Source organism: Saccharopolyspora kobensis (assembly GCF_900108315.1).
GTDB lineage: Bacteria > Actinomycetota > Actinomycetes > Mycobacteriales > Pseudonocardiaceae > Saccharopolyspora > Saccharopolyspora kobensis.
Genome location: NZ_FNVB01000004.1, coordinates 688,725 through 802,700, shown reverse-complemented (window position 1 = coordinate 802,700; position 113,976 = coordinate 688,725). Strand labels below are relative to the sequence as shown.

General features: G+C 70.8%; 105 protein-coding genes and 4 tRNA genes (2 of these 109 running past the window's edge). 35 read left to right on the top strand and 74 right to left on the bottom strand.

Features of this window, described 5'->3' with window-relative positions; all coding sequences use genetic code 11:
- The 13 genes from C4T78_RS16550 to C4T78_RS16490 form a co-directional block, all read right to left on the bottom strand.
- Positions 1-149, bottom strand: partial view of an adenine phosphoribosyltransferase gene (locus C4T78_RS16550; protein ID WP_177247363.1) — the beginning only. Its footprint begins 406 nt before the window's first position; only the first 149 of its 555 coding nucleotides appear in the window; it begins with the start codon at positions 147-149; its stop codon lies beyond the left edge, outside the window.
- Positions 146-1,321: a protein translocase subunit SecF gene (secF, locus tag C4T78_RS16545; RefSeq protein ID WP_093345660.1), complete on the bottom strand. Its 1,176-nt coding sequence runs from the start codon at positions 1,319-1,321 to the stop codon at positions 146-148. Before secF ends, C4T78_RS16550 begins: the two co-directional genes overlap by 4 nt.
- Positions 1,318-2,868, bottom strand: a complete 1,551-nt coding sequence (secD, locus tag C4T78_RS16540) for a protein translocase subunit SecD (RefSeq protein WP_093345657.1) — start codon at positions 2,866-2,868, stop codon at positions 1,318-1,320. Before secD ends, secF begins: the two co-directional genes overlap by 4 nt.
- Before the next feature lie 355 nt (positions 2,869-3,223).
- Complete coding sequence (yajC, locus tag C4T78_RS16535; protein ID WP_093153975.1) at positions 3,224-3,592, bottom strand: preprotein translocase subunit YajC; 369 nt, start codon at positions 3,590-3,592, stop codon at positions 3,224-3,226.
- A 451-nt stretch (positions 3,593-4,043) separates the two neighbouring features.
- Positions 4,044-5,108: a Holliday junction branch migration DNA helicase RuvB gene (gene ruvB, locus C4T78_RS16530; protein WP_093345655.1), complete on the bottom strand. Its 1,065-nt coding sequence runs from the start codon at positions 5,106-5,108 to the stop codon at positions 4,044-4,046.
- Between the two features lie 250 nt (positions 5,109-5,358).
- Positions 5,359-5,955, bottom strand: a complete 597-nt coding sequence (gene ruvA / locus C4T78_RS16525) for a Holliday junction branch migration protein RuvA (RefSeq protein ID WP_093345652.1) — start codon at positions 5,953-5,955, stop codon at positions 5,359-5,361.
- A gap of 52 nt (positions 5,956-6,007) precedes the next feature.
- Positions 6,008-6,592 (bottom strand): crossover junction endodeoxyribonuclease RuvC, encoded by a 585-nt coding sequence (ruvC, locus tag C4T78_RS16520; RefSeq protein ID WP_093154340.1) that lies wholly within the window; start codon positions 6,590-6,592, stop codon positions 6,008-6,010.
- 109 nt (positions 6,593-6,701) lie between these two features.
- Positions 6,702-7,211 (bottom strand): DUF4262 domain-containing protein, encoded by a 510-nt coding sequence (locus C4T78_RS16515; protein WP_093345650.1) that lies wholly within the window; start codon positions 7,209-7,211, stop codon positions 6,702-6,704.
- Between the two features lie 77 nt (positions 7,212-7,288).
- A complete protein-coding gene (locus C4T78_RS16510; protein WP_093153965.1) occupies positions 7,289-8,041 on the bottom strand; it encodes a YebC/PmpR family DNA-binding transcriptional regulator in 753 nt (250 codons plus the stop codon).
- Between the two features lie 15 nt (positions 8,042-8,056).
- On the bottom strand, positions 8,057-8,725 hold the full coding sequence (pdxT, locus tag C4T78_RS16505) for a pyridoxal 5'-phosphate synthase glutaminase subunit PdxT (protein WP_093345647.1): 669 nt from the start codon (positions 8,723-8,725) through the stop codon (positions 8,057-8,059).
- Positions 8,722-10,068 (bottom strand): amino acid permease, encoded by a 1,347-nt coding sequence (locus tag C4T78_RS16500; protein WP_093348252.1) that lies wholly within the window; start codon positions 10,066-10,068, stop codon positions 8,722-8,724. The genes pdxT and C4T78_RS16500 overlap by 4 nt, the downstream gene beginning before the upstream one ends.
- A 267-nt stretch (positions 10,069-10,335) precedes the next feature.
- Positions 10,336-10,647 carry an AzlD domain-containing protein gene (locus tag C4T78_RS16495; RefSeq protein WP_093153960.1) on the bottom strand — a complete coding sequence of 104 codons (312 nt, stop codon included), beginning with the start codon at positions 10,645-10,647 and terminating at the stop codon, positions 10,336-10,338.
- Positions 10,644-11,345 carry an AzlC family ABC transporter permease gene (locus tag C4T78_RS16490; RefSeq protein ID WP_143185716.1) on the bottom strand — a complete coding sequence of 234 codons (702 nt, stop codon included), beginning with the start codon at positions 11,343-11,345 and terminating at the stop codon, positions 10,644-10,646. The genes C4T78_RS16495 and C4T78_RS16490 overlap by 4 nt, the downstream gene beginning before the upstream one ends.
- 69 nt (positions 11,346-11,414) lie before the next feature.
- Between C4T78_RS16490 and C4T78_RS16485 the strand changes: the two genes are divergently transcribed.
- A complete protein-coding gene (locus C4T78_RS16485) occupies positions 11,415-11,984 on the top strand; it encodes a helix-turn-helix domain-containing protein (RefSeq protein WP_093345644.1) in 570 nt (189 codons plus the stop codon).
- Between the two features lie 52 nt (positions 11,985-12,036).
- On the opposite strand, the gene C4T78_RS16480 is transcribed toward C4T78_RS16485, so the two are convergent.
- From C4T78_RS16480 to C4T78_RS16470, 3 genes are all read right to left on the bottom strand, one after another.
- Entirely contained in the window at positions 12,037-14,151 is a 2,115-nt protein-coding gene (locus C4T78_RS16480) for an elongation factor G-like protein EF-G2 (protein ID WP_093345642.1), read from the bottom strand.
- An 86-nt stretch (positions 14,152-14,237) separates the two neighbouring features.
- Positions 14,238-15,578, bottom strand: a complete 1,341-nt coding sequence (locus tag C4T78_RS16475; RefSeq protein WP_235862970.1) for an MFS transporter — start codon at positions 15,576-15,578, stop codon at positions 14,238-14,240.
- Entirely contained in the window at positions 15,575-16,147 is a 573-nt protein-coding gene (locus C4T78_RS16470; protein WP_235862969.1) for a TetR/AcrR family transcriptional regulator, read from the bottom strand. Before C4T78_RS16470 ends, C4T78_RS16475 begins: the two co-directional genes overlap by 4 nt.
- A gap of 341 nt (positions 16,148-16,488) precedes the next feature.
- On the opposite strand from C4T78_RS16470, the gene pdxS reads away from it, so the two are divergent.
- Positions 16,489-17,406 carry a pyridoxal 5'-phosphate synthase lyase subunit PdxS gene (pdxS, locus tag C4T78_RS16465; RefSeq protein ID WP_093345639.1) on the top strand — a complete coding sequence of 306 codons (918 nt, stop codon included), beginning with the start codon at positions 16,489-16,491 and terminating at the stop codon, positions 17,404-17,406.
- Between the two features lie 181 nt (positions 17,407-17,587).
- On the opposite strand, the gene pgsA is transcribed toward pdxS, so the two are convergent.
- The gene (gene pgsA, locus C4T78_RS16460; RefSeq protein ID WP_093345636.1) at positions 17,588-18,205 is read right to left on the bottom strand and encodes a phosphatidylinositol phosphate synthase; all 618 of its coding nucleotides are present in this window, start codon (positions 18,203-18,205) and stop codon (positions 17,588-17,590) included.
- Positions 18,206-18,425: 220 nt separating this feature from the next.
- On the opposite strand from pgsA, the gene C4T78_RS16455 reads away from it, so the two are divergent.
- Positions 18,426-18,953: a YceI family protein gene (locus C4T78_RS16455; RefSeq protein ID WP_093345634.1), complete on the top strand. Its 528-nt coding sequence runs from the start codon at positions 18,426-18,428 to the stop codon at positions 18,951-18,953.
- A 130-nt stretch (positions 18,954-19,083) separates the two neighbouring features.
- On the opposite strand, the gene C4T78_RS16450 is transcribed toward C4T78_RS16455, so the two are convergent.
- The 4 genes from C4T78_RS16450 to C4T78_RS16435 form a co-directional block, all read right to left on the bottom strand.
- Entirely contained in the window at positions 19,084-19,563 is a 480-nt protein-coding gene (locus C4T78_RS16450; protein WP_235863121.1) for an HIT family protein, read from the bottom strand.
- A 77-nt stretch (positions 19,564-19,640) separates the two neighbouring features.
- Complete coding sequence (gene thrS / locus C4T78_RS16445) at positions 19,641-21,656, bottom strand: threonine--tRNA ligase (protein WP_093345629.1); 2,016 nt, start codon at positions 21,654-21,656, stop codon at positions 19,641-19,643.
- A gap of 140 nt (positions 21,657-21,796) precedes the next feature.
- On the bottom strand, positions 21,797-23,911 hold the full coding sequence (locus C4T78_RS16440; protein ID WP_408005428.1) for a putative bifunctional diguanylate cyclase/phosphodiesterase: 2,115 nt from the start codon (positions 23,909-23,911) through the stop codon (positions 21,797-21,799).
- Entirely contained in the window at positions 23,908-24,810 is a 903-nt protein-coding gene (locus C4T78_RS16435) for an SAM-dependent methyltransferase (RefSeq protein WP_309599280.1), read from the bottom strand. The genes C4T78_RS16440 and C4T78_RS16435 overlap by 4 nt, the downstream gene beginning before the upstream one ends.
- Before the next feature lie 227 nt (positions 24,811-25,037).
- Between C4T78_RS16435 and C4T78_RS16430 the strand changes: the two genes are divergently transcribed.
- Both C4T78_RS16430 and C4T78_RS16425 read left to right on the top strand, forming a co-directional pair.
- Positions 25,038-26,387, top strand: coding sequence for an FAD-dependent oxidoreductase (locus tag C4T78_RS16430; protein ID WP_093345625.1), 1,350 nt, complete (start codon positions 25,038-25,040; stop codon positions 26,385-26,387).
- Between the two features lie 160 nt (positions 26,388-26,547).
- Positions 26,548-27,612 (top strand): cobalamin-independent methionine synthase II family protein, encoded by a 1,065-nt coding sequence (locus C4T78_RS16425; protein ID WP_093345622.1) that lies wholly within the window; start codon positions 26,548-26,550, stop codon positions 27,610-27,612.
- Between the two features lie 62 nt (positions 27,613-27,674).
- On the opposite strand, the gene C4T78_RS36440 is transcribed toward C4T78_RS16425, so the two are convergent.
- The 3 genes from C4T78_RS36440 to C4T78_RS16415 are packed head-to-tail and all read right to left on the bottom strand — an operon-like array spanning position 27,675 to position 29,850.
- Positions 27,675-27,827, bottom strand: coding sequence for a hypothetical protein (locus C4T78_RS36440; protein ID WP_177247362.1), 153 nt, complete (start codon positions 27,825-27,827; stop codon positions 27,675-27,677).
- A gap of 15 nt (positions 27,828-27,842) precedes the next feature.
- Entirely contained in the window at positions 27,843-29,504 is a 1,662-nt protein-coding gene (locus C4T78_RS16420; RefSeq protein WP_093345620.1) for a caspase, EACC1-associated type, read from the bottom strand.
- A complete protein-coding gene (locus tag C4T78_RS16415; protein ID WP_103908125.1) occupies positions 29,485-29,850 on the bottom strand; it encodes an effector-associated constant component EACC1 in 366 nt (121 codons plus the stop codon). The genes C4T78_RS16420 and C4T78_RS16415 overlap by 20 nt, the downstream gene beginning before the upstream one ends.
- A gap of 190 nt (positions 29,851-30,040) precedes the next feature.
- Here C4T78_RS16415 and C4T78_RS16410 point away from each other — a divergent pair, with 190 nt between their 5' ends.
- Positions 30,041-31,486, top strand: coding sequence for an aldehyde dehydrogenase (NADP(+)) (locus C4T78_RS16410; RefSeq protein WP_235863120.1), 1,446 nt, complete (start codon positions 30,041-30,043; stop codon positions 31,484-31,486).
- 10 nt (positions 31,487-31,496) lie between these two features.
- On the opposite strand, the gene C4T78_RS16405 is transcribed toward C4T78_RS16410, so the two are convergent.
- A complete protein-coding gene (locus tag C4T78_RS16405; RefSeq protein WP_093345612.1) occupies positions 31,497-32,096 on the bottom strand; it encodes a dihydrofolate reductase family protein in 600 nt (199 codons plus the stop codon).
- A gap of 105 nt (positions 32,097-32,201) precedes the next feature.
- Between C4T78_RS16405 and C4T78_RS16400 the strand changes: the two genes are divergently transcribed.
- Positions 32,202-32,696 (top strand): winged helix-turn-helix transcriptional regulator, encoded by a 495-nt coding sequence (locus C4T78_RS16400; RefSeq protein ID WP_093345609.1) that lies wholly within the window; start codon positions 32,202-32,204, stop codon positions 32,694-32,696.
- 45 nt (positions 32,697-32,741) lie between these two features.
- Here the strand turns inward: C4T78_RS16400 and C4T78_RS16395 are convergent, their stop codons facing one another.
- Positions 32,742-33,599 (bottom strand): putative RNA methyltransferase, encoded by an 858-nt coding sequence (locus tag C4T78_RS16395; protein ID WP_093345606.1) that lies wholly within the window; start codon positions 33,597-33,599, stop codon positions 32,742-32,744.
- Between the two features lie 100 nt (positions 33,600-33,699).
- On the opposite strand from C4T78_RS16395, the gene C4T78_RS16390 reads away from it, so the two are divergent.
- The gene (locus C4T78_RS16390) at positions 33,700-35,097 is read left to right on the top strand and encodes a lipase maturation factor family protein (protein WP_093345604.1); all 1,398 of its coding nucleotides are present in this window, start codon (positions 33,700-33,702) and stop codon (positions 35,095-35,097) included.
- 111 nt (positions 35,098-35,208) lie between these two features.
- Here the strand turns inward: C4T78_RS16390 and C4T78_RS16385 are convergent, their stop codons facing one another.
- The 5 genes from C4T78_RS16385 to C4T78_RS16365 form a co-directional block, all read right to left on the bottom strand.
- Positions 35,209-35,694, bottom strand: a complete 486-nt coding sequence (locus C4T78_RS16385) for a VOC family protein (RefSeq protein ID WP_093345601.1) — start codon at positions 35,692-35,694, stop codon at positions 35,209-35,211.
- A gap of 114 nt (positions 35,695-35,808) precedes the next feature.
- Entirely contained in the window at positions 35,809-37,041 is a 1,233-nt protein-coding gene (locus C4T78_RS16380; protein ID WP_093345599.1) for an SAM-dependent methyltransferase, read from the bottom strand.
- A 16-nt stretch (positions 37,042-37,057) separates the two neighbouring features.
- Complete coding sequence (locus tag C4T78_RS16375) at positions 37,058-38,437, bottom strand: FAD-binding oxidoreductase (protein ID WP_093345597.1); 1,380 nt, start codon at positions 38,435-38,437, stop codon at positions 37,058-37,060.
- A gap of 209 nt (positions 38,438-38,646) precedes the next feature.
- Positions 38,647-39,624, bottom strand: a complete 978-nt coding sequence (locus C4T78_RS16370; protein ID WP_235862967.1) for an adenylate/guanylate cyclase domain-containing protein — start codon at positions 39,622-39,624, stop codon at positions 38,647-38,649.
- Positions 39,605-40,057, bottom strand: coding sequence for a universal stress protein (locus tag C4T78_RS16365; protein ID WP_093345593.1), 453 nt, complete (start codon positions 40,055-40,057; stop codon positions 39,605-39,607). The genes C4T78_RS16370 and C4T78_RS16365 overlap by 20 nt, the downstream gene beginning before the upstream one ends.
- A 336-nt stretch (positions 40,058-40,393) precedes the next feature.
- Here C4T78_RS16365 and C4T78_RS16360 point away from each other — a divergent pair, with 336 nt between their 5' ends.
- From C4T78_RS16360 to C4T78_RS16340, 5 genes are all read left to right on the top strand, one after another.
- Positions 40,394-41,845 (top strand): amino acid permease, encoded by a 1,452-nt coding sequence (locus C4T78_RS16360; protein ID WP_093345591.1) that lies wholly within the window; start codon positions 40,394-40,396, stop codon positions 41,843-41,845.
- A gap of 345 nt (positions 41,846-42,190) precedes the next feature.
- Entirely contained in the window at positions 42,191-43,123 is a 933-nt protein-coding gene (coaA, locus tag C4T78_RS16355) for a type I pantothenate kinase (RefSeq protein WP_093345588.1), read from the top strand.
- 304 nt (positions 43,124-43,427) lie between these two features.
- Positions 43,428-44,249: an SDR family oxidoreductase gene (locus C4T78_RS16350; RefSeq protein WP_093345584.1), complete on the top strand. Its 822-nt coding sequence runs from the start codon at positions 43,428-43,430 to the stop codon at positions 44,247-44,249.
- 256 nt (positions 44,250-44,505) lie between these two features.
- Entirely contained in the window at positions 44,506-45,123 is a 618-nt protein-coding gene (locus C4T78_RS16345; RefSeq protein WP_143185715.1) for a hypothetical protein, read from the top strand.
- Between the two features lie 285 nt (positions 45,124-45,408).
- Positions 45,409-46,149, top strand: coding sequence for a hypothetical protein (locus tag C4T78_RS16340; protein ID WP_093345579.1), 741 nt, complete (start codon positions 45,409-45,411; stop codon positions 46,147-46,149).
- Between the two features lie 5 nt (positions 46,150-46,154).
- Here the strand turns inward: C4T78_RS16340 and C4T78_RS16335 are convergent, their stop codons facing one another.
- Positions 46,155-47,810 carry a PucR family transcriptional regulator gene (locus tag C4T78_RS16335; protein WP_093345576.1) on the bottom strand — a complete coding sequence of 552 codons (1,656 nt, stop codon included), beginning with the start codon at positions 47,808-47,810 and terminating at the stop codon, positions 46,155-46,157.
- A 148-nt stretch (positions 47,811-47,958) separates the two neighbouring features.
- Here C4T78_RS16335 and pruA point away from each other — a divergent pair, with 148 nt between their 5' ends.
- The 4 genes from pruA (at position 47,959) to C4T78_RS16315 (ending at position 52,461) form a co-directional block, all read left to right on the top strand.
- On the top strand, positions 47,959-49,587 hold the full coding sequence (gene pruA, locus C4T78_RS16330; protein WP_093345574.1) for an L-glutamate gamma-semialdehyde dehydrogenase: 1,629 nt from the start codon (positions 47,959-47,961) through the stop codon (positions 49,585-49,587).
- 188 nt (positions 49,588-49,775) lie between these two features.
- A complete protein-coding gene (locus C4T78_RS16325; protein WP_093345572.1) occupies positions 49,776-50,705 on the top strand; it encodes a proline dehydrogenase family protein in 930 nt (309 codons plus the stop codon).
- Positions 50,706-50,846: 141 nt separating this feature from the next.
- Positions 50,847-51,623 carry a thioesterase family protein gene (locus C4T78_RS16320; RefSeq protein WP_093345570.1) on the top strand — a complete coding sequence of 259 codons (777 nt, stop codon included), beginning with the start codon at positions 50,847-50,849 and terminating at the stop codon, positions 51,621-51,623.
- 202 nt (positions 51,624-51,825) lie between these two features.
- Positions 51,826-52,461 carry a Pr6Pr family membrane protein gene (locus C4T78_RS16315; RefSeq protein ID WP_143185714.1) on the top strand — a complete coding sequence of 212 codons (636 nt, stop codon included), beginning with the start codon at positions 51,826-51,828 and terminating at the stop codon, positions 52,459-52,461.
- Positions 52,462-52,750: 289 nt separating this feature from the next.
- On the opposite strand, the gene C4T78_RS16310 is transcribed toward C4T78_RS16315, so the two are convergent.
- The 3 genes from C4T78_RS16310 to C4T78_RS16300 are packed head-to-tail and all read right to left on the bottom strand — an operon-like array spanning position 52,751 to position 56,222.
- Entirely contained in the window at positions 52,751-54,301 is a 1,551-nt protein-coding gene (locus C4T78_RS16310; protein WP_093345565.1) for an AbgT family transporter, read from the bottom strand.
- A gap of 25 nt (positions 54,302-54,326) precedes the next feature.
- A complete protein-coding gene (locus tag C4T78_RS16305) occupies positions 54,327-55,493 on the bottom strand; it encodes an NAD(P)/FAD-dependent oxidoreductase (protein ID WP_093345562.1) in 1,167 nt (388 codons plus the stop codon).
- Between the two features lie 27 nt (positions 55,494-55,520).
- Positions 55,521-56,222 (bottom strand): GntR family transcriptional regulator, encoded by a 702-nt coding sequence (locus tag C4T78_RS16300; protein WP_093345560.1) that lies wholly within the window; start codon positions 56,220-56,222, stop codon positions 55,521-55,523.
- A gap of 283 nt (positions 56,223-56,505) precedes the next feature.
- On the opposite strand from C4T78_RS16300, the gene C4T78_RS16295 reads away from it, so the two are divergent.
- Positions 56,506-56,985 (top strand): hypothetical protein, encoded by a 480-nt coding sequence (locus C4T78_RS16295; protein ID WP_093345557.1) that lies wholly within the window; start codon positions 56,506-56,508, stop codon positions 56,983-56,985.
- A gap of 81 nt (positions 56,986-57,066) precedes the next feature.
- On the opposite strand, the gene C4T78_RS16290 is transcribed toward C4T78_RS16295, so the two are convergent.
- Both C4T78_RS16290 and C4T78_RS16285 read right to left on the bottom strand, forming a co-directional pair.
- Complete coding sequence (locus tag C4T78_RS16290) at positions 57,067-57,252, bottom strand: hypothetical protein (protein ID WP_093345554.1); 186 nt, start codon at positions 57,250-57,252, stop codon at positions 57,067-57,069.
- A gap of 97 nt (positions 57,253-57,349) precedes the next feature.
- A complete protein-coding gene (locus C4T78_RS16285) occupies positions 57,350-57,898 on the bottom strand; it encodes a CGNR zinc finger domain-containing protein (protein WP_235862966.1) in 549 nt (182 codons plus the stop codon).
- A gap of 75 nt (positions 57,899-57,973) precedes the next feature.
- Here C4T78_RS16285 and C4T78_RS16280 point away from each other — a divergent pair, with 75 nt between their 5' ends.
- The 3 genes from C4T78_RS16280 to C4T78_RS16270 all read left to right on the top strand — a co-directional run bounded on the left by C4T78_RS16280 (position 57,974) and on the right by C4T78_RS16270 (position 62,574).
- Positions 57,974-58,804 carry an alpha/beta fold hydrolase gene (locus tag C4T78_RS16280; RefSeq protein ID WP_093345549.1) on the top strand — a complete coding sequence of 277 codons (831 nt, stop codon included), beginning with the start codon at positions 57,974-57,976 and terminating at the stop codon, positions 58,802-58,804.
- A 321-nt stretch (positions 58,805-59,125) separates the two neighbouring features.
- Positions 59,126-61,825, top strand: coding sequence for a DEAD/DEAH box helicase (locus C4T78_RS16275; protein ID WP_235862965.1), 2,700 nt, complete (start codon positions 59,126-59,128; stop codon positions 61,823-61,825).
- Positions 61,825-62,574 carry an SWIM zinc finger family protein gene (locus C4T78_RS16270; RefSeq protein WP_093345544.1) on the top strand — a complete coding sequence of 250 codons (750 nt, stop codon included), beginning with the start codon at positions 61,825-61,827 and terminating at the stop codon, positions 62,572-62,574. The genes C4T78_RS16275 and C4T78_RS16270 overlap by 1 nt, the downstream gene beginning before the upstream one ends.
- A gap of 32 nt (positions 62,575-62,606) precedes the next feature.
- Here the strand turns inward: C4T78_RS16270 and C4T78_RS16265 are convergent, their stop codons facing one another.
- The 14 genes from C4T78_RS16265 to C4T78_RS16205 form a co-directional block, all read right to left on the bottom strand.
- Entirely contained in the window at positions 62,607-63,386 is a 780-nt protein-coding gene (locus C4T78_RS16265) for an enoyl-CoA hydratase (protein ID WP_093345541.1), read from the bottom strand.
- A 152-nt stretch (positions 63,387-63,538) separates the two neighbouring features.
- Positions 63,539-64,366 (bottom strand): SAM-dependent methyltransferase, encoded by an 828-nt coding sequence (locus tag C4T78_RS16260; protein WP_093345539.1) that lies wholly within the window; start codon positions 64,364-64,366, stop codon positions 63,539-63,541.
- 100 nt (positions 64,367-64,466) lie between these two features.
- Positions 64,467-65,684: an MFS transporter gene (locus C4T78_RS16255; protein ID WP_093345536.1), complete on the bottom strand. Its 1,218-nt coding sequence runs from the start codon at positions 65,682-65,684 to the stop codon at positions 64,467-64,469.
- Positions 65,685-65,974: 290 nt separating this feature from the next.
- On the bottom strand, positions 65,975-67,120 hold the full coding sequence (locus C4T78_RS16250) for a DUF371 domain-containing protein (protein WP_093345534.1): 1,146 nt from the start codon (positions 67,118-67,120) through the stop codon (positions 65,975-65,977).
- 11 nt (positions 67,121-67,131) lie between these two features.
- The gene (gene kamC, locus C4T78_RS16245) at positions 67,132-67,785 is read right to left on the bottom strand and encodes a 16S rRNA (adenine(1408)-N(1))-methyltransferase KamC (protein ID WP_093345532.1); all 654 of its coding nucleotides are present in this window, start codon (positions 67,783-67,785) and stop codon (positions 67,132-67,134) included.
- 47 nt (positions 67,786-67,832) lie between these two features.
- Entirely contained in the window at positions 67,833-69,215 is a 1,383-nt protein-coding gene (locus tag C4T78_RS16240; RefSeq protein ID WP_143185713.1) for a PLL family lectin, read from the bottom strand.
- A 115-nt stretch (positions 69,216-69,330) separates the two neighbouring features.
- Positions 69,331-69,939, bottom strand: a complete 609-nt coding sequence (locus C4T78_RS16235) for a helix-turn-helix transcriptional regulator (protein WP_235862964.1) — start codon at positions 69,937-69,939, stop codon at positions 69,331-69,333.
- 318 nt (positions 69,940-70,257) lie between these two features.
- Positions 70,258-71,382, bottom strand: a complete 1,125-nt coding sequence (locus C4T78_RS16230; protein ID WP_093345524.1) for a sensor histidine kinase — start codon at positions 71,380-71,382, stop codon at positions 70,258-70,260.
- Positions 71,379-71,555, bottom strand: coding sequence for a hypothetical protein (locus C4T78_RS36435; protein WP_177247360.1), 177 nt, complete (start codon positions 71,553-71,555; stop codon positions 71,379-71,381). The genes C4T78_RS16230 and C4T78_RS36435 overlap by 4 nt, the downstream gene beginning before the upstream one ends.
- Positions 71,556-71,715: 160 nt before the next feature.
- The gene (locus tag C4T78_RS16225) at positions 71,716-72,564 is read right to left on the bottom strand and encodes an ABC transporter ATP-binding protein (RefSeq protein WP_093345522.1); all 849 of its coding nucleotides are present in this window, start codon (positions 72,562-72,564) and stop codon (positions 71,716-71,718) included.
- 15 nt (positions 72,565-72,579) lie between these two features.
- Positions 72,580-72,963 (bottom strand): GntR family transcriptional regulator, encoded by a 384-nt coding sequence (locus C4T78_RS16220; RefSeq protein WP_093345519.1) that lies wholly within the window; start codon positions 72,961-72,963, stop codon positions 72,580-72,582.
- A gap of 52 nt (positions 72,964-73,015) precedes the next feature.
- Complete coding sequence (locus C4T78_RS16215) at positions 73,016-73,993, bottom strand: ABC-2 membrane transporter-related protein (RefSeq protein ID WP_093345516.1); 978 nt, start codon at positions 73,991-73,993, stop codon at positions 73,016-73,018.
- Positions 73,990-74,862 (bottom strand): ABC transporter ATP-binding protein, encoded by an 873-nt coding sequence (locus C4T78_RS16210; RefSeq protein ID WP_093348237.1) that lies wholly within the window; start codon positions 74,860-74,862, stop codon positions 73,990-73,992. The genes C4T78_RS16215 and C4T78_RS16210 overlap by 4 nt, the downstream gene beginning before the upstream one ends.
- A gap of 289 nt (positions 74,863-75,151) precedes the next feature.
- Positions 75,152-76,459, bottom strand: a complete 1,308-nt coding sequence (locus C4T78_RS16205) for a helix-turn-helix transcriptional regulator (protein ID WP_093345514.1) — start codon at positions 76,457-76,459, stop codon at positions 75,152-75,154.
- 120 nt (positions 76,460-76,579) lie between these two features.
- Here C4T78_RS16205 and C4T78_RS16200 point away from each other — a divergent pair, with 120 nt between their 5' ends.
- Together C4T78_RS16200 and C4T78_RS16195 are read left to right on the top strand one after the other, a co-directional pair.
- Positions 76,580-79,228: an AAA family ATPase gene (locus tag C4T78_RS16200; protein ID WP_093345511.1), complete on the top strand. Its 2,649-nt coding sequence runs from the start codon at positions 76,580-76,582 to the stop codon at positions 79,226-79,228.
- Positions 79,229-79,285: 57 nt separating this feature from the next.
- Positions 79,286-80,179 (top strand): MBL fold metallo-hydrolase, encoded by an 894-nt coding sequence (locus C4T78_RS16195; RefSeq protein WP_093345509.1) that lies wholly within the window; start codon positions 79,286-79,288, stop codon positions 80,177-80,179.
- A gap of 151 nt (positions 80,180-80,330) precedes the next feature.
- On the opposite strand, the gene C4T78_RS36040 is transcribed toward C4T78_RS16195, so the two are convergent.
- Complete coding sequence (locus C4T78_RS36040; RefSeq protein ID WP_093345506.1) at positions 80,331-81,863, bottom strand: NAD(P)H-binding protein; 1,533 nt, start codon at positions 81,861-81,863, stop codon at positions 80,331-80,333.
- Between the two features lie 71 nt (positions 81,864-81,934).
- Here C4T78_RS36040 and C4T78_RS16185 point away from each other — a divergent pair, with 71 nt between their 5' ends.
- Positions 81,935-84,640: an ATP-binding protein gene (locus C4T78_RS16185; RefSeq protein ID WP_093345504.1), complete on the top strand. Its 2,706-nt coding sequence runs from the start codon at positions 81,935-81,937 to the stop codon at positions 84,638-84,640.
- Between the two features lie 62 nt (positions 84,641-84,702).
- Here the strand turns inward: C4T78_RS16185 and asnB are convergent, their stop codons facing one another.
- Positions 84,703-86,544 carry an asparagine synthase (glutamine-hydrolyzing) gene (gene asnB, locus C4T78_RS16180; protein WP_093345501.1) on the bottom strand — a complete coding sequence of 614 codons (1,842 nt, stop codon included), beginning with the start codon at positions 86,542-86,544 and terminating at the stop codon, positions 84,703-84,705.
- A 1,049-nt stretch (positions 86,545-87,593) separates the two neighbouring features.
- Between asnB and C4T78_RS16175 the strand changes: the two genes are divergently transcribed.
- The 3 genes from C4T78_RS16175 (at position 87,594) to C4T78_RS16165 (ending at position 89,205) form a co-directional block, all read left to right on the top strand.
- Complete coding sequence (locus C4T78_RS16175) at positions 87,594-88,106, top strand: DinB family protein (protein ID WP_093345499.1); 513 nt, start codon at positions 87,594-87,596, stop codon at positions 88,104-88,106.
- Between the two features lie 490 nt (positions 88,107-88,596).
- Complete coding sequence (locus C4T78_RS16170; protein ID WP_093345496.1) at positions 88,597-88,974, top strand: VOC family protein; 378 nt, start codon at positions 88,597-88,599, stop codon at positions 88,972-88,974.
- Positions 88,975-89,205: a hypothetical protein gene (locus tag C4T78_RS16165; protein WP_093345494.1), complete on the top strand. Its 231-nt coding sequence runs from the start codon at positions 88,975-88,977 to the stop codon at positions 89,203-89,205.
- A gap of 86 nt (positions 89,206-89,291) precedes the next feature.
- On the opposite strand, the gene C4T78_RS16160 is transcribed toward C4T78_RS16165, so the two are convergent.
- From C4T78_RS16160 to C4T78_RS16135, 7 genes are all read right to left on the bottom strand, one after another.
- Positions 89,292-89,738, bottom strand: a complete 447-nt coding sequence (locus tag C4T78_RS16160) for an SRPBCC domain-containing protein (RefSeq protein WP_218161421.1) — start codon at positions 89,736-89,738, stop codon at positions 89,292-89,294.
- 40 nt (positions 89,739-89,778) lie between these two features.
- The gene (locus tag C4T78_RS16155; RefSeq protein ID WP_093345491.1) at positions 89,779-90,897 is read right to left on the bottom strand and encodes a serine hydrolase domain-containing protein; all 1,119 of its coding nucleotides are present in this window, start codon (positions 90,895-90,897) and stop codon (positions 89,779-89,781) included.
- A complete protein-coding gene (locus tag C4T78_RS16150; RefSeq protein WP_093345489.1) occupies positions 90,894-91,796 on the bottom strand; it encodes a DUF6895 family protein in 903 nt (300 codons plus the stop codon). Before C4T78_RS16150 ends, C4T78_RS16155 begins: the two co-directional genes overlap by 4 nt.
- Positions 91,793-92,491, bottom strand: coding sequence for a hypothetical protein (locus C4T78_RS16145; protein ID WP_093348232.1), 699 nt, complete (start codon positions 92,489-92,491; stop codon positions 91,793-91,795). The genes C4T78_RS16150 and C4T78_RS16145 overlap by 4 nt, the downstream gene beginning before the upstream one ends.
- A gap of 13 nt (positions 92,492-92,504) precedes the next feature.
- Positions 92,505-92,678: a hypothetical protein gene (locus tag C4T78_RS36430; protein ID WP_177247331.1), complete on the bottom strand. Its 174-nt coding sequence runs from the start codon at positions 92,676-92,678 to the stop codon at positions 92,505-92,507.
- 336 nt (positions 92,679-93,014) lie between these two features.
- A complete protein-coding gene (locus C4T78_RS16140; protein ID WP_177247358.1) occupies positions 93,015-95,831 on the bottom strand; it encodes a TIR domain-containing protein in 2,817 nt (938 codons plus the stop codon).
- A gap of 292 nt (positions 95,832-96,123) precedes the next feature.
- A complete protein-coding gene (locus C4T78_RS16135) occupies positions 96,124-96,723 on the bottom strand; it encodes a TetR/AcrR family transcriptional regulator (RefSeq protein WP_093345484.1) in 600 nt (199 codons plus the stop codon).
- 95 nt (positions 96,724-96,818) lie between these two features.
- Here C4T78_RS16135 and C4T78_RS16130 point away from each other — a divergent pair, with 95 nt between their 5' ends.
- Positions 96,819-98,081, top strand: a complete 1,263-nt coding sequence (locus C4T78_RS16130) for an NADH:flavin oxidoreductase/NADH oxidase family protein (RefSeq protein ID WP_093348230.1) — start codon at positions 96,819-96,821, stop codon at positions 98,079-98,081.
- Positions 98,082-98,236: 155 nt separating this feature from the next.
- On the opposite strand, the gene C4T78_RS16125 is transcribed toward C4T78_RS16130, so the two are convergent.
- From C4T78_RS16125 to C4T78_RS16075, 10 genes are all read right to left on the bottom strand, one after another.
- A complete protein-coding gene (locus C4T78_RS16125) occupies positions 98,237-99,175 on the bottom strand; it encodes an acetoacetate decarboxylase family protein (protein ID WP_093345482.1) in 939 nt (312 codons plus the stop codon).
- Positions 99,176-99,307: 132 nt separating this feature from the next.
- Complete coding sequence (locus tag C4T78_RS16120) at positions 99,308-100,282, bottom strand: alpha/beta hydrolase (RefSeq protein WP_093345480.1); 975 nt, start codon at positions 100,280-100,282, stop codon at positions 99,308-99,310.
- 626 nt (positions 100,283-100,908) lie between these two features.
- Entirely contained in the window at positions 100,909-101,670 is a 762-nt protein-coding gene (locus tag C4T78_RS16110) for an ABC transporter permease (RefSeq protein ID WP_093345477.1), read from the bottom strand.
- Positions 101,670-102,485 carry an ABC transporter ATP-binding protein gene (locus tag C4T78_RS16105; protein WP_093345475.1) on the bottom strand — a complete coding sequence of 272 codons (816 nt, stop codon included), beginning with the start codon at positions 102,483-102,485 and terminating at the stop codon, positions 101,670-101,672. Before C4T78_RS16105 ends, C4T78_RS16110 begins: the two co-directional genes overlap by 1 nt.
- Positions 102,486-102,779: 294 nt before the next feature.
- Entirely contained in the window at positions 102,780-103,571 is a 792-nt protein-coding gene (locus C4T78_RS16100) for a CPBP family intramembrane glutamic endopeptidase (RefSeq protein WP_093345472.1), read from the bottom strand.
- A gap of 200 nt (positions 103,572-103,771) precedes the next feature.
- Positions 103,772-104,098: a DUF1048 domain-containing protein gene (locus C4T78_RS16095; protein ID WP_093345469.1), complete on the bottom strand. Its 327-nt coding sequence runs from the start codon at positions 104,096-104,098 to the stop codon at positions 103,772-103,774.
- 1 nt (position 104,099) lies between these two features.
- A complete protein-coding gene (locus C4T78_RS16090; RefSeq protein ID WP_093345467.1) occupies positions 104,100-104,456 on the bottom strand; it encodes a DUF1048 domain-containing protein in 357 nt (118 codons plus the stop codon).
- On the bottom strand, positions 104,453-104,779 hold the full coding sequence (locus C4T78_RS16085) for a PadR family transcriptional regulator (protein WP_093345464.1): 327 nt from the start codon (positions 104,777-104,779) through the stop codon (positions 104,453-104,455). Before C4T78_RS16085 ends, C4T78_RS16090 begins: the two co-directional genes overlap by 4 nt.
- A 595-nt stretch (positions 104,780-105,374) precedes the next feature.
- Positions 105,375-105,446 (bottom strand) — tRNA-Val (locus C4T78_RS16080).
- 57 nt (positions 105,447-105,503) lie between these two features.
- Positions 105,504-105,887: a TIGR02611 family protein gene (locus C4T78_RS16075; protein WP_093345462.1), complete on the bottom strand. Its 384-nt coding sequence runs from the start codon at positions 105,885-105,887 to the stop codon at positions 105,504-105,506.
- Positions 105,888-106,824: 937 nt separating this feature from the next.
- On the opposite strand from C4T78_RS16075, the gene C4T78_RS16070 reads away from it, so the two are divergent.
- From C4T78_RS16070 to C4T78_RS16055, 4 genes are all read left to right on the top strand, one after another.
- The gene (locus C4T78_RS16070; RefSeq protein ID WP_093153719.1) at positions 106,825-107,250 is read left to right on the top strand and encodes an SsgA family sporulation/cell division regulator; all 426 of its coding nucleotides are present in this window, start codon (positions 106,825-106,827) and stop codon (positions 107,248-107,250) included.
- Between the two features lie 143 nt (positions 107,251-107,393).
- Positions 107,394-107,466, top strand: a tRNA-Gly gene (locus tag C4T78_RS16065).
- Positions 107,467-107,513: 47 nt separating this feature from the next.
- Positions 107,514-107,585 (top strand) — tRNA-Cys (locus C4T78_RS16060).
- A gap of 1 nt (position 107,586) precedes the next feature.
- Positions 107,587-107,661, top strand: a tRNA-Val gene (locus C4T78_RS16055).
- Positions 107,662-107,857: 196 nt separating this feature from the next.
- Here C4T78_RS16055 and C4T78_RS16050 read toward each other — a convergent pair.
- On the bottom strand, positions 107,858-108,919 hold the full coding sequence (locus tag C4T78_RS16050) for a PQQ-dependent sugar dehydrogenase (protein WP_218161419.1): 1,062 nt from the start codon (positions 108,917-108,919) through the stop codon (positions 107,858-107,860).
- Between the two features lie 271 nt (positions 108,920-109,190).
- Here C4T78_RS16050 and C4T78_RS16045 point away from each other — a divergent pair, with 271 nt between their 5' ends.
- The 3 genes from C4T78_RS16045 (at position 109,191) to C4T78_RS16035 (ending at position 111,298) form a co-directional block, all read left to right on the top strand.
- Entirely contained in the window at positions 109,191-110,090 is a 900-nt protein-coding gene (locus C4T78_RS16045) for an EamA family transporter (RefSeq protein WP_093345459.1), read from the top strand.
- Positions 110,087-110,575 (top strand): NADPH-dependent FMN reductase, encoded by a 489-nt coding sequence (locus C4T78_RS16040; RefSeq protein WP_218161418.1) that lies wholly within the window; start codon positions 110,087-110,089, stop codon positions 110,573-110,575. The genes C4T78_RS16045 and C4T78_RS16040 overlap by 4 nt, the downstream gene beginning before the upstream one ends.
- Before the next feature lie 177 nt (positions 110,576-110,752).
- The gene (locus tag C4T78_RS16035; RefSeq protein WP_093345456.1) at positions 110,753-111,298 is read left to right on the top strand and encodes a MarR family winged helix-turn-helix transcriptional regulator; all 546 of its coding nucleotides are present in this window, start codon (positions 110,753-110,755) and stop codon (positions 111,296-111,298) included.
- A gap of 10 nt (positions 111,299-111,308) precedes the next feature.
- Here the strand turns inward: C4T78_RS16035 and C4T78_RS16030 are convergent, their stop codons facing one another.
- From C4T78_RS16030 to C4T78_RS16020, 3 genes are all read right to left on the bottom strand, one after another.
- The gene (locus C4T78_RS16030; protein WP_177247357.1) at positions 111,309-111,797 is read right to left on the bottom strand and encodes a DinB family protein; all 489 of its coding nucleotides are present in this window, start codon (positions 111,795-111,797) and stop codon (positions 111,309-111,311) included.
- A gap of 296 nt (positions 111,798-112,093) precedes the next feature.
- Positions 112,094-113,350, bottom strand: coding sequence for an MFS transporter (locus C4T78_RS16025; protein WP_218161417.1), 1,257 nt, complete (start codon positions 113,348-113,350; stop codon positions 112,094-112,096).
- On the bottom strand, positions 113,347-113,976 hold the 3' portion of the coding sequence (locus C4T78_RS16020) for a PLP-dependent cysteine synthase family protein (protein WP_093345451.1). Its footprint extends 471 nt past the window's final position; the window shows 630 of its 1,101 coding nt (coding positions 472-1,101); the start codon falls outside the window, past its right edge — the gene reads right to left on this strand; it ends in the stop codon at positions 113,347-113,349. Before C4T78_RS16020 ends, C4T78_RS16025 begins: the two co-directional genes overlap by 4 nt.

Below are 113,976 nucleotides of genomic sequence, written 5' to 3'. Positions count from 1 at the left end.
AGCCCGGCGCCGTCGGCCAGCATCGGGCTGATGTCGCGGAACAGCACGCCCGGCTCCGGGAAGTCGGGCACCTCGCGGATCAGCGCGGCAGCGCGCCGCAGGTCCAGGTCGGACTCGTCGGTGACCTGGACCGCCACCTGCTCGGTCATCGGCGCCGCTTCCCGGAGGGACGACCGGACTTGCCCGCCGGGCGGCTCGGCCGCCGCGACGTGCCCGCACCGGCGGAGACGGCCTGCTTCGGCGCTTCCTCCGGCACGTCCTCGCCCGCGGCCTTGGCGGCGGCGCGCTCGCGGCGCTGCTGAACCTTGACCTCGTGCTCGCGGTACTTCGACTCGCGCATCTTGAGGTCCACCAGCAGCGGCGTGGCCAGGAAGATCGACGAGATGACACCGGCGGTCATGCCGATCAGCTGGACCAGCGCCAGGTCGCGCAGCATGCCGACGCCGAGCATGCCCGCGCCGACCACCAGCAGCCCGGCCACCGGCAGCAGCGCGATGACCGAGGTGTTGATGGAGCGCATCAGCGTCTGGTTGACCGCCAGGTTCGCCGCCTCCGGGTAGGTGCGGCGGGTCAGCCCGAGCAGACCGCGGGTGTTCTCCTTGACCTTGTCGAAGACCACCACGGTGTCGTAGAGCGAGAAACCGAGGATGGTCAGCAGGCCGATCACCGTGCTGGGCGTGACCTCGAAGCCGATCAGCGAGTAGACGCCCGCGGTCACCACGACGTCGTGCAGCAGCGCGACCAGCGCCGCCACCGCCATCCACTTCTCGAAGTAGAACGCCAGGAACACGGTGACCAGCACCAGGAACACGCCGAGCGCGATCAGCGCCTGCTGGGTGATCTCACCGCCCCAGGTGCCGCTGACGGCGCTGTCGCTGATCACCTGCTCGCTCGGCCGCCCCTGGGCGTCCAGCGGCTGCAGCTGGGTGAACAGCGTCTGCTTGACCGCGCCGACCTCTTCGACGTCGAGCGCCTCGGTGCGGATCTGGATGGTCTGGTTGGCGCCGGTGCCGACGACCTGCACCGTCTCCGCCGGGCGCCCCACCGCTTCCCGGAACGCGTCCTGCACCTGGCTGTCGCTGATCGGGCCCTGCGCGCCGACCGCGGGCATCTGCAGCTTCGTGCCGCCCTCGAAGTCGATGCCGAGGTTGAAGCCCTTGAAGCCGATCGAGCCGATGCAGACCAGCACCAGCAGTCCCAGCGAGACGTACCACCGGGCGCGCTTGCCGACGATGTCGAAGGCGCCGGTCCCGACGTAGAGGCGGTGGAAGACGCTCTCGCGGCGGCGGGTGCCTTCGGTACCTGGAGTCGTCACCTTCACGCCTCCTTGGCGGTGGTCGCGGCCTTGCGGGCAGCCCGGTTCTGATTACCGACGCGCTGCACCGCTCCCAGGCCGGAGACCGACGGCTTGGACAGGAACTTGCTCTTGGAGGCCAGCGCCACCAGCGGGTGGGTGACCAGGAAGACCACCACGAGGTCCAGCACGGTGGACATGCCCAGGGTGAACGCGAAGCCCTTCACCTGGCCGACGGCCAGCACGTAGAGCACGGCGGCGGCCAGGAAGCTGACCGCGTCGGCGGACAGGATCGTGCGCCGCGCCCGCGTCCAGGCCCGCGGCACCGACGACCGGAAGGTGCGGCCTTCGCGGATCTCGTCCTTGAGGCGTTCGAAGAACACGATGAACGAGTCGGCGGTGATGCCGATGGCGATGATGAAACCGGCGACACCGGCCAGGTCGAGGGTGAAGCCGACCCAGCGGCCCAGCAGGACCAGCACGCCGTAGACCACGCCGCCGGAGAGCACCAGCGACAGGATCGTCAGGATGCCCAGCAGCCGGTAGTAGAGCAGGCAGTAGACCGCCACCAGCAGCAGGCCGATGCCACCGGCGAACAGGCCGGCCTCCAGGGAGGCCACGCCGAGCGTCGCGGAGACCGTCTCGGCCTCGGACTGGTCGAAGGCCAGCGGCAGCGAACCGTACTTGAGGATGTCCGCCAGGTCGGTCGCGCTCTGCTGGTTGAACTGGCCGGTGATCTGCGCGTTGCCGCCGAGCAGCGCGGCCTGGATCGTCGGTGCCGAGACCACCTCGCTGTCCAGCACGAACGCGGCCTGCTGGCCGACGTTGGCGGAGGTGAAGTCGGCCCAGATCTTGGCGCCCTCGCTCTTGAAGTCCAGCGAGACCGTCCAGCCCGGGTTCTGCTGGTTCGGCGGCACCGCCTGGGCGGTGGCGACCTCGCGGCCGGGCAGGAACACCGGCTCCAGGACGTACTTGAACTCGCCCTCGCGGTCGCAGGTGACCAGCGGCAGCTTCGGGTCGTCGTTGCCGCGCAGCGGGTCGTCGACCGAGCAGTTCAGCGCCTGCAGCGCCTGCATCTGCACGTTCGGGTCGGTGCTCTGCCGGGTGCGCTTGGCCTCGTCGATCTCGCGCTGCTGGTCACCGGGCTGCTGCTGGTGCGCGGCCTGCGGCGTGGTGCCCGCGGGTGGCGTCTGCGCGGGCAGCGCGCTGGTGACCTTGCGGAAGTTCAGCTCCGCGGTCTGCCCGAGCTGCTTGGCCTCCTCGCCGCCCTCGCCGGGCACCGTGATGACCAGGTTGTTGCCGTCGCGGGTGACCTCGGAACCGCTGACGCCCATGCCGTTGACGCGGGTCTCGATGATCTGCCGCGCCTGGTTGAGGGCCTCGTTGCTGGGCGGCTGACCGTCCAGGGTGCGCGCGGTGAGCGTCACCCGGGTTCCGCCCTGGAGATCGATCCCGAGCTTCGGGTACGGGTTGCCGTCACCGGTGAAGAACACCAGCGAGTACAGCGCGGCCACGATCAAGGTGAAGATCGCGAGATAACGCCCTGGGCGGATCTGCCCGGCCGGAGGTGCCACGGCGTTCGTTCTCCTGTCCGGTCTCGAAGCGGTGCACTGGTCGTGTTGCGCAGGCGCGCACCCGGCGAAACCTCGGCCGCTCTCTCGCGGCGGGACAGCGATCGTCCCCCGAGAGAACGTCTGAGAACCCGCGGGTGGTTCGGGCGCCCCTCCCGCCAGGGGTGGGGACACCGCGGTGTCAGTCTGACAGGCCCGGCGCGGGCGTCACCGCACCGGGTGGCGACAGTGCGTCGATCAGCGATCACGCACGGACGCGGGCCCGGAACCGCTGTCCGGTGCCCGCGTCGCTACCTGGTGGGCGGCGTCCGCCGCGCGGGGCCGGCGCTCGGCCCCGGTGCGGACTCCCACCCGTTCGTCAGTTGGTCTTCTGCTGCTCGATCGGCGCGGCGACCTCGGCCTTCGACTCCGTCTCGGGCTCGGCCGGGGTCTCGTCCTTGACCTCCGCGACCTCGGGCGCGCTCTCGGTGTTGACCTTCTCGCGGACCGCCTGGCGCACCCAGGTGGTGGTCATGCCCGGGGCCAGCTCCAGGTCAATGGTGTCGTCGCTGGTGGCCACGACGGTGCCGAACACACCGGAGGTGGTCATCACCCGGTCGCCGGGGGCGATCGAGTTCTGCAGCTTCTGCTGCTCCGCCATCGCGCGCTTCTGCTTGCGCGCCTGGAGGAACAGCGGCACCGCGAGCAGGACGATCAGCAGCGGGAGAATCAGGGAGTTGAGGTCCATCGTGCTCCGTTCAGCGGACGCTTCGGGGCCCAGCCCTCGCAGTACTGCGCCCGAATTGTTCGGATGTTCAAGTCCCAGTGTGCCAGGTCAACTCGGGTCGACGGGCTCTCCCACTGGGTCGGGAGGGCCACCGCAGCCCGCCGGAGCGGGTCCGCGCCTGCCGTGCCGCGCACGACCCGTCCGATCGGCACCGGACGAGACGTGAGGAGGATAACGTCACGCGGCGGAGGCCGATCAGCGCCCCGGTCACCGGCGCTGGAACAGGTTCGGTCTTCAGTTCTCCGGCGGTCGGGCCGTTGGACGCCCCGCGCCGACGCGGTTCCGCGCGCACCCGGCCGGGACGTCGTGCTCCCGGGCCCGCACGGGCGGTTCCGCCACCCGCAACCGCGACTCCCAGCGGAGTCGGGCGGCGGGTCCTCGGACACGGTATCGGCGTTTTGTCACCGTTGGGTCACTCGGCGAAGAGATCCGGCTGCGGGCTCCCCGGCGCGTGCTGCGGCGGGGTGAGGCCCAGGTGGTGCCAGGCGGCCGCGGTCGCCACCCGGCCGCGCGGGGTGCGGGCCAGCAGGCCGGCGCGCACCAGGTACGGCTCGCAGACCTCCTCCACGGTGCTCGACTCCTCGCCCACCGCGACCGCCAGCGTGGAGATTCCCACCGGGCCGCCGTGAAAGGAGTTGATCAGCGCGCTCAGCACCGCCCGGTCCAGCCGGTCCAGGCCGAGCTCGTCGACGTCGTAGACCTCCAGCGCGGCCCGCGCGACCTCCAGCGTCACCGCGCCGTCGGCGCGCACCTCGGCGTAGTCGCGGACCCGGCGCAGCAGCCGGTTGGCGATGCGCGGTGTGCCGCGCGAGCGGCCGGCGATCTCCACGGCGCCGTCGTCGCGCAGGTCGACGCCCAGGATGCCCGCCGAGCGGCGCACCACGAGCTCCAGCTCCTCCGGCGAGTAGAACTCCATGTGCGCGGTGAAGCCGAAGCGGTCGCGCAGCGGTCCGGTCAGCGCGCCGGACCGCGTGGTGGCCCCGACCAGCGTGAACGGCGCCAGCTCCAGCGGGATGCTGGTGGCTCCCGGTCCCTTGCCGACGACGATGTCCACCCGGTAGTCCTCCATCGCCAGGTAGAGCATCTCCTCGGCGGGCCGGGCGATCCGGTGGATCTCGTCGATGAACAGCACGTCGCCCTCGGCGAGGTTGGACAGCATCGCCGCCAGGTCACCGGGCCGCTCCAGAGCCGGACCGGAGGTGACCCGGATCGACGATCCGAGCTCGGTGGCGATGATCATCGACAGGCTGGTCTTGCCCAGCCCCGGCGGGCCGGAGAACAGCACGTGGTCGGGCTGGTCGCCGCGCTTGAGCGCGCCGTGCAGCACCAGCTCCAGCTGCTCGCGCACCCGCGCCTGGCCGATGAACTCGCTGAGCTTGCGCGGACGCAGCGACATCTCGACGTCCTGGTCGGACGCGTCCTGGTGCGCGGTCAGCGAGACGCCCTCGCCGGACCAGTCGGCCTCGTCCTGGTGCATCTGAGCCTGTCCCCTAGCAGTGTGCGTGTCCCGGACCTGGGTTCTTCGTCTTTGAAACGCCGGAGGCGTTCAGCCCGCCCTCGCAGCTCGCACCGCCGCGGGCTCTCAGCGTTCGCCTGGCGAGGACGGCCCGGCCGCCGTGCATCGGTCTATACCTGAAGCCGGGCACCCGCGGTCCAGGCGGGCGCTGAGGTTCCGCCACCCGCACCGCCACGCAGAACGAGTTCGTCAGGCAGTCACATCTACGACCTCACTTCGGTCCGAGCGTGGCAAGCGCTTTGCGCAGGACCGCGGCGGTGTCGAGGTCACCGTTGCCCGCTGCGAGCACCGACTCCACGCTCTGCTCGGCCTGCTTGACCGAGAAGCCCAGGCTCACCAGCGCCTCGGAGACCTCCGTGCGGACCCGGCCGCGATCCGCCGTGACCGCCGGTTCGACCGTTCCGGCCACCACGCCGACCTTGTCGCGCAGCTCCAGGATCAACCGCTCGGCGCTCTTCTTCCCGATGCCCGGCACCTGGGTGAGCACCGTCAGGTTGCCGTCGGCGAGGGCGTGGCTGAGCTGGTCCGGCGAGAGCACCGCGAGCGCGGCCAGCGCGAGGCGCGGGCCGACCCCGGACGCCGTCTGCAGCAGGACGAACAGGTCGCGGGACTCCGCGTCGGCGAAGCCGTAGAGGGTCAGCGAGTCCTCGCGCACGATCAGCGAGGTCCACAGCCGGGACTCCTCGCCCCGCCGCAGGCCGGCCAGCGTGACCGGGGTGGCGTGCACCGCCATGCCCACGCCGCCCACTTCGATCACGGCGTGGTCCAGCCCGATGGACAGCACCGGACCTCGCACCGTGGAGATCATCGGTCAAACCCTCCTGGTCGTGTCTGAACGTTCGTCCTCGCGCGCGGTGTGCTCAGCTCCGCGCATCGCGCGCTCCGGTGGCCTTCGCGGCCGCCTTGAGCCGCGCCCGGTGGTTGCGGGCCAGCTCGGCGGCCCTGGCCTCCGCCTGGGCCAGCCGGTCGGCCATCGGCGCCCGCCACAGGTGGCAGACGGCCAGCGCCAGTGCGTCGGCGGCGTCCGCGGGCTTCGGCGCTTCGGCCAGCCCCAGGATCTTGGTGATCATGATGGTGACCTGCTTCTTGTCCGCCCGCCCGGAACCGCTGATGGCCGCCTTGACCTCGCTGGGCGTGTGGAACGCGACCGGCAGGCCGCGCCGCGCGGCCAGCAGCGCCACGACGCCGGAGACCTGCGCCGTGCCCATCACGGTGCGCACGTTGTGCTGGCTGAACACCCGCTCGATGGCCACCACCTCGGGCCGGTGCCGGTCCATCCACCGCTCGACCTCGTCGGCCACCGCGCGCAGCCGGAGCGGCAGCTCGTCCTCCGGCGGAGTGCGCGCGACACCGACGGCGACGGCCGAAACCGAACGCCCCCGTCCCCCGTCGACCACGCCGAGCCCGCAGCGGGTCAGCCCGGGGTCGACTCCCAGCACGCGCACCACGGACGCCACCTGCCCACGCTCGACCTGAACACTCGTTCGAAACCCTATCGAACCGCGCTGCCCGCCGCCCGCACCGACACGCGCATGCATCCCCCGGGCAGGTGAATCAGGGGCCGTCGGTGCCGGGCGTCCAGCTCTCCGGCAGTCCGCTGTCGGTCAGCACCGGCTGGTAGTCGCGGAACCCACCGGGGGCATCCGGCTGCCACGGGAACTTCGCGTCCTCCGGGCTGGAGACGATCAGCTGCACGGCGGGGAAGTCGGGCCCGTTGTAGACCAGGAACGCGCTGCCCAGGTACTCCGGGTAGTGCTGCAGGGCGACCTTCTCGAAGGTCACCGGGCAGCCCTTCAGGAAGCCGTCGTAGAGCCGGCCGGGCACGAACCGCTCGCCCTGACCCACCCGCTGCACGTAGGTGTTCACCACCGCGTTCGCGACCTCGTCGGGCAGTCCGATCACCACGACCTCGGGCTTGCCGAAGCGCCGCCACGCGCCGACCGAGAAGGCGTACTGCGCACCGTGCTCGTCGCCCGCCACGTGCATCACCGCTGCGCCGTGCTTCTCCGCGGTGTTGACCATCCAGCGGCGCAGTTCCTCATCCGTGTCGACCACGATCGCCATTCTGCCTTGCCGAGCACGCCGCTCCCGCCCGCGGCCGCGAGGACCACCGACGGGAGCGGTGCGGACACGTTCCGGCGCTAGGCGTTGACCTCTTCGAGCACCGCGTCGTCGACGTCGAAGTTCGCGAAGACGTTCTGCACGTCGTCGCAGTCCTCCAGCGCGTCGATCAGCTTGAAGATCTTGCGCGCCCCTTCGGCGTCCAGCTGCACGTTGACCGAGGCCAGGAAGTTGGTCTCCGCCGAGTCGTACTCGATGTCGGCGGCCTGCAGCGCCTTGCGCACCTCGACCATGTCGGCCGGGTCGGAGAGGATCTCGTAGCTCTCGCCCAGGTCGTTGATCTCCTCGGCACCGGCCTCCAGGACCGCCGAGAGCACGTCGTCCTCGCTCAGCCCGTTCTTGGGCAGCAGCACGACGCCCTTGCGGTTGAACATGTAGGACACCGAACCGGCGTCGGCCATCGAGCCGCCGTTGCGGGTCATCGCGGTGCGCACCTCGCCCGCGGCCCGGTTCCGGTTGTCGGTCAGGCACTCCACCAGCACCGCGACGCCGTTGGGCCCGTAACCCTCGTACATGATGGTCTGCCAGTCGGCGCCACCGGCTTCCTCACCGGCCCCGCGCTTGCGGGCGCGCTCGATGTTGTCCATCGGCACGGAGTTCTTGCGCGCCTTCTGGATGGCGTCGTAGAGGGTGGGGTTGCCATCGGGATCGCCCCCGCCGGTGCGGGCGGCGACCTCGACGTTCTTGATCAGCTTCGCGAAGAGCTTGCCGCGCTTGGCGTCGAGGGCGGCCTTCTTGTGCTTGGTGGTGGCCCACTTGGAGTGGCCGCTCATCTCTCCTCCGTCTTTCTACGCGTGCGCTGCCGAATCCAGCCGCGCGCGGACGATCTGTACGAAATAGCGGTGCACGCGTTCGTCCCCGCCGACCAGCTCCGGGTGGAACGAAGTGGCGAGCACCGATCCCTGCTGAACCGCGACGATCCTACCGACGCCGGACGAGCGCTCGGTGCCGTCCGGGTCATCCCCCCGCACATCGGGCACCGTGGCCAGCACCTCGATCTCCGGTCCCACCTCTTCCACCCAGGGTGCCCGGATGAACACGGCGTGCACCGGCCCGTCCGGCACTCCGGCGAAGTCCAGGTGGGTCTCGAAGGAGTCGACCTGGCGGCCGAAGGCGTTGCGCCGCACGACCATGTCCAGCGCGCCCAGCGGGCGGACCGCGGGCAGCTCCGGGTCCTGGTCCGCGACCTCGCGGGCGAGCATGATCATCCCGGCGCACGAGCCGTAGGCGGGCAGCCCGGCGGCGAGCCGCTCGCGCAGCGGCTCGTACAGCTCGAAGGTGTCGAGCAGGCGGGTCATCGTGGTGGACTCCCCGCCGGGCAGCACGATTCCGTGCACCGCGGCGAGCTCCTCGGCGCGCCGCACCGGGCGCGCGTCCGCTCCGCAGCGCTCGAGCGCGGCCAGGTGTTCGGCCACGCCGCCCTGCAGCGCCAGGACGCCGATCACGGGGTTCGTCACATCTCCGATTGTCCTGCACGCTCCTCGGCGGGCGAAGACCGGGACCTGCGCACCAGCCACCAGCCGGCGAACAGCGCGACCACCACGACCGGCACCGCGTAGAACGAGGCGCGCACCGCCAGCTCGTCGGAGAAGGCCGCCAGCACCACGATGAGCAGCAGGAACGCCAGGACGATCCAGTTCGTCCACGGCGAGCCCGGCATCCGGTAGGGCGGGCGGACCAGCTCGCCCAGCGCCGCGCGCTTGCGCAGCTTCGCCTGCGCGATCAGCAGCGCCGCCCAGGTCGCGATGACGCCCAGCGAGGCGATGGAGGTGGCGATGTCGAAGGCGTCCTTGGGGACCACGTAGTTGAGCAGCACGCCGATCAGGAACACCGCGCCGGTGAACAGCACCGCGCCGAAGGGCGCTTGGCGGGAGTTGAGCCGCGCGGTGAACGAGGGCGCCTCGCCGCGGGTGCCCAGCGAGCGCAGGATCCGCCCGGTCGCGTACAGCCCGGAGTTGCAGCTGGACAGCGCGGCGGTGAGCACCACGAAGTTCATCACGTCGCCGGCCCACGGGATGCCGATGCTGGAGAAGACCGTCACGAAGGGGCTCTGCTCGCCGTTGTACGACGTCCACGGCAGCACCATCGCCAGCAGCAGCACGGAGCCGATGTAGAACACCGCGATCCGCCACACCACGCCGTTGATGGCGCGCGGCATCACCTTCGCCGGGTTCTCGGTCTCCCCCGCGGCGATGCCGGCCATCTCCATCGAGGCGTAGGCGAACATGACGCCCTGCATGCTCATCAGCACCACGGGCAGCCCGTTGGGCGTGAAACCGCCGTGGTCGACGAGGTTGTGCGGGCCGGCGGTGCCGCCACCGACCTCGGCGCCGGTGACCACCAGCGCCAGGCCGACGAACAGGAAGGTCACGATGGCCAGCACCTTGATCACCGCGAACCAGAACTCCAGCTCGCCGAACAGCTTCACCGACAGCAGGTTGACCGCCAGCAGCACGGCCAGGCAGATCAGCGCGGTCACCCACTGCGGGAAGTCCGGGAACCACTTGCCGATGTAGATGCCCGCCGCGGTGATCTCGGCGATTCCGGAGCCCGCCCAGTTCAGGAAGTACAGCCAGCCCGCGGCGAACCCGGCCCACGGGCCGATGAACTCGCGGGCGTACTCGACGAAGCTGCCCGCCACCGGCCGGTAGAGCACGAGCTCGCCGAGCGCGCGCATCACGAAGAACGCCGCGATGCCGCACAGCAGGTAGGACACCACCAGCGCAGGGCCGGCCTGGGCCATCCGGCCGCCCGCGCCGAGGAACAGGCCGACGCCGATGGCCCCGCCCATGGCGATCATCTGGACGTGCCGGTTCTGGAGTCCCTTCGCGTAGCCCTCTTCGTCGGTGCGGTGGATGGGCGCGGTGGCCAAGGGCGTGTTCCTCCCGTGGCGGGAGCCGGGTGCGGCCGGCTCCAGGTTCTACCCCGGCGCAGCAAGTCGTTGCGCCGGATGGGCCAGGGGAACCTTAGACAGCGCCGCCGGGAGCTCGGACTCGGGGTGGAACAGCAGGTCAGGGCCGTGAGCGGTTCGGGCGACGAAACGCCCAAACCGCTCGCGCGAGGCCCTTCACGCCGCCAGTTCGAACAGGCGCAGCAGCGCCGTGGTGCCCGCCGCGGCGACCACGACGAGCACGAACGGCGCGCGCCGCCAGGCCAGCACGCCGCCGACCGCGACACCGGCGAACCGGGCCCAGCCGGCGAACCCGCCGGATTCGAACAGCGCACTGGTGGCCACGAAGGCCCCGAGCAGCACGATCGCGGCGATCGACATGAGCTGCTCCCACTGCGGCGAGATCCGCAGCCGCCCCCGCAGCAGCGGCCCGGCCAGGCGCATCGCGTACGTTCCCGCGGCCAGCGCGAAGACCACTCCGAGCGTCATCGGGTCCCCTCCAGCTTCTTCGGCAGCGGCAGCACCGCGGCCACCCCGACCAGCGCGACCATGACCGGCAGCCCCTCCGGCAGCAGCGGCGTCGTCAGGACCGCGATCAGGGCGCCCACCGCCACCGCGCGCAGCGTCCGGAACTCGCGCAGCGAGGGCATGATCAGCGCGAGCAGCGCGGCGGGCATCGCCGCGTCGAGCCCGAAGGCACCCGGGTCGCCGACGCCTTGGCCGAGCAGTCCGCCGAGGAACACCGACGGCGCCCAGGCGCAGTACAGGGCGATCCCGGTGAGCCAGTAGGCGCGCCGCTTCTGCTCCGGGGTCCGCTGCGCCATCGCGAAGGCGACGGCCTCGTCGACCATGAGGTGGCTGCCGATCAGCCGGGACGGCCAGCCGCGGTCGAGCAGCCCGCCGACCGCGAGGCCGAACGGCAGGTGGCGGGCGTTGAGCATCAGCCCGCTGAGCACCGCGGTGATCGGGGCCGCGCCCGCGGTGACCAGGCCGACCGCCATGAACTCGGAGCCGCCGGCGAACACCACCGCGCCCATCAGCGTGATCATCCACAGCGGTACGCCCTTGCTCACCGCGATCGCACCGAGCGAGGCGCCCACGATGGCCATCGCCAGCGCCATGGAGAGGACGTCGCGCACCAGCGCATCCCGCCAGAAACTCGTTCGCGTTCGCTGAACCGTACTCACGTTCGCTAGCATGAACACAGCAGAGTGCGTTCGTCAAACCGAATTGAAGGACCGACAGAGCGAACACCGATGAGTGAGACAGAGAACACCCCGTCCGCGCCGCTGGAGACCATCGCCGCCTCCCTGCGCCGCGAGCGCGATCGCGCCGGGCTGACCCTGACCGAGCTCGCCAAGCGCGCCGGGATCGCGAAGTCCACGCTCTCCCAGCTCGAATCCGGCACCGGCAACCCCAGCGTCGAGACCCTGTGGGCGCTGGGCGTGGCGCTGGGCGTGCCCTTCAGCCGGCTCGTCGACCCGCCGACCCCGCAGATCCGGGTGATCCGCGCGGGACAGGTGCCGATCGTGCGCTCCGAGCAGTCGACCTACGCGGCGGCCCTGCTGTCCTCCGGCGAGTCGGGCGCGCGCCGCGACCTCTACGTGCTCGAACTCGAACCGGGCGGCGTCCGGCACGCCGACGCCCACATCCCCGGCTCGGTGGAGCACGTGATCCTCACCGCGGGCCGCCTGGTGGCGGGCCCGGAGGACAGCCCGGTGGAGCTCGCGGTGGGCGACTACGTCTCCTTCTCCGGCGACGTCCCCCACCGCTACGAGGCCCTCGCCCCCGGCACCACCGCGGTCCTCCTCATGGAACACCGCTGACCACCCGCCCCGACCTGGGCCGAGCGCGCGGGCCTGCGGACTCGGCCGGTGGTCACTTGCGGGTGAGCAGGTGGTCCGGGATCGGCTCGTAGCTCTCGAAGTTGCGGGTGAAGGTCGCGCTGCCCGAGGTCAGGGAGCGGACGTTGACCGGGTAGCGGATCAGCTCGCTGGCGGGCACGTGCGCGCGCACCACCGTCCAGCCGCCGTCCTCCGGTTCCGTGCCGACCACCTTGCCGCGGCGGCTCGACAGATCGCCCAGCACCGCGCCGAGGTGCTCGTCGGGGATGTGCACCGCCACCTCGTCGACCGGTTCCAGGGTGATCAGCCCGGCCTGCTCGGCGGCGGCCTTCAGGGCCAGCGCGCCCGCCGCCTGGAACGCCGCGTCCGAGGAGTCGACGCTGTGCGCCTTGCCGTCGACCAGCGTGACCCGCACGTCCACCAGCGGGCAGCCCTCGTTGATGCCCTTCTCGACCTGGGCCCGCACGCCCTTCTCCACGCTCGGGATGAACTGGCGCGGCACCGCGCCGCCGACCACGCGGTCGGCGAACTCCACGCCGGACCCGCGCGGCAGCGGCTCGACCTCGATGTCGCACACCGCGTACTGGCCGTGCCCGCCGGACTGCTTGACGTGCCGCCCGTGCCCCTTGGCGGGCTGGGCGAAGGTCTGCCGCAGCGGCACCTCCACCGGCACCGTGTCGATCTCCGCGCCGCCCTCGCGCAGCCGCTGCAGGACCACGTCGGCGTGCGCTTCGCCCATGCACCACAGCACCAGCTGGTGGGTCTCGGTGTCGCGCTCCAGCCGCAGGCTGGGATCCGCGGCGACCAGGCGGTTGAGGTTGCGGGCCAGCGCGTCCTCGTCGCTGCGGGTGTGCGCGGTGACCGCGATCGGCAGCAGCGGTTCCGGCATCGGCCACGGTGTCAGCAGCAGCGGGTCGGACGGGTCGGAGAGGGTGTCGCCGGTCTCCGCCGAACCGATCTTGGTCAGCGCGCACAGGTCACCGGCGATGCAGTGCGTCACCTCGCGCAGGTTCGCGCCCAGCGGCGAGTACAGGTGCGCGACGCGCTCGTCCTCGTCGTGGTCCGGGTGCCCGCGGTCGGCCATGCCGTGGCCGGAGACGTGCACCGGGCGCTCCGGGCGCATCGTGCCGGAGAAGACCCGCGCCAGCGAGACCCGCCCCACGTAGGAGTCGACCGAGGTGTGCACGACCTCGGCCGCCAGCGGCCCGGCCGGATCGGGCGTGAGCGCGCGCGGATTGCGGCCGTGCGGGTCGGTGAACTCCGGCAGCGCGTGCTCCAGCGGTGAGGGGAAGCCGCGGACGATGCCGTCGAGCACCTCCGCGATGCCGATCCCGGCCGTCGAGCACACCGGCAGCACCGGGTGCAGACCGCCGCTGGCCACCGCCTTCTCCAGGTCGGCGATGAGGGTGTCCTCGTCGATGGGCTCGCCGTTGAGGTAGCGGTCCATCAGCGACTCGTCCTCGCTCTCGGCGATGATCGCCTCGATGAGCTCGCCGCGCGGCTGGTCGATCCGGGCCCGCACCCGCTCGTCGGCGGGCCGCAGCTCACCGGATTCGTAGATGCTCTCGGTGACCAGCCCGACCAGCCCGGTCAGCTCCCCGTCCGGGCCGTGGTGCGGCAGGTACAGCGGCAGCACTCCGCCGCCGAAGGCGTCCTGGCAGGTCAGCAGCGCGGTGTCGAAGTCGGCGCGCGGCTGGTCGAGGCGGGCGATGAGCACCGCGCGGGGCATGCCGACGGCCGCGCACTCCTGCCAGATCGCCCGCGTCGCCGGATCGATGCCTTCCGCCGCGGCCACCACGAACAGCGCGGCGTCGGCGGCGCGCAGCCCGGCCCGCAGCTCACCGATGAAGTCGGCGTAGCCGGGCGTGTCGATGAGGTTGATCTTGATGTTGCCGTGCTGGATCGGCGCGACGGCCAGGCAGATGGACCGCTGCTGCTCGATCGAGGCGGGTTCGTGGTCGCACACCGTGGTGCCCTCGGTGACCGCGCCGGTCCGCGGGATCGTCGCGGTGGCCGCCAGCATCGCCTCGGCCAGGGTGGTCTTGCCCGCCGCCGAGGGCCCGACGAGCACGACGTTGCGGATTTCGGCCGGATCGGAGGGGGCCGGGATCGCCGGCCCTCCTACTGTGCCGCTCTGCTTGCTCCCCATGAGAACTCCTCGCACGCTCCCGGCAACCGATTGTGTCTCCGATCACACACCCGTCGCCGAGCCCGTGCAAGGCCGCCACCGGCCCGTCAGCCTGCGGTGCGGCGGCCGACGATCAGCGCGCTCATCACCAGCAGCGGCACCGACCACAGCGCGGCCGCGACGTAGCCGCCCGGTGCGGGGAGCAGAGCACCGCCGGGCGTGGCGGCGGCGAGGAGCAGTCCGGCGAGCGCGCTGCCGATGCTGAAACCGGTGCTGCGGACGATCTGGTTGATGGAGAGCACGCTCGCGGTCTCGGCCTGCGGAACACCGGCGAGGACGAGCTTGGGCATGACCGCGGAGATCCCGCCGACGCCGAAGCCGAGGACGGCCATCGCGATCAGGACGACCACGAGCGAGCCGGTCGCGGCGGCGAACACCAGCGCGGCGAGCACCACGGCGGCTGCGGCGATCGGGTAGGCCCGCCGTTGCGCGCGAGCGGGCAGCACCTTTCCCGCGAAGAAGCCGAAGGCGGAGAACGGGATCAGCGCGGCACCCGCGGCCACTCCCGGGAGCGCGAACCCGTAACCGGCGTCCGCCGGGGTCTGCACGTAACGGGTGAGCAGGCTGAACAGCAGGTACGTGCCGATGCCCGCGACGAGCATCGCGGCGTTGGCCCGGAGCACGGAAGCCTGCCCGAGCAGCCGCAGGTCGACCAGCGGCGCGGCGGTTCGGAGCTCGAAGGCCGCCCACGCGGCGAGGATCGCGATCGCACCGGCGAGGATGCTCGCGCCCAGCCAAGGGTTGCGCCACAACGAGGGCTCGGCGATGACCAGCAGGACGCCGAGCGTCCCCGCGCCGAGCAGGAGAGCGCCGGTCACGTCGATCTTCGGGCGCTCCCCCGGTTCCTCGCGCGGGAGCACGCGCCATGCCACGACGAGCGCGACCGCCGACAGCACGAACCCGAGCGCGTACGCGGCGCGCAGGCCTGCGAGCTGGTCGAGCAGGCCGATCAGCGGGTAGCCGACGCCGATTCCCGCAGTGGACGCCACGGACAGGGCAGCGATCGTCGTGGCGGAGCGCTCCGGAGGAAGGTGCGTGCGGGCGACGCTCATGAGCAGCGCCACCACCGCGACTCCGAGCCCTTGCAGCCCTCGCCCGATCACCAGGGCCGCGAAGGGCAGGGGCAGCGCGGTCAGCGCCCCGCCGATCGCGACCAGGGCGAGGGTGACCAGGATCGCGGCGCGCCGGTGCGGACCGCTGCCGAGCCTGCCGAGGACGGGCCCGACGATCGCGCCGGTGAACAGCGTGATCGTCAGCGTCCACTGCGCGGCCTCCAGCGGCACGTGCAGGCCGGTCGCGACCGCCGTGATCAGCGGTGCGCCGACGCTCCCGATGACCGCGCCCATGAGCGCGACCACCACGAGCCCGGGCCCGAGGCGGCCGCTCACCGGTTCCGCTCCGCCGTGATGTGCTCGAACAGGCCTGCGTTGATCCGGGTGCGCACTCCCTCCGCCCACCTCCCGTCGGTGTGCTCGACGTCCAGCGCGGCACCGGAGTTCAAGAGCATCCCGAACGCGAGGAACGACTTGACGGTCACCGGTTCGAGCCCGGTGACGTCGGCGACCGCGTCCCACATCCGCGCGAAGCACTCCCGGACGGCCTCGCGCACCTCCTCGTCACCGCACGCGGCGAACCCCTGGAGCTGCAGCAGCAGTCCCGTGCGATCCGAGAGCAGGTCGTAGTACTGCGCGCCCATGGCGGCGAGCGCGTCCAGCCCGGCCCGGTCCCCGGCGGCATCCCGCATCGCGTCGGTCAGCCGGTCGAAGGCCGCCCGGACCAGCTCCAGGAACAGCGCCTTCTTCGTCCCGAACATCCGGAAGACGTAGGCCTGCGTGATCTCGGCGTCCCGGGCGATCGCCTCGGTCGACGCACCGTGCAACCCGTGCGCGGCGAACTCCGCCGCAGCGATCTCCAGCACCTGAGCCCGCCGCTCAGCCCCGCGCATCCGCTGCACCATGCGAAATAAGTTACTGGTTACTAACTACTCACTTCAACGTCCTCTCGTTCCGGACCCGCGGCCGCGACGGCCAACAGGCCGCACCGCAGCACGTGCCGCAGGCGCATAACCCACCCACGCCACTTGCACCGCCGCGGGTTCTCAGACGTCGCAGCCCGCTAGCCGTGCATTGGACGCGGTCCAGGCGGCGTCTGAGGTTCCGCTACCCGCACCGCAGCGCAAACCGGGCCCGGGAGATCTACGGCGAAGTGGACTAGTGGAAATCTGGATTAGTGGACCGTGTTGGTGGTCCAGTTGGGCTCTACTCTCGATTCGGCAGAACACCGAGAGGAAGGCCGAAGGTGACTACCGTCGACGTCAAGGACACCGCCCGCACCTCCCAGACCGGGACCGACGGGGTCAAGCGGGGCATGGCCGAGATGCTCAAGGGCGGCGTGATCATGGATGTGGTCACCCCGGAGCAGGCCAAGATCGCCGAGGCCGCTGGTGCGGTCGCCGTGATGGCTCTGGAACGGGTGCCCGCCGACATCCGCGTGCATGGCGGCGTGGCCAGGATGTCCGATCCGGACATGATCGACGGCATCGTCAACGCCGTGTCGATCCCGGTGATGGCCAAGGCCCGCATCGGGCACTTCGTCGAGGCGCAGGTGCTGCAGTCGCTCGGCGTGGACTACATCGACGAGTCCGAGGTGCTCACGCCCGCCGACGAGGTCAACCACATCGACAAGTGGGCGTTCACGGTGCCGTTCGTGTGCGGCGCGACCAACCTCGGCGAGGCGCTGCGCCGGATCTCCGAGGGCGCGGCGATGATCCGCTCCAAGGGCGAGGCCGGCACCGGCAACGTGGTCGAGGCGACGCGGCACATGCGCCAGATCCGCGCCGACATCCGGCGGCTGTCGGTGCTGGACGACGACGAGCTCTACGTGGCGGCGAAGGAGCTGCGCGCGCCGGTGCAGCTGGTCCGGGAGATCGCGCGGACCGGGAAGCTGCCGGTGGTGCTGTTCACCGCGGGCGGCATCGCGACCCCGGCGGACGCGGCGATGATGCGCCAGCTGGGCGCGGAGGGCGTGTTCGTCGGTTCGGGCATCTTCAAGTCGGGCGACCCGGTCAAGCGCGCGGAAGCGATCGTCAAGGCGACGACGTTCTACGACGACCCGGACGTGATCGCGAAGGTCTCCCGGGGCCTCGGCGAAGCGATGGTCGGCATCAACCTGGACGACCTCGCCGAGCAGCAGCGCTACGCCCAGCGCGGCTGGTGACGACGCCACGACCACGCAATTTCCATTGAAGTTGCACGTCCAATTTCAATGGAAGTTGTGCCCTGTCGGCGTGTCCGACCACGACACGCCGGTGCCCGTGGACGGCTGCCGCAAATTCAATGGAACTTTGCCCTCTGATTTCCATTGAATTTGCGGGCACCAGGCCCGGGTCGACGGAGGGTCAGCTGTTCTCGTTGCGGGTGCGGGCCGAGCGGTGGACCGCGGCCAGCCGCTGGACGATCGTGATCACGGTCAGGAGCACCAGGAGCCAGATCGCCACGTCCAGGACGTACGGGACGCCGAGGCCGTGCAGGCCGGTGCCGACGAGCACCACCAGGAAGCGCTCGGCCCGTTCGGCCAGGCCGCCGTCCGCGCTCAGCCCGTTGGCCTCCGCGCGTGCTTTGACGTAGGAGATCACCTGCGCGCCGACCAGGCAGATCAGCAGGCCGAGGCCGCGCGCGCGGTCCACCTCGACCACCAGCGACCACCACACCAGCGCGCCGAACAGGGCCCCGTCGACGAGCCGGTCGCAGCTCGCGTCGAGCACTCCGCCGAACCGGGTCGCGCAGCCCCCGGCGCGGGCCATCGCGCCGTCGAGGATGTCGAAGAGCAGGAACACCGCGACCACCACGGTGCCCACGAACAGCTCGCCGCGCGGGAAGAACCACAGCGCGGCCGCGATGCTGGCGACCGTCCCGGTCAGCGTCACCGCGTTCGGCGACAGGCCGAGCCGGACCAGGCCCGCGCCGATCGGGTTTGTCAGTCGGGACATCGAGGCCCGCGCGAAGATGTTGAGCATTGCTTGAGGGGTCAGCCGCCTGTGCTTGTCGTTTGCCGTGCCAGCAGACTAGCCCGCGCTGATCACGGGCGTCGGCGGACGCGGCCGTCGGTGATCTCCGACACAGGGCGGAATCATTGAAGGTTCAATGTTGTTCGTGCAGGTCAGAACTCCCCGCTGCGGAGGCGCGCGGCAGGTCGGAGTTCGGAGCCGACTCGCACGCCACACCTTTGGAGACAGCATGACCGCCACCGAGCAGATCCCCGGCTACGTCGCGGGCACCTGGGACATCGACAGCGTCCACTCGGACATCCAGTTCACCGTGCGCCACATGGGCGTGGGCAAGTCCCGCGGCCGCTTCGGCAGCTTCCAGGGCGAGATCGTCACCGCGGCCGACCCGCTGGACTCCTCGGTCACCGCGACCATCGAGACCGCCTCGATCGACACCGGCAACGCCGACCGGGACGCGCACGTGCGCAACGCCGACTTCCTGGACGTCGAGCAGTTCCCGACCGCCACCTTCCGCTCCACCGGCGTCCGCAAGGACGGCGAGGACTTCGTCATCGACGGCGAGTTCACCCTGCACGGCGTGACCAAGCCGGTGTCGCTGGAGACCGAGCTGGGCGGCTTCACCGAGGACGGCCTGCTCGGCCTGTCCGCGAAGGTCGTCCTCAACCGCACCGACTTCGGTGTCGGGCAGCCCGGCGGCGCCCTGATCGGCGAGAAGGTGACCATCACCCTCGACATCGAGGCCAAGCTCCGCGGCTGAGCCGCCGAACGCGGAACGAGGGCCGGGGATCGCTCCCCGGCCCTCGTCGCTGTTGCGCGATTTCGATGGAAGTTCGACATCGAATTCCATTGAAATCGGACGTGAGATTTCAATTGAAATTGCGCGGAGATCAGTCCGCGGTGGCCCAGGCTTCGGCGAGGAGGGCTCGGGTTTCGCCGAGGAGCTGGGGCAGGACCTTGGTGTGGCCGATGACCGGCATGAAGTTCGAGTCACCGCCCCAGCGGGGCACCACGTGCTGGTGCAGGTGCGCCGCGATGCCCGCGCCCGCCACCGGCCCCTGGTTGAGCCCGATGTTGAACCCGTGCGGCGCCGACACCCGGCGGATCACCCGCATGGCGCGCTGGGTGTACTCCGCCACCGCCACCGTCTCCGCCGCGGTCAGCTCGGTGTAGTCGGCCACGTGCCGGTACGGCAGCACCATCAGGTGACCCGGGTTGTACGGGTACAGGTTGAGGATCGCGAAGACCAGCTCGCCGCGCGCCACGATCAGCGTCTCGGCGTCCGGCCGCCCGGACTCGAGCAACCGGCAGAACGGGCAGCCGTCGCTGTCGTCGCCGTCCGGCTTGTTCTCGCCCTGGATGTAGGCCATCCGGTGCGGGGTCCACAACCGCTGCAGCGCGTCCTGGACCCCGACACCGGGCTGCTCGGTCAGCTCCGGCCCGGCGTTCACGCCGTCCCCACCTGGAAGTTCTCCGCGGTCGGCGAGGCGTTCTCGCGGCGCTGCACCCAGTCGACGAGCGCGTCGACCGCGGTGTCCACCGGCACGCCGTTGATCTGGGTGCCGTCGCGGAACCGGAACGACACCGCGCCCGCCTCGACGTCCTTGCCGCCCGCCAGCAGCAGGAACGGCACCTTCTGCGTGGTGTGGGTGCGGATCTTCTTCTGCATCCGGTCGTCGCTGGTGTCGATGTCGACGCGGATCCCCTTGGCCCGCAACGACTCCGCCACCTGCTGCAGGTGCTCGACGTGCTCGTCGGCGATCGGGATGCCGACCGCCTGCACCGGCGCGAGCCAGGCCGGGAAGGCGCCCGCGTAGTGCTCGGTGAGCACGCCGAAGAACCGCTCGATGGAGCCGAACAGCGCCCGGTGGATCTTGATCGGCCGCTGCTTGCTGCCGTCCGGCGCGGTGTACTCCAGGTTGAACAGCTCCGGCAGGTGGTAGTCGACCTGGATGGTCGACATCTGCCAGCTGCGGCCCAGCGCGTCCTTGGCCTGCACGGAGATCTTCGGGCCGTAGAAGGCCGCGCCGCCCGGGTCCGGCACCAGTTCGAGGCCGGACTCCTCGGCCGCGGTGCGCAGCGCCTCGGTGGCGACCTCCCAGCTCTCGTCGTCGCCGACGTACTTCTCGTCGTTGCGGGTGGACAGCTCCAGGTAGAAGTCGTCCAGGCCGTAGTCGCGCAGCAGGTCCAGCACGAAGCCCAGCAGCGACTTCAGCTCGTCCTGCAGCTGGTCGGGCGTGCAGTAGATGTGCGCGTCGTCCTGCGTCATGCCGCGCACGCGGGTCAGGCCGTGCACCACGCCGGACTTCTCGTACCGGTACACCGACCCGAACTCGAACAGCCGCAGCGGCAGCTCGCGGTAGGAGCGCCCGCGGGAGCGGAAGATCAGGTTGTGGAACGGGCAGTTCATCGGCTTGAGGTAGTAGTCGACGCCCGGCTTGCGCAGCTCGCCGTTGGCGTCGCGCTCCTCGTCGAGGTGCATCGCCGGGAACATGCCGTCGCGGTACCAGTCCAGGTGACCGGAGGTCTTGAACAGCGTGTCCTTGGTGACGTGCGGGGTGTTGACGAACTCGTAGCCGGCCTGCTCGTGCCGCTTGCGGGAGTAGTCCTCCAGCTCGCGGCGGATGATGCCGCCCTTGGGGTGGAACACCGGCAGCCCGGAGCCGATCTCCTCCGGGAAGGAGAACAGGTCGAGCTCGGCACCGAGCCTGCGGTGGTCGCGGCGCTCGGCCTCGGCCAGCAGCTCCAGGTGCTCCTCCAGCTTCTCCTTGGACTCCCACGCGGTGCCGTAGATCCGCTGCAGCTGCTGGTTGTTCTGGTTGCCGCGCCAGTAGGCCGCGGCGACCCGCATCAGCTTGAACGCCGGAATGAACCGGGTGTGCGGCACGTGCGGCCCGCGGCACAGGTCGCCCCAGACGACCTCGCCGTGCCGGTCGATGTTGTCGTAGACGGTCAGCTCGCCGCCGCCGACCTCCATCACCTCGCTGGTGTCCACATCGGACTTGAGGTCGACCAGCTCCAGCTTGTACGGCTCACCGGCCAGCTCCTGCTTGGCCGCCTCGACCGACTCCAGGCGGCGGCGGGCGAACTTCTGGCCGGACTTGAGGATCTGCTTCATGCGCTTCTCCAGCGCCTGCAGGTCCTCCGGGGTGAACGGGCGGTCCACGTCGAAGTCGTAGTAGAAGCCGTCCTTGATCGGCGGGCCGATGCCCAGCTTCGCGTCCGGGAACAGGTTCTGCACCGCCTGCGCGAGCACGTGCGCGGCGGAGTGGCGGATGACGCTGCGGCCCTCCTCGGTGTCGGCGGCGACCGCCTCCACCTCGACGTCGGCCTCCGGCGCCCAGGCCAGGTCGCGCAGAACGCCCTCGGCGTCGCGGACGACCACGATCGCGTCCGGGCCCTTGGACGGCAGCCCGGCCTCGGCCACGGCCGCGCCCGCGGTAGTGCCCGCCGGAACCTTCACCCGGAGAGCTTGCTGGGCTTGGGAAGGCTGTACGGACACGTTCACTCCTCGGCTGGGCCGGTCGCCGACCGGCGCGGACACGCTTCGCATCACGATGCTATCGGCTGGTCGCGGACGGTTTTCGGCCGCCACCCGCCGCCTCAGCCCTGCTGCTCCAGCACCAGCTCCGCCAGCTCGAGCGCCGAGACCAGACCGCCGGTGAACGGCCCCATCGCCAGCGACACGCCCAGCTCGCGCAGGCGGCGGGCCTGCAGGTCGTCGCGCACGCCCGCGGCGCTGACCGGCAGGCCCAGCAGCTCGGCCGCGCCGCAGGCAGCCGACACCAGGTGCGCGTCCAGCGGGGCCGGCCCGTCGGGCTCGGTGAAGCTGTCCAGGTGCGGGCCCTCGATGCGCGCCATGCCCAGCGGCACGTCCTTCAGCCGCGGCACCCGGGCGTAGTCCTCGCCGAACTCGTAGACGCACAGCCGCAGGCCCATCTCGGCGAGGATCTCCAGCGTGTCCAGCGGGTCGCCCTGCGCGTCGAACAGGCTCGACTCGGGCAGGCCGAGCGCCAGGTACCCGCCCGGCAGCCCGGTCTTGCCGAGGATGCGCTGCACGTCGGCGACCAGCTCGGGGTCGCGGCAGTGCCGCGGCGACAGGCGCACCGCGGCGATCGGAGCCACCGGGCCCAGCCGCTCCACCCAGCGCGCGGCCTGCTCGCAGACCTGCTCCAGCGCCCAGCTGCCGAGCCGGGTGATCAGCCCGGTCTCCTCGGCCAGACCGAGGAAGCGGTCCTCGCTGAGCTCGCCGAACTCCGGGTGGTCCCAGCGGACGGTGGAGGCGGCTCCGACGTACCGGCCGGTGGCCAGCTCCACGATCGGCTTGTACTCGACGAACAGCTCGTACTGCTCGATCGCGGCGGGCAACTCGGCGGAGAGCTTGAAGCGGTCGCGCGCCTGCGCGTTGCGCTCCGGGTCGAACAGCACCCACTGCGCCCGGCCGTCCTGCTTGGCCCGGTAGAGGGTGATGTCGGCATCGCGCAGCAGCGACTCGGCGTCGGTCCCGGCGACCGGGCGCTCCACGATCCCGACGCTGGCCGAGGCGCTGAGCTCGTGGGAGCCGATGCGCGCGGGCTGGGTGATCTCCGCCAGCAGCGTCTCGACCAGCGCCACCAGGTCGCCGGAGCCGGTGGAGTCCGGCACCAGGACGACGAACTCGTCGCCGCCCATCCGCGCGGCCAGCGCGCCCCGAGCGGCGGCCTGCAGCCGCTGCGCGACGGTGCGCAGCAGCTGGTCGCCGATCGGGTGGCCGAGGCTGTCGTTGACCGCCTTGAACCCGTCCAGGTCGAAGAAGCACAGCCCCACCCGCCTGCCGGGGCGCGTCTCCTCCAGCGCCTTGTCCAGGCCCGACTGCAGCTGGGTGCGGTTCGCCAGGCCGGTCAGCGGGTCGTGCACGGCCTGCCTGCGGAACTGCTCCTGGAGCATGTGCCGGTCGGTGATGTCCTCGTAGAGCACCACCTGGTAGTCGGGTTCGCCGCGGGCGTCGCGGACCAGTGAGGCCGACAGCTGGGTCCACACGTGGGAGCCGTCCGGCGCGGTGAACCGGGTGTCGAGCTGGTAGCGGTCGTCGCTCGCGCCGACCAGGCCGTCGTTGGCGGCCTGCAGCTCGGCCACCCAGTCGGCGTCGGTCAGCTCGAAGATGGTGTGGCCGACCAGTTCCTCGTCGCTGCGCCGGAAGATCCGGCGCATCGCGGCGTTGGCCTCCTCGATGGTGCCGTCGAGCCGGACGACGGCGATGCCCAGCGCGGAGGAGATGACCACGGCGCGGGAGCGGGCCTCGCTGGCGCGCAACGCCTCCTCGGCGGCGTCGCGAGCGGCCGAGGCGGCCCGCTGGATCAGCGCCTGCTCGGCCAGCGTCTGCTCGCGCAGCGCCCCGGCGTACCCGGCGGCCAGTTCGCCGAGCACCTCGATCAGCCGGGCCGGTTCGGTCGCGCGGAGCGCGGGCAGCGCGGTCATCAGGTGCTGCAGCGTGCCGGACAGCGCCGCGGAGTTGGTGAAGTGCACGTCGACCAGCCGCTTGCCGACGCCGGATGCGGCGGAGATCGGTCCGCCGTCGAGCGCGGCCAGCAGGTCCTCCAGGCACCGGGCCAGGAAGGTCTCGAGCTCGGGGCGCCCCATCGCGACGTAGCTGGTGTGGATGACCCGGCGGGTCCACTCCTTCACCACTTCGTCGTGTCCCGGCGCCCCGCCGGAGGCCTGAGCTGGCAAAGAGATCACACCTTGCGTCCGACTGCGCCGTAGACGATGGACCGCTCCGGCTGCTCCCAGACGTCCTCCTCGGTGTCCGGCCGCCAGTCCGGGACGTAGACCACGCCGGGCTCGACGATCTCGAAGTCGCCGATCAGCTCGGCGACCTCCTCGCGGGTGCGCAGCGTGACCGGGTTGATGCTGTCCTCGTAGAGCTTCACGAGGCCTTGCACGCCCTCCATGTAGTGGTCCCCGGTGACGTGCGAGAAGCCGAGGTAGCTGCCTGCCGGGAGGCGCTCGTAGTAGCGGCGGATCACCTCGCGCGGGTTGCTGCTGTCCGCGACGAAGTGCACCAGCGCGACCATCATGACGGCGATGGGCCGGCTGAAGTCGAGCATCCGCCGCGTCTCGGGCGCGTCCAGGACGCCCTCGACGTCGAGCAGGTCGGCCTGCACGATGGTGGCCCGCTCGGTGTCGCCCAGGATGGCGCGGCTGTGCGCGACCGCGACCGGCTCGTTGTCCACGTAGACCACGCGGGATTCCGGGTCCGCGGCCTGGGCGATCTCGTGCACGTTGCCCACGGTGGGGATGCCCGAGCCGATGTCCAGGAACTGCCGGACGCCCTGGTCCAGGCAGTAGCGCACGGCGCGCCGCAGGAACGCCCGGTTGTTGATCGCGATCTCCTGGACGTTGGGCACCACTTCCATGACCTTGCGCCCGAGCTCGCGGTCCACCTCGAAGTTGTACGCGCCGCCTAAGTAGAAGTCGTAGCACCTGGCTGCGCTGGGCTTCTCCAGGTCGACGCCCTCGGGCGCCCAGTCCGGCCGCTGCTGCATCTCGCGTGACCTCCAGCCGTTGGTCCGCCCGGCCACCGAGATCATCTCTGCGTCGTCGAGCGAGGTAGCCACCGCGACCGGAACGTTGATCAAGCGGCGATCCTACTGTCACCCGCCGCATCTAGTCACGCACTCTGCGTTCCGGACGATCGGATCCGCGCTCCGGTATGAGCATTGTCACCGTCCGCATCGCGAGATCCGGGGTAAGGGATACCTAAGCTGGAGGCGTCTTGGTGGACGCCCACCGGGCCCAGTCGTGATGGGCCAGTCAGCGAGCACTCCGGGCCGGCCGAGGACCGTTCGGGGTAGGAGGAGATGGAATGACTCGCCCTCTGCGGGTAGCGATCGTCGGCAGCGGACCGGCCGGTGTGTACGCGGCCGACATCCTGACCAAGTCCGAGACCCCGGTCGAGATCGACCTGCTGGACCGGATGCCCGCGCCCTACGGTCTGATCCGCTACGGCGTGGCGCCCGACCACCCGCGCATCAAGGGCATCGTCAGCGCGCTGCACCGGGTGCTGGAGAAGCCGGAGATCCGCTTCCTCGGGCACGTGGACTACGGCGTGGACGTCAAGCTCGACGACCTGCGGCACCACTACGACGCGGTCATCTTCGCCACCGGCGCGGACCAGGACCGCCCGCTGGACATCCCCGGCATCGACCTGCCGCACAGCTTCGGCGCCGCCGACTTCGTCTACTGGTACGACGGCTACCCGGAGGCGCCGCGCGAGTGGACGCTGGACGGCGAGCAGGTCGCGGTGATCGGCGCGGGCAACGTGGCGCTGGACGTCGCCCGCGTGCTGGCCAAGCAGGCCGACGACCTGCTGAGCACCGAGATCCCGGAGAACGTGCACCGCGGTCTGAAGGACTCGCGGGTCACCGACGTGCACCTGTTCGCCCGGCGCGGTCCGGCGCAGGCCAAGTTCACCCCGCTGGAGCTGCGCGAGCTCGACCACCAGGACGACGTCGAGGTCATCGTGCACCCCGAGGGCTTCGAGCTCGACGAGGCCAGCGAGGAGGCGATCCGCACCAACAACCAGGTGAAGACGATCGTCAAGACGCTGCAGGACTGGGCGCTGCGCGACCCGAAGAACAACACCTCGCGGCGGCTGCACCTGCACTTCCTGCGCGCGCCGGTCGAGGTGCGGGGCACCGACCGGGTCGAGGGCTTCAAGGTCGAGGTCATGGAGCTCACCGGTGACGGCAACGTGCGCGGCACCGGCGAGTACGAGACCTACCCGGTGCAGCAGGTCTACCGCGCGGTGGGCTACCTGAGCTCGCCGCTGGCCGACATCCCGTTCGACCACGCCGCGGGCGTGGTGCCCAACGACGGCGGCCGGGTGCTGGACCTGGACGGCGAGCACATGCCCGGCGTCTACACGACGGGCTGGATCAAGCGCGGCCCGGTGGGCCTGATCGGCCACACCAAGGGCGACGCGCTGGAGACGATCAACAACCTGCTGGCCGACCTGGAGTCGATGCCGCGGGCGGAGGACCCGTCGGCCGAGAGCATCCTGCGGCTGCTGGAAGAGCGCGGCGTGGAGTACACGACGTGGGAGGGCTGGGGCCGCCTGGACGCCCACGAGAAGGCGCTGGGCGAGGCCCAGGGCCGCGAGCGGGTCAAGGTCGTCCCCCGCGACGAGATGGTGCGCATCTCCCGCGCGGAGTGAGCTTCTCCCGCTCCCGCAGTGCTTTTCGACGGCACCTCCGACCGCCCGGTCGGAGGTGCCGTCGCAGTCGATCTGCTGGCCGGGTGAAATCCGGGAACGCGGCCCGGGCAACCGGGTGAAACTCCGCGTCGCGGTTCCGGCCGTCCCTATCGTCCGAGCCATGAGACTCCCCACCGAGCCGATCGGCAGCATCCCCCGGCCGCCGGAGCTGCTCCGAGGCCTCGCCGAGCACGCCGCAGGGCAGATCGATGACGCCGCGCTCGCCGAGCTCCAGGCCCGGGCGACCGCCGACACGCTGACCAGGCTGGCGAAGCTGGGCTGCCCCGTCGTGGTGGACGGCGAGCAGCGCAAACCGAGCTTCCTCACCTACCCGATCGCCGGTCTCGACGCCCTCGCCCCGGACGGCGCGGTCATCCCGTTCGCCGACGGGCACACCAGGCAGCTCCCCCGCCTGACCGCGGGACCGTTCCGCTACCGGGTCCACGCCGACAGCTTCCTCCGCAGCGCCCGCGAGCACACCGACCTGCCGGTCAAGCAGGCGATCATCGCCCCGTCCGCGCTGAGCCCGCTCTACCCGGCTGAGGGCATCGACGGCTACTCCCGCGAAGCGTTCCTCCAGGACCTCGCCGACGAAGCCGAAGCCGACGTCCGCCGCTGCCTGGAAGCCGGTGCGCACCTCGTCCAGCTGGACTTCACCGAGGCCCGGCTGTCGCTCAAGCTGGATCCATCGGGTGGCCTGCTCGACGACTTCATCGCGCTGAACAACTCGGTGCTCGACCGGTTCGGCCCGGAGGAGCAGGTCCGGATCGGGGTGCACACGTGCCCCGGCGGGGACCACGATTCGACGCACAGCCTGGACGTGGACTACGCGGGGCTGCTGCCGAAGCTGTTCGACCTGCAGGTCGGCAACTTCTACGTCCAGCTGGCCAGCGAACCGGACCCCGAGCGGGTGCTCGGCGCGATCGCCGACCGGCTGCGCCCGGGGATCCGGGTGTTCGTCGGCGTGACCGACCCGATCGACCCGCGCATCGAGACGCCGGAGGAGGTGCGCGACCGGGTGCTGGCCGCGGCCCGCCACATCCCCGCGGACCAGCTGGGCACCTGCGACGACTGCGGCTTCTCCCCGTTCGCCGACGACACCTCCACCTCCCGCGAAACGGCCTTCGCCAAGATCGAAGCCCGAGTCCGGGGAACGGCCATGGCCGCTGACGCCCTCGGCCTCTAGCGCACTCGGCAGGGCGATCCCCGCGTGCCGGGCACTTCGGCGAGGTGCCCGGCACGCGGGATTCAGCGCCCGGGGAAGCGCCGGAAGCGGATGGTGTGGTCCCAGCCCGCGGTCACCACCAGGTCACCGGGCCAGTTGTGCGCGATACCGCTGATCACGCCGCGATGACCTCCGACCGGGTCGCGCAGCTTCTCCCGCGTCTGGAGGTTCCACACGTCCAGCTGGTTGGCTCAGCCCTCCGGGGCGTACCCGGCCGCCGCGAGGAGTCCGTCGGGGCGGAACGCCAGGCAGCAGGTGTTGATCGACGTGGCGGGGAACCGGTCGATGACCTTCCTGGTGCCCGCGTCCCACAGCCACACCTCCTTGTTCCAGCAGGCGGTGGCGATCATCGCCCCGTCGACCGGGCTGTAGGCCACGGCTCGCACCGTCTCCGGGTGCACCAGCGCATCTCCCCACTGCTGCTGGGTTTTCAGGTTCCAGATCCGGACGGTCTTGTCGTTGCCCGCGGACGCGAGGAAGTCCTCTTCCGGGTGGAACGCCACGCTGTGCACGCCGGTCCCGCCGTGCCCGGTCAGCGTGCCGCGCGCGGTGCGCCGCTCGGCGTCCCAGAGACGCACCTCCTCGTCGTGACCGCACGTCGCCAGCATCGCGCCGGTCCGGTCGAAGGCCACGCCATCGACCCAGTTCCCGTGCTCCGCGGGCAGCTCCCCGATCAGCCGGCGGGTCCGCACGTCCCAGAGCAGCACCTTCGACCCCGATTCCGCCCGCTCCACCGAGCCGACCGCCAAGACCGCGCCGTCCGGGCTGAACGCGAGGCTGCGAGTCATCGCACCCGCGTCGAGCGCGGGCAGCTCCTGCCGGCTGCGGGTGTCCCACATCCGCAACGTCCGGTAGCTCCCGGCGACGAGCAGGTCCCCGGCCGGGCTGAACACCACTGCTTCCGGGCGGTCCGGGGCGGTGGGCACGACCGCTGGCGGCTGGGGCCCGGCGTCGGCCGGTGCCTGTGGAGTCGCCGAGGGCCGGACGAGCGTGAAAACCCCCCAGCCGCCGGCACCGAGAACGCCCGCGCCGAGCGCTGCCTTGAGCACGCCTCGACGGCTTCTCCTCGGTGGGTTATCAGGCCACTGCGGCGCATTCGGCATCGCGGCGCGGTTGCGGACCAGCGCGAGGCTGCCTCCGCCGTCCGTGGTGCGCATGGTCGGAACCGGGTTGCCCTGCACGCGCATCTCGCGTTCCAGCAGGGCGAAGATCGCGTCCAGGGAGAGCAGCTCGGGCTCGCCCGGAATTCCGTTGCGCAGCAACTTGACCAGCTCGCCGCTGAACGCGGTGAACTCGGCGCCGTCAGGTGCCAGCGACACCTCGTTGCCCGCCGAAGAAGCCAGCGTGACGGTGCCGCTGACGGCCGTCGCCTCGGCCACCGCTTGCCCGACCGGCGACATGAAATCGCCCACCGACCGGCCGCTGAAGCAGCAGTCCAGCACCAGGATCCGGTTCTTCGCCGTCTTCCAGCGCATGACACCGCGAACGCGCTCGAAGTCCAGCGCTTCGATCCACAGCCGGTCCGCGTCGTCCGCGGTGCTGTCGGGGAGCCCCGGGTACAGCTCGGTGGCCTTGGTGCCGACGAGCCCGTGACCGGCGTAGTAGACCAGCAGCGTGTCCGTCGCCTCGAACGCCGCCGAGCGCAGCACGTCGTAGGTGGTGGCAACGCCTTTCGGGTTCTCCACGACCACGCAGTGCTCAGGAGCGAAGCCGCCGGTGCGCTCGTCGGTGAGAGCACTGCGCAGGGCGTGCAAGTTGCCGTGCACCGCAGGCAGCTGGGGCAGGTGTTCGTAACGGCTGGTGCCGATCAGGACCGCGCGCGAGCGGTCCCGATCAGGAAGCGTCGGCGGCATCACCGCGCCTCTCCGCGGGCTCGGCCAGCTCCGCCACCTTGTTCAGCACCGCCTCGGGGTCCTCCGCATCGCTCACGAAGACCTCGACGGTGCGGCCGTCCGGGCCGGTGATCGTCGCGCTGACGTCGGGACGGCGGTGCTTCAGCCAGATCTGCAGCGTCTTCGCCAGCGCGGTGACCGATCCCGCGGCGGCCAGCGCGACCCACAGGTCGATGCCCATCCCCATCGCGCCGCCGACCGGATCGCCCGCTCTCGCCGACACCTGTTCGCCCAGGTCCGCCGCCAGCAGGTCGGAGAGGTCCTCGAAGTCCTGCGGATCGCCGTCGACCGAAACCCTGATTCGCACGCCGGCCCCCAATTCGCCGTTCGCAGTTGCACCAGGTGACGGCGCGTGAGCGTACCGTGAGATCAACTTCCGGCCGTGCGCACGCCGATCTGCCAATATGCCGAACGTTGTCCGGCCTGTCGGCCGCTGGAGGTACTACGGTGTCGGTGACGCCACTCGCATCGCGCAAAGGACGGGCACGTTGACCGAGATCCCGGACACCACGCCAGCCGAACTCGAAACCGCCCTGCAGCGGGCCGCCGAAGCCGCCGAGGCGTTCGGCTCGCAGTCACCCGCCACCCGCGCCCGGCAGGTCCGCGCCGTCGCCGACGCGCTCGACGCCGCCTCCGGCGAGCTCGTGCCGCTGGCCATGGCCGAGTCCAACCTGTCCGAGGGACGGCTGACGGGCGAGCTCAAGCGCACCACCTTCCAGCTGCGGCTGTTCGCCGGTGTCCTCGACGATGGCGGCTACCTGCAGGCCGCTGTGGACGGCGCGGACCCGGATTTCCCGCTGGGCGCCAAACCGGACCTGCGCCGCGTGCTGGTACCGGTGGGGCCGGTGCTGGTGTTCGCCGCGAGCAACTTCCCGTTCGCGTTCTCCGTCGCAGGCGGCGACACCGCCTCGGCGCTGGCCGCCGGCTGCCCGGTCGTCCTCAAGGCGCACCCGGGGCACCCGCGGCTTTCGGTGCGCACCGGCGAGATCATCACCGCCGCCCTGGCGGAATCCGGTGCCCCGGACGGGGTTTTCCACGTCGTGCTCGGCCTGGAGACCGGCGCTGTGGCGCTGCGGGATCCCCGGGTCAAGGCGGCCGCCTTCACCGGATCGGTGCCGGCGGGCCGGGCGCTGTTCGACATCGCCAACTCCCGCCCGACACCGATCCCGTTCTTCGGCGAACTGGGCAGCCTCAACCCGGTCTTCGCCGCGCCCGGCGCGATCCGCGCGCGCGGCGCGGAGATCGCCAAGGGCTACGTGACGTCGTACTCCGGCAACGCGGGCCAGCTCTGCACCAAACCGGGCCTGCTGTTCCTGCCCGCCGACCACGGCCTGGACGAGGTGCTCGCCGAGGAGTCGAGGGCCGTGGCGGCGCACAAGATGCTCAACGAGCGCCTGCACGAGGGCTACTGCAACCGCCGCGCCGCGGTGACCGAGGTGCCGGGAGTGCGGGTGCTGGCGGAGGGCAGCACCGACGACGGCACCGCGCCGACGCTGCTGACCACCGACGTCGCCACGCTGCTGGCCAACCGCGAGGCGCTGCTGGAGGAGGTGTTCGGCCCGCTGTCCATCGTGGTCACCTACGCCTCCGAGGACGAAGCCCGCCGAGCGGCCGAAGCCTTCGAGGGCAACCTCACGGCGACGCTGCACGCCGAGGATTCCGATGCGGAGTTCGCCGCGAGCCTGGTGAGCCGCCTGCGCGACCGGGCGGGCCGCCTGCTGTTCAACGGCTGGCCGACGGGCGTCGCGGTCTCCCCCGCGATGCACCACGGAGGCCCCTACCCGGCCACGACGGACGCCCGCTTCACCTCGGTGGGCACCGCCGCGATCGACCGCTTCCTCCGCCCGGTCACCTACCAGAACGTCCCGCAAGCCCTCCTCCCGGAAGCCCTCCGCGACGAGAACCCCTGGGGCATCCCGCAGACCAGGCACGAACCGGCGTGAGCGCTCCGGATCAGCTCTTGATCCGGTAGGTGATGTGGGTGACGAGGGAGGCCGGACGGGCCGAGACGATCTCCATGCCCTGGGACGGGACTCCGTCGAAGAGGCGTTCTCCCGCGCCGAGGACGACCGGGGCGACGTGGGTGCGGAGTTCGTCGATCAGGCCCTCGCGGAGGTACTGGTTGATCGTGGCCGCGCCTCCGGCGATCGCCACGTCGCGGTCGCCCGCCGCCTCCTTCGCCTGCTTCAGCGCCGCGTGGATGCCTTCGGTGACGAAGGTGAAGGTGGTGCCGCCGCCCATGACCAGGGATTCGCGCGCGTGGTGGGTCAGGACGAAGACCGGTGCGTGGTACGGCGGCTCCTCGCCCCACCAGCCCTTCCAGTCCAGGTCCCACTCGCCGCGTCCCGGGCCGAACATGTTGCGGCCCATCACGTAGGCTCCGGCCGCGGTGACCGCTTCCAGCTCCGCCTCGTTCTCCTCCGGGGTCTGGAACATCCAGGAGGTCAGCTGGTCGACCGGACCGTCGCCGAACGGCTTGTCGGCGGTCTGGCCGGGGCCCGCGACGTACCCGTCGGCCGAGACGGCGATGTCGCACACGACCTTGGTGCTCATGTCTCCTCCTGCGATGCTTATCTGGTTGCACGTTGCAATCGGTGATAATCTAGAACTTACCGACTGCGGATTGCAAGCAGTTTCTTCTGGCGATGGGAGGAGCCGGTGAAGGACGAGCACCGTTCCGGGTGTCCGATCAACCTCTCCCTCGAGGTGCTCGGCGACAAGTGGTCGCTGATCGTCATCCGGGACCTGATGTTCGGCAACCGGAGGCACTTCCGGGAACTGCTGAACAACTCCGAGGAGGGCATCGCCTCGAACATCCTCGCCGCCCGCCTCCAGCGCCTCACCGAGGAAGGCCTGGTGTCCAAGGCGCCCGATCCCAGCCACAAGCAGAAGGTGATCTACAGCCTCACCGAGCCGGCGATCCAGCTCGTCCCCGTGATGGCGCACCTCGGTGCCTGGGGACGCCGTCACATGCCGGTGACGCGAGAGCTGGCCATCCGAGCCGAGCTGCTCGAACGCGGCGGCCCGGAGCTGTGGGCGGAGTTCATGGACGAACTGCGCGAGCAGCACCTGGGCATCCCGCGCCCGGAGGGCGCGGAGTCGGTCTTCGACCGCCTGCGCGCGGCCTACGAAACCGAACTCGCCCGCGGCTGATCCGACGCGTTCCCGCTGGTCAAGGACCGTGAGTGTTTTGTGGTGCTATGACCCCGCAAAACGCTCACGGGCTGCCACCTGCGGAAAGGGACGGTAGCTGGCGATCGTGACCGAGGCCGTCGGCGCGAGGGGCTTCGGGAGGGCCGCGATCCGGGCTCGGAGGGCCTCGGGGTCGGCGTGCCAGGCGCTGGGACCCATCGCCACCACCGCTTCGGCCTCCGGCTCGGCCAGGGAGAGGCGGAACTCGCAGGTCCGCTGCTCGATCAGCTCGAAGTGGTCGGCCAGCTGCTCGGTCAGGCGCTCCTGCTTGCGCTCGTCGACCTTGAGCAGCCCAAGGGCCGACACCAGGTCCGCCAGGTGGTCGCCGTTGGGCACGACCACCACGAGCCGCCCGTCCGGGCGCAGGACGCGGTGCATCTCAGCGGCGTTGCGGGGCGCGAAGACGTTCAGCACCGCCGAAGCCGCACCGGTGCGAACCGGCAGCGTCTGCCAAGCGTCGGCGACAGCAGCACCCATGCGCGGGTGCGCTTTGGCCGCGCGGCGCGCGGCGTACTTCGAGACGTCCAGCGCGAGCCCGATGCGCTCGGAACCTTCGAGAGCACGAGCGAGGTAGTAACCGGTCCCGGCCCCGATGTCGACCACGCATCCCTCGACGCCGGACAGCGCTTCAGCCGCTGCGTCGGCGATCGGTGCGTAGTGCCCGGCGGCCAGGAAGTCCGCGCGGGCCGCGACCATCGCCGCCGTGTCACCGGCGACCTTCGTGCCGCCGGGCAGCAGGCTCACGTAGCCCTGGCGGGCGACGTCGAACACGTGGTTCGCCGCGCAGCGCAGGCTGTTGCCGGTCCGGTCCAGGTCGGCACCGCAATGCGGGCAGGCCAGCACCGCCACCACGTCGTCCAGCAATCCAGCCCTCCACAGCGCATCGTCGACAGGCGATTGTAGAAGTCCGAGGCGCGAGCACCCGCGCGGAGCACGCTCGGCGCGAGCTGGGACGGTGGGCACGATGTGGGATTGGGCAGCAGCTCCCGACTACTGGATCGCGCGCTTCGCGGTCGCGCACCTGGTCGCCATCACCTACCTGCTCGGATTCGTCAGCGCGCTGCGGCAGTTCCGGGGACTGCTCGGCGAGCGCGGGCTGACCCCGATCCCCCGCTTCCTGGCGCACGTGCCGTTCCGGGAATCGCCCAGCCTGTTCCACCTGCACTACTCCGACCGGTTCTACGCGGGCGTCTGCTGGGCCGGGATCGCAGGCAGCGCGCTGGCGCTGTTCGCCGACCTGGCGCCGCTGTGGGCGTGGCTGGTGCTGTGGACGCTGCTGTGGCTGCTGTACCTGTCGATCGTCAACGTCGGGCAGGTCTGGTACTCGTTCGGCTGGGAGTCGCTGCTGCTCGAAGCCGGGTTCCTGGTGATCTTCCTCGGCCCGGCCGGGATCGCGCCGCCGACCCTGGTGGTCTGGTTGCTGTGCTGGCTGCTGTTCCGGGTGGAGTTCGGCGCCGGGCTGATCAAGATGCGCGGCGACTCCTGCTGGCGCGACCTCACCGCGCTGTACTACCACCACGAGACCCAGCCGATGCCCGGCCCGCTGAGCCGCTGGTTCCACCGGCTCCCCCGCCAGGTGCACCAGGTAGAGGTGGTGGCCAACCACTTCACCCAGCTCGTCGTGCCGTTCCTGCTGTTCGCGCCGCAACCGGTCGCCACAGCGGCCGGGCTGGTCGTGGTGGTGACGCAGGGCTGGCTGATGCTCAGCGGGAACTTCGCCTGGCTGAACCTGCTGACCATCACGCTGGCCTGCTCGGCGATGAGCTCGGGCCCGTTCGAGCCGCCGCCGATGGCCGGGCTGCCGCCGTGGTTCGCCGTGCTCGTGCTGGTGCTGGCGGTGGTGTTCGCGGTGCTGAGCTACGCGCCGGTGCGCAACATGCTCGGCAAGCGCCAGGTGATGAACCGCAGCTTCAACAAGCTGCACCTGGGCAACACCTACGGCGCGTTCGGCAGCATCACCCGCACCCGCTACGAGGTCGTCGTGGAGGGCGCTGCCGACGTCGACGGCCAGTGGCGGGAGTACGGCTTCAAGGGCAAGCCCGGCGACCCGCACCGCCGCCCACCGCAGGTCGCGCCCTACCACCTCCGCCTGGACTGGCTGATGTGGTTCCTCGCGCTCTCCCCCGGCTACGGCCGCGCCTGGCTGCCCGGCCTGATCAAGGCGCTCCTGCGCAACGACGAGCACGTCCTGCGCCTGCTGCGCCACAACCCGTTCCCGGACCGGCCGCCGCTGCTGATCCGCGCGGATCTGTACCGCTACCGCTTCACGACGCGCGCCGAGCGCCGCGAGACGGGCGCCTTCTGGATCCGCACCCGGGTCGGCGACTTCGTCCCGCCGCTGACGCTCGACGACCTGCCGTGATCTGCCACGATCCGGCGTGGTGGCCGCTCGATGTCGCGCTACGCCCCCGAGCCCGAGCGTCGCCGAGCCGATGCCCTCGGCGACTACGGCTTCAGCACCGAGTTCTGCGGCTCAGCCCGCGGCCGCGGCTTCCAGGGCGGCGATGTCGAGCTTGCCGTCCATGGCGAGCATCGCCTTGATGACGCGGTCGGCCTTCTCCGCGTCCGGGTCGGTGATCAGCTCGTAGAGCCGGTTCGGGACGATCTGCCAGGACAGGCCGTACTTGTCCTTGAGCCAGCCGCAGGGGCCGGGCTCGCCGCCCTCGCCGAGCTGCTGCCACAGGCGGTCCACCTCCTCCTGCGATTCGCACCGGACCTGCAGCGAGACGGCCTCGGTGAAGGTGAACTGCGGGCCGCCGTTGATGCCGACGAACTGCTGGCCGGCCAGCTCGAACTGCACGGTCATCACCGTTCCCGGCGTCCCCGACCCGGCCTCGCCGTGGCGCAGCACCTGCGTGATCCGCGAGTCCTCGAAAATGCCGGTGTAGTGCGCCGCGGCCTCCTCGGCCACGCCGTCGAACCACAGGTTGGTGGTGATCTTCTGCTCGATCTTGGCCATCGCGATCTCCCGTCCGCTCTCGCACCACTATCGGTGCGGACGGGTAGACCGGCCACCGAGCCGGAAGTCATCGGTCGGGCGACTCCGCGCACCGGGTGAACGATTTCGCGCGGATCACCACGACGGGCGCAGCGGGTAGTGCGCGTCGGTGTCGTCGAGGCGGACGCCGAGCACCTGGTGGAGCTGGACGATGTTGCGCTCGAAGCCCAGCCGGCAGGCCGCCATGTACAGCCGCCACACGCGCGCCCGCTCGAGCCCCACCTCCGCGACCGCATCGTCCCAGTGCGCTTCGAGGTTCTCGCACCAGCCCGCCAGCGTCAGCGCGTAGTGCTCGCGCAGGTTCTCCTCGTGGCGCACCTCGAAGCCGTTGTCGTTCATCGCCGACACCAGCGTGCCCACCGGTTCCAGCTCGCCGTCCGGGAAGACGTAGCGGGTGATGAACTTGCCCGGCCGCGCCCCGAAGCTGCCGTCCGGGCGGGTGATGCAGTGGTTGAGCAGCCGCCCGCCCGGCACCAGCTTGTCGTGCAGGAACGAGAAGTACGACGGCAGCTGCGCCAGGCCGATGTGCTCGGTGAGCCCGATCGAGCTGACCGCGTCGAACCCGGTCTCGGGCACGTCCCGGTAGTCCAGGTGGCGGACCTCGGCCAGGTCGGCGAGGCCGCGTTCGGCGATCGCCTTCTGCGCCCACTGCGCCTGCTGCCGGGACAGCGTCACGCCCAGCGCGCGGACCCCGTAGTGCTCGGCGGCGTGCATCACCATGCCGCCCCAGCCGCAGCCCACGTCGAGCAGCCGCATGCCCTCCCGGAGCCCGAGCTTGCGCGCCACCAGGTCGTGCTTGGCGAACTGCGCTTCCTCCAAAGTGGACTCCGCGGTCGGGTACACCGCGCAGGTGTAGGCCATCGACGGGCCCAGCACCCACTCGTAGAACCTGTTGGACACGTCGTAGTGGTAGGAGATCGCCTTGCTGTCGCGGCGCTTGGAGTGCCGCCAGCCGCCCGACGGCCGGTGCTCGACCGCAGGCGGTTTCACCGGCCACCACAGCCGGTACCCGGCCAGCTTCACCAGCAGTTCGCGGCGCAGGCCCGGCGGGATGTCGTGCAGCGCCACCGACGGGAAGGCGGCCAGCGCGGTGTACATGTCGCCGTGCACCTCCAGCGCCCCGGTGACGTAGGCGCGGGCGAGGCCGAGCTCGCCGGGAGCCGCGGCCAGGTGCGAGAGCGCCAGCGGGGAGCGGACTTCCACGCCGATCTCGGCGCCGGGCGGACCGGTCCGGCTGCCGTCGAAAGCTCGGATCTCCACCGGGGCTCCGCCCCCGAGGACGCGCGCGAACACCTCTGCCCAGCCCATCAGCGAATCCCCTTCCTCACTTCTCCCGCACGCACTTCTCGTACAGCCCGGGCAACCGGCCCGCCGGGTCGTAGCGCTCCTTGAGGCGCTGGTAGGCGGGCCGGTTGTAGAGCCGCCAGAACTCCTCCTCGGTGAAGTAGGAGTTGGAGTACAGCGACTTGTGGCCGTCCAGCTCGGTCACCACGCGCTCGATCGCCCGGTTGTGCCGCCCCGGCGCCTCGCCCTTGCGCAGCGGCACCGTCGACCAGAACCCGACGTTGATGTACAGCTCGTCGGGATCCATCGGGTACAGCGGCCAGCCCTTGGGATCGCGCAGCTGCACCGGGCACAGCCAGACCGGCGAGATGCCGATGTCGCGGTGGAAGAACTCCAGGAACTCCGGCAGCCGGTCGACCGGGATCTCCACGTCCTGGATCACCGGCTCGTTGACGCCGCGACCGCGCAGCACCGCGAGCCGGTCGGTCACCGCGTGCCTGCGGTCCCAGGCCACGATGCGGCGGTAGACGTCGGAGCGGCGGTAGCGCTGCGGCCAGAACCGCCGCACCAGCGGGCGCTGCGCGCCGAACGCGCGGGAGCACCAGAACCAGTCGGTGTCCCAGCGCCACAGGTAGTCGTGGATGCTCAGGTGGTCGGTGCGCCGCTGCTGGATGGAGCGGTAGTAGATCTGCTGACCGGTGTAGTCGCTGGTGAACGGCGCCTCGTCCACATAGGACCCGATGGTCAGGTACTGCTCGCGGGCGCTGAACACGGTGCCGTCGAGGAAGTCGACCGGGTGTCCGTCGAAGGTGCGGTCGCGGCAGATCTGCGCCAGCGCCGCCGCGCACTCCCGAGCCGTGTCGAACCGGACGTGCTCCAGCCGCACGTGCGGGCGGACCTGCTCCAGCTCGATCTCCAGCCGCAGCGCGTAGCCCAGCGTGCCGTAGGAGTTGGGGAATCCGCGGAAGAGCTCGGCGTGCTCGTTGTCCGGGCGGGCGCGCACCACCTCGCCGGAGCCGGTGAGGATCTCCAGCTCCCGCACCGATTCGTGCGGCAGGCCGCTGCGGAACGAGGTGGACTCGATGCCGAGCCCGGCCACCGCACCGCCGAGCGTGATCGTCTTCAGCTGCGGCACCACCAGCGGGATGTGCCCGGACGGCAGCAGCGCGTCGACGATGCGCTCGTAGGTCGCCATGCCCTGCACCTGCGCGGTGCGGTTGGCGGTGTCCACCTCCAGCACCCGGTCGAAGCGGCCGACGTCCAGGCCCGGCCCGGCCGCGGGATCGCGGAACCGGAACAGGTTCGAGGTGGGCTTGGCCAGGCGCACCGGCGCGCCTGCGGGCAGTCGCGCGTACTCCGCGACCAGCGCGGTGACATCGTCGGAATGGCTGCCTGCAGCGACTGCTCCCCGATCGGCCATGCCTCGACTCTATTGCCGGGGCTGCCCGCGAGCATCCCGCTTTTCCGGCGGCCCACCTGGCGCGGTGACAGCTGAATCCGCCGGAACGCCCCGCTGACGACCGCGAAAACCGCAGGTGGCGGCCACCGGCGCGGGGCTACCGGGCGAACCGCTCCGCGACGGCCGAGCGCACCGGGAATTCGATCACTTGGACGAATCCCGAACGGAGCTCAGCCAGCGCGACGCAGCGCCCAGGCGTGCAGGCCGCGGAAGCCCTGGACCTTGGTCGGGCCGAGCGGGATCAGGCGGTAGTCCGGGTGCCCGCGCAGCGAGGCCGCAAGCTCGCGGTCCACCAGCGCCGATGCCGGGCGGGCCACCGAGGTCAGCCGGCTGGCGATGTTCACCGTCGAGCCGTAGACGTCGCCGAAGCGGGCCAGCACCTGGCCCTGCGCGAGCCCGATGCGCAGCGGCGGCAGCAGGTCGTTCTTGGCGATCTCCTCGTTGAGCGTCAGGGCGATCTCGGCCGCGTCGGCGGCGGTGTCGGCGACGAACAGCACCTCGTCGCCCACCGTCTTGATCACCCGCCCGTGGTTCTCCGCGACCACGCCCCCGGCCAGCGACTCGAAGCCGTCGATCAGCCGGGCCAGCTCCAGCTCGGTGAAGTCCCGGATCAGGCGGGTGTAGCCGACCAGGTCGGCGAAGCCGATCACCTGCAGGCGCTCGTCAGCACCCGGGTCGCGCTCGGCGAGCTCCCGCGAGGCGGTGGCCGCCAAGTGCCGCCGCCACACGTAGTCCTGCATCCGCTCCATCACCGGCAGGATCACCGAGGCGACCTGGGCGGTCGTCTGCACGTCCACCGCGAACTGGTCGCCCAGCAGCGACTTGAAGATGCCCACCTGCCACTCGGCCAGCCGGGACATCGTCTGCGCCAGCGAACGGGCCACCGCCGACTCCAGCTCGGGCGGGATCACCTCCGCCGAGACCAGCTCCACCAGCGAGCGCAGCGCGGCGACGTCGGCATCGGTGAACACCACCGCGTCGTCGTCCACGTGCGCGAACCCCATCGCCTGCCAGAGCTGCTCGGCGCGCTGCACCGGCACGCCCGCGGCATCGGCGACCTGATCCTTCGTGTAGCGCGGGGCGCTGCCGAGGATGGTCTTCTCCATCTCGTCGCCGCGCGCGGTCGGCCTATCGCGTGGTTCGGACAACGAGCACATCGCATTCAGCTCGACGGGACACCTCGGACGGCACCGAGCCGAGGATCCGCCCCTTCAACGTGTTCAACCCGCGGCTGCCGACCACCATCAGGTCGGCGCCCTCCCGCTCCGCGGCGGACAGCAGCACGCCGATCGGCGCGCCGACCGCGGCGGAGGTGTCCACCGCCTTCGCGCCGGCCTGCCGGGCGACGTCGGCGGCGTCGCGCAGCGTGGCCTCGGCGGGCGCCGAGCCGACCACCTGGAAGGCCTCGTCGCCCAGCTCGTCGCGCGCCTGCTCGACCTCGCGGTCCGGGGTCGGGTAGTAGGCGCACACGATCACCAACCGGGCTGCGGAATCGCCGGCCACGGCTCCGGCGCGGGCCACCGCGCGCAGCGAGGGCTCCGAGCCGTCCGTCCCGACGACCACGGTGCGGTAACTGGACATCGCACTCCTACTTCCACTGGCTGATCCTGGCCTGGCACCGGCGTGAACCCTAACGATCGCGATGCCACCCGGTCACGGTTCGCGAAGCACCGGGTCCAGCTGTGAGCGGACCGACACGCCCCCACCGGCCGTTTTGTCGTGACGGCCAAACCATACCGGGAACTCTCATCCGACCCCACAACATGATCACGCACCGCAGCCGCGTAGGTTTCGCCAACAACGTGCAAACCCTTTGGTGATCCACGACACGGACGACGTTGCGCGGGACGTTCGCCGGGCCGAATCACGCCATGTACGTCACCCTTTCGCGCAAGAGAAAGCACCAGGAGTAGAACCGTGACCTCACCAAGTCTCCAGCCCGGGCGGGGGATATTCCGTCGCAAGCCGATCGACACCATCACCGAGGACACCGGTGGTGGCGGCCTCCAGAAGTCGCTCGGCCTGTGGCAGCTGACCGCCATCGGCGTCGGCGGCATCATCGGTGCCGGGATCTTCTCGCTGGCGGGCGCGGTGGCCAACGAGAAGGCCGGTCCGGCGGTGCTGATCTCGTTCCTCATCGCGGGCATCGCCAGCGCGGCGGCGGCGTTCTCCTACGCCGAGTTCGCCGGCATGATCCCCAAGGCCGGTTCGGCCTACACCTACGGCTACGCCGTGCTCGGCGAGGTCGTCGGCTGGCTGATCGGGTGGGACCTGCTGCTGGAGTACACCGCGATCGTCGCGGTGGTCGCAATCGGCATCTCCGGCTACTTCAACGAGCTGGTCGGCTTCATCGGGCTCGACCTGCCCGCCTGGATGATGGGCGCCCCCGGCACCGAGAACGGTGCCGCCCCGCCCGGCAGCTACAAGATCAACCTGTTCGCGGCGCTGCTGTGCCTGCTGATCGCCTTCATCCTCAACCAGGGCATGAAGAGCGCCGCCCGGTTCGAGACCTTCCTGGTGTACCTGAAGGTCGGCGTGGTCCTGCTGGTGATCGTCGTGGGCGCGTTCCACATCGACGCGGGCAACTACAACCCGTTCTTCCCGTACGGCATCAGCGGCGCGTTCGCCGGGGCCGCGACGGTGTTCTTCGCGGTGTTCGGCTACGACGCGATGAGCACCGCGGCCGAGGAGTCCAAGGACGCCCAGCGGCACATGCCGAAGGCGATCATGTACTCGCTGGGCATCTCGATGGTGCTCTACGTGCTGGCCTGCCTGGTGCTGACCGGCATGATCCCGTTCCAGCAGATCAGCAGCGAGAGCGCGTTCGCGTCGGCCTTCTCCGACGTCGGCCTGCCGGTGCTGGGCGCGATCATCGCCATCGGCGCGATCCTGGGCATCCTGACCGTGCTGTTCACCTTCATGATGGGCGTGACCCGCGTCGGCTACGCGATGAGCCGCGACGGGTTGCTGCCGAAGTGGTTCGCCAAGACCCACCCGGTGCGCAAGGTGCCGAGCCGGTTCACCTGGCTGATCGGCATCGCCTCGGCGCTGATCGCCGGCCTGCTGCCGATCGGCGAGGCAGCCGAGCTGACCAACATCGGCATCCTGCTGGCGTTCGTGATCGTCTGCGCCGCGGTGATCGTGCTCCGCTACAAGCGGCCCGACCTGCCGCGCGGCTTCAAGTGCCCGGGCATGCCGATCGTGCCGATCATCGGCATCGTGTTCTCGATCTGGCTGGTCACCTTCCTGGCCCCGGAGACCTGGCTGCGCTTCGCCGCCTGGTTCGCCATCGGCCTGGTGATCTACTTCGCCTACGGCTACCGCAAGTCGAAGCTGAACGAGGCGAACGCCGACAGCTCCGAGCAGTGAGCTGACCCCCGGCCCCGACGCCGGACCCCGCAGAACGCCGGATCGCCCAGCGCGGTCCGGCGTTCTGCCGTCCGGCCTCTGCCGCAATTTCAATGGAAATCTCACCTCAGATTTCAATTGAAGTTGCGCAGGCCGTCGGCGCGTCGGCGCACGACACACCGGCGGTGCAGGCGATTTCAATGGAAATCGCACTCCGTGGAAGTTGGTCTCCGCGATGCGGAAGGGCACGATCGATCCAGGATGTTCGCTGCGTCTCAGCGTGGAGTGGATCACAGCGCGGCAGGCGTTCAGCGGCTTAGGGTTCCGCGGAAAGTTCCTGCCGGGCCTCAACGCTGAGGGGTGCCTGTGACACGCGTTCGCGAGCTGAGCCCATATGTCGAATTGCACCGGGACCAGTGGCGGGAACTGCGAGATTCCCTGCCGCTGTCGCTGACCGAGGACGAGCTCGACGACCTGCGCGGGCTCGGCGAGCAGGTCGACCTGGCGGAGGTCGCCGACGTCTACCTGCCGCTGTCGCGGCTGATCAGCCTGCAGGTGGCCGCCCGCCAGCGGCTGCACCAGACGACCACGACGTTCCTCGGCGAGGAGACCGGCGGCACCAAGGTGCCGTTCGTGATCGGCATCGCGGGCAGCGTCGCGGTCGGCAAGTCGACCACCGCGCGGCTGCTGCGCACCCTGCTGGCCCGCTGGCCCGACCACCCGCGCGTGGACCTGGTGACCACCGACGGCTTCCTCTACCCGAAGGCCGAGCTGGTGCGCCGCGGCCTGATGCACCGCAAGGGCTTCCCGGAGAGCTACGACCGGCGCGCGCTGCTGCGGTTCGTCACCGAGGTGAAGTCCGGTGCCCCGGAGGTGGCGGCGCCGCTGTACTCGCACGTGGCCTACGACATCCTGCCCGGCGAGCACAACGTGGTGCGCCAGCCGGACATCCTGATCATCGAGGGGCTCAACGTCCTGCAGCCGGCGCCGAGCCTGGCGGTGTCGGACCTGTTCGACTTCTCGATCTACGTCGACGCGCACACCGAGCACATCGCCCGCTGGTACGCGGACCGCTTCCTGGCCCTGCGCAGCACGGCGTTCGCGAACCCGGAATCGCACTTCCACCACTTCGCGCAGCTCTCCGACGAGGAGGCCCTGGCCGAGGCCGGTCACCTGTGGCGCACGATCAACGAGCCGAACCTGGTGGAGAACATCCTGCCGACCCGCCCGCGCGCGACCCTGGTGCTGCGCAAGGACGCGGACCACTCGATCAACCGGGTCCGCCTCCGCAAGCTCTGACGCCGCTCGCGGTCCGTCCGGCCCGTCGGGGATGGGGCCGGACGAACCGCACGCCCTGCCGCTGGGGGCGACAGGGCGCGACGCTTCCGGAGACCTGCTTCGGGGGGAGAGAGCGGTCAACCGGTGCTCGCTCCACTGGGCGAGCTCCATCGAGAGTGCCGCATCGAGCCGCGCGGCGGACCGGTGCAATTACCCACATGAGTACGTATTCGCGGAGAAGACCGACACGGAGCGCGAGGTCCGCTCACGCCCCGTGGCCGGAAATCGTTGGCCCGGAGCGGAATCCGTCTCTAGCATCCGGTGCATGTCGTCAGCTGATCTGGCCCGCGATCCCCTGCCGCTCCTCGGCCGAACCGCGCTGGTGACCGGCGTCAGCCGCAGACAGGGCATCGGGTACGCGATTGCCCGTCGTTTGGCGGCGTACGGCGCTTCGGTCTTCCTGCACCACTACCGGCCGCACGATCTCGATCAACCCTGGGGCGGCGACGATCTCGACGCGGTTCACGCCGGTGTCGCCGAACAGCTGGTGCCCGAGGCCCGCATCGCCGAAACCGGGCTGGACCTCGCCGAACCCGAAGCACCGCAACAACTGGTGGACGCGGTGGTGGCCGAGTTCGGGCACCTGGACGTCCTGGTCTGCAACCACGCGCGCAGCGGTGGGGACGGGGAGCTGGGCGAGCTCGACGCGGCCATGCTCGACGGGCACTGGGCGGTGAACACCCGCTCGTCGATCCTGCTGGCGCAGGCGTTCGCGGCACAGCACGACGGGCGGCCGGGCGGCCGGATCGTGTTCATGACCTCCGGCCAGCAGCAGGGCCCGATGCCCGGCGAAGTCGCCTACGCCGCCGCCAAAGGAGCGCTCGCCGAGATCACCACGACCCTGTCGGACCAGCTGGCGGACGCCGGCATCACGACGAACACGGTCAACCCGGGCCCGGTCGACACCGGCTACCTGGACGAAGCGACCTGGCGGACGATCCGCCCGATGTTCCCGTACGGCCGCTACGGCGAGCCGGACGACCCGGCCCGCCTGATCGCCTGGCTCGCCACCGACGAAGCCCGCTGGATCACCGGCCAAGTCCTCAACACCGAAGGAGGCTTCGGCCGCTGGCGCCCCCGCGCCTGAGATGCGCTGCCCATTTCGCTCGAAATCGACCGCTACGGGACCGAAGGTCCGGTGACCGCGCTCAGCCTCGGGCTGCCTGGTCGTGGAGGTTTCCCGCCGTTCCGGGCACAGCGGCGAGCGCCGGATGTGGTCATCTCGGGCGAACCGCTTCACCGCGTACCCGAGGTGCCAGTGCCCTCGCGGGCGATCACGACCGGCTTCGCGGTCGGTGCAGGGGTTCGCCACCCGTGTTGATCTCAGCGCCGAGGAGCGCCGCATGTCCGTTGGAAACGTCCGAAGCCGCCGCTTGTTGCTGAAGAAGCGGGAACCGGTGCAACTGGTGGCCCGGTTCGCCGAGGTGGCCGGGTGGGAGTACGTCGGAGCTCTCGATCGGGACCCCGATCAGCTCATCAACCACGAGATGAAGTGGCAGGTCGACGCTTCCACGTCGGTGCACTTCATCGTGGACGACACCGGCGTCGACCAGTCCGGCGAGCTGCGGTACCTCGTCGTGCTCGGCGCGGACCGCGAGCAGGTCGAGCAGGTGCGCAAGTCCGTCGAGGACGCGCGGATCGACGTCTGGAAGCCCGCCGAGCTCAACCGCATCGCGGACCTGAGCTTCGGCAGCGGCCTGCCCGACGAACAAGTCCGCGCGATGCTCCGACTGGGCTTGGGCGCCCCGCTGACCGCGACGCCGAAGGTCGAGGCGCTCTTCGAGCGCGGAACGCGGGACCCGGAACCGATCGTCCGGTTCGCCACCCTCCACGCGATCGCCCAAGCGGAATGGCCCGGATGCCTGGACCTCGTGCGAGGTCTCGCCGACGACGAGCACCCGGACGTCGCCGAACTCGCCGAGATGGTCGTCCAGGCCTTCGCCGACGAAGGACTGGCCTGACCGGCCAACCGGACTCACGACCGCCGGGTTCGACAGCCCAAGCGAGAGGTGCGGCGACGAAGCGAGCTCCACACCGCTGCCAACCCGCGCGGATGGCGTGGGTTTCGTCCCCTGTCCCCTCCGTTTCTGCCGGTACAGCCCCGTGAGTGTTTCGGGGTGCTATAGCCCCGCAAAACACTCACGGGGCTTGACCAGGGGAGACGGGGCCGATTGCGCGCGGGGCCCCGCTCTGGGCTCGCGCTCAGCAGCCTCCCGCACGGATCAGCGCACAAAGAAGGACCACGAATGCGACTCGCCGACGGCACAGCCATCGAGAACCCCACCAGGCACGAGGAACTCCTGGCCGGGGCACTGTCCGAGCTCCGGGAGCATCCCGCGATCGACGTCCTCCGGGACACCCTGGTGGTGCAGCCCGACGCCATCGGTGCCGACGCGATGCCGGCGGCGAAACTGGCCGCGGAGAGCATGGAGGCGGGCGCCATGATCGCGGATCTGAGCGACGTCGTGGTCGACCCCGCGATCGCCGAATCCGCCCCGCGGTTCGGCAGGTTCGCCGGCCACTGGCGCGCGAGCGACGAGGCAGCGGGCCTGGCCGGCGAATTCCGGCTTCCGTACTTCTTCGGTGCGCTCTTCGAACCGGCGCCGCCACTGGCCTGGGAGGGAACCCCGGATGACGAGCGGGAACTCCTCGCGCAGTTCCGGGAGATCGACGGGCACCCGCGAGCCGGCACCGGCCTGATCGCGGCGGTCCGCGTCGAGCCGCACCGGACCCCGCTGGAGATCTGGGTGTGGGACGCCCGGATCGGCCCGCTGCAGATGGACCTGGACTACCTCGGCTACCTGGAAGCGCTGGCGCTGACGAAGGGCACCTTCGGCTGGCAGTACTTGTTCACGCGCGCATCGCTGGCGAGCGTCGACTTCCGCCACACGGCGAAGGACATGGCGACGATGCTCCGAGTCTTCCCCGAGCTCTTCCCGAACCACGACTACGCGCCGCTGCGGGCACGTCTCGAAGCCCGGCTCTGAGCGCCTCACGGACGGCGGGTTCGGCGGGCCAGGAGGAGCTGGAGGTGGGCGTTGAGGCGTTCTGAGGGGTTGGACAGGTCCACGCCGGTGATCTCGCCCGCGCGGCGGACCCGGTAGCGGAGGGTGTTGGGGTGGACGTGGAGGCGGTCGCTGGCCGCCCGGACGTCGCCGAACGCCTCCAGGTAGGCCAGCAGGGAGCGGGCCAGGCCCGTGCCGTGTTCCGCGTCGTGCTCCTGGAGGGCCGTCAGGCGGGCGTCGCGGAAGCGCTCGTTGCTCTGCAGGACGGTCAGGAGCTCGCTGATCACCACCTGGGCGCGCACGTCGGAGATCGTCGCGATCTCCGCGTGCAGGTCGTGCGTCATCGCGTCGAGGATCCGGTCCGCTTCGGTGCGGGACTCCGCCACCTCGTCCAGGGTCCGCACCGCCGAACCCACGCCCACCTGCACGCGGGCCCGCAGGTGGTGCTTGGCCGCCGCGACGATCTCGCGCGTCAGGCTCAGCGTCGAGGCGCTCGCCGAGCGCTCCGCCAGGTCCGGCAGCAGCACGTAGACGCGCGAGCCGATCGTGGTGACCAGCGCGCTGCGCCGGTACGCCGAGGCGTGCACCGAGATCAGGCTGGTCATCTCCGCGCGCTGCAGCTCCAGCTCGGAGCGGTCCGCGTTGGGTTCCGACGGGCGCAGCGTGAACACCACGACCACCGCCGGTTTCGATGCGTCCGCGCCGATGTTGTCGGCCACCGACTGGGCGTCGATGCGGCCGTCGAGCAGGCCGGTCAGCAGGTTCTCGCGGAAGCGCGGGCCCGCCGTGGCCTCCGTGCGCTGCCGGACGAGCTGCAGCGCCGCCACTCGTGCCGCGCCGAGCAGCGCCCGCTCCGAGCGTTCCGAGAGCGGCCGGCTGCTCTCCTGCACCCAGATCGACCCCAGCGGCTGGGCTCCCGCGTGGATGCCCACCGCCATCCGCCGGCGGATGCCCAGGTCCGGGCGCTCGTCGATGCGGACCACGTCCTCACCCGCGCGCAGCCGCTGGTACACGCCCCACTCGCGGAGCATCGCCAGGTACGGCTCGGGGCCCTGGCGGCCCAGGATGGACAGCCTGCGCAGCTCGTCGACCTCGTCGTCGGAGCGCGAGTAGGCCAGCACCCGGCTCGCGGTGTCCTCGATCGAGACGATGCCGTCCGTCATCGCCGCCACCGTCTGGGCCAGCGAGAACAGGTCGCCGAGGGCCTCCCCCACGTCGGCGTCGGTGGTCAGCCGGGCGTTGTCGATCGCGGAGCGGGCGAAGGACTCCAGACGCTCCCAGCGCACCTCCGGCCGGACGCCGAGCAGCGCGATACCGCTGTCGATCGCGGTGTCTCGCAGCACTCGCACATCGGTCTCGACGCCCACCTTCACCGCGACGGCCACCGCGCCCTCGCGCGCGGCCGCCCGCACCAGCCGCACCGCAGCCCGCCCGCGGGCGCCGATCACCAGCACGAAGTCGCCGCTGCGACCACTGCCGGACTCCTCCTCCGGGTCGACAATGACCACGTCGCGCACCTCGACGTCGAAGCCGCGGGGCGCGGCGAGCACGTCGACCAGGGGTTCTCCGACGGCGATGAGGAGCTGGCGCAACGGCACCCCGGCCACGGCGACGCCGACCGCATCGACCTCGACTTCGCGCACTCCGAACCCCGCTTGTTCAACCGGACAACCCGATACGGACAACGATAGCCGAACGGACAAGCTCCACCGGCTAACGAAACCTTAACCTCCCAAGTAACAGCGGCTTTCCCGCACGACAGCGACTTCTCACAAGGAGGCGACTTTGGCCATGGACGCCATCACCTCGGTCCCGGTTCCGTACAACGAGCCGGTCAAGGGCTACGCGCCCGGATCGCCGGAACGCGAGTCGCTGCAGAAGCGCGTCGCCGAGCTGGAGTCCGAGCAGGTCGAGCTGACCCAGACCATCGGCGGGGTGCAGCGCCTGGCCGGTGGCGACCGCTTCGACGTCGTCCAGCCGCACGACCACGCCCACGTGCTGGGCACCGCCGCGCAGGCCACCCGCGAGGACGTCGCCGCCGCCGTGCAGGCCGCCAAGGACGCCGCCCCGGCGTGGGCCGCGACCTCGTTCGACGAGCGCGCCGCCGTGCTGCTGCGCGCCGCCGACCTGCTGGCCGGGCCGTGGCGCGACACCATCAACGCCGCGACCATCCTGGGCCAGTCCAAGTCGGTGCAGCAGGCCGAGATCGACGCCGCCTGCGAGTTCATCGACTTCCTGCGGTTCAACGTGCACTACGCGCGGCAGATCATCGCCGAGCAGCCGCGGTCGGTGCCCGGTGAGTGGAACCGGATGGACTACCGCCCGCTGGACGGGTTCGTCACCGCGATCACGCCGTTCAACTTCACCGCCATCGCGGGCAACCTGCCGACCGCACCGGCGCTGATGGGCAACACCGTGGTGTGGAAGCCCACCCCGTCGCAGCAGTTCGCCGCGCACTTCACCATGCGGCTGTTCGAGGCCGCCGGCCTGCCGCCGGGCGTGATCAACCTGGTCACCGGCGACGGCCACGCCGTCTCCGAGGTCGCGCTGACCGACCCCGGTTTCGCCGGCCTGCACTTCACCGGTTCCACCGCCACCTTCAAGAAGCTGTGGCGCCTGATCGGGGACAACCTCGACTCCTACCGCAGCTACCCGCGCATCGTCGGGGAGACCGGCGGCAAGGACTTCATCGTCGTGCACCCCTCGGCGGACCCGGCGCCGCTGGCTGCGGCGTTCGCCCGCGGTGCTTTCGAGTACCAGGGCCAGAAGTGCTCGGCGGCCTCCCGCGCCTACGTGCCGCGCTCCATCTGGGAAGGCGGCCTGCGCGAGGAGCTGGCGGAGCTGACCCGCAGCATCCGCTACGGCGACGTCACCGACTTCTCCTACTTCGGCGGCGCCGTCATCGACGCCCGCGCCTTCGCCAAGCACAAGGCGGCGCTGGACCGGGCCAAGGCCACCGACACCATCGAGGTCCTGGCGGGCGGCGGCTACGACGACTCGGTCGGCTACTTCGTCGAGCCCACCGTGCTGGTCTGCAGCGACCCGGGCGACGAGGTGTTCACCACCGAGTACTTCGGGCCGATCATCGCCGTGCACGTCTACGACGACGCCAAGTACTCGGAGATCCTCGACGTCGTCGACGGCTCCAGCCCCTACGCGCTGACCGGCGCGGTGTTCGCCACCGACCGCAGCGCGATCGACGAGGCGCACCGCAAGCTGCGCGGCGCGGCGGGCAACTTCTACGTCAACGACAAGCCCACCGGCTCGATCGTCTCCCGCCAGCCCTTCGGCGGCAGCCGCGCCTCGGGCACCAACGACAAGGCCGGTTCGCTGCTGAACATCCAGCGTTGGACCAGCCCGCGGGCCATCAAGGAGACCTGGGACGCCCCCACCTCCATCGGCTACCCCCACATGGGCTGACGGTGCGGGGCGCCTTCGGGCGAGTCATCCGCCCGAAGGCGCCCCGCACCCCACCCCGACTCCCCCTCCGAACCCTCGCCGGTGTCGGCCCGCAACGGCACCGGCGACCGCGGCACGCATCCAGCAGGCAACGCGGAAGGCAGGAGATTCCCCCACCCCGAAACACTTTCACCAGAAGGAGAGCCGCGATGCTGCGCAGCACCTTGCTGGCCGCCGCCCGTTCCCAGGGCGTGCGCCGTCTCGTCGAGGCCAACCCGCTGACCAAGCCGGTCGTCAAGCGGTTCGTCGCCGGGACCACCCCCGAGGACGCGGTCAGCGCCACCCGGGCGCTCCGCGACCAGGGCATGCACGTCACCCTCGACCACCTCGGCGAGGACACCCTCGACGCGCAGCAGGCCGATGACACCGTCCGCGCCTACCAGCGGATGCTCTCGGTGCTCAAGGCCGAGGGCCTGGCCGACCGGGCCGAGGTGTCGGTGAAGCTCTCCGCCGTCGGCCAGTTCCTGCCCACCGACGGCGAGAAGATCGCGCTGGAGAACGCCCGGCTGATCTGCGAGGCGGCGGCCGACGCGGGCACCACGGTCACCCTCGACATGGAGGACCACACCACCACCGACTCCACCCTGGGCATCCTCCGCGACCTGCGGGTGGACTTCCCGTGGACCGGCGCGGTGCTGCAGGCCTACCTGCACCGCACCGAGCAGGACTGCCGCGACCTGGCGACCGAGGGTTCGCGGGTGCGCCTGTGCAAGGGCGCCTACTCCGAGCCGGCCTCGGTGGCCTACCAGGACAAGGCCGAGGTGGACCGCTCCTACGTGCGCTGCCTCAAGATCCTGATGGAGGGCGCCGGCTACCCGATGGTGGCCAGCCACGACCCGCGGATGGTCTCCATCGCCACCGACCTGGCCGCGCGGGCCGGGCGCGACGCGGACAGCTTCGAGTACCAGATGCTGTACGGCATCCGCGCCGAGGAGCAGCGGCGGATCGCGGCCGAGGGCGGCAAGCTGCGCGTCTACGTGGCCTACGGCGACGAGTGGTACGGCTACTTCATGCGGCGCCTCGCCGAGCGCCCGGCGAACCTGGTGTTCTTCCTGCGCTCGCTGATCACCCAGAGCTGACGCGGCGCCCCCGCAGCGGGCCCGGTCCGGATCGCCCCCGGACCGGGCCCGCTTTCGTGGGGATGGCCACAGCCCGTACGAGCTCCGTGCCACCGCAAATACCCTGGAACGGCAAGGTCACGAGCGGGAAGAGGGATTTCGTTGACGCCCAGCTACTTCGAACGGCTCGACGCGAACCGGTTCAAGCCGACCGCCCACGCCAGCGGCGCGTGGCGCAGCGACGAGCAGCACTTCAGCCCGCTGGGCGGCCTGCTGGTGCACGCCATCGAGCGCTCCGGGGAGCGGCCGGGCCTGCAGATCAGCCGGGTGAGCTTCGACATCCTGGGCAAGATCGACCTCGACGAGTTCGAGGTGCGCGTGGAGACGCTGCGACCGGGCCGGACCATCGAGCTGGTGGAGGCCACCGCGATCATCGGCGGGCGCCCGGTGGTCCGCGCCCGCGCCTGGTTCCTGTCGGCGCAGGACACCAGCGCCGTCGCCGGCGGTGCGCCCGAGGCGCTGCCGCACCCGGACACGCTGGAGCCCTGGCCGATGAGCTCGCTGTGGTCGGGCGGGTTCATCGCCTCGCTGGAGGCCCGCACGGTCGGCGAGCCGCAGCTCGGACGTGCCACGGCGTGGATGTCCACCTCCTACGACCTCGTCGCGGGCGAGGAGGTCAGTGCGCTGGCGTCCTACATCGCGCTGGTCGACACCGCCAACGGCATCGCCGTGCGGCAGCCGCCGACCGAGTGGATGTTCCCGAACGTCGACCTGACGATCCACCTGCACCGCCAGCCGGAGAGCGGCTGGACGGGGCTGGACACCAGCGTCGTCTTCGGCAGCGACGGGCGGGGCATCACCACCACCGTCCTGCACGACGCCCGCGGTCCCGTCGGCCGCGCGGAGCAGATGCTCACCGTCCGCCCGCTGACGCAGTGACCGCACTTTCCGCAGGTGGCAGCCCGTGAGTGTTTCGCGGGGCTATAGCACCCCAAAGCACTCACGGGCCCTGAACTGCGGAAACGGTGCCCGTTAGGTGTGTGCTGCCTGCCCGGGCGTGTGCGGCGGGGATCACGTCGGCCCGCTCGGGTGCCGCCGTTAATCTGAATCGTGAAGGAGTTTTCGGATTTTCGGGGTGGGCATGGGTAGGCCGTTGGCAGCGCTGTTCCGGATCGCCGTGCTCGTCGCCGCTGTCAGCGGGGTGTACCTGACCTCGAAGAACGGCTTCGCCAGCTCGCTGGTGTACTTCACGATCCAGAGCAACGTGCTCGTCTCGGTCGTCTTCGCCTGGGCGTCGTGGGCGACGGTGCGCGGCACCGGACAACCGCCGGCCTGGCTGAAGGGCGGCACCACGCTCTACATCACCATCACCGGCCTGGTCTACAACCTGGTGCTCGCCGACGCGCCGTTCCAGATGGGCGCGGGCACCTCCGACTTCTCCGACCAGCTGGTGCACGTCATCACGCCGGTCGCCGCCGTCGTGGACTGGCTGCTGTTCGACGAGCACCGCCGCTTCCGCTGGGCCGCCGCGGTCGCCTGGCTGGTCTACCCGGTGGGCTACCTGGTGTTCGCGCTGGGCCGCGGCACCCTGCTGGGCACCGGCTACCCGTACCCGTTCATCGACGTCGACGTCATCGGCTACGACGGGCTCGCGCTGAACCTGCTGATCTACGGAGGCGCCTTCTGGCTGCTCGGCCTGGCGCTGGTGGCCGTCGACCGCGCCCTGCCCCGCAACACCACCGCCCCGGAACCGGAACCGGAACGCCTCGCGGCCTGACCCGTCGGGCACGTTGGACTCGGCGGCGGTGGAGGTTGTCAGCGCTGTGATCGCGAAGGCGCAGGCCAGTCAGCATCGCCGGCGCTGCTCACGGCGTCGATCGCGACTCCGGCCGACAAGCGGCTCGGTCCAGGTCGGCCGCGCACTCGCCCTGAGACCGTGATCGGCTACAAGGCCTGCTCATCCCGAGCCGGACTGCGGGCTCGGGCGACACCCGCAGCCCGCGGACCAGCTCGCTCACAAGCAGTGGCGCGAGATCGACCTACGGCTTCGGCAGCGGAGACACGGCCTAGCGCAGCTGCACACCCGGCCCGAGCGGGAGGCCGAGGCTGTACCAGAGCGCGAAGAAGCCCGACCACGCGACGAGGATGGCGAAGGAGACAGGGACGGTGAACGACATCAGCGTGCCGATCCCCGCGCTCCGGCGGTACTGCTGGACGAAGCCCAGTGCGAGCACGAAGTACGGGCTCATCGGGGTGACCGCGTTGGTGACCGAGTCGCCGATCATGAACGAGGCCATCGCGGCCTCTGGCGGCAGCTGGACGTACATCATCATCGGCACCACGACCGGGGCGAGGATCGCCCACTGCGCCGAGCCGCTGGTGACGACCAGGTTCAGCAGGCTGATCGACACGATGATGGCCAGCATCACCACCAGGTGCGGGGCGTCGATCGCGTTGAGCAGGTCGGCGCCGTGGACTGTCAGCACCGACGCGATCCCGGTCCATTCGAAGTAGGCCAGGAACTGCGCCACGGCGAAGAACAACACGATGACCGACGCGACCCGGCCGACGCCGTCGGCCATGATCTTCGGCAGGGACGACAGCGACGGCACCGTGCCCAAGGCCTTGCCGTAAGCAAACCCGATCAGCGCGAAGAGCAGCGCGATGAACACGCTGACGTTCTCGATGACCACCGACCGCACCACGCTGCCGTCCTCGCCGAGCAGCGGGGAACCGGGGATCAGCAGGAGGGCGGCAACGGCGAGCACGAAGGCGACCGCGATGACGGCGACCCGCAGCAGCGCCCGCTTCTCCGGTGTGGTCAGCCGGACTTCGTCCTCCTGCCCCACCGGTGCGCTTTCCTCGGTCTGCAGGTCAGGTCGTTTCGCCAGCACGAGCTCCACGACGAGGGTGATCACCGCGGCCAGCAGCAGCGACGACGCCGCGAAGAAGAAGTAGACCGCCACCGGCGTCACCACGTACTGCGGGTCCACGGCCTGCGCGGCCTGGGTGGTGAGCGCGGCCCGGATGGCGTCGCTGGGGGTGGGCAGCGGGCTGGCGTTGAACCCGGCTGACACGGACACGTAGGCGACCATGACGCCGAGGACCGGGCTTCGCCCTGCCGCGCGAAAGGCGAGCGCGCCGAGCGGGATCATCACCAGGTACGCCGAATCGCTCATGATGTGCGCGACCATGCCGGCGAACGCGATGGCGAAGGTGACCCAGCGGCCGGACAGCCGGATCACCGTCAGCCGCAGGATCGCCTCGAGCAGGCCGCTCTTCTCGGCCACGCTGACGCCGAGCAGCATCACCACGATGACCGCGAGCGGTTTGAACTCCGCGAAGTTCTCCAGCGCCGAATCCGCGGCGAAGCCGATGCCCTCCAGGGACAGCAGGCTCTTCACCGCGACGACCTCACCCGTTTTCGGCAGGGTGACGGAGACGTCGAGAACGGACAGGACAAGACTGACGACCCCGAGGATCCCGGCGAGGATCCAGAAGAGCCAGAACGGGTGCGGAAGTTTGTTCCCGACCCGTTCGATCGCACCGATGACGCGGAACAAGCCGGTCAAGCGTTCGTTTCCGGCTTCGGCGACACTGCCTTTGCGGTCGGTCATTGGCTGCAGCCTTCCGTGTGGCCGACTACTGTTCGCCCAGCTTGACCGGGCGGGAAACGGCCGGGAGATCGGACCGCCGCACGCCGGCGAACCGGCTGGGGCGGAAGGGTTTCAGGAGTTCCTGGCTTTCGCCGGTGAGGATCTCGGTGGCGACCAGGCGGCCGAGCAGCGGCGCCAGGGTGATGCCGCCGTGGGAGGCGAGGCAGTAGGTCCGCGCGTGCTCGCCCGGGTAGCCCGCGATGGTGTTGCCGTCGGCGGGCAGTGCGCGGAAGCCCACGCGGAAGTCGATTTCCGGGGCCTGCCCGGGATCGGCCAGCAGGGCGGTGAGCCGCCGGGTCATCTCGGTGGCGATCTCGCTGCCGGGTGCGGGTGGGCGGGACGGGTCGACCTCCGGGTTCAGGTCGAGCGCCTGCACCACGGTGGGCGCGCCGGCGCCGGGCCGCAGGTTCAGCTTCGGGGTGTGCACCACGCAGCCGATGTCGAGCGCCGGGGAGCGGACGTATCCGAGCAGGCCGATGATCGGCGATCCGCGCCCGGTGTCGGTGATCATCGGGATGTCGAGGCCGGAGCGGGCCGCGAGGTCGTCGGTCCACCGCCCCGCGGCCAGCACCACCCGGTCGGCGGTGTGCACTGTGGCATCGGCCAAGGTGACCGAGGCCCGATCCGGCCCTTCGCTGGTGGACAGCACTTCCCCGATCGAGAGCACCGCGCCGTGCCGGACCGCGTCAGCCAGCAGGTTCTGCACCAAGCGGTCCGGGCGGACGTAGCCCTCGGTGGGGAAATGTGCGATCGCCGTGGTGTCATCGGGAATCCGGATCCCACGAGCGATGGCCGCCGCTTCCGCACGGGTCACCCAGCGCGTCGGATACCCCAGCCCCTGCAGGCGTTCCACGTTCTCCACCAGCTCCGGCTCGCTTTCGGCCGCGGCGAACTGCACACCGCCGCTGCGGAAGTACGCGGGTTCGCCGGGCAGTTCCCGGGCGAGCTTTTCGTGCTCCGCCATGCCCGCGAGGTTCAGCCGGTAGTAGTCCGGGTCCGGTTTGCGGTTCGAGTTGGTCCACGCGAAGGTGGTCGAACTCGTGCCGGCGCCCGGTCCCGTGCGGTCCAGCAGGAGAACTTCCTCGCCGGACACGGCAAGCGACCGCGCGACACTGGCACCGAGCACGCCGGCCCCGACCACGATGACCTTCATCGGAGTTCGCTCCTTCACAAGTGGTGGCTACGCTGGGAATTCGACGAAGAACTCCGCCGTTCCCGGGCGGATCAGGGCCGTGACGATCTCGATCGCGGTCCCGTCGGGGGCGCGCAACTCCCGACGCCGCCGCAACGTCGGCGTCCCGGCCTCGCTGCGGAGCAGCTCGGCGTCGTGCTCGTCGAGGACCACCGGGTCCAGGTAGACCCGAATCCGGTCGATCGGAACCCCGCGGTCGCGCAGGTACGGCAGGGAGACGAGTTCCGCTAGATCCTCGTTCAGCAGCTCGGGTGCCGCCGAGAACAACACGACGTGCCGCTCGACGGTGCGCGGTTGGTCGTGCAGGTCCAGCTTGCGCCGCACCAGTTCCACCACCGCGGTGTCGCCCTCGGCTCCGGGCAGCTCCAGCACGGCGTCGGCCGCCCGGACGACCCGGGCGGAAAGCACTTCGTGCCGCCCGGGCACACCTTTGACGTGCGTTTCCGGGGACGCGTAGCTGAGCAGGTTGATCTGCTGGCGCACGTCCGCGACGAACGTGCCCTGGCGCCTCCGCCGCACGGCCAGCCCCGCATCAGCGAGGTCGTTGAGGACCCGCTGGGCGGTCACACGGCTGACCCCGTACGTCTCGCACAGTTCCATCTCGGTCGGCAGCTTCATGCCCGGGGACAGCGTGCCCGCGTGGATCCGGTCCTCGAACTCCCGCCTGATCTTCTCGTGCAGCGTCGGCATGCGTAGACCGTACAAATGGCCAATTGTTAGGTCAATAGCCATCAAGAATCACGAGAGGACTGATGGACGGCCACGGGCGGGTGCCCGAGGCGGTCGACGACCGCGGCGCGCAGCAGGTCAGTCGCCCACCCGCTCCAAGCACGCGGCCGACTTCACCCGCCGGATCGGGCCTCTGGGCCGAACGCGTGAACCGGGCGGCGGGAAGATGCGAGACTCCCAGTGCGAATCGCGGGCTTCCGCGGCGCGGTTCGAGGGCTGATCACCTGCGACGAAAGGGCCTGAGTTGCCGCGCATCGGAGTCACCGGGCACTTGAACCTCACCGCCGCCGGCGCCGCGCTCGTCCGGTCAGCGCTGGCGGCCGAGCTGGCGCAGCACCGCGGCGGGCTCGTCGGAGTCACCTGCCTCGCTCGCGGCGCGGACCAGCTCTTCGCCCGGGCGGTGCTCGACGTTGGCGGCACGTTCGAGGTCGTCCTGCCCGCCGCCGACTACCGGGAGCACGAGGTGCGGGCGAACAACGCCGCCCAGTTCGACGAGCTGATCGGCAAGGCGTCGAAGGTGCACACGATGCCGTTCGAGGAGTCCACCCCGGAGGCCTACATGGGTGCCGGTGAGCACGTCCTGGACATCGTCGACGAGATGATCGCCGTCTGGGACGGGCAGCCGGCGGCCGGGCGCGGAGGTACCGGCGACGTGGTGCGGGCCGCGCGCGAACGCGGCATCCCGGTCACCGTCGTGTGGCCGGACGGCGCGAGCCGCGGATGAGCCCGATGCGCGGCACCCGTGCAGCGCAGAGCCGCCGCCCCGATCCGGAGCAGCGGCTCGGCAATCCACAGTGGACTATGCTCAGCAGAGCTTGGGAGTCAGGCTGAATCCGACGTCGAGGACGTTCAGGTTCTGGCCGACTCCGCCGCATGTCTCGGCCGCGCGGTTCTCCGTGGTGGCCTGGGTGGCCGAGATGGCGTAGGAACCGGCGAGAACCGCTGCGGCGAATCCGGCTGCGGCGGCGAAACGGGCGATGGCTCGGTGCATCGACTTCTCCTCACGAGTTGGGGTGCGATCACCAACTTGCCGGAGATCAACGCCCGCGCTCGTTCATTGCCACCAATGAGCGTCACGCGAAACTTCCTCAACCCCGTTCGCGCCGTCTGGCCCGGTGATTGGCGACGTTGATGCGGTTGCCGCACAGGCCCGGCGTGCAGTAGCGACGGCGACCCGCCTTGCTGGTGTCGACGAAAACGCCGTCGCACACCGGCGAAGCGCACGGCCGGAAGCGCTCGTGCCCCAGCGCGCGCAGCGCGCCCAGCAGGCCGAGCCCGGCGAGCACCGCGAGTTCGTCGGCGAGGGACGCGCGCGGAGCCGTCTCGACCTGCCACTGCCACCTGCCATCGGCATCGCGCCCGAGGACGGGCCCGGCGCTCGCCCGCCGAACCAGCTCCCCTGCTGCTTCGGCAACACCGTCCTCGTCCCGCGCTTCGAGGACGGCGCGCAGCTCGCGGCGGAGTTCGAGCACCTGGACGAGGTCTTCCGCCACCGGCTCGTGATCGAGGCCCCGCTCGGCGAGGAATCGTCCCAGCGCAGCGGGGTCGACCAGCACTTCACCACTGATGCGGCGCACCTCCGGTGCGCTGTTGACGAGATCGGCCGCCAGCGCCGCACCGCGCGCGTAATCGCTCAAATCTATTTTCAACCCTTACCTCTTCCGCTATGGTAACCGCTGAAAAGCTGATTAACACCTTACCTGGGAGGTTCGATGCGATCCACGCACTGGCGGCTCGACCAGCGGGTCCGCGTGTCCGGCGGCGACGTCGCCACCGGCGTCTTCGGCGAGGGCCCGCCCGTGGTGCTGGTGCACGGCACGCCCGCCTGGTCCTACCTGTGGCGCGACGTCGTCCCGCTGCTCGCCGAGCGGTTCGCGGTGCACGTGTGGGATCTGCTCGGATTCGGCGATTCCCGCCCCGATCCGGGGATCGCGCCGTCCATCGCGCGGCAGGCGCGGACGCTGGCCGAGCTCGTCGAGCACTGGGGCCTGGACTCGCCCGGCCTCGTCGGCCACGACATCGGCGGCGGCACCGTGATCCGCGCCCACCTGGTCGAGCGAGTGCCCGCCCGCCACCTGGCGCTGCTGGACGCGGCGGTCATCGGACCGTGGAACACGCCGTTCACCGAGCACATGCAGCGCCACGAACAGGCCTACCGGACGATGCCGCAGCACGTCTTCGCCGACATCATCGCCCCGCGCATCCGCACCGCCGCACACCGCATGTCCGACGCCTCCGCGGCGGCCTACCTCGCGCCGTGGGCGAGTGACGACGGGCAGCAGCGGTGGATCGACCAGGTCGCGGCGATCGGCTTCGAGGACACCCGCGAGGCCGTCGCCGACCTCCACCGGATCACCGCGCCGACGCTCGTGCTGTGGGGCGAGCACGACGAATGGCTCGCTCCGGCGGTGGGCGATCGCCTCGCCGCCGCCATTCCCGGCGCCCGGCGGGCCACCGTCGCGGGTGCCGGGCACTTCATCGCCGAGGACGATCCGCAGGGCACCGCGGCCGAACTGATCCGCTTCTTCGAAGCCGATCGGTAGCCGGATTCGGCGGCGGTTCCACGTGTTGACCGATTCCGGAATCACTGCTCGGCAGTGGAGTCCGCGCACTGCCGCCGAAGCCGCACACGACCGATAACCCCAGTTCAGAGCGGCTCTGTGTGCAAAGCGCCGAAAAAGTCAAGTCCGCGAGAGGCACTATTCCCGGCTATTTGTCAAATTGCCGGGACCGTGGAAATCCCGGATTGTTGCCGGTACTGTTCGCAGCACGGGAAATCGCGGTCGGGGATGTCTTGCGCTCTTCGACGCCCGCTGGACGGAGGATCAACCATTTCCGCTCGACATTCCGGTGCTCCAGAACGGTTGCAGGCGACGTTCCGGCCCGGAGCGGCCGAACTCGCGCTCTGGGGAACGGCAGATCCCGGGAAAGCGGCCCGGGATCTCGGCTTGCCGGACGGCTACGAGGACGAGCTGACCACCGTGCTGCCCGCCGACGGGACGATCGCCGCGGCGGAAGTGCCCGCCGTCGTGGTGCCCGTCGCCGACGCGCTCGCCCCGCTCGCCGGGATGCCCTCGCCGGACCGCTGGCCCGCGTGGCAGCGGCCCGGCGACTCGCTGATCGTCTGGAGCGCGGCGGCGAAGCTGGCGTTGGAGCAGGTCGCCGCCGGACACCTGGTGCCCGGCGTGCGCGACGGCGCGGCGCGCTGGCGGCTGGCGAACCTGCATGACGACCGGTTCGCAGCGCTGGCCGCCGCGATGCCACCGGCTGCGCACGCGTTGCGCCGCGATGGCGGCCTGTGGGGCGCGTCGGAGATGCTGGCCGCCTTCGGCGACGCCGTCGCGGACGCGTGCGCGCGGGGCGCGGCGATCACCAGCGACAACGCCTGGATCACCGCGCTGACCGGGCCGGATCCGGCCGTCGAACTCGACGGCGCCGCGCTCCAGGAGTGGGGCCGGGCGCTGCCGTCCGCCCCATCGCCCGGCGGCGACCTGGAACTGCGGCTGGAAATCCCGGCCGAGGACGAGAGTCCCTGGGTGCTGACCTTCCACCTGCGCACCGACGACGAGGTGCCGGTACCGGCCGAGCGCGTCTGGTCGAACCTGCCCGGCCCGCCGCAGGACGCGCTGGTGCAGGGCCTGGCGGAAGCCGCGCGCATCTTCCGGCCGCTGGACGCGGCGCTGTCGGAGCAGCGACCCACCGAGGTGCGGCTGGACATCGGGCAGGCCGCGGAGTTCCTGGCCACCGGGCAGCCGGAGCTGGCCGCCGCGGGCATCGCCGTCGAGGTGCCGACCGACCTGGCCGGAGTGCGCCGGCTGCGGGCCCGCCTGCACGCCTCGGACGGCCAGGACTTCCGGTGGGAGGCCGTGGTCGGCGACGAGGTGCTCAGCGCCGACGAGCTCGACGAGCTGATCGCGCTGGGCCGCCCGCTGGTGCGCTGGCGCGGTCGCTGGGTCCGCGTCGACGCCCGGGAAGCGGCGGACGTCCGCACCCGGCTCGGGACGGCGCACGCGCTTCCGGAGTCCGAAGCGCTGGCCGCCGTGCTGGAAGGCAAGCGCAGCACCGAGTTCGGCGAGGTCGCCGTCTCCGCCGGTGGCCGGTTGCGGGCGCTGGTGGACCGGCTGGGCGAACCCCCGGCGGAACCACGGCTGACCGGCGTCGACGCCACGCTGCGCGACTACCAGCTGCGGGGCGTCGCGTGGTTGCAGAGCATGGCCGAGCTGGGCTTCGGCGCGGTGCTCGCCGACGACATGGGCCTGGGCAAGACGCTGCAGACCATCGCACTGCTGGCCGGCCGCGCCGGGGACCGGCCGCAGCTGGTGGTGTGCCCGACCTCGGTGGTGGACAACTGGCAGCGCGAGCTGCGCCGGTTCGCGCCGAAGCTCGCGGTGGTGCGCCACCACGGCCCGCGGCGGCCGATCGATCCCGCCGCGTTCGCGCCGGGCGCCGTGGTGATCACGACCTATCCCCTGCTGCGCTCCGACGTCCAGCTGCTGTCCGGTGTGGACTGGGACGTGGTGGTGCTGGACGAGGCCCAGCAGATCAAGAACCAGGCCGGTCAGACCGCCCAGGCCGCCGGGCGGCTGCGGGCCCGGGCCCGCGTGGCGCTGACCGGCACGCCGGTGGAGAACCGGCTCGCCGAGCTGTGGTCGATCATGCACTTCGCCAATCCCGGCCTGCTGGGCGGCTTCCACCGGTTCAAGGAGCGCTTCGCGGTCCCGATCGAGCGGTGGCACGACACCGACGCCACCCGCCGGCTGCGCTCCGTCGTCGCGCCGTTCCTGCTGCGCCGCCGCAAGTCCGAGGTGGCCACCGACCTGCCGCCCAAGGTCGAATCGGTGGTCACCTGCGCGCTGAGCGACGAGCAGGCCGCCCTGTACCGGCGGGCGGTGCGCGAGACGCTGGACGCAGGCCTGGGCACGGGGATCGCGCGGCGCGGCCGCATCCTGAAGCTGCTCACCGCGCTCAAGCAGATCTGCAACCACCCGGCGCACTTCCTCCGCGAATCCGGTCCGCTGCCCGGCCGGTCCGGCAAGCTCACCCGCGCCACCGAGATGCTGGCCGAAGCGGTCGCCGCCGAGGACCGGGCGCTGGTGTTCACCCAGTACCGGGCGATGGGCGAGCTGCTGGCCGGGCACCTGGCCGCCGAGCTGGGCCTGCCCGAGGTGCCGTTCCTGCACGGCGGGCTCAGCACCGCGCGGCGGCAGGCGATGGTGGACGCCTTCCAGCACGACGACACCGCCGCGCCGGTGCTCATCATCAGCCTCAAAGCCGGTGGCACCGGCCTGAACCTGACCCGCGCCACGCACGTGCTGCACTACGACCGCTGGTGGAACCCGGCGGTGGAGGACCAGGCGACCGACCGCGCGCACCGCATCGGCCAGTCCCGCCGCGTGCACGTGCACAAGCTGGTCGCGCACGGAACGCTCGAAGAGCGCATCGCCGAACTGCTGGAGCAGAAGCGCTCGCTGGCGGACTCGGTGATCGGCAGCGGTGAGTCCTGGCTGACCGAGCTGAGCGACGACGCTCTGCGCGAACTCGTCGAACTGTCCACGGAGGACTGATGTCGAAGAAATCGGAAGCAACGGCCTTCGGCGTCACCTGGTGGGGGCGGCGCTGGCGGCGCGCGCTGGAATCGCTCGGCGCCACCTATCCCAACCCGCGCCTGCCGCAAGGGCGTCTGCTGGCCCGCAACGGGGCGGTGCGCGACCTCGTCGTCGCACCGGGAACGGTCAGCGCGCAGGTGCACGCGCGCAACAAGGTCCTCCCCGTGACGCTGACGCTGCCGGTGTTCACCGACACCGAGTGGCGGACCGCGGTCGCGGCGCTGACCGGGCAGCTCCGGCACGCCGCCGCGCTGCTGCGGGGCGAACTGCCCGAGGACGTCGACGACACGTTGCGCGAGGTGGACCTGTCGCTGTTCCCGAAGACCGGCGAGCTCGATTCCACCTGTTCCTGCACCAGCCGCGCCAAACCGTGCGCGCACGCGGCGGCGGTGCACTACGTGCTGGCGCCGGTGCTGGACTCCGACCCGTTCCTGCTGACCCGCCTGCGCGGCCGCGACCGGGACCGGCTGCTCGCCGAGCTCCGCGCGAGCCGCTCCGCGCCGGATCTGGACCCGGCAGCGCTGTTCACCGCTCGCGGCGATCTCGCGGCCATCGAGGTCCACCCGCAGCGACCCGACGAGCGGATCCCCGAAGCGCTGCACCTGCTCGGCCGGGCCCCGGGCCTCGACGAGCGCGCCTGGCAGCAGCTGATCACCGCCGCCCAACGCGCCCGCATCCGCGCCTGGGAACTCGCCGGTGGGTCGTGAGTGCGCAACAGTGCTCGAGCACTGTTGCGCGCTCACGACCGCTTGCGGTTGAGGAACTCGGTCATGTATCGCTGGGGTTCGCCGGTGTCGAAGGCCGCGCCGAACTCGGCGACGCTCTCCGCGATCGCTCGCTCGACGGGCAGCTCCTCCCAGGAGCGCAGCAGCTTCTTCTGCTGCCGCACCGCGGACGGCCCGAACTCCGCGAGGCGGCGGGCGGTTCGGGCCACCGCGGCGTCGAGCTCCTCCGGCGGGACGACCTCGTGCACCAGGCCCCACGACAGCGCGGTCTGCGCGTCGATGTTCTCCGCGGTGAGCATCAGCCAGTCGGCGCGGCCGGTGCCGATCAGCCTCGGCAGCAGCGCGGCGTGGATCACCGACGGGATCCCCACCGCGACCTCCGGCATCCCGAAGCGCGCGGTGCTGCTGCCGATCCGCAGGTCGCAGGCCGCCGCCACCTCCACGCCGACGCCGAGGCACCAGCCGGGCAAGCGGGCGATCACCGGCGCCGGGAAGTCGCGGACCGCCTGGCACAGCGCGCGCAGCCCGTCGATGAACACCTCCGCGGCACGGCGGTCCAAAGTGGACATCTCGGTGATGTCGGCACCGCCGATGAAGGCCCGGTCACCGGTGCCGCGCAGCACGAGCGCCCGGACCTCGGGCCGAGCGGCCAGCTCGCCGATCGCCGCGGTCACCTCCGCGCCGACCGCGCTGTTGACGATGTTCAGCGCTTTGGCGTTGCGGATGGTGACCGTGGCGACGCCGTGGTCGTCCACGGAGCCGATCGCGTGCTCGGTGCTGCTGATCTCGTTCAACGCCGCTCCGTCCGCCGGTGGGTACCTCGCGGAGCGACCCTAAGCTCCCGGACCCCCGACGACCAGACCCAACTCCGCACCGCTAACGATCCGCCGCTCACCCGGCGTCGACTTCGCGCGGAATCGACACCGGCCCGGGTGGCGGGACTGGGTCAGGGTTTGACCGCGACCGCGCCGTACATGTGGACGTGCTCGTCGGCGGTCCTCCGCGCTTCGGCGTCCGGGTGCCAGTGGTTGACCAGCACGACACCGGGATCCAGCACGTCCATGCCGTCGAAGAAGCGCTCCACCTCGGCCTTGGTGCGGGACTTGAGCGGGATGCCGTTGGCGTTGTAGGCCGCCACTCCCCGCCTGACCTCGTCCGGGGCGCTGACCTCGGTGGTCATCGACAGCGCGAGCGCGCTGCCGCTCGGCAGCGGTTCGACCATCCGCCGCACGAGTTCGATCGCCTCGTCGTCGTCCGGGATGAAGTGCACGATCGCCAGCAGGCTCAGCACCACCGGCTCGTCCAGGTCGAAGGTCTCCGCGAACTCGGCGGACCCGAGGATCGCCGACGGCTGGTGCAGGTCCGCGTCGACGTAGGCCGTCCGGCCCTCCGGCGTGCTGGTCAGCAGCGCGCGGGCGTGCACCAGCACGATCGGGTCGTTGTCCACGTAGAGGACCCGCGATCCGGGATCGACGGACTGCGCGACCTCGTGCAGGTTCGGCGAGGTCGGCAGGCCCGTCCCGACGTCCAGGAACTGGCGGTAGCCCCGTTCGGCGAGGAATCGCGTCACCCGGCACATGAAGTCCCGGTTCGCCCGCATCGACTTCGGCAGGTTCGGCCAGTCGGCCGTGATCGATCCCGCCGCATCGCGATCGGCGGCGAAGTTGTCCCGGCCGCCCAGCAGGTAGTCGTAGATCCGCGCCGAGTGCGGCACATCCGTGCGCAGGTCGACCGGCGGGCGCTGGTCGGCCGATCTCTTGGCTGCCCATTCCACGGGACGCTCCAGGGTTGATCACCTAGTGGTCCGGACCACTGTAGCCCGTCCGGACCACCGTTGGCGGTGCGAGCCCGGCGACCGGGATCCGCCGGCGGCGTCAGGCCGGGACCGGCTGCGGGAGCGGGCGCACCGGGGCGGGAACCGGCTCGGGTCGCGCCACCTCCGGGCGCTTGCGGTCCACGGTGCCCAGGGTCGCGGCCAGGGCGATGCCGATCGCCGCCAGCGCCACGCCCACCAGGTTCGGCGCCAGCAGGCCGAGGCCGTGCGCGATCACCAGGCCGCCCGCGTAGGCGCCGATGGAGTTGGCGATGTTGAAGGCGGACTGCAGCGCCGCCGACACCAGCGACGGCGCGCCACCGGCCTTGTCCATCACCAGCGCCTGCATGATCGGCGCGACCATGAAACCGACGGCCCCGATGGCGAACACCGTCACCGCCGCGGCCACCTTGTTGCCGGAGGTGAAGGTGAACAGGCCCAGCACCGCGGCCACGCCGACCAGCGCCGCGTAGACGCCGGGCATCACGGCCTTGTCCGCGATCCGGCCGCCCAGGAAGTTGCCCGCGGTCATGCCGAGCCCGGCCAGCGCCAGCAGCACCGTGACACCCGTCGGCGAGTAGCCGGAGACGTCGGTGAGGATCGGGGTCAGGTAGCTCAGCACGGCGAAGGTGCCGCCGAGCCCGAAGGTGACGATGGCCAGCGCCAGCCACACCTGCGGCGAGCGGAACGCGGCGAGCTGCTCGAGCACGGCGGACTGCCCGGCCACCGGCCTGCCCTGGTCCGGCACCAGCCGGGCGATGGCGGCGACGCCGGCCATCCCGATCACCGCGACCACGGCGAAGGTGGCCCGCCAGCCGAACTGCTGCCCGAGCAGCGTGCCCAGCGGCACGCCGACGACGTTGGCCAGCGTCAGCCCCATGAACATCATCGACACGGCCTTGGCCCGGTTGCCCGGTCCGGCCATGGTGGCGGCCACCACCGCTCCGGCGCCGAAGAAGGCGCCGTGCGGCAGGCCGGTCAGGAATCGGAAGAACACGCCCACCCCGGCGCTGGGCGCCAGCGCGAAGAGCGCGTTGCCCGCGGTGAACATGCTCATCGTCAGGACGAGCATGGTCTTGCGGGACAACCGGGCACCCAGCAGCGTGAGCGCGGGTGCTCCGACCACGACGCCGAGGGCGTACCCGGAGATCAGGTTCCCGGCGGTGGGGATGGAAACGCCGAGCTCGGCGGCGGCCTGCGGCAGGACGCCCATCATCACGAACTCGGCGGTGCCGATGCCGAAGGCGCCTACGGCGAGTGCGACCAGCGCGAAGGGCACAGTTCTCCTCTCGGGGAAGGACGGGAAGTCGGCGGGCGGTTCGCCGCGTTTCGGGGTCACGACGAACTGAATCGATAAAGAGCCACTCCGAGAACGAGGACAGCCGTCCTCGTCGGATTCGAGCCCCCATCGGCTGCCCGGCATCCAGTCTCGGCGCTGGCCCCCGGCATGTCCAACCAGAACGAGGTGAACCGAAACACGGAGTAGCCAAACCCCGGGAATCACGTAACCCACATAGGTGAGCGTGACGGCTGCGTGGCGCTACGCACCCTTCACATCAGCCTGCTCGATTACTCTGCGCTGTCAGCGAGGCCCAGCACCAGGTCGTAAGCCTGGCGTCGGGACCAACCCGCCGAATCGATCAGCGCGCGCGAGATCGTCTTCTGCGAGACGCCCTGCCCGAGCAGGGCGCGGATCAAGCCGGGCGCGTCGACGTCGGTGTCCTCGCCGGTGGCGGCGACCGGGGCGAGGCAGCAGAAGATCTCGGTGGAACCACCGGGTGGCAGCTCCGAGGTGGTGCCCAGCCACGGGCGTTCCGAGTTTCCCGCGGAGAGCACGGCGGCTCTGCGCTCTCCGGCTTCCTCGGCGATCCCCGGCAGCTGGTCGGCGGCACACCGGAAGACGACCGCGGCGTTGGCGTGCTTGCGGACGGCTTTGACGATGGCCCTGCGGTTGGTGTCGTCGACCAGCAGCACCGGAGCCCCGCTCGGGCAGATCGCGGCGACCGCCAGCTGCGCGGGCAGGCCGAGCACTTCGAAGGGCACGTCCTCGGTCGCGGCGAGTTCGGCGACGACGTCGCTCCGAGCGCTGACGGCGGACACCACCAGGACGCGCTCTCCGCGTTCCAAGGCGGCGCGCAGCTTTCCCCGGTCGGCCTTGCGCGCGTCGGCGACCACGCGGTCGGCGTCCTTCACCCCGGCGACCAGCGCGCGGGCCGGTTGATCCTCGACCAGGACGTGGTCCGCCGACGCGACTTCGGCGGCGAGCCGCGAACTTCCGCTCTCCCGCGCGTGGAACAGCACCAGCCCGCCGGCGGCCTCGGCATCGCGCTCGACGGTGATGTCCACTTCGGACTCGGGATCGCGGAGGACGTCGAGCAGATCGCGGGGCAGCGCGCTCGCCGCCAGATCGGCGTCGGTGGCCAGCGTGTTCGCCAACCGCTCGGAACTCCGCCGCACCACCGCAGTCGTTCCGGGTCGCCACATCGAGTTGGCCACCGCGCGGACGGTCGCGCTGCGATCGCCGACGCCGATGGTGATCCGCACCGGACCGGCGATCCCCGGCGCCCCGGCCTCGACCACCTCGGCGGCCACTCCCACGACGCAGGTCGCGCGCGCGGTGATCTCCGGATCGACCGCGAACTCCAGGGTCTTGCCGTGCGTGGCGCGAATGTCGCCGTGCCCCCGGCACTTCATGCGCAGCAGCACGTCCGCCATCACGCCCTCCGTCACTTCCCGATGACGCCCGTGAGCCCGAGCACGTCGAGCTCGTCGCGCGTCGAGCCCAGCCGCCGGGTCCACGACGTGGCCAGCGCGTCGAGCTCTTCGGCGCCGAAGTACCTCGCCTCGTTCAGCGTCCACCCGCCCGCCGCGTAGTAGGGCGCGAGCTGCTCCATCGCCGAATCCGGGGTCGGCTCTGGGTGATCGCCCACCTCCGGGACCGGCGGGCGCCACGCGTGCAGGTTGAGCGTGACCAGGAACTCCGCCCCGGGCACGCAGAGCCGCGCGAGCCCCTGCAGCATCTCCGCGTCGGAACCGAGCATCCCGCGCAGCAGGCTGCCCCACGGCATCAGCGAGTGCAGCTCCGTGACGCTGTGCAGCTCGGCGGGCGGCTTCTCCGCGGCCGCCCACACGCAGATCAGGTTCGGCGCACCGCCCTTCGCCGGGGACGCCTTCGCCTTCCCGGCGACCTTCTGCATGTTGTCCTTGGCCGCGTCGAGCGCGATCACCAGGGTGTCCTGCGCCGCGCGCGCGAGCTTGTAGGCGTGCTTGGCGTTGCCCGCCCCGACGTCGAGGATCACCCCGCCGGAGTACCGCTCCACCATCTCGTCGAACTGCTCCGCGGAGAACTCCACGACGTTCTTGCCCACCACCCTGCGCATGCGCTCAGTCTAGAGACCACGACTTCCGGGTCGCGGAGCGCGCGGGTTCAGCCGGTGCGGAAGGCACCGCCGAGATCGGCGGCCCATTCGGACCAGTTGCTGGAGGAGGGAACGCGTTGGTAGGCCCGCTCCATGCCGCCCGTCTTGCCGATCGCGTGCACCACGAACCGGCCCTGCGAGTCCTGGATCACCGACACGGCCCGCGCGACGTTGCCACCGCGGTCCTGCCACTCCGACCACTTCACGCGGTCCACCCCGGCCTGGTAGACCTCCCGCAGCACCCCGCCGCGGTCCAGCACGTGCACCGCCACGCCGCCCCTGCGGCCGGTGGTGGCGAACGGCTTGCCCTGCAGCCTGCCGCCCAAGTCCTCCCAGCCCACCCACGCGTTCGACGCGGCATCCGTCTCGACGTTGTGCGCCAGCGAACCGCTGCCGTTCAACGCGAAGACCCGGAGCCTGCCTTCGAGGTCCATGACCACCGCGGGCGGGCCTGCCGCGGAGGCGCCCAGCTCCTGCGGAACGTGCCACTCGGCAGCGGAGGTGCTGGCCTGCGAGATCGTCCGCAGCTGCCCGTCCGGTCCGGAGGCGAAGATCCGCAGCTTGCCCTGCGAATCCCGGTAGAGCGCCGGATCGTGCGCCGCGGGCGCCGGCAACCGCTGCCACTCGCTCCAGGTGTCGGCGACGACGGCGGTCTGCTGGAGCACCTGCAGCGAACCGTCCGCGCCCCGCGCCACCACGACCAGCTTGCCGTCGGCGTCCTGCGCCACCGCAGGGGTTCCCACCAGCTGCGCGCCCCCGAGATCGCGCCACCTGCGCGTGCCGTTCAGGGCGGGTTCGAGCCCGCGGTTCTGCAGGAGGCGGCCGTCGGTGCCGACGACGAACGCGGTCATCTCGCCGATCGCGTTGGTGGCCAGCACCGGATCGCCCGCGGCGCTGGCGCCCAGGTCGACCCACCCGTCGAACTCGGGCCCGCTGGGCCGGTCGGTCTGGGAACTGGTCAGCACGCTCCCGCTCGTGCTCGTCGCGACCAGCACCACCCGCCCCGAGCCGTCCAGCCGGGACGGCGCCCCGGGCAGCGGCGACACCCGCAGCGACGGTGAGGTGGGGGAAGGTTCTCCGACGACGCCGCCCGGGCTGTACTCGCCCGTGACCGGCGCCTCGAGACCGGCCGGATCGCCGGGAGGAACGGGCTGCTCCACCACCTGGCTGAAGACCACGATCGGTGCCGCGATCAGCACCAGACCGCCGATGCCGGCCAGCGCCAGCAGCTTGTGGTCGTTGTGCCGCCGGACCGGTGGCATGGGCATCGTCCGCTGGGTCTCGACCGAGAGGGGTTCCGCGCCGGGGCCGGTCTCGGCCTGCTGCGACTCCCCGCGCCCGCTGGACGGGCGCTCCGATCGGCCGCGACCCGAGAACAGAGGCACTGCCACCCCATCCCTGTAGTGTGGTCATCGCTGAACGTCACACTAACGGGTAGCGCCATCGCGCGGGGTGCACTCCGGGTACGTGATCACCGCCTCGGCCGCAGCCGCTCGCCGACGGCCCTCAGATGACGCCGGCGCGCAGTCCGTAGGCGACCAGGTGCGGCCGGTTGCGCACGTTGAGGCGGCTGGTCATCGCCTGGATGATGTTCTTCACCGTGCGCTGCGAGTAGCACAGCCGGTTCCCGATCTCCTCGGTGTCCAGGCCGTCGGCCAGCAGGCGCACCACGTCGATCTCGCGCGGTGTCATGCTCGCGGAGTTCAGCCCGAGCGGCGCCAGCACTTCCTGCTGCAGGTCCTTGACCTGCCGCAGCAGCTCGCCGAGCAGGTTCGGCGGCAGCGCCCCGCCACCACCGGCCGCGAGGTCGATCGCGCGCACCAGCCGCTCCTCGGTCGCCGCGCCCCGGTGCAGCACCGCCACCACCCGGCATTCGACCAGGCTCAGCAGGTGGGAGCGGTCGAGTTCGCTGGCCACCAGCACCACCGGCGCCGAGGACCGGGCGGCCGCCCGGCGCAGCGCGGCGGTGGCCGCGGCATCGACCCGCTCCGGCGCGAACACCAGCACGTCGACGTCGTCGGGGTGCTCGTCGCCCGCGACGAACACCTCCAGGCGCGCCATCAGGCTCTGGGTCAGGCCGTTCAGCGTGATGGGGTCCGACGCGCAGACGGCCACCCGGGTCCGTTCCTCCGAAGCTTTCCCGGCCGCCCGGTCCGCCGGGCGCCTCGCCAATCCGGTCTGGGAAGTCATCCTCGTTCACCCTCCGAACCTGAACCACGAGAAGCAGTGCGCCGCGCCGCTCGCGAACGAGGCGGAGCGGACACCACGAGTCTGCGGAACATCGACGGCGCCGAGGGACGAGGAGCGGCCGCGCCGGGATATCCCCCACTTGGCCGCGTGGTGCTTCCGGGTTCAGGCCTGTTGCGCGGCGCGGGCTCGGGTACCTCCGGGCAGCGCTCCCGCTCGATCTCGCGGTCCAGACGATCGAGCGCGTCACCGCGCTGGCCGCCGAGAAGAGGTCTCGGAGGACCGGATCGGGTGGGCAGCCGGTGGGCTGTCCACCCTTTCGGTTCGCCGGGGCAGCGGTATCCGGACCTCGAAGCGGCAGCCACCGGGCACGTTGCGCACCGAGATGCCGCCGTCGTGGGCCCGCACGATCTCCTGCGCGATGGCCAGCCCGGGCCCCGCGGCGTTCCAGCCCGCCTCGAAGACCGATCCGAGGTCGCACTCCGGGATCCCGCCGCACTCGTCGGCCACCGACACCACCGCCTGACCGCCGGTCTCCCGCACTCCGACGGAGATCACCGCGCCCGCCGGACTGCACCGGATGCCGTTCACCAGCAGTGCGTTGAGCACCCGGGTCATCGACCGGTCGTCGACGCGGACCAGGACCTGCTCGACCACCTCGGCCCGCAGCCGGATGCCGTTCTCACCGGCCAGCGCGCCGAGCGAGGCCACCTCGTCGCTGACGAGGTCGTCGAGGGCCACTTCCCGCGCCTCCAGCCGGTTCTCCCCCGCTCGGGCCCGGGAGAGCTCCAGCAGATCGTCCACCACGCCCAGCACCTGCTCGGCGTCGGTGCGGATCTGCCTGCAGCACGTTGGGAGTTCACCGGCCGCGCCGTCCTCAATGGACTCGATCAGGCGCTGGATCCGGTGCACCGGGTCGCGCAGGTAGCGCGAGACCCAGGTGATCAGCCGACGCCGCGATGCTTCCGCCGCCCGCTCGCGCAACCTGGGGCTCGTCGGCTCGTCGCGGGCCGTGCTCAGCTCTCGCGCCAGTTCGGCGTCCGGCGGCGGGTCCCCGGCCCGGTGCGTCTCGCCGACCGGTCGGCAGCGGCCCGCCGGCACCGTCCGGACGAGCAGCAGTCCGATCAGGACGGCCACCGCACCGGCCACCAGGTTGATCACCACGTGCGCGGTCGGCGACACCTCGACAGACCGCGCGATCAGCACCGCGGTGACGGTGCCGGCGTTCATCGCGCACACGGTGATGCCGGTGATCGCGAGCAGCGAGAGGCCCACCGGGTGAGGGCGGAGCAGGCGCAGCGCCACGACGCCGAGCAGCCCGACGCCCGCCGACTCCGATATCGCGACCAGCGCGATCAGCACCGCGTTCACGCGAAGACCGGCTCGTCGACCTCCTCGGTGCGCTCGCCCGTCGCCACGAAGACCCCGACCCGGCCCGTCAGCGTCCGGGACAGGCCACCGCGCACCGCCGCCCGGGCCCGCCCCACCGGGTTCTCCGCGGCCCGCGGCCGGACTTGGTGCGCCGCCGGTTCAGCCTGGTTCATCCGCGTCCATCCTCAGAGCTACGACCGGCCGCGCACCCCGGTCCGGGCACGACCATCGCCCCAGCCTGCCCCGGCGCGAACCGTCCGAGCGGGATCCGGCCGTCGCAGCGGGATTCCCCTCACGTGCGAGGCAGAACGCACGGTCGGCCTCGCCGCTCGGTCAGCCGCTGATCCGCCTGGCCCGCAGGTAGTCGATCACGAGCCGTTCGAGGTCCGGCCGCTGCCCTTCCCAGCCCGCCGCGAGCGAGCCGGGAGCGCGGACGAGCGCGCGCTGCTGCCTGCCCGTCCGGCTCGCGTGGATCACCGCTCCGGGAAGGGAAGAACCGTCGCCGGCCGGGCCGATGACGTCCAGGTGGTCGTCGAGCAGCTCATCGACGTCACCGCTGAGCAGCACCTCGCCGGCGTGCAGCAGCACGAGGTGATCGCACACGTCGCGCAGCTCGCCGAGCGAGTGCGAGGACAGCACCACCGTCATCCCGCGCTCGGCGACATCGGCCAGCAGCAGCCGGAGGAATTCCTCGCGGGCCAGCGGATCGAGATCCGACATCGGCTCGTCGAGCAGCAGCAGCTTCGGCAGCCTGCCGAGGCACAGCGCGAGCGCGAGCTGGGTGCGCATGCCCTGCGACAGCGAACCGACGCGGCTGCTGGGATCCATCTCCGGGTGCGCGGCGAGGGCTTCCTCGACGCGCTCCGACGACCACCGCTCGTTCACCGCGCCCACCGCCCGGATCATCTCCGCGATGGTGAAGTTCGCGTACAGCGGGCGGTGCTGCGGCAGGATCGCCGCGTCCGGGTGCAGGCGGCCGCGCACCTCGTCGCCGAACACCCGCACCTCTCCCGCGGACGGACGGATCAGCCCGGCCGCCAACCCGAGGAAGGTGCTCTTGCCCCCGCCGTTCGAGCCGACCAGCCCGACCACCTTTCCCGCGGGCAGCTCGACGGTGCAGTCCCGGAGAGCCGGTTTCCGGCCGTAGCTCTTGGACAAACCGATGGTGCGCAACGCGCTCATTGTGCGTTCGGCCCCTCAACGTTGGAAGTGCTCGTCCCGGACGGCCGCGTAGAGCGCGTCGACGGCCTCCACGGCGAGACCGCCGCTCTTCGCACGGCTCATCCACTCTTCCAGATCGCGCCGCAGCGGCGCCTCGACGGCGGTCAGCTCGCTCGCCAGCGAACGCGTCACGAAAGTCCCCACCCCGCGCCGGGCCTCGACCAGCCCTTCGCGTTCGAGCTCGCGGTACGCCTTGAGCACCGTGTTCGGATTGACCGCCGTCGCCTCCACCACCTCACGCGCGGTGGGCAGCCGATCTCCGGGCCCCAGCAGGCCCAGCCGCATGGCCTGTTCGACCTGCTGGATGATCTGGACGTACGTGGAGACCCCGGAACGACGGTCGATCCGGAACTCGATCATACGGCCCAGCATAATCGGCCCCGCTCATCCGAGCGCGGAACCCGGCGCCGGTTCAGTGCTGCCGTTGCAGCGTCCACGCGGTCCCCACCAGCAGCAGGACCGCGGCGAGGCCGAACGCGGCGAACTCGGCCAGCTGCAACCCCGGCGCCGCGGACGGGAAGAGCACGTCGGCGTACGACCCGACCACGCCCTTCTCCGCGTAGCAGGCGGCGAAGTCCGGAGTGGACCCGTCCGGCGGAGTCGGGCAGGCGGTCACGTCCGTCAGCTCCGGGCGCAGCAGCTGCCCGTCCTTGCCGAGATAGCCGGAGTCCAGCACCATGATCCCGAAGTCACCGGGCACCGGGCTGCTCATCGGGTCGGCGTTGGTGAGCCGCTGCACCGGCAAGAAGTTCGGGGCGACGTTGGTCACCACGGTGCGCAGCACGATCAGCGCGCCCAGCGTCGTGGACAAGGCCATCAGCGAACGCCGCATGACCGCGCCCAGCATCGCGCCCAAGGCGAAGGCGAACAGCAGGTGCGCGACGGGCATGGGCCCGGTGGTGTCGAGGTTCAGCCATTGGAAGGGACTGGTCCGCTCCGGGCCCAGCATCCCGGCGGCCGCCACCCACCGGTCGACGAGCAGCTGGATCACCACCACCACGAGCGCGGACGGCAGCAGCAGCACCGCCACCTTGGTGCTCATCCAGCGGAGCCGGCTGACGGACTGGGTGAAGGCGAGCACGTGCGTGCCGTGCTCGAGCTCCCTGGCGAACAGCGGAGCGCCGAAGAACGCACCCATCAGCACCGGGAGGGCGAAGACCGCCCCTTGCCCGAGCTTGATCAGGTCGAACCACTCCCGCTGGAACTCGGTCCGCGCCGTCGCGCAGTCGGGAGTCCGCTCGTAGACCGACAGGCACGCCTGCAGCCCGAGCTCGCCGATGCGACCGGTCATGCTGGAATGCAGCAGCAGCACGGCCGCGCTGCCGAACAGCAGTGCGGCTGCCAAGGTGATCAGCTGGGCGCGGTGCTGGCGCCAGGCGACCCAGATCATGCCGCCACCTCCGCGTCGTCGTTGTTGCGCATGTAGGCCAGCGCGATGTCGTTGAGCCGGGGCGCCTGCTCGCGCCATCCGGGCGCTGCCACCGGAGCGCTCCGCTTGGTGATCAGCACCTGCTCCTGCCCGGAGCGCACGCTGTCGACGACGTCGCCCGACGCAACGGGCGGCTGCCCGGATCCGCGCAGAACACGATGCCCCGCAACGAGATCGGCGACCGGACCGTCCAGCCGGACCCGGCCGTTGCCCAGCAGCACCAGGTGATCGCAGACCGTTTCGAGCTCCTCCAGCACGTGCGAGGACAGCAGGACCCCGATGCCGTGCAGGCGCGATTCCTCCTGCAGCGTGCGCATGGTCGCTTCCCGGGCCAGCGGGTCGAGCTCGGCCAGGGGCTCGTCGAGCATCAGCAGACCGGGGCGCTTGCCCAGCGCCAGCACGAGCGCCACCCTGGTGCGCTGCCCGCCGGAGAGCTTGCCGACCTTGGCCTCGAACGGCACCTCCGCCGCGCGGATGAGCTGCTCGGCGTACCCCTGGTCCCAGCGGGTGTTCATGCGCGCGGCGAAGCGCAGCGACTCCGACACCGTCAGGCCCGGGTAGAGCGGCTTCTGCTGGGCCACGTAGGCGACCTCCTCGGGCGCACCGGTTCCGCTGGGCCGGCGCCCGAACACCTCGATCGCGCCTTCGGTCGGCTTGAGCAGACCGGCGATCAGGCCCATCAGAGTGCTCTTGCCCGCCCCGTTGTGGCCGACCAGCGCGACCACCCGGCTCTGGGGCAACGACAGCGAACAACCGCGCAGCGCCCACCCGCGGCGATATCTCTTGGCCAGCTGGTGGGCCCGCACCGCGGGCACCTCTCCCGAGCTCATGATCACCCTGCCTCGTCATTTCACTAGATAACTAGTGAAATGGTACACCGGCGCTCGGGCACGTTGTCCGCGGATCGCGGGAACTCCGCCGAATCATCCGCAGAAACCCTTGTCCACCAGCGGATTCGGGCCCGTGGAAAAACCCGCGTCCGCGCGAGCACGACCCGGAACGGGCATCGGACCGGCCGGACTCGTCGTGCGGCCGGGGCGTCTCCCCACGCGTCCCGGCCGCACCGACGTGGCGGCGACGGGTGCCGCTCCGGACGAGTACGGCCACCGCCTCGGCTGATCACGCTGCCGGGCGGTTGAACGCCTGGCCGTGCCGGCGGTTCGCCATCACCACCAGTCCCACGCGCGAGCGGCAGCCGGACTTGGCGAGCAAACGGGTCACGTGGCTCTCCACGGTCTTCTCGCTCAACCCGAGCACGGTGCCGATCTGCCGGTTGGTTCGCCCGGTGCCGATCAGCTCGACGATCCGCTCCTCGGTGGCGGACCAGGCGCGCGAACGCCCGGTGCGGTGCTCGCGGACCGGCGCGGGACGGGCGAACGAGCCCGCTGCGGAGGGTGTCCGCAGCGCGTTCCGCCCGACGGGAAGCCGCCGCAGCGGCGCGACGGCGGCGGCCAGCGCCGGGCAGGCGCAGCGCAGCCGACCCCACGAATCGACCACCAGCAGCCCGTTCTCGACCAACCGGTCCACCATTCGCCCGCACTCGACGACGCCGCTGCCCAGAGCCACCGAGATCGACGGGAGGTCGTCGACGTCCAGCGCGCCGTCGGCCACGGCGAGCAGGCGGATCGCGAGCTCACCGAGTGAGCGGGCGCGGCGCAGCAGGTCGTGGTCGCCGGGCAGCGCGATGGGCGAATCCGGGTCGGTCAGGGTGAGCGGGCCGCCGACCGAGTCGACGAGCCGCCCCTGTTCGCGCAGCAGGTCCAGCGCGGTCAGAACCGCGCCGGGGTTGCCGAACAGCTCGCCCAGCGCCGTGCGCAGGGCCCGGAGGGCGACCTCGTCCAGTCCGGCCACCGCCGCGATGTCCTCGTCAGCCAGCGGTTCCAGGTCCAGCACTTCGTCGGCCATTTCCAGCAGTTCCGCGGCCCTGGCCGGTTCGGCGTCCGCGCGCATCGACGTCACCAGCAGGCAGCCGGGGCGCCGCGCGGCGAGCAGCAGCGCGGCGGGCTCGGCGATCTCCAGCGCGTCGTCGACGAACACCGCCGTCGGGCCGAGGGCACCGATCCGGCCGAACACCCGGCCCAGCTCGGCGACCACCGCGGGGAACCCGTCCTCGGCCTCGCACAGCCGCACCAGCGCACTTATCCCGTCTATCAGGCCGGGATCGCCCAGCCGGTCGAAATCGCGGCGGAGCGCTCGGACGACCACGTCGACGCCGTGCAGATCCCGCCCGCCGACCTGGATTTCGGCGACCCGAACGCCGTGGGAGCGCCAGCGGCGGCTCGCCTCCTCCAGCAGCCGCGTCCTGCCGATCCCGGCGGAACCGCGCACGACCACCAGCCGACCGCGCTGCGCACCGGAGCGCAATGCCGACCGCAGCACCGCGAGCGCGCCGTCCCTGCCCTTGAACCGCGGCTGTTCCCGCCCCATGACGACCGTCCTCACCGTAGCCACCGCTTTCCCGAGAAGCGCTGGGCGGACGTTATCGCCGCCCCCGCTCAGCACGTCGCCACGCCAAGGATCGTGAATGACAGATTTTAGAACCTGGCAATGTTTCCGAACTCGCCAACCTCCGCGAAAGAAACTCTTAATGACCTTCTCATCGTTCCGGCACGAACTGCTCCGGCGGCGCTGGCAATACTGGATCTCGTGCTCATCCCCGCATCCGCGATCCAGCCCGGCGAACGCGCCCTGCCGACTCTGCCGCAGGTCACCGGCACCGGCGACGGCCCGGTGCACGTCTCTGCCCGAACGGCCGCTCCGGGTGTCCGTTCGATCGGCCGCGACGATGTCATCGCCCGCGTGATCGACGTCTGCGACCGCCCGGCCATTCCCGCGGTCGTGGTCACCGGACCCGCCGGAACAGGTAGGAGCACGGTTCTGGCTCGAGTGCGGGAAAAGCTGGTCGAGGCCGGAATCGCGACAGCGGAAATTCGCATCCCCAGCGCGGTATCAGATCTGCCGAACCTCGTGACGAGATTCTCCGACGGCCTCGGCCTGCCGCTCGTCCGCGATGAATGCGCGCGCACCGCGTTGAGCCGGGTGGTGAGCAGCCTGGCCGCGCGCCGCGACCGCCTGGTGGTCTTCCTCGACGACGCGCACCGCCTCGGCAGCGATGCCCGCACGGCCCTGTCCTCCTCGATCAGCGCGCTGGCGGGCTCCCCGGTCACCTTCGTGTGCGCCGCCCGCGCGCTCGACCCCGACGTGGCTGCTCTGGTGCACGAGGAACGTCTCCGCCCGCTGTCGGCGTCGGCGGTCGAGGAGCTGCTCACCGACCTGCTCCGGGCCAAGCCCGCGCCCGGTCTGGCGAGGTCGATCCGCAACTCCTGCGCGGGAATTCCCGCGGTCGTGCGCGCCGCCGTCGAGGGCTACCAGCGGGCGGGCAGCCTGCGGATCGTCGACCAGCAGGCCCACCTGGTCCGCAGCGCGGCCGAACTGCCGGTCGCCCACCCGCTGTTCGCCGAGCTGAAGGCGTCCTGGCCGGTGATCAAAGCGCTGGCGGTGCTGCATCCGCTGGGCAGCGCCGCCCCGGCGCTCATCGCCGAGGCCGTCGACACCGATGAGCAAGCCGTCGACGAAGTGCTGCACGAGCTCCGCGAGGCAGGCGTGGTGCTGCCCGGACGTCCGGCGGGCAGCTGGCGCTTCCGCGCGCCGATGCTCGCCACCCTGCTCACCGCCTGCCTCGGCCCGTTCGAGCGGCGCCTGATCGCACAGCTCGCGGTGAACGCGCTCCAGCAGGGCAGGGCGATCTGCCTGTCCCCCGACTACCTCCCGGAACGGCTCGTGGACGCGGGCAAACCGGCGGACCCGGAACGCACCGCGGCGACCCTGCTGTCGGCAGCGGCCCGCACCGAGAACGGCGAGCGCGCCGACCGATGGCTCTGGGCGGCGGCCGGGCTGTTCACCGACCCTGCACGGCGCGCCGAAGCACTGCATCAGCACGCCGTGACGTGTGCGCGGCACAGGCGCTTCGGCTCCGCCGTCCAGTCGGCCGAAATCGTGCTGCGCAGCCCTTCCGACCACCTCACGCCGGATTCCTCGCAGGAACTGCTGATCACCTACGTGATCGGGCTGGCGGGCAGCGGCGCCACGGCCGCCTTGCAGGCCCTCGTGGAGGACGGCCGGGGTTCGGTCCCGGGCGGCGAGGAGAACCGGATCACCACCCGCGCGGCGGCGCTGTACATGCTCAACCGCTGGCAGGAAGCGCGCGAGGCGCTCGCCGACCACGCGCCGACCTCCGAGGTGCTGTCGCGCACCCTCTCGCTCGCGGGCTGGCTGGACGTTCCCGCGCCCTCGACCGCGATCGGGGCCAGCTTCGCGGGCCGGTGGGACGAGGCGCTGGACCTCGCCAGGGCCGACCTCGCCGCAGCGTCGGCCCACGTCCACGGCCCCGAGCGAACCGCGACGTACCGGGAACTGGCGGGAATCCTCACCGCCCGCGGCCAGCTGAACCGCGCCCGCGCGGTCCTCGACGACGCGCGTTCCCAGCACCTCCTGCTGCCGCACCTGCTGGCGGTCCCGGAAGCCGAGCTCGAAAGCACGCTCGGCGCGACCCTGCGGGCGAAGAACCTCATCGAGGAGGCGCTCCGCTTCGCGGCCGGGAACGGGATCACGGCGGGCACCGACGAACTGTGGCTGCGGCTCGCCGAAACCGAAGCACAAGCCGGAAACCCGGCCGCAGCACGGCGATGCGCCAACCGGCTCCAGCAGGTCGCGGACCAGCTGGGCACCACCGCCGCACGGCGCAGCGCGCTGCTCGCGCGATTGCTGGTGCAGCCGGATCCGCGCACCGCAGCGGAGGTCATGGAGCTCGCCAAAGCCCGCAACCGCCCGTTCGAACTGGCCTCCACCTTCGCCGCCGTCGCCGGATCCGCTGCCGGGACGCAGAAGCTCGTCCACACGGCGTACGAGATGTTCGGCGAGCTGGACGCGCTGATCCCGCGCGCACGACTGCGCAACCTGATGCGAGCCCGGAACATGACGGTTCCGGGTCGCAGCGCGACCGTGGCCGAGAACGAGCGACTGCTGGCGGCCCTGATCACCGAAGGCCTGACCAACTCCCAACTGGCAACCGTCCTGGGCACCAGCGAGAAGAGCGTGGAAGGCCGCCTGACCAGGTTCTTCAACAAGACCGGCTACCGCTCCCGAACAGAACTCGCAGCGGCGACGCTCAACGGCACGGCGAACCCGGCGGCATGAGCCCGACGTGTTCAGGAAGCGTCGACCGATGGCGCTGACCGAAAGGACACTCACCTCATGGCTTCCGAATCGCTCTTCCAGGAACCGGTCGTCGAGCCGGGCAACGCCCGCGAACTGGCTCCCGACCTGATCGTGATCCCCGACGGCGGCGTCGAGCTCGTGCCCAACATCGGCATCATCGGCGGCAGCCACTCGGTGCTGGTCGTCGACACCGGCATGGGCCCGCGAAACGCCGAGAAGGTCCTGGCCTTCGCCGCCGAGTACGCCAAGGGCCGCCGGCTGTACCTGACGACGACGCACTTCCACCCCGAGCACGCGTTCGGTGCCCAGGTCTTCGCGGGCGAAGCGACCTACCTCGTCAACAGCGCCCAGGCCGCGGACCTCGCGCACAAGGGGCCGGGCTACCTGGAGATGTTCCGCGGCCTCGGAGCCCCGGTCGCGCGCCAGCTGGAGGGCGTCGAGCTGGTCGCGCCGGACGAGACCTACCCCGAAGCCCGCGATCTCGACCTGGGCGGCAGGATCGTGCAGCTGCGAGCCACCGGACGCGCGCACAGCAAAGGCGACCAGGTGGTGACGGTTCCCGACGCCGGAGTCCTGTTCACCGGAGACCTGGTCGAAGCGGGCCAGTTCTCGATCTTCCCGTGGTTCCCGCCGCACGACACCGACGTCTCCGGCCTCCGCTGGATCGAGGTGATGCACCGCCTGATCGACACCGACCCGGCCCTGGTCGTCCCCGGGCACGGCGAAACCTCCGGGCCCCAGGTGCTCACCGACGTCCGCGACTACCTGGAGCTCCTCCGCGACGAGACCTGGATCCGCCGGGACTCGGCGGTCAGCGAGGAAACCACCGCCGCCGAGGTCAAAGCCCTGATGCTCGAACGGCACCCGGACTGGACCGGTCAGGAGTGGATCGAGAATGGAGTGGCCTGCCTCTGCGCCGAACACGCCTGACGAGGTCCTCCCGCGAGCATCGGCCACCACCTGATCGACTCGCACTGCTCGCGCCGGTGCTCCCGGGACAACTCCGACCTGGAATCCACGGAATTCCAGGGCCGCCGTCACAGGCCGGCGCGGGCGACCTCCCGGGAGTCGCCCGCGCGTGTCAGCTGCGGGTGAGGGCTCGGTAGGGGACGAAGCGCTGGAAACCGAGGCCGGTGAGTCCGGGGGTGTTCTCGATCATCCGCGGCACGGTGTCGTCGGCGCCGAGCATGCCGTCCACCACCGCTTGGTGCGCCGCTTCGTCGGCGAACTCCGCGTAGTTGACGACGCTGGTGCCCTCGATGCCGACGTGGAAGTGGTTCGAGGACATCCCGCCGATGGATCCGTCCGGCAGTTCGGCCGCCTGCCAGGACAGCAGCCGGTCCACGAAGGCCCGGCCGGTCTCGGCGGTGTCGGTGCGGAAGGACACCACGACCACGCAACCCGGGCGGAGGGAGCCGCTGTCGACCCTGCTGCGGTACAGCCGGTAGTCGGTCACTCCGTTGCGGCGGATGCCGGGCACCTCGTCATCGATGCTCTTGACGCGCTCCGGCGGGTCGGCTTCGCGGAACGCCGCCACCGCCGCCTCGTCCGTCCACTGCGAGTAGTGGAGGACGGTTTCGCCGTCAGTGCCGAGGAGAACGCTGTGCCGCAGCAGCCCGGGCGGCCACGTTCCTTCCGCCCACGCCTCCAGCACCGCGTCGGCCGCCGCGCGCTGGCGCTGCGGGTCGTCCAGCGACCAAGTGCTCATCAGCACCACACCCGCTTCCGGAGCGCCGACCTCGGGCACCGGGTCGGTGAACTCGGCCGCGCGCCAGCGCAGCCAGTCGCGGAAGGTGCGGGCGGGCCTACCGGTGACCTCCCGCACCGCGTCGGTGACCGGCTGCGGAGTCCCCAGCGACGCCCGGAAGTTCTCGCGGAACGCCTGCGCGTCGTCCTCGTCGAAGCCCATGGCCAGCAGCCGCTGCTGCCACTGGTCGTCGGACAGCTCGGCCCACCGCAGCTCCGCACCGGTCTCCTCGCCGATCAGCCGGACCCGCTCGACCGGGCTCAGCAGTTCCGGCCCGGTCAGCTCGTAGGCGGCTCCGGCGTGCCCTTCCTCGGTCAGGGCGCGGACGGCGACCGCGGCGATGTCCCGCTCGTCGATCATGGTGACCGGATGATCGCCGAGCACACCGCGCACGACGTCTCCAGCGCGGGCGGCCTCGGCCCACTCCAGCGCGTTCGCGGCGAACGCCCACGGCCGCAGGAAGGTCCACCGCACTCCCGCGCGCTCGATCGCCAGCTCGATCTCCCGGTGCGCCCGGCCGATCGGTTCCTGCTGCTCGTCGAGGTCGTCGCGGACCGCGGCGGAGGACAGGAACACGATCCGGTCGACGTGCTCGGCGAGCAGGTCGACCAGCTCGCGGGCCGTGCCGGTGTCGTCGAGGCGCGGCCAGACCAGGAAGGCCGCGCGCACTCCCGCCAGGTGCGGGCGCAGGGTGTCCGGGACCGCGTGGTCGCCCTGGACGACCTGCGCGGCGCTCGGCAGCCGCGCGGCCCCGGGGTTGCGGGTCAGGGCGCGGACCGGTGTCCCGGCCGCCACCAGCCCCCGCACGACCTGCCGCCCCACATTGCCCGTCGCTCCGATGACCAGCACCGCGTCTTGCTCGTTCATGGAGGTCACGCTAGTGATCCGGCGGCGGGCTCGGCATCCGTCAGGTGACTGGTCCGGACTAGGGTGGTGGAATGCTTCACGGCCGGGACGAAGAGCTGGCCGCGGTCGACAGATTGCTCGTCGGCGCCCGCACGGGGCGCAGCGGTGTTCTCGTGGTCCGCGGCGAGGCCGGGATCGGCAAGTCCGCGCTGCTGGAGCACGCCGCGGCGGGCGCAGCCGACATGCGCGTGCTCCGCGGGGTCGGGATCGAGTCCGAGGCACCTCTGCCCTTCGCCGGGCTGCACCTGCTGCTCAACGGCCTGACCGACCGCATCGGCGAACTGCCCGAGCTGCAGTCGACAGCGCTGCGGTCGGCGCTCTCGCTCGCCCCTGCACAGGGCAACGACCGGTTCCTGGTCGGGGTGGCGCTGCTGACGCTGCTCGCCGAACTGGCCGAGGAACAGCCGCTCCTGTGCATTGTGGACGACGCGCACTGGCTGGATCACGCTTCGAACGACGCGCTCCTGTTCGCCGCGCGCCGGCTGGAGGCCGAGCCCATCGCGCTGCTGTTCGCGGCTCGCGACCTGCACGCACCGCCGTTCCCCGCGCACGGCGTCGCCGAACTGCGGTTGGCACCGCTGCCCGAGGCAGCCGCCCAGCGGCTGCTCGACGAGCACGCCGGTGATCTCCCCCGCCACGTTCAGGCGCGAATAGCTCAAGACGCGCGCGGTAATCCGCTCGCGCTGCACGAGTACTCCGCCGCGCAACGCGCGGGCAGACCGACCGCGCAGCCCACGCCGCTGCCGACGCACAGCCGCATCCAGCAGGCCTTCGCCGGCCGGATCGAGGAGCTGCCGGCCGCCACCCGGACGTTGCTGCTGGTCGCGGCCGCGGAATCCACCGGTCGGCCGGATGTGGTGTTCGAGGCCGCGCGGAAGTTCGGCACCGGTGTCGCGGATCTGGCCGCCGCCGAGCACCAGCGGCTGGTGCGCCACGTCGACGGCAGGCTGGACTTCCGGCACCCGCTGATCCGGTCCGCGGTCTACCAGTCGGCCACGCTGGGCGAGAAGCTGGCCGTGCACGCCGAACTCGCCGAGGTCTTCGAGCGGCGGCACGACATCTGCCAGCGCGCCTGGCACCTGGCGGCCGCGACCACCGGGCCGGACGAGGCGGTGGCGGCCGCGCTGGTCGAAGCAGGCGAAGCCGACCGCGCGCTCGGCGGCTACGCCTCGGTCGCGGCGGCCTACGAGCGGGCCGCAGCGCTGAGCCCCGACCCGGAGGATCGCGGCGCCCGGCTGCTCACCGCCGCGCACGCGGCGTACGAAGCAGGGCAGAACGAACGCGTGAGCGCCCTGGCCGGCGAGGCCGCGGTCCACCTGAAGGACCCGGAGGCGTGGGCCGAGTGCCAAACGCTGCACGCAACGCTGGCCGACGACGCCGGCAGGCCGCTGGAAGCGCACCGGATTCTCGTCGACGAGGCGGCCACCGTCGCCGAGCACGACGAACGCGCTGCGAGCCGAATGCTGTTCTTCGCGGTCGAAACCGCCTGGATGGCAGCGGATTTCGACGCCGTGGCGCGCATCCGGACGTTCGGCGGCGACGAAGTCGATCTCCTTGCGAGAGCTGCGCTCGGCTTGAACGCACCGCACCCCGACGGCCTCGACGACGGGGTGTCGGCACTGCGCGAGCTGATCGACGCAGGAACTCCGTGCCTCAAGGTCGCCTGGTGGCACCTGCTGCTGGGCGATCACCGAGCCGCCCACGACTGGTCCCTGACCGCCGAGCGGGAGACCCGCTCCCGGGGCGCGGTCGGCTCGCTGCTCCACGTGCTCGGCGTGCTCGCCCGCACGCAGCTCCACCAGGGGCAGCGGCACGATGCGCTGGCCAGCGGCACGGAGGCGCTGCGCATCGCGAAGGACATCGGCCAGCGCCGGGCCGTGGCCCACGCGTCGACCGTGCTCGCCCACCTCGCCGCGATGGACGGTGACGAGCAGCGCTGCGCGGACCTGGCCGCCGAAGCACGGCGTCCGGGACTGGGGCACAGCTACGTGCGCGCGGCCTGCGCCCTCGGTCTGCTGGACCTCGGCCTCGGCAGGCACGAGGCGGTCTGGGACCGGTTGAGCACCCTGGTCGACGGAGCGAACCGGATGGACGCGCTTTCCGCGGTGCCCGACCTGGCCGAAGCGGCCGCGCGCTTGGGAAGGCGCGTGCACGGGCCCGTGGAGCGCTACCTGCGCTGGGCCGAGCTCGTCGAGCAGCCGTGGGCGCGCGGAGTCGCGCAGCGCTGCCTGGCCCTGCTCGGTCCGGCCGACGAGGCCGAGCACCGGTACGCCGAAGCGGTGCGCCTCGGGCGGCAGGCGGGCGGGCGACCGTTCGAGCTCGCGCGCACCGAACTGCTCTACGGCGAATGGCTGCGCAGGCAGCGCCGCCGGGTCGACGCCCGCCCGCTGCTGCGATCGGCGGCCGAGGAGTTCGAACGGCTCGGCGCCGAGCCGTGGGCGAAGCGGGCGCGAGCCGAGCTGCGCGCGACAGGTGAAACGCAGCTCGCCCAGACGCCCGACCTGCTGGGCGCGTTGACACCGCAGGAACTGCAAGTCGTGCGACTGGCCTCGGAAGGGCTGAGCAACCGGGACATCGGCGCGCAGCTGTTCCTCAGCCCGCGAACCGTCGGCTACCACCTCTACAAGGCGTACCCGAAGCTCGGCATCGCCTCCCGGAACGAACTGGCCCGCGTGCTGCAGAACCGGACGCCGGATCAGGAGACGACCCCGGCGGCGCATGAGCGAGCAGCCCGCTGAAGCGGAGCCTTTGACGGCCCGGCCGGTTGCGCGGCGGACGGCGTCGTCCGCCGCTCCGGTCGTCAGCTCAGCTGGATCTGCGGGTTGTGGAGCTCGAACCAGTGGTACAGGTCCAGCGCGCGGTCCAGGCTGTGCCGGGTCGCCCCCGGCATCGCGGCCGGGTCCATCTCGGCCGTCCGGCGCAACCAGCCGCGATCGATCAGCTCGAAGACCGGGTGCGCGGAATCGGCGTGCAGCTCCCGGGCCTGCGCTTGCATCGCCGCGGCGTACCCGGGGTCCTGGGTCGACGGGTACGGGCTCTTGACCCGGCCGACGACCGAGGGCGGGAGCACGTGCTCGGCCGCGCGGCGCAGCAGGCTCTTCTCCTTGCCGTCGAAGGTCTTCATCGACCACGGCGTGTTGTAGACGTACTCGACGATCCGGTGATCGCAGAACGGAACCCGGACTTCGAGGCCGACCGCCATCGAGATGCGGTCCTTGCGGTCGAGGAGGACCCGGACGAAGCGGGTCAGGTGCAGGTTGCACACCGTGCGCATCCGGCGTTCCTCGGCGCTCTCGCCGTCCAGGTGGTCGATGCGGGCGACGGCGGCCGCGTACTCGTCACCGATGTAGGCGGGCACGTCGAGGTGATCGCGGACGTCCGGGCGCAGGAACGCCGTCCGGTCGGTGCTGACCGCGTTCTGGAACGCCAGCCACGGGAAGGTCGTCGTGTTGCGCGGCGAGTCGTCGTGGAACCACCGGTAACCGCCGAACACCTCGTCGGCCGACTCACCCGACAGCGCGACCGTGGATTCGGCCCGGATGGCCTTGAACAGCAGGTACAGCGAGATGTCCATGTCACCCAGGCCGGTGGGTATGTCCTTGGCGCGCACGGCCGCGCGGCGCACCGCGGGATCGGTGAGGTCGGCCGGGTTCAGCACGACGTCCTGGTGCGCGGATCCGACCAGCTTGGCCACGTCCCGGACGAACGGCGCGTCCGGGGCGTCGCGCAGCTCGTCCGGCTGGAAGTTCTCCTCCTGGCCCGAGAAGTCCACCGAGAACGTCCGCAGCTGCTCGCCCTGCTCGGCCAGCCGCGCGGCCGCCATGCCGGTGATCGCGCTGGAGTCCAGGCCCCCGGAGAGCAGCACGCAGCGGGGCACGTCCGCGACGAGCTGGCGGTCGACGGTGTCGACCAGCAGCTCGCGCACCTTCGCCACGGTGGTCTCCCGGTCGTCGGTGTGCGGCCGGGTCTCCAGCGTCCAGTACACCGAAGTGCGGATCCCGCCCGCGTCCACCCGGACCACGGTTCCGGGTTCGACCTCGTGCACGTCCTTCCACAGCGACCAGCCGGGTGCCTTGGTGAAGGCCATCAGCTCGCGCAGCCCGGTGGAGTCCACGACCCGCGGCACCAGCGGATTGGCCAGGATCGCCTTCGGCTCGGATCCGAACAGCACGCCGTCCGGGGTCGGGGAGTAGTAGAAGGGCTTGATCCCCATGCGATCGCGGATCATCACCAGCTTCTGCTCGCGCTCGTCCCAGATCGCGAACGCGTACATCCCGTTGAGCCGCCCGGCCAGCCCTTCGCCCCACTCCAGGTAGCCGCGCAGCACCACCTCGGTGTCGCTGTCGGTGCGGAAGCGGTGTCCTCGACCGCTGAGCTCGGCGCGCAGCTCGGTGAAGTTGTAGGTCTCCCCGCTGTAGACCACGACGACCGATCCGCCCGGCGTCTCGGCCTCCATCGGCTGGGTGCCGCCGGGGAGGTCGATGACGGCGAGCCTGCGGTGCCCGAGCGCGACGTTGCGACGCACCCAGGTACCGGTCTCGTCCGGCCCCCGGCAGGCCATGGTCGCCGTCATCTCGTCGATGACGTGCCGCTGGCCGACGAGGTCGGCTCCGTAGGAAACCCAGCCGGTTATCCCGCACACTGCAATGTCCCCTCTCGGTGGTGCATCGGACGGTGCCGCGCCCGGCGGAACCCGCAGGACGCACGGCGATTTCCCCGCGAACTCGGTTCTTCCACGTTCGTTTCGCTTCCCGGCCCGCTCAGGCCGGGTCGACTGGGCGCGATGGCTTTCGAAGGGATGGGAAGCTCGAAGCACGCGGCGGGAGGCGAGCAGCAGCGCTCGTCCCGCGTTCACTCGAATGTCGTTGCAGGAGGCCGAATCGACACTTCGTTCTGATGACCAGGGGCCGTTCCGGCTGTCGCCCCGAGCGATCTCAAGCTAACAACAGGAGAGCGGATTTGTCGAACGCCAAACGAACGATTCCGGGTGGCGACACGCCCAGCGGCGCAACTGCGACCCAGGTACGGCCACCGATCATTCGCAAAACTGGGAAATACCGGATCGACGGGAACCCCAGCGCCAGGTCATCGAGCAGAATTCAGGCTTCGCAGGCCTCGACGTGCGCCTGACGTCATGCCTCGACGCCCTGGCGAAAACCTCTCAACTGCAAGGACTTTCGCCAAGAACGCCGAGAGCACCACGCGGAGAGCCCGTTGGCCGCTACGTCCAGTACACCGGACGGCCGACCCGCGCCCGCACTACCCCGAACGCTGAACAGCACTGCACCGAAGTTCCGATGTCGCGGTGATGTCAACGGCGGATTCAGAAATCGGGCGCACCACCCAACAATTCACCCTCGCAGGCAATTCGACTGATGCTCATCAGGCGGCAGGTAGCGAAATGCGAGTATTTCCTGCCATTCCGCGCGTCAGCCTCGACCCCGCACTCACCTTGGGCTAGGGTGTCGGCACCGCCTGCGCGCGAGGTAGCAGTCCGGCGAGTCCCGGCCCCGCGACGCGCAGATCTAGCGAATCGAAGCCGTCAGCCGCCCACTCAGCGAGCGGCAGGATCGGCGAACTCGGCGACTCCCCCGCCCGCGGCAGGCAGGCGAGGACGTCGGCACACCGCTGGCGAACCAGAACCCCGAGCCCGCGGGCGGTTCCACACCTACGAGCAGAATCGAGACGACGATGACCTGGTCGATACCCCGGATCACCACCGGCGCTGAACGCCTGCTGCTGGAAAGCACGCTCGACCGCAACCGGGCCGAGCTGATCAACGCGGTGCGCGGGCTCTCCGAAACGGAGGCCCGGCGCCGCCTCGTCGCGTCCGCGACCACGCCGATCGGACTGCTCAAGCACGCCGCGGTCGCCGAGCGGATCTGGTTCCAGCACGTCCTGGCGGGCGTGCCCGAGAGCGAATGCGATGGCGGCACGACACCGCGCGATCCCAGCTTCCGCGTCGCCGACGACGAGACCGTGCCCGAGGTGATCGCCGAGTTCGAGCGGGCGAGCGAACGCTCCCGCGCGATCGCCGCCGACTTCGACCTCGACGACACCACGACGCACCCCGATCTCGGCGAGGTCAACCTGCGCTTCATCTACCTGCTCCTCGCGGAGGACTTCGCGCGCCACGCCGGCCACGGCGACATCCTCCGCGAGCAGATCAAGCACCCGGCACCACCCATCACGATGACTCGGTGACTCGCCGCCCGGGCGCGCGGCCTCGGGCCGGGCTTGCGCGCACCAGCGAGCCGACCGCCGGAGAGGCGCTCAACTGCCGCCGCCAAACGGGGTTGAACTCTTCCCGGCGTCCGTGATAGATGTTTCTCCAGTGTCGCGTGACGGCGTCGAGTGGACGGCGTCGGCATGGAGGCACCGTTACCGAGGAGACCGCTATGCGTCCACGTCTCAAGACCACCTGAGCGACGCCGGAGCCGTTTCGGCTCCCCACAAAGCGGTCCACATCGGATTCTCCTCCTCCGCCCCGCTGCGGGCGATGAAGGCACGTTCCCGCACGCCCTGACCGGCAGAGCCCGGCTGCGCGCGCTGACCGGACGTCCGAGCCGACCGCTGCGTCACCCTCACTTCGGAACAACCCGTCGCCGCGCCCGGCTGTGCGCGCACCCCAGCACGCCCGGTGCACCGGGCTGGAAACCGGCCCGGTCGCCCACGAACACTGAACAGGAGACACATGCCAGCAACCTTCAACCACACCATCATCGCCGCCAAGGACCGCAACGAATCGGCGGCGTTCTACCGGGACGTCCTGGAAGCCGCCGAGGCGCCGTCCTGGGGACCGTTCGCCAACATCATGCTCGACCAGGGCGTGATGCTGCAGTTCGCCGAGCCCCCGGTCGATGAGATCCAGATGCAGCACTACGCCTTCCTGCTCGACGACGAGCACTTCGACCGGGCCTACGCGCTGCTGCGGAGCAGGGGCATCGAGCACTGGGCCGATCCCCAGCAGACCCGCCCGGGCGAGATCAACGGCGAGCACGGCGGCCGTGGCGTCTACTTCATGGACCCGGCCGGCCACGCCCTCGAACTGATCACCAGGCCGTACCTGTAGATGTCAGCGGAGCAGGCGGAGGCGCCCGTCCGCGGCGGCGTGCTGTCGGGACTGGATTTCGGCGGCCGGGGCACGAACGTGCTGCTGGTCCGCGGCAGCGGTTCACAACGCCGCGGTGTGGCGCGACGTGGCGGCCCGCCTGGTCGGGCAGCATCGGGCAACCACAACGTGCCGATGACGCGTCCCGCCGAACTGGCCGTGATCATCCGCGACCTGGCCACGGCCACCTGACACGCACCCGGTACCTGGGTAGCACGGCGCCGCGATCCTCCGTCCGGGGTCGCGGCGCCACGACAGGTGCCCGACGGGTGCCCGCTTCAGGGCTCGACGAGACCGGCGAGTGCGTTGAGGCGCAACGGGATGCTGCCCTTGAGGTGAGCGACGTCGTCGGCGCCGTCGCCGGTCCAGGCGAGGAAGGCGTACTGCTCGGTGTGGGTGAGCAGGGTGCCGGTGGTGGTGGCGGCGAACTCCAGGGTGAGCAACGAGACCCAGCGCAGGACACCGTTGACCACCGCCTCGTAGGACGCCACGATCCGCTCGCCGTCGACGATGTCGTGGAACCGGGCGACGTTGGCGATCTGCTCGACCGTGCCCGTCGGCGCGAACGAGCCGGTGAGCGACTCGCTCCCACCGACCCGGAAGTCGAGCTCGTGCCTGCTGTCGCGACCGGGGATCAGGTGCCATCGCGACCGGATCTCCGGATCGGCGTACCCGGCCCACACCCGCTCGACCGGCGCCGCGAAATCACGCTCGACGGAGAACATCCCGTGGATCATGCCGGGACAACCCCGACGCGGAGCCGAGCTATTCCCGAACCGGCGAGTTCTCCTGCCCGCGCCCGGTCTCCGCGCAGTGCTGGTCGTTGTCCAGCGGTCGCGCACCTGCGGGTTTCCAGGCCGGTGTGCTGGTGAGCAGAGCGTGCGCGGTGTTGATGAGCGTGTTGCGGCGGTCGTGACGACGGGTGGCCAGGGCGACCAGGGCGGTCCGGGTGGCGGGCTGGAAGCCGAGGTAGGCGATCTGGCCGAACGTGGAGCCGCCGTGGAAGTAGACCGGGCCGTGGGCGGTGTGATCGAGGAACCAGGTCAGCGAGCGGCCGGGAGCGCGGCGCGGCCGTGACACCGGGTGCGGGCTGCGCACGGCGCACAACGCCTCGCGCAGGGGTGAGGATTCGGGCGTGAGATGGGCTTCGAGGTAGGTGAGCAGGTCGCCTGGAGCAGCGCGGACGGCGCCCGCGGATTCGACCGCGCCCAGCTCGATCGGGGGCGCTGCAGTGGTGCCGTTGCGGCGGTGACCCTCGGCGTCGGTGCCGGGCGGCCCGGGTGTCAGGCGGATCTGCCGCAGCCGCATCGGTCGCAGGACGCGGTGGGTGAGCAGGTCCGCGTAGGCGAGGCCGGTCACGTGGGTCAGGGCGTGGGCGAGGACGGCGGCGGCGAAGTTCGAGTAGCGCCAGCGGGTTCCGGGCCGGGCGCGGCTGCCGTGGCGGTGGAAGGCCGCCAGCAGCCGCTGGCGGGTGAGAGCGGCGTAGGGGTTGCTGTAGCCGCCGGAGATGAGGTGCAGGTAGAAGGCCGGTTGGCGGGGTATGCCGGGCAGCCCCGAGGTGTGGGTGATCAGGTGCCGCAGCGTGATCTCCGCGCTGGCGCGCTGCCGACCTGGTGGGGTGGGCAGGCATTCCCGGGCCGGGGTGTCGAGGTCGAGGACTCCGGCGGCGGCCAGGTCGGCCAGCAGCAGCCCGAGGAAGGTCTTGGAAGCCGAGCCGATCTCGTAGTGCAGGTGCTGCCGCGACCGGTCGGAAGGCGCGGTGCCGGTGGTGATGATGGTCCGGTGGCCGTGCTCGGACAAGGCGAACACCACGTCGGGGGCGTCGACGAGATCGGCGGCCTGCTGCAGGCGCTCGGCGAGTGCGGTGGTGGGCTGGGCGGTCACGGGGCGGTCACCAGAGCGGTGAGCGCGCGGGAGGTCGCCAGCGTGGTGGCGAAGGCAGCGACCAGGGTCGGGTGGTAGACCAGCTCGAACACTTCCCCGGCATCGCCGGTCGGCATGTCGCCGGTGGCGGGCAGAGCTCCGCCGGGCGCCTGCGCGGCAGCCAGCGGGCCCCAGCTCGCGCTGTCCAGCGCAGGCCGCGGCAGGCAGGCGTCGGTGGCCAGCAGCTCGCCGAGCAGGTCCCACTGCCTGCGTTCGAGGCATTCGTCGATCCAGACCGGCAACCACAGGTCGAGGTAGTCGGCGATCTCGCGCGGCACTCGATCCGGGTGGGCGCCCCAGTCGGTGACGTAGAAGACGGTGTGGGTGATGGCGTAGGCGACGTGGCAGTCCACCGTCCACGGTTCCGGGAACCGGCCCAGCAGCGTTGCCCGCAAAGCATCGTCGAGGTCGCCGGCGGTGGACAACCCGAGCCGGCGCTCGGCCAGGACGATCCCCAGTTTCCGGTGCGGCACCGCCTCCGCGGCCGAACAGCCCCGCAACGGCCGCAGGACGCGCAGCGTCTCTTCGAGGCCGGGATGGCCGTAGCCGCGCTCGTGGAAGTGGACGTAGACCTCCATGCACGCCGAGGTCAGCGGCGCCTGGCGTTGCACCCGTTCCAGCACGTCGCCGGCGTCGAGGAGATCCTTCCAGGCGAACTCCAGCAAGCTGCGGGCGGTGGCGTCCTGCTGGGAACCGGCGACTCCTTCCCGCAGCAGGACGGCGGCGGCCATGGCCAGCTCGCCCACCGGCTTCAACGCCTCGACGGGATCGTCCGCGCGGGGGCGGAAGTGCTCCCGGTGGCGCGCCAACCACTCCCAGATCCGTGCGCCGAGCCGGTGCAGCAGTGCCGGTGAGCTCATCGCAGCCTCGCTTCGCGGAGGAGTCGTGCTGCCTGCACGTGCAGCCGGACCCGTGCCTCGCCCGAGCCGCCGAAGCTCTCCACGAACTCCAGCCCCTGGGCCAAGCCCAACGACGCCGGCCCGCCGCCCAGGGCAGCCAGCCACCGTCCGGCCCCGGCGGCCTGCAACCAGTCGCCGCGGCGCACTGCGCGGGCGAATCCCCGCGCCAGGTCACGCACTCGCGGGGCTGCCTGCTCGGTCAGCGCGCACCGCAGACCAGGTGCGGCCAACGACGCCAGTTGCGCCAAGCGGTGCGTGAGCACCGGCCAGGGCACCGTCGCCACCCACGTGGAATCCGGTTCTCCCAACGGCGCGGCGTTACCGGTGCCCCCCTCGGCCGCGTGCAGTGCCGTGCGCAGGCCCCAGTGCGTCCAGGCCATCGACACCGATGTCTCCGCCGCCGAGCCGCGCCGAGCAGCTGCCCGGAGGAGGTCGAGATCACCAGCGGCCGGAGCGATACCGCGAAAAGCCCGTGGAGCAAGCACATCGGCACCCAGGACGCGCACCGCCCCCACCATCAACGGAACCGGCACACCCGCCCCGGTCATCGGCTCCAGCACGCCGTCGTGGTGCCCGCCCCGCAGGGCGGACACCACCGACAGCGCGCAATCCTGGACCGCCTCGGCAAGACGGGCACCAGTGCTGGCGCGTTCCATCAACCGCCACCCGTCACTTCTTCGGGCGCGGAAGAGGCGAGGAGAGAATGAGGAGCCAACTGGTCAACGGGCTGTCCCGGAACTCCCCTCGCTGTTCGGCGAAACCGACCAACGCCTCCACCTCGGCGGTGACATCCTCGACTTCAGCTGACTTCACGGGTTCGACAGCGACCTTCATCCGGCTCATCTCCTCGACGATCTGACCGGTCGTGCACCGTGGAGAACCACGCCCCGGGGCATCCGGCCCCGAAGACCTCCACAACAGCCAGAACCGCCAGCACCCGCAACAGCAACGCCCCCATCCAGCGAGACCGGCCCCACGGACGAGGGCGGCTCACCCCACGACCAGGCGAAGCAGGCCGGAAACCTTTCGGAATCCCAATGCGCTGAAAGACCATCGCCGCGATGAACAACGCAGCCGATCTCGCAGTGCGGGCACGGCCGAGCGACCGCTCGCGGTGACCGTGGCAGGAGAACGCGAACATCCGCAGCGTCGACGGGGTCGGCGGTGCGTCCCGACTCGTCAACGGGTGCAGCGCAGGTCGTCCGGCGGGGTCAGCCCGACCACGCGCTGCCACTCCTCCGCGGTGATGTCCCGGCCCGCGGATTCGCAGGCGTGGCGCTGCCATTCCGCGGGATCCAACGGCCACCGCAGCAGTTCACCGCCGGTGGAGGCGCTGAGCAGTTCCCGGGAATCCGCGCTGAACTCGACCGTGCTGATCTGCCCGGTCTCACCCCGCAGGCTCCGCTCGGGCCTGGGCAGCGGCACCACCCCGAGGCGCTTGCCCGACGGGAGGTCCACCAGCACGACGCCACCGTCCGCGCGCAGGCCGGCGAGGAACCGTCCGTCCGGCGACACCGCCAGCGTGTCCTGCGCGATGTCCGCACCGTCCAAAGTGCGTTCCAGGTGCCGGTTCTCGACGTCCCACAGCTCGATCAGACCGGTCTCCCGCTGGACGAGCAGCCGCCCGTCCGGGGTGAACTCCACTCCCCTGGCGCCGACATCCCCCTGCAGCGCCGCGGAAATCCCCGTTCGGAGATCGACGACCAGCACCTGATCGGCGTCCGACATAGCGACGTGACGCCCCCGGGCGTCCACCGCGGTCTGGGCCGAGTGGACGTCATCGGCGGTCCAGCCCGGCCACCCGTCGAGGCCGAGGTCCTGCAGGACCTCGCCGTCCGGCAACGCGCGCACGACGATCCGCCCGGTGCGGTCGGCGAACACGGCTCGACCGCCCTCGACCACGCGGGCCGTCATCCCCGGCATCGGGGTTCCGGTCATCTCGCCTGCCGGTGGTGCTTCCCAGTCGCTCAGCAACCGCGTCAGGCCGCCGTCGTAGAGCCGTGCGGCACCGGAGTCCTGCACCATCAGGATCCCCGTTCCGTCCGGCGCCCACGCCGCGCGCCCGCTCTCGTAGCCGAAGTCCAGATCGTCCACCGCGTTCCCGCGCAGGCGCACCCGAACGGCGGTGTCGTCGCTGAGCTCGGGCGTGACGAGCAGCTGCTCACCGGTCGGCGACACCGCCAATCCGGGCTTGCCGGGGAACATGGTGCGGTCGCCCAGCAGGGCACCCGTGCGGTCGGCGATCAGCGACGGCTGCGCGAGATCCCACACCACGATCGAGTTCCCGACCGCGGCCGCCAGGAACCGGCCGTCGACGGAGAACACCAGCGAACCCACGCGATCGGTGCCGCGCAGCTCCGTCAGCAGCGGGGTGCGCGCCGAGCCGAGCTCCTCCGTCCCGCCCACCTGGACCACACCCGAGAGCACGATGGCGAACCGCTTCCCGCCCGGTGCGATCGCGACGGCTTCCGCCGAGGACGCGATCGGCAGCACCAGTTCGCTGGTCGCCCCGCCCACGGTCGGCCCGGTCCGCGCCGGCGGTTCCCCGGCGGCGATGGTGTTCAGCCGGTTCTCCCACAGGTAGCCGTAGGTGTCCGCGTTCGGCGAGTAGGCGGGGGTGTAGTTGTTGGCGGGCGCGACCGGCCCGGCCGTGGACAGCACGCGGAGATCGGGCAGGGACAGCCCGACGCGGACCCCGTCATAGGCGCCCACCTGCACCGATGACGGGTCCGGGAAGACGAGCGCTGCCGCATCGCTCACCACGTCGACGGCGCGACCGGCTTCCGCACCGGTAGCGGCCTCGTACACCACGAGCTCGGACGGGCTCGCGATGCCGGCGTTCTCGCCGGTGGTGCTCACCACGAGCCAGCGACCGTCCGGCGACAACGCGATCCGGCTGACCTTCCGCCCCGGAACGACCTGCACCGGCTCCTGCGCACCACCGATCCGCACCGCGGTCCCGTCGGTAGCGGCGACCACCGAGCCGTCACGACTCGCGGCGACACCGGACGATTCGCGCAGGCCGGATGCCCACTCGCTCGGCTTCGTGCGAACGGCCTCGGCGATGGGCCATCGAAGCACGCGGCCGTCCGCGGTGCCCGCGATCAGCGATTCGTCCTGCGAGAGCAGGGTGGTCACGGCGCTGCCGGGCTGCAGGTAGCCCGCCAGCCGCGGGGTGGCGGTCACCGCTCTCAACATCGCTGCGCTCGACTCGGTGCTCGGGATCGCCTTGAACGCCTCCACCGCGAGCAGCTGGCTCAGATCCAGTTGCGTGGACTGGGTGTTGCTCGATTCGGAGGTGAGCAGCCGGGCCATGGCGATGGACGCGCGCTCCTGCGCCAGCCCGCCCTGGTACACCGCCACCGAGCCGGCGATCAGCGAGAGCACCAGCAGCAGCACCAGCGCCGACACCGCACCCCACGCGGTGCGCAGGTTCCGCCGGTGCGTGCGGATGTGCTCGCCGACCAGCTCGTCCTTGGACAGGCCGCGCAGCGGGGCGGCGATCTCGGCAATGGACTCGCGGAAGCGCGGATTCGCTCGGTCGACCTGCTCCTCGGCGTCCAGCCAGGTGAGATCCACCCACCGCGGTTCCTGCTCGAACGCGCCGCGCAGCACCGCGGGCAGCGCGGTCGTGCGCGACCAGTCGAAGTCGTCGCCGTCCCACACCAGCGAGCCGTCGACGAGCACGATCAGCAGCGTCTCGGGAGATCGCTCGCGCAGCCAGAACTCGACCTCCTTCGCGACCCACTCGGATCCGGCCGCCTCCGGCGAGGCGAGCAGGACGAACCAGCGCGAATCCCGCAGCCCGCGCTCGATCGTCGCCCAGAGACCGGGATCGGCGGACAGGTTGGTCTCGTCGCGGAAGACCCGCAACGCCCGCCCCCGGTACCAGGGCTTGGCGAACCGCTGCAGCTCGTCCTGCACCGCCGGAGCGAGCTTCGCGCTGAGCGCGTGGCTGTAGGAGATGAACGCGTCGTACCCCTGCTCCCGCCTCACCGGACCCCCAAGTCTGCGCACAGGAACAACGCACTCTACAAGCCGGAGATCGCCCTGGAATCCGCCAACAGGGCTGCGCCGAGCGGAAACCGCTGAGCCGCAACGCAGTTGGCACAACGATCGCCGCGCGAGCGCTGCAGTTCTCCACCGACCGACGCCTGGCGATCAGGCGCGTTCACCTTGCACGCTCGTCGGAGCCGCGCAGAGCAGGGCCGAATCGCGGGCGAGGCGGTCGGCAGCGATGCGACCCGTACGCGTTGTTCAGCAGCCGCGCCCTGTCACCGCGTCATCGCTAGGCCTCCGCCTGCGCGGGCGCTGCCGTCCGGGCGGCGGTGAACAGCGCGTTGACGGCCGCGTGGACCTGGTCGGTGACGACCTCGGGCGTGGCGGCGTCGAGCTTGCCGTCGAGGTGCAGGAACGCCAGGCCGTGGACCACGGCCCACACCGCGTTGGACAGCGCCGCCGAATCGGCACCGGGGAAGACGCCCCGGACGACACCGCCGACGTAGTCCCAGATGGCCGCGGTCGCGGCGACCCGCTCCTCGTTGTTCGGATCGCAGGCCTCGGCGAACATCACCCGGAACATGGCCGGGTGGTCGAGCGCGAAGCGGACGTAGGCGACGGCGATCGCGGCGAGGTCGTCGGGGGTCGCGGGCGAGGGGTGGGCCGCGGCCAGGTGCCCGGCGAGTTCGCGGTAGCCCTCCGCGGCGACCGCGGAGACCAGCGCGTCGCGGTCCGGGTAGTGGCGGTAGGGCGCCGTCGCCGACACACCGGCCCGCCGCGCCACCGCACGCAGCGACAGCCCGGCGCTGCCGTCCTCCTCCAGCAGTTCTCGCGCGGCTCGCAGGCACGCGGCGCGCAGATCGCCGTGGTGATACGAACCTTGCGACATAGAACACGCTCCCCAATGTTTACAGCGCTCACATCCCTCGCTTAATGTAAGCGTTGCACACATCGTAGGCGGTGGAACTGTGAGGGGTGAACTCGATGGCTGACGAGCTGTTCTCGCCGCTGCACCTGCGGTCCGGAGCGACGCTGGTCAACCGGGTCGCGAAGGCGGCCATGGAGGAGAACATGGCCGGCGGCGGCCAGTTGCCCGACGAGCGGCTGCTGGCGCTGTACCGGCGGTGGGCAGCAGGCGGCACCGGCCTGCTGATCACCGGCAACGTCATGGTCCACGCCGAGGCGCTGACCGGCCCCGCCGGCGTCGTGCTCGACGATGCCGCACCGCTGGAGCCGTTCATCGAGTGGGCCGAGGCCGGCAAGGCGGGCGGCGGATCGGTCTGGATGCAGATCAACCACCCCGGCCGCCAGGTCGAGGCCGACATGCCCGGCGTGGTGTGGGGCCCGTCGGCGGTGGGCGTCGACCTGGGCAGGCACAGCAGCCGCTTCGGAAGTCCCGTCGCCATGACGCCGGAGCAGATCGAGGCCACCGTGAACCGGTTCGCCGTCACGGCAGCGCGCGCCGAACAGGCCGGATTCGACGGCGTGGAGATCCACGCCGCGCACGGCTACCTGCTGTCGCAGTTCCTGTCCCCGCTGTCCAACCAGCGCACCGACGCTTGGGGCGGGACGCTGGAGAACCGGGCCCGGATGCTGCTGGACGTCGTGCGCGCCGTCCGCGCCTCCGTCTCGCCCGCCTTCGCGGTCGCGGTGAAGCTCAACTCCGCCGACTTCCAGCGCGGCGGGTTCGACGCCGACGACGCCCGGCAGGTGATCGCGATGCTCGAACCGCTCGGCGTCGACCTGGTCGAACTGTCCGGCGGCAGCTACGAAAGCCCGGCGATGACGGGCAACGCCGCGGATTCGCGCACCCGCGCCCGCGAGGCCTACTTCCTGGAGCTGGCGAAGGATCTGGTCACGACCAGCCCGCTCCCGCTGATGCTCACCGGCGGCATCACCCGGCGGGAGACCGCTGAGAAGGTGCTCGACAGCGGTGTGGCGCTGGTCGGGATGGGCACCGCGCTCGCCGTCACCCCGGACCTGCCCGACCGCTGGCGGCACGGCCGCGAGGCCGACCGGAAGCTGCGGCCGGTGACCTGGTCCGACAAGGCTCTCGCCTCGGCCGCCAGCATGGCGCAGGTCCGCCACCAGCTGCGCCGCATCGCCCGCGGAAGGCGTCCCACACCGGGCACCCACCCGGCGTACGCCCTGGTCCGCGAGCAGCTCCAGCAGCGGCGGGCCCTGCGCCGCTACCGCGCCTGGCTGCCCGCGCAACAGGGCACCGCGCCTGCGGGCCGACCCGCGTAAGGCGACCAGCAGCCCGTTGACCTGCGTGAAAGCGCAGATCAACGGGCTCTTTGGCATTCCGGCGCCAGCAACCGAACAGCCAGCGGGGAGGGCACCGATCCCGACCGGAAGCACCATTGTGGACGGTGCAGGCCGGGACCGATGCTCTCGCCCACCTAGCTCCGGGCCGGAACCGAGGTCGGGACGGGCATGTGCAGGGCGAGTTGGCCTTCGGTCACGACGTCGAGCTGAACGGCCCTGATCGGCTTGAGCGACCGCAGGTCGTCGGACATGCGGCCCTCGCCGGTCCGGAGACCGACGTCGCGCGGGAAGCTCGCGGCCCCGGCCGACAGCACGTTGGTCTGGCTCGAGGTCGAGCGCCACGCACCGTTGATCGTCGTGTACGCGGTGAGCGAGGAGACGCGCTTGCCGCTCGGATAAGCCTTCTGAGCGGGCGTTGCCACCGCGAGCGACAGGTCCGTGCCGCCCGCGTCGTTGGCCACGCGAGCGGCCGTCCGGTCGGCGTCGATGCTGACGTCGAGGTCGGTGACCCACTTGGGGAAGCCGTAGCCGTCGTGGCCGCGAACCTGCGCGATGTCGGTGCTCACCGGCAGGGACAGCACGTGGGAGTGGAGGTGCTCGTTCTTGAGCGCGGCGACGAGGTCGACGAACCCGAGCCCGCCGTGCCGCGCCGGCCGGACCGCGATCCCGACGGCGGCTTCGGTGTAGAAGTCGATGTCGCAGACGTCGTAGCGGAAGAACATCACCGAGATCAGGCCGAGGCCCGGGGCGACCTCCAGCGGTGCCAGCTCACCGGGCAGGCGGCTGCGGATCGCGCGGGACCGGGCGAGCATCGTGATCCGGGCGGTGGAGATCCGGTAGTAGAAGTTCGGGGTGAGCGTGGTCCCGATCGGCGAATCGACCTCGGTCTTGGGCAGCTGCCGGAAGAAGTCCACGCTGCTGACGCGAGGATCGCGGGCGATCTCGTCGAGATCGGTGTTCATCCGGTACCGGTCGTACAGACCGCCCTTCGGGACGGCGACTTCGCGGCCGCCCAGCTCGACCTCGACGACGCCCTGCCGGGTCGATGACCCGCTCTGCTCGGTCGACGGCATAAGCGCAACTCCCTCATCAAATGTTTGCGGTGCTCACATCACCCTATGGCGAGATGTGAGCGCCGTCAACTTTGGCGTCGAGGACCGATGAGCCGCGCGAAGCCGTCTTCGCGTCGTGGCGGCGCGGCTGCCTCAGCTGCCGTGCAGCGCCGTGCGCAGGGCGTCGACAGCGAGCGTGCGAGCGACGTTGGCGGCGCGGGTGTCGCGCAGGCTGTCCAGGAGGAGGAAGTCGTGGACCATCCCGGCCACGCGGACCGAGGTGACGTCCACGCCTGCCTCGCGCAGCCTGTTGGCGTACTGCTCCCCCTCATCCCGCAGCACGTCGGCCTCGTCGGTGATGACCAGAGTGGTGGGCAGACCCCTGAGCTGCTCCAGGGACGCCTGGAGCGGCGATGCGTACACCTCGGCGCGCTGCGCGGGATCGGTGGTGTAGGCGTCCCAGAACCACTTCATGCCCTCGCGGGTGAGGTAGTAGCCCTCGGCGAACTGCACGTAGGACGGGGTGTCGAAGTCGGCGTTGGTCACCGGGTAAAGCAGCACCTGGGCCTTGAGGTCGATCCCGCCGCGCTCCTTGTTCATCAGCGCGAACACCGCCGACATGCAGCCGCCGACCGACTCGCCGGTGACGGCGATGCGCGAGGTGTCCAGGCCGTGCTCGGCGCCGTGCCGCACGACCCACTGGCCCACGGCGTAGTTCTGCTCGACCTGGGTGGGGTACTTCGCCTCGGGCGCCCGGTCGTAGACGGGGAACACGCCTGCGGCGCCCGCGCCGACGGCCAGTTCGCGGAAGAGGCGGTCGTGGGTGGTGTCGTCGCCGAAGACCCAGCCGGCGCCGTGGATGTAGAACACCACCGGCAGGGCCCCGCTCGCGCCCTTGGGCCTGATGATGCGGGTGCGGACGGTGCCCCACTCACCGGCGTCCACCTCGACCCACTCCTCGTCGACGTCCGGGCGGGGCACGCTCTTGTCGCTCTGCAAGCCGAGCAGGATCTCGCGGCCCTTCTCCGGCGGGACCTCGTAGATCCGCGGGTGCGGATCCGTCGCTTCTGCCAGCTCCTTCGCGGCAGGTTCGAGATGAGGCGTGATCGGTGGCGGAATCACAGGCATGTCGGCTCCACGTGGCAGGTCGTGCGGCCCCGGCGGCCGCGGCTGATGGTGGTCGCCCCCAAGCGGGCAAGCCCACTCCCATCGTGGAACGCCATCCGCAGAGCGCAACTCGCAAGCACGACCGCCACCCCACAGCGGTGTCCCCATTCGCACCAGCCACGTGCACTGCGCCGCGCTCCACCGCACCTGGACACCGAGTCCACAGTGGATCAGCCACGGCGTGGAACTCGAAATGGCCTGCCACTCGACCCCGCGCTGCGCGTGCGCACCAGCAACATCAAACGGCTGAACGTGATTCGCGGCACCCAGCGCCGACGCAGCACGAAGGCGGTACCCGTCACCGCCTGACACTGCCTCCCTCCCCACGGGAAGCCCACCACCCCGGTCCGCCGCATACATCGACGAACTGCTGCCCGACATCATCGACGGCACCATCGAGCCCGGCAAGGTCTTCGACGCCACCACCGACCTCGACGGCGTTCCCACCGGATACCAGGACATGGACCAGCGCAAGAGCCTCAAGGCCCTCATCCGGCCATGACGCCCGCCTGCGACGAACGGGTGCGGCGTTGCGCCGCGTCGACACCGGGAGTTGGTGCCCGGGCAGGCACCAGCTCCCGGTGCGGTCAGGAGATCCTGCGGCGGTAGGTGACCATGGCGAAGAGGTACGCGACGACGAGGATGCCGACGCACCACGCTAGGGCCGTCCAGATACCGGTGCCGACCGGCTGCTGGGTGAACAGGGCTCGGACGGTGTTGACGATGGACGTCACCGGCTGGTTCTCGGCGAAGGCGCGCACCGGACCGGGCATGGTCTGCGTGGGCACGAAGGCCGAGCTGACGAACGGCAGGAAGATGAGCGGGTAGGAGAACGCACCCGCGCCGTCCGCGGACTTCGCGGTGAGTCCCGGGATGACGGCGACCCAGGTCAACGCCAGGGTGAACAGGATCAGGATGCCGGTGACCGCGAGCCATTCCGGCACTCCCGCCCCCGAGCGGAATCCCATGAGCAGTGCGACGCCCACGACGACCACGAGCGAGATCAGGTTGGCGACCAGCGAGGTGAGCACGTGCGCCCACAGCAAGGCCGACCGCGCGATCGGCATGGACTGGAAGCGCTCGAAGATCCCGCTCTTCACATCGTTGAAGAGCCGGAGCGCGGTGTAGGCGATGCCCGACGCGATCGTGATGAGCAGGATGCCGGGCAGCAGGTAGTTCACGTACGAGCCCGCCTCTGTGCTGATCGCGCCGCCGAACACGTAGACGAACATCAGCATCATCGCGATCGGCATGATCGCGGTGGTGAGGACGGTGTCCAGGCTGCGCGTGACGTGACGCAGGGATCGTCTCAGCAGGGCGGCGGTGTTGCCGAAGAAGCGCTCGGTCATCATCGCTCCTCACTCATCGGTGCCGGCATCGCGGTCGTGCGGGCGTCGCCGTCGGCGCCGACGACGGCGAGGAAGACTTCCTCGAGAGTCGGTTGCTTCTCGACGTACTCGACCTTGGCGGGCGGCAGCAGCCGCTTGAGTTCGGCGAGGGTGCCGTCGACGATGATCCGGCCCTCGTGGAGGATCGCGATCCGATCGGCCAGCTGTTCGGCCTCGTCCAGGTACTGCGTGGTGAGCAGCACCGTCGTGCCCTGGTCGGCGAGCTGCTTGACGGTGTGCCACACCTCGATGCGCGCTTCGGGGTCGAGTCCGGTCGTCGGCTCGTCGAGGAAGATGACCGGCGGGTTCCCGACGAGACTCATCGCGAGGTCGAGGCGGCGGCGCATGCCACCCGAATACGTCGATGCCCTGCGCGTGGCCGCGTCGGTCAGCGAGAAGCGCTTGAGCAGGTCGTCCGCGATCGCGCCTGGGTTCTTGAGGCCCCGCAGTTCGGCGACGAGCACGAGGTTCTCCCGCCCGCTGAGGATCTCGTCGACGGCGGCGAACTGCCCGGTGAGGCTGAAGGACTCCCGCGCGTCCGCGGCCTGCGTGGTGACGTCGAAGCCGTTGACGCCGGCCGTCCCCGCATCCGCCTTGATCAGCGTGGACAGGATCCTCACGACCGTGGTCTTGCCCGCCCCGTTCGAGCCGAGGAGGGCGAAGATGCTGCCCCGCGCCACATCGAAGTCCACACCGCGCAGCACCTGCAGCGTCTTGTACGATTTCTCCAGGCCCCGCACGCGAATTGCAGGTCCCTGCACCTGATTGACTTTCATCCGGATATCCATCCTCTTCTCCGTCACGGCTTTTCGCTCACGACGCGATCGATGGCGCTGTTCCGAGCAGATGCCTCGACGAACTCCGCGGGGCCGCCACTGACGAATTCGGTGCGCAGCCGCCCGCCCCGAAAAGTGTTGCAAGGGAATCGAAATCAGAGACCACGCTGTCGCTGTCGGCCTGCGCGAAGCACATCGGATAGCGCTCGATCACGTCGACCGGCGCGCGTTGGTTCTGGGGAAGCTGTCACACCCGCGCCTTGCGCGAGCGCCGCCCGCTTCTCAGCTCGGGCGTTATGGGAGGACGCCCAGCACGAGGGCGATGGTGCCACCGGTCTGCGAGAGGAACGTGGTACCGGCGTGCATGCCCATCGAGAGCCGAATGTCTTTCTTGCGCCAGACCAGCCAGACTGCCGGAAGAAAGAAGATCGTCTTCGACAGGAACGTCCAAGGTGCCCAGAGGTGGTACACCGCGAACAGGAACGCGTTGAGCACCGGCGCTCCTCGGCCTACCTGGGGCAGTCGGGGCAGCAGGAAGCCGCGGAAGTAGAGCTCTTCGATCAGCGGGAAGGCCAGGCCGGTCAGCGGAATGCAGGATCCCAACGCGATGATCATGACATGCCGCGGGTACCCGGCGAGGTAACCGGTGACGCTGCCCGCGCCCTCGAACGGGACCCACGCGAACAACCACTTGTTGATCACGTCGTCCAGGGGTATGAGCGCGGTCGACACCACCAGCATCCACACGATGAGGGGGATGACGATGGCGATGAGCTTGCCGCGCGAGATCGGCCTGCTCCGGTAGTGCACCACCCCGCGAAGCGAGAACCGCCCGTTGCGCCGACGGCCCAGCCACAGCAGCAGGCCGAGCTCGAACGGCGCGAGGGCCACGCACATGGCGATCGCCCAGCCCAGGAACGACGGATAGCCCCACGACTTGACCATTGGCCCGGTGAAGAGCAGGAACACAGCGACGATCAGCGCCCCGGGAACGAGGTGGAGCGCGATCGAGAGCGGCAGGGAGTGGCGGTCGGCCAGCAGTCGATCATCCAGTCGGTCCGGTCGACCGACTTCGGCGGTGATCATCGATCTTCCTCGTGGTCGAGGTGGCGACGCAGTAGCGACGCGCGGCGCATTCGATGTGGGTACGAGGCCGGTGGTCGCCACCGCCACTTCAAGGCGGTCACCTTCGCGGCAAAGCCGCTCACTTCCGTGCCGGACATGGTCATCTACCTCCTTATTGGAAGGACCTCAGCCGTCATGGGAGGAATTCGGGGCGACGCGTGTCATTTCCCGGCCGTACCGGGCTTTCCGCTGATGGACTCCTGGTAGATGTCCGCGTAGGTGGGAGAGCCCTCGATCAGGCCGTCGCAGAAGGCGGCGACGTCGTCGCCGATGAGTTCCAGGACCCCCTTGCTCGCCGCAGCACCTTCCTCGAAGAAGTCGACGATCTCCGGGAGCAGGGGCCCATCGGCCAAATCGACCGGCCCGACCTTGAAGAGGTACCGCTGCATCTCCTTGTAGACGATCTGGTAGTCCGGAGGGAGTGCCTTGACCCGCGCCATGTGCGCCCGCCACTGCCTCTTGCCCTCGATGATGTCCTGGATGCCCACGTCAGCCTCCCAACCTGCCCAATTTCCTCGCGACATTCCTGTTCAACTGCTCGCGCCACCGGTCGCGGTAGTGCCGACTCCGCTCTCCGCCGGCCACCGCCGCGCAGAAGCCCTCGATGTCGTCGCCCAGCACCTCGTGAACGCTCTGCCCGTCGGACGCCGTCTCTTCGAGCAGTCCCAAGACGCCGTCGAGAATCGGCGTCAGGTTGCGGCCGGTGAAGTCCGAGTAAGGGGAAAGACGCTCCTTGATCTCTTCCCACGCCGCCCGGTGGTCGGCGGGCAATGCCTCGGCTCTGACTTCGAACGCCTTCCACTCCCTGGTGAGATCGCTGCCCGTGATGGTCTCCCAGAAGTTCATCTCCCACCTTCCCTGAGCTTGTCGATCCGCGCTGTGATGTACTCCCATTTCGCCCAGAACGCTGCGAGTTCCTCGCGTCCCGCGTCGTTGAGCGCGTAGAACTTGCGCGGCGGCCCCTTCTCGGACGGCCGTTTCGTCACCTGGACGAGCCCGTTCTTCTCCAGCCGCAGCAAGATCGTGTAGACCGTTCCCTCGACGACGTCGGCGAAACCGAGTTCGTTCAGCCGCCGCGTGATGGCGTACCCGTAGGTCTCCTCGCTGCTGATGACTTCGAGCACGCAACCCTCGAGCGTGCCCTTCAGCATCTCCGTCAGATCGTCCATCGCGTCCCCTGCAGCTCTCCCAGTACTCAGTATCACTGAGTACCACTACAACGTATCACAGAGTAGTGAAGTCTTGGCAAGCTCAGGGAGATGGCCGTTGCGCAGTGACGGCCCCGTCCAGCGCGAAGAACCCCGGCGACAGCCCGAGGGAAACAAGCGCGGCCGATCGAAGTCGTGCTCGCGACGCGAGGAGGAACCCAGCCCTCACTGAGGTTTCGTGCGCATCTCTTCCTCAGCCCGGTTTCGACTTCGGGAGCCTCCCGAATCAGCTCGGCGCCGCCGAAACCGGGCACAGCGAGGATCCCGACCGGTCACGCGCAACCGATTCCCGACTCGCCGCCGTGCGTCTCGCGAACGGCAACACGAGTCGGGACGGGTGGGCGGCATCGTGGTAGCTCTCGTGGGCCAGGAAGGAGTTGTGGCCATCGGCGACCTGTTCGGCGTACAGGTGGGTATTGGAGAGGCGAAGTGATGACCACGCCGCTGGGCCGTTCAGGCACCACTTCAGGTGCCACGGCACAGAAAACCGGACTGCCGGTGAAGCCGAAAAAGCACCGCGCCCCTGACTCTGCCGGTCAGGGGCGCGGTGCATGCGTGGGCGATACTGGGATCGAACCAGTGACCTCTTCGGTGTGAACGAAGCGCTCTCCCCCTGAGCTAATCGCCCTTGTTCTGTTGTTCTGCCGCCGTTCCCGGCGACATGAAGAACAATACACGACCGGTTTCAGGGCCCGAACAGGGGGGAGGCCAACCAGCTCCAGCGCAGGCCGAGCCAGCCTCCGACCGTGCCGAACAGGCCGAGCAACCACAGCGTGACCAGCACGATCACGCAGGTGCCGCCCATCACCGCGAGCTTGGTGGCGAGGTTCTGGCGGCCGAGCCAGTCCACCCAGCGGCGGTAGTGGCGCTTGGCGAAGCCGTTGACGCGGCCGGCCCAGTGGAACTCGGTGGCGAGGATGCCGAGCCCGGCGAAGACCACCAGCCAGCCGGGGCCCGGGTACGGGATCATCACGATGCCCGCGGCCAGCACCAGCCCGCCGATCACACCGATCGCCACGCGGTAGGCAATGTTGAAGCCCGCCCTGGCGCGGAGGCGCTCGCGGAACATCCAGAGGCGCTCGCGCAGGCTGGGCTTTCGGTCGTCGTCGGTCGCCGGTCCCGCGGCGGCGGGGCGGGTTCCCGGCTCGGCTTCGTCGGTCAGGGCTCCACCTGTAGGTCGTGCGTCGTCTTCGGACGGGCCTCCGCGCCCGCGGAGGTTCCCGTTCGGCCAGAATACGATCCCGCCGCTGCCCCGGGCACGTTTCGCGCGTTCCCGGCGCGGCCCGATGTCAAGCCGACAGTCGGGCGTCAGCGCACCCCTGCGGCCGCGGAAATGTGATCGGTCTCATGGGTCGCGGCGGGGGCGGCCGGGCCGTTCGGCCCTGTCGCACCGCTTCGATCCTGGTCACACTGTGACACCAGTCTCGACCGGGCGTTCGGCCGCACGCCTGCCGCACGGCGACGAGGCCCCGCGACATTAGCCCGATCCGGGGACACGCGGTGGCGAGCGTCTCATCCGGCGCCCGCGCGCCCTCCTGAAGGAGGGGGTCGATCCCCTATTCTTGAGCGGACGTCAAGCAGACTCGGCGGAGCGGCAAACCCGGTGGTCAAGCCGGGCGCGAAGGCGAGTTCCGCGAGACGGGGGCGACGGATCGAAGACCGGACGCGGGGCCGTTTCGCTCGGTTACGGAAAGTAGCTGAGCGTGGTCGCCGATCGAGTTCTGGAACTACGGCTCAACGCCTCTGCCGGACTGTTCGCAGTGGATCTTCCTCTGGCGTGAACAACGGGCCTGACGCGTCTCGGAACGAGGGCGCGCGACCCGCGGTCACCCCGAACCCGGAGGCCATCGTGAACACGCACCGCATCCAACCGATAGCCCAGCGAATTGCACCCTGCCCCGTACGGGTGATCTGAGCGAAAGTCGCGAGCGTGCGAGCCCGTTGAGGCGTCACAACTGTGTTGCCCGGTCGATAACCAGACCGGGGGGAGCAGAAAGGGGAGAACAATGCGTAACGATCACGTGACACTGCGTTCCACCGCGGTGTTCGATCTCTTGGCTCCGCAGACACCTGCCGTGCCGGTCCAGGTCGAGCTGCGCTACGACACCCGCGACCCGTACGCGGTGGTGGCCGCGTTCCGCACCGGCCGCGCAGGCTGGGTCGAATGGGTGTTCGCCCGCGACCTGCTCGCCGACGGGCTGATCGCGCACGCCGGCGAGGGCGACGTGACCATCCGCCCGGCCGTCGACGACCCGGAGGTCGTGGCGATCGAGCTGAGCTCCCCGTCGGGCCACGCGGTGTTCGAGGCCTCCGCGCAGGAGCTCGCCGACTTCCTCGACCGCACCTACGACGTGGTGGTCCCCGGCAACGAGAACCTGTGGGTCGACGTGGACGAGGCGCTGACCCGCCTGCTTCCGCACGACCTCGGCTGACCAGGGAAAACAGGCTCGGCGCGGACCGTGCCGGGCGTCTGGTGGACCCCCCGTTGATCGCGATCTCGGGCGTGGTCTAAAGTTCTCTGTGCAACGCGGCGGACGGGCCCCCGGAAGACCCCGGAACCAGAAGTCGCAGGCACGCGGATGTAGCGCAGCTGGTAGCGCATCACCTTGCCAAGGTGAGGGTCGCGGGTTCGAGTCCCGTCATCCGCTCTGGATCCTCTGGCGTTCCAGCCGACCCAGGTGTGGATGCGGAGTCCGGCGGAGTGGCCGAGTGGCTTAGGCAAGGGCCTGCAAAGCCCTGTACGCGGGTTCGATTCCCGCCTCCGCCTCGCGCGATTAGCTCAGTGGGAGAGCGCTACCTTGACACGGTAGAGGTCACTGGTTCAATCCCAGTATCGCGCACCAGTTCTTTCTTCAGCCCGGCTCTTCGGAGTGGGCTCGTCGTCATCCCGCTAATGACGATGCGGTTCACAAACCGCCTGATTCAGTGAATTTCCCGCAGAACACCTGTCGACGCGTTCTGCCACTTCCGAATCTTTGGGACGCACACACCACTCCGGCCCGCTCACCGCTTGAGGCAAAGGTTCCGACCGCCGCGCGGTCACGCGGGATCGGTGCTCAACAGGTGGTCGTCGCCCGGGCGCGGGTCTCCTCGGCTGTCGGTGTTGTTCGTGAGGATCCACAGCTTGCCGTCCGGGGCGAGGACCACGTCCCGCAGACGGCCGAATTCGCCGGTGTAGTGCTCGACCGAGGTCGCCGGGGCGGCCAGCGGGATCTCGCGGATCCGCTCGCCGCGCAGGTTCGCGACGTAGGCGGTGTCCCCCGCGATCGTCATGCCGCTGGGGCTGGCGTCCGCGGGCGACCACTGCTGCACCGGGTCGACGAACTCGTCCCGGTGTGCGATGCCCTCCACCTCGGGCCAGCCGTAGTTGCCACCGGGTTCGATGATGTTCAGCTCGTCCCAGGTGTTCTGGCCGAACTCCGTGGCGTACATCGTCCCGCTCGCCGACCACGCGATGCCCTGCGCGTTGCGGTGGCCGTAGCTGAGCACGAGCGAACCGGGGAACGGGTTGTCCGGCGGGACCCCGCCGTCCGGGGTCATCCGGAGGATCTTGCCCGCCAGGGAACCGAGGTCCTGCGCGCTGTTGCGGACCTGGGCGTCACCGGTGGTCGCGTAGAGCATCCCGTCCGGACCGAACGCGATGCGGCCGCCGTTGTGGTTGCCGGCAGCGGGGATTCCGCCGAGGATCACCCGCGGTGGGCCGAGTCGCAGCGCCCCCGCACCACCGGTGAGCTCGTAGCGCTCGATCCGGTTCTCCTCGCCTGCGGTGAAGTACGCGTACAGGTGCTCGCCCCGCACGGCGATGCCGAGGAGCCCGCCTTCGCCGGTGCCCTCGACGCCTGCGATCGTGCCGATCTCGCGGGCGTCCCCGGTCGGGGAGAGCTCGACGATCCGGGCGGTGTCCCGCTCGCTGATCAACGGGGTGCCTTCGTGGAACGCGATCGACCACGGCGCCGCGAGTCCGTCGGCGACCACCGCGGGTCGGCCCCAGCGGGATTCCGGTGGTGCCGTGACCGGAGTGGTCGTGCACGAGGCCAGGGCGAGCAGGGCAGCGACGAGCGGGATCACCCGTCGGGCAGTCATCCCGCGCTCATCGGCCATGCCTCAACGGTAGGCGAGATCACCACCGCGGCGGAATCCCTCCAGGACGCTCTCGTCGGCCGGGTGAGGTGAGGCGGTCCGAATCCGTTGCAGGGCAGCCGTTTCAGGCCAGTACGACGCGACACGACCGGGAGTCGCGGCAAACGATCACCCACCCGCTCCCGGGCCCCGGCCGTGAGCACCACCCAAGAATCTCGATAACGAGATACTTGACGGCGACAGTCCCCTGCTGGTTCTATCTCGACATCGAGACAAATCGAGGACGGATGACATGGCCACCAGCACCACCAGCGCACTCGCGGTGCCCCTCCGGGCGCCGGCGCCGCTGCGCGACGTGGCGCTCACCGCGCTCGCCCCCGCGTGCTTCGGAACCGTCTACGCCGCAACGGCTCTGCTGCTCCCGCCGGATCGGCCGCTGCTGGCCGGGGCGATGCGCGCCCTGCCCGCGGGGCTGCTCATCCTGGCCCTCACCCGGACGCTCCCGCGCGGGAAGTGGTGGCCGAAGGCGATCGCGCTCGCGCTCCTCAACGTCGGGGCGTTCTTCCCGCTGCTGTTCCTCGCCGCCTACCGGCTGCCCGGCGGGTTCGCCGCCGCGCTCGGAGCGCTGCAGCCGCTGGTCGTCGCCGCACTGGCGGCGTTGCTGCTGAAGACCCGCACCCCGGGCCGGATCCTGCTCGCCTTCGCGGTGGCCGCGATGGGAGTAGGGCTCATGACGATCACCGCCGTCACCGCGCCGGATCCCGTCGGTGTCGCCGCGATGCTGGCCGCGACTTCGATCATGGGCTTGGGGATCGTGCTCGGGAAGAAGTGGGGCTCACCGGTCCCGCCGCTGACCATGACCGGCTGGCAGCTCACCATCGGCGGGCTCGTCCTCTGGCCGCTGACGCTCGTGGCCGAAGGGCTGCCCGCGACGATCAGCGCCCAGAACGCGGCCGGGTTCGTCTACATCGGACTCGTCGGCACCGCACTCGCCTACACGCTGTGGTTCCGCGGCGTGCAACGACTCGCCCCCACCGCCGTGTCCCAACTGTCCACCGTGAACCCTCTCGTCGCGACCGCCGTCGGGTTCGTCCTGCTCGGCCAAGCCCTCACACCCTGGCAGATCGCCGGATTCACCATCGCACTGCTCGCCCTAGTGGCGGGTCAGTCAATGAACAGGAGCACGAAATGACCGTCCCCGAGCACCACGTCCTCGCCCTGTCCGGCAGCCTGCGCGCCGGCTCCTACAACACCGCGCTGCTGCGGGCGGCTCGCGACCTCGCGCCGGGTTCGATGTCCGTGCACGTCCACTCCGGCCTCGGCGATCTGCCGCTGTACGACGAAGATCTGGAGCAGCACCCGTTCCCGGAGGCCGTGCACGACCTGCACCGGCAGATCCTGCGGGCAGACGGGCTGCTGATCGCGACGCCGGAGCACAACGCGGCGATCCCCGCGGCGCTGAAGAACGCGATCGACTGGATGAGCCGCATGCCCGGCGGATCCGGGATGAGCGGGAAGCCGGTCGCGGTGGCGGGTGCCTCCCCGGTGCTCTCGGCACGGTGCGGGCCCAGCTCGGCCTGCGCCAGATCCTCGCCAGCATCGGCGCCGAAGTCCTCGCCAAGCCGGAGGTGGTGGTGTTCCGCGCGCACGAGCGGTTCGACGGCGACGGGGCCCTGACCGACGAGTTCACCCGCACGGTGCTCACCGACCTGCTTTCCGAGCTGGCCGCGCGGATCAAGCGGGGCAGCTGATGGCCCGGAACACCGGTGCCACCGCCCGGTTCTGAGCACCATCGGGCGCACCCCGTCCGCCGGTGCGGGCGGGGTAACCTCGGCATCGAGGTAAGGAGCGGAGATGACCGACAGCGTCGACGTGATCTTGGATCTGTGGCGCGACGAAGCGCCGGAACTGGCCGACGACCTGTGGCCGGTGGCGATCGTGGGGCGGATCCAGCGCCTGTCCCGCATCCTCGACCGCGCGCTGAAGGCCTTCTACGCCGAGCACGGCCTGGAGGTGTGGGAGTTCGACGTGCTCACCACGCTCCGGCGCTCCGGCCCTCCGTACGAGCTCACCCCCGGCGCACTGCTCGACGCGGCGATGATCACCTCGAGCACGGTCACCAACCGCATCGACCGGATGGAGTCCAAGGGCCTGGTCGAGCGCATCCGAGACACCGACGACCGCCGCTCGGTCCGCGTCCGCCTCACCGAGCGCGGGGCCGAGGTCGTGGACCGGATCTTCCGCCTCCACCTCGCCAACGAAGCAAGGCTGCTCCCGGACTACAGCCCCGCCGACTACGAACACCTCGTCGGCGAACTCCGCCGCCTCCTGGAGCACCTCGACGACCAGCTCGACCGCGACCGCGCCACCTCCGCGCCAGCGGCGAGGAAACCACGCTGACGACGGCTGTTCACCAGCCGCGGGCGCCGTCCCGCTGCTCGCGCAGGATGTCCGCGTGGCCTGCGTGGCGGGCCGTGTCCAGCGCGACGTGGCAGAGCGCCCAGCGGAGCGTGTAGTCGTCGGCGGTCTGGGCGCCGGTGCTGTCCATGTCCAGCTCGTCGATGATGCGATCGCTCTCCCGGCACGCCTCCCGGTAGCGCTCCAGGAGCTCGGCCAGGCTCTCGGTGTCGGCGACGATCCAGTCGCCGTCCGGGTTCTGCTGGTCGAACGGCATCGGGATCTCCCGGCCGCCGAGGACGATCTGGAACCAGTGCTGCTCCACGGTGGTCAGGTGCTTGACGATGCCCGCCAGCGAGGTGTTCGACCGCGTCGGGTTGTACCGGGCGTCGTCGTCGGAGAGACCGGCCGTCTTGCCCAGGACGGTCTTGCGGCCGAACTCCAGCCACGCCCGGAGCATCTCCTTCTCGCCGAGCCCGTGCTCGGGGATCTGGCGTTCCACTGCCTCTGCGCAAACCGGAACGTGCTGTGCCATGTGAGCACTTCCCTTTCCTGGGCGGAAGAACGGCATCGGATCCGGATGCGGATCACGACGATCAGCATAGGGCGAACCGCGTCGGTGGCGGCGGAACGCGGCCATGCGGGTGGAAGGCGATCCCTCCTCGCCGCTGGCCGGGAACCGCTCGGCGAGCCCAGTTCAACCGCTGCAGCGGTCGGACGATTGCTGCCGTTCGGGCACTTCTTCGGCGATGGTGAGTTTCACCCGATCAGAAGGCCGCCATAGCAGGCCGGAAAGCTTCAGCCCCGCACGTCCGCCGGTTCGCGGCGCAGGAGGCCTCGGCGTTCCAGGACCGCCGCGCCGGTTCCGCCGAGCACACCGACGGCGAGCAGGGCAAGCCACGGGAGCCAGCTCAGCGCGGAGTTGGCCGTGGCGTCGAGCAGAGCTCCCGCCAGCCAGCTCACGCCGGCCGCGACCAGGCTCGACACCAGGTAGTAGAAGCCGTAGTAGGTGCCCGTCAGCCGTTCGCTGCCCACGATCGGCAGCAGCTCCATCGCGAACGGGTTGGTGATCGCCATGCCGACCGTGAACAGCACCGTGGTCAGCAGCACCGGCAGGCACACCAGCGCGATCCGCGTCCAGTCCGGCTCGGCCGACGCCGCCAGCAGCGGACTGGTCAGCAGCACCGGGACGAAGGAGATTCCCATGCACGCCAGGCCGAAGGCCACCGACTGCCCGGGTGTCCACCGGCCGCGGCACCAGCGGGTGATGCGGACCTGCCCGGCGATCCCGATCACGGTGGACACCACGAACACCGCGGCCACCGACTCCGGGAGGCCGGACACCCGCTGCGCCTCCAGCGGCAGCACCAGGTAGAGCTGGTTGTAGAGCCCGAAGTACGCCGACAGCGCGAGGGTGAACACCAGGAAGCGCCGGTTGGTGACGACCTCGCGCCAGCTCCCCAGGACGCTGCCCCGCTGCGGTTCGAGCTCCTGCTTCGGCAGCACGACGATCTGGGCGGTGGTCAGCACCGCGAACGCGATGCACGCCACCAGCGCGATCAACCGGAAGTCGACGGCGAGCAGCGCGGCACCGAGCAGCGGCCCGACGAGCGTGCCCGCGTGTGCGAAGACGTTGAACACCGCGAACGCCTCGGCCCGCTTCTCCCCCGCCTCGTGCATGAGGTAGGTGCGCACCGCCGGGTTGAACAGCGCGCCCGCCAGGCCGGTGAGCACCGCGGCGGCGAACAGCCCGGGCAACGAGGTGAAGACGCCGAACAGCCCGAAGGAGACCACTCGGAGCGCGCAGCCGGTGATGATCATCGGTCGGCAGCCGAGCCGGTCCGCGGCGGTGCCGCCGAGCAGGAACATGCCCTGCTGGCTGAGGTTCCGGACGCCGAGCAGCAGGCCGATCACCGCCGCGCCGTAGCCCAGGTCCTCGCTCATGTAGGTCGCCAGGAACGGCAGCAGCATGTAGAAGCCCACGTTGATGCCGAACTGGTTGATCATCAGCAGCTGCGCGGCGCGCGACAGCTGCCGGAATCCGGTCGTGCTCACCGGTCGTCCTCCCCGCACACCCCGCAGTCCACCCCGGCGCCGGTGCGCGACGGGCAAGGATCCTCGATCGCGCCGGTCCTGGTCCAGCCGGCGGATTCCACTTCGGACGGTCTGCGCGCGGCGGGGACCAGGCCGTGCTCGGCCAGGTAGTCGTCGTCGTAGATGGTGTGCCAGTAGCGGTGCGGGCCGTCCGGGAACACCCCGCACACCGCCGCCGAGCCGAGTTCCGCCGCGCACCACGCGGCGACCAGCGCGACCGCGCCCGTGCTCCACCCGCCGGTCACGAAGGATCCGGCCGCCAGCCTGCGGCACGCGTCGGCCGCCTCCGCCGGGCCGATCCAGTGCACCTCGTCGAAGACGTCGTAGGCGACGTTGCCCGGGTGGATGCTGCTGCCCAGCCCGCGCATCAACCGGTGCGCGGCGGGCTGCCCGAACACCGTCGAGCCGGTCGAGTCGACGCCGACGATCCTGATTCCCGGCCACCGTTCCCGCAGCACCGAGGCGATCCCCGCGCTGTGCCCGCCGGTGCCGACGCTGCACACCACCACGTCCAGGTGCTCGAACTGCTGCGTCAGCTCACGGCCCATGCCGAGGTACCCGGCGGGGTTGTCCGGGTTGCCGTACTG

Coding starts and splice junctions, on each gene's coding strand:
- C4T78_RS16290 (WP_093345554.1), bottom strand. CDS start 57,252: ATGCACCGAGCCATCGCCCGTTTCGCCGCCGCAGCCGGATTCGCCGCA.
- C4T78_RS16100 (WP_093345472.1), bottom strand. CDS start 103,571: ATGATCACCGCCGAAGTCGGTCGACCGGACCGACTGGATGATCGACTG.
- C4T78_RS36430 (WP_177247331.1), bottom strand. CDS start 92,678: ATGAGCCGGATGAAGGTCGCTGTCGAACCCGTGAAGTCAGCTGAAGTC.
- C4T78_RS16405 (WP_093345612.1), bottom strand. CDS start 32,096: ATGAGCACCAAGGTCGTGTGCGACATCGCCGTCTCGGCCGACGGGTAC.
- C4T78_RS16385 (WP_093345601.1), bottom strand. CDS start 35,694: ATGGCCAAGATCGAGCAGAAGATCACCACCAACCTGTGGTTCGACGGC.
- C4T78_RS16515 (WP_093345650.1), bottom strand. CDS start 7,211: ATGGCGATCGTGGTCGACACGGATGAGGAACTGCGCCGCTGGATGGTC.
- C4T78_RS16375 (WP_093345597.1), bottom strand. CDS start 38,437: ATGGCCGATCGGGGAGCAGTCGCTGCAGGCAGCCATTCCGACGATGTC.
- C4T78_RS16305 (WP_093345562.1), bottom strand. CDS start 55,493: ATGAAGGTCATCGTGGTCGGGGCCGGCGTGCTCGGTGCCAGTGTCGCG.
- C4T78_RS16040 (WP_218161418.1), top strand. CDS start 110,087: ATGACCGTCCCCGAGCACCACGTCCTCGCCCTGTCCGGCAGCCTGCGC.
- C4T78_RS16425 (WP_093345622.1), top strand. CDS start 26,548: ATGAGACTCCCCACCGAGCCGATCGGCAGCATCCCCCGGCCGCCGGAG.
- C4T78_RS16345 (WP_143185715.1), top strand. CDS start 44,506: ATGTCCGTTGGAAACGTCCGAAGCCGCCGCTTGTTGCTGAAGAAGCGG.
- C4T78_RS16160 (WP_218161421.1), bottom strand. CDS start 89,738: ATGTTCTCCGTCGAGCGTGATTTCGCGGCGCCGGTCGAGCGGGTGTGG.
- C4T78_RS16470 (WP_235862969.1), bottom strand. CDS start 16,147: ATGGTGCAGCGGATGCGCGGGGCTGAGCGGCGGGCTCAGGTGCTGGAG.
- C4T78_RS16035 (WP_093345456.1), top strand. CDS start 110,753: ATGACCGACAGCGTCGACGTGATCTTGGATCTGTGGCGCGACGAAGCG.
- yajC (WP_093153975.1), bottom strand. CDS start 3,592: ATGGACCTCAACTCCCTGATTCTCCCGCTGCTGATCGTCCTGCTCGCG.
- C4T78_RS16130 (WP_093348230.1), top strand. CDS start 96,819: ATGGCTGACGAGCTGTTCTCGCCGCTGCACCTGCGGTCCGGAGCGACG.
- C4T78_RS16135 (WP_093345484.1), bottom strand. CDS start 96,723: ATGTCGCAAGGTTCGTATCACCACGGCGATCTGCGCGCCGCGTGCCTG.
- pruA (WP_093345574.1), top strand. CDS start 47,959: ATGGACGCCATCACCTCGGTCCCGGTTCCGTACAACGAGCCGGTCAAG.
- C4T78_RS16500 (WP_093348252.1), bottom strand. CDS start 10,068: ATGATCGCCATGGGCGGGGCCATCGGCGTCGGCCTGTTCCTCGGCGCG.
- C4T78_RS16050 (WP_218161419.1), bottom strand. CDS start 108,919: ATGGCCGATGAGCGCGGGATGACTGCCCGACGGGTGATCCCGCTCGTC.
- C4T78_RS16480 (WP_093345642.1), bottom strand. CDS start 14,151: ATGGGGAGCAAGCAGAGCGGCACAGTAGGAGGGCCGGCGATCCCGGCC.
- C4T78_RS16300 (WP_093345560.1), bottom strand. CDS start 56,222: ATGCCGACGCTGCACGAGAAGATCAGGCGGGAGTTCGAGGACCGGATC.
- C4T78_RS16420 (WP_093345620.1), bottom strand. CDS start 29,504: ATGCCGCCGACGCTTCCTGATCGGGACCGCTCGCGCGCGGTCCTGATC.
- C4T78_RS16270 (WP_093345544.1), top strand. CDS start 61,825: ATGTCGAAGAAATCGGAAGCAACGGCCTTCGGCGTCACCTGGTGGGGG.
- C4T78_RS16455 (WP_093345634.1), top strand. CDS start 18,426: ATGACCGCCACCGAGCAGATCCCCGGCTACGTCGCGGGCACCTGGGAC.
- C4T78_RS16150 (WP_093345489.1), bottom strand. CDS start 91,796: ATGAGCTCACCGGCACTGCTGCACCGGCTCGGCGCACGGATCTGGGAG.
- C4T78_RS16145 (WP_093348232.1), bottom strand. CDS start 92,491: ATGGAACGCGCCAGCACTGGTGCCCGTCTTGCCGAGGCGGTCCAGGAT.
- C4T78_RS16165 (WP_093345494.1), top strand. CDS start 88,975: ATGTCAGCGGAGCAGGCGGAGGCGCCCGTCCGCGGCGGCGTGCTGTCG.
- C4T78_RS16280 (WP_093345549.1), top strand. CDS start 57,974: ATGCGATCCACGCACTGGCGGCTCGACCAGCGGGTCCGCGTGTCCGGC.
- ruvB (WP_093345655.1), bottom strand. CDS start 5,108: ATGCACCAGGACGAGGCCGACTGGTCCGGCGAGGGCGTCTCGCTGACC.
- C4T78_RS16315 (WP_143185714.1), top strand. CDS start 51,826: ATGGGTAGGCCGTTGGCAGCGCTGTTCCGGATCGCCGTGCTCGTCGCC.
- C4T78_RS16365 (WP_093345593.1), bottom strand. CDS start 40,057: ATGTCCAGTTACCGCACCGTGGTCGTCGGGACGGACGGCTCGGAGCCC.
- C4T78_RS16045 (WP_093345459.1), top strand. CDS start 109,191: ATGGCCACCAGCACCACCAGCGCACTCGCGGTGCCCCTCCGGGCGCCG.
- C4T78_RS16090 (WP_093345467.1), bottom strand. CDS start 104,456: ATGAACTTCTGGGAGACCATCACGGGCAGCGATCTCACCAGGGAGTGG.
- C4T78_RS16185 (WP_093345504.1), top strand. CDS start 81,935: ATGCTTCACGGCCGGGACGAAGAGCTGGCCGCGGTCGACAGATTGCTC.
- C4T78_RS16075 (WP_093345462.1), bottom strand. CDS start 105,887: ATGTTCCGCGAGCGCCTCCGCGCCAGGGCGGGCTTCAACATTGCCTAC.
- C4T78_RS16085 (WP_093345464.1), bottom strand. CDS start 104,779: ATGGACGATCTGACGGAGATGCTGAAGGGCACGCTCGAGGGTTGCGTG.
- C4T78_RS16485 (WP_093345644.1), top strand. CDS start 11,415: ATGAGTGAGACAGAGAACACCCCGTCCGCGCCGCTGGAGACCATCGCC.
- C4T78_RS16510 (WP_093153965.1), bottom strand. CDS start 8,041: ATGAGCGGCCACTCCAAGTGGGCCACCACCAAGCACAAGAAGGCCGCC.
- C4T78_RS16170 (WP_093345496.1), top strand. CDS start 88,597: ATGCCAGCAACCTTCAACCACACCATCATCGCCGCCAAGGACCGCAAC.
- C4T78_RS16225 (WP_093345522.1), bottom strand. CDS start 72,564: ATGAGCGCGTTGCGCACCATCGGTTTGTCCAAGAGCTACGGCCGGAAA.
- C4T78_RS36040 (WP_093345506.1), bottom strand. CDS start 81,863: ATGAACGAGCAAGACGCGGTGCTGGTCATCGGAGCGACGGGCAATGTG.
- C4T78_RS16340 (WP_093345579.1), top strand. CDS start 45,409: ATGCGACTCGCCGACGGCACAGCCATCGAGAACCCCACCAGGCACGAG.
- C4T78_RS16120 (WP_093345480.1), bottom strand. CDS start 100,282: ATGCCTGTGATTCCGCCACCGATCACGCCTCATCTCGAACCTGCCGCG.
- C4T78_RS16250 (WP_093345534.1), bottom strand. CDS start 67,120: ATGGCGGACGTGCTGCTGCGCATGAAGTGCCGGGGGCACGGCGACATT.
- C4T78_RS16430 (WP_093345625.1), top strand. CDS start 25,038: ATGACTCGCCCTCTGCGGGTAGCGATCGTCGGCAGCGGACCGGCCGGT.
- ruvA (WP_093345652.1), bottom strand. CDS start 5,955: ATGATCTCCACGGTGCGAGGTCCGGTGCTGTCCATCGGGCTGGACCAC.
- C4T78_RS16215 (WP_093345516.1), bottom strand. CDS start 73,993: ATGATCTGGGTCGCCTGGCGCCAGCACCGCGCCCAGCTGATCACCTTG.
- C4T78_RS16110 (WP_093345477.1), bottom strand. CDS start 101,670: ATGACCGAGCGCTTCTTCGGCAACACCGCCGCCCTGCTGAGACGATCC.
- pgsA (WP_093345636.1), bottom strand. CDS start 18,205: ATGCTCAACATCTTCGCGCGGGCCTCGATGTCCCGACTGACAAACCCG.
- C4T78_RS16495 (WP_093153960.1), bottom strand. CDS start 10,647: ATGACGCTCGGAGTGGTCTTCGCGCTGGCCGCGGGAACGTACGCGATG.
- C4T78_RS16210 (WP_093348237.1), bottom strand. CDS start 74,862: ATGAGCTCGGGAGAGGTGCCCGCGGTGCGGGCCCACCAGCTGGCCAAG.
- C4T78_RS16450 (WP_235863121.1), bottom strand. CDS start 19,563: ATGGCCTACATCCAGGGCGAGAACAAGCCGGACGGCGACGACAGCGAC.
- C4T78_RS16105 (WP_093345475.1), bottom strand. CDS start 102,485: ATGAAAGTCAATCAGGTGCAGGGACCTGCAATTCGCGTGCGGGGCCTG.
- C4T78_RS16070 (WP_093153719.1), top strand. CDS start 106,825: ATGCGTAACGATCACGTGACACTGCGTTCCACCGCGGTGTTCGATCTC.
- C4T78_RS16200 (WP_093345511.1), top strand. CDS start 76,580: ATGTTTCCGAACTCGCCAACCTCCGCGAAAGAAACTCTTAATGACCTT.
- C4T78_RS16380 (WP_093345599.1), bottom strand. CDS start 37,041: ATGGGCTGGGCAGAGGTGTTCGCGCGCGTCCTCGGGGGCGGAGCCCCG.
- C4T78_RS36435 (WP_177247360.1), bottom strand. CDS start 71,555: ATGAACCAGGCTGAACCGGCGGCGCACCAAGTCCGGCCGCGGGCCGCG.
- C4T78_RS16175 (WP_093345499.1), top strand. CDS start 87,594: ATGACCTGGTCGATACCCCGGATCACCACCGGCGCTGAACGCCTGCTG.
- C4T78_RS16195 (WP_093345509.1), top strand. CDS start 79,286: ATGGCTTCCGAATCGCTCTTCCAGGAACCGGTCGTCGAGCCGGGCAAC.
- C4T78_RS16205 (WP_093345514.1), bottom strand. CDS start 76,459: ATGGGGCGGGAACAGCCGCGGTTCAAGGGCAGGGACGGCGCGCTCGCG.
- C4T78_RS16325 (WP_093345572.1), top strand. CDS start 49,776: ATGCTGCGCAGCACCTTGCTGGCCGCCGCCCGTTCCCAGGGCGTGCGC.
- C4T78_RS16310 (WP_093345565.1), bottom strand. CDS start 54,301: ATGACCGACCGCAAAGGCAGTGTCGCCGAAGCCGGAAACGAACGCTTG.
- C4T78_RS16390 (WP_093345604.1), top strand. CDS start 33,700: ATGTGGGATTGGGCAGCAGCTCCCGACTACTGGATCGCGCGCTTCGCG.
- C4T78_RS16220 (WP_093345519.1), bottom strand. CDS start 72,963: ATGATCGAGTTCCGGATCGACCGTCGTTCCGGGGTCTCCACGTACGTC.
- C4T78_RS16125 (WP_093345482.1), bottom strand. CDS start 99,175: ATGCCGTCGACCGAGCAGAGCGGGTCATCGACCCGGCAGGGCGTCGTC.
- kamC (WP_093345532.1), bottom strand. CDS start 67,785: ATGCGCAGGGTGGTGGGCAAGAACGTCGTGGAGTTCTCCGCGGAGCAG.
- C4T78_RS16350 (WP_093345584.1), top strand. CDS start 43,428: ATGTCGTCAGCTGATCTGGCCCGCGATCCCCTGCCGCTCCTCGGCCGA.